The 111496-nt window shown below is 70.4% G+C and carries 106 protein-coding genes, 3 tRNA genes, 1 other RNA gene and 1 pseudogene (2 of these 111 cut by a window edge); 50 read left to right on the top strand and 61 right to left on the bottom strand.

What is annotated here, in order from left to right; translation table 11 throughout:
- Positions 1-1118, top strand: the 3' portion of a protein-coding gene (locus AB0K05_RS31695; RefSeq protein ID WP_271280076.1) for a Dyp-type peroxidase. The gene continues 94 nt to the left of window position 1, outside the view; only the last 1118 of its 1212 coding nucleotides appear in the window; its start codon lies off the left edge, out of view; its stop codon occupies positions 1116-1118.
- A 56-nt stretch (positions 1119-1174) separates the two neighbouring features.
- Here AB0K05_RS31695 and AB0K05_RS31690 read toward each other — a convergent pair whose 3' ends face one another.
- From AB0K05_RS31690 to AB0K05_RS31675, 4 genes are read right to left on the bottom strand one after another with little or no spacing between them, the layout of a single operon-like run.
- Complete coding sequence (locus AB0K05_RS31690; RefSeq protein ID WP_364233976.1) at positions 1175-2428, bottom strand: ABC transporter permease; 1254 nt, start codon at positions 2426-2428, stop codon at positions 1175-1177.
- Positions 2428-3099, bottom strand: coding sequence for an ABC transporter ATP-binding protein (locus AB0K05_RS31685; protein ID WP_364233973.1), 672 nt, complete (start codon positions 3097-3099; stop codon positions 2428-2430). The genes AB0K05_RS31690 and AB0K05_RS31685 overlap by 1 nt, the downstream gene beginning before the upstream one ends.
- Positions 3096-4196, bottom strand: a complete 1101-nt coding sequence (locus tag AB0K05_RS31680) for a peptidoglycan-binding protein (RefSeq protein ID WP_364233971.1) — start codon at positions 4194-4196, stop codon at positions 3096-3098. The genes AB0K05_RS31685 and AB0K05_RS31680 overlap by 4 nt, the downstream gene beginning before the upstream one ends.
- Complete coding sequence (locus AB0K05_RS31675; RefSeq protein WP_364233969.1) at positions 4196-4666, bottom strand: hypothetical protein; 471 nt, start codon at positions 4664-4666, stop codon at positions 4196-4198. Before AB0K05_RS31675 ends, AB0K05_RS31680 begins: the two co-directional genes overlap by 1 nt.
- 128 nt (positions 4667-4794) lie before the next feature.
- On the opposite strand from AB0K05_RS31675, the gene AB0K05_RS31670 reads away from it, so the two are divergent.
- From AB0K05_RS31670 to AB0K05_RS31655, 4 genes are all read left to right on the top strand, one after another.
- On the top strand, positions 4795-5451 hold the full coding sequence (locus AB0K05_RS31670; protein WP_148035911.1) for a response regulator transcription factor: 657 nt from the start codon (positions 4795-4797) through the stop codon (positions 5449-5451).
- Complete coding sequence (locus AB0K05_RS31665) at positions 5448-6635, top strand: HAMP domain-containing sensor histidine kinase (protein WP_364233967.1); 1188 nt, start codon at positions 5448-5450, stop codon at positions 6633-6635. The genes AB0K05_RS31670 and AB0K05_RS31665 overlap by 4 nt, the downstream gene beginning before the upstream one ends.
- 267 nt (positions 6636-6902) lie before the next feature.
- A complete protein-coding gene (locus tag AB0K05_RS31660; RefSeq protein WP_364233964.1) occupies positions 6903-7910 on the top strand; it encodes a methyltransferase in 1008 nt (335 codons plus the stop codon).
- 18 nt (positions 7911-7928) lie between these two features.
- Positions 7929-8204, top strand: a complete 276-nt coding sequence (locus AB0K05_RS31655) for a hypothetical protein (RefSeq protein WP_271276856.1) — start codon at positions 7929-7931, stop codon at positions 8202-8204.
- Here AB0K05_RS31655 and AB0K05_RS31650 read toward each other — a convergent pair.
- Positions 8193-9041 (bottom strand): fumarylacetoacetate hydrolase family protein, encoded by an 849-nt coding sequence (locus AB0K05_RS31650; protein WP_364233960.1) that lies wholly within the window; start codon positions 9039-9041, stop codon positions 8193-8195. The genes AB0K05_RS31655 and AB0K05_RS31650 overlap by 12 nt on opposite strands.
- Before the next feature lie 230 nt (positions 9042-9271).
- Between AB0K05_RS31650 and AB0K05_RS31645 the strand changes: the two genes are divergently transcribed.
- Complete coding sequence (locus AB0K05_RS31645) at positions 9272-10819, top strand: RICIN domain-containing protein (RefSeq protein WP_219546846.1); 1548 nt, start codon at positions 9272-9274, stop codon at positions 10817-10819.
- 40 nt (positions 10820-10859) lie between these two features.
- Here AB0K05_RS31645 and AB0K05_RS31640 read toward each other — a convergent pair whose 3' ends face one another.
- On the bottom strand, positions 10860-13361 hold the full coding sequence (locus AB0K05_RS31640; protein ID WP_364233958.1) for an ABC transporter substrate-binding protein: 2502 nt from the start codon (positions 13359-13361) through the stop codon (positions 10860-10862).
- 137 nt (positions 13362-13498) lie between these two features.
- Between AB0K05_RS31640 and AB0K05_RS31635 the strand changes: the two genes are divergently transcribed.
- Positions 13499-14038 carry a dihydrofolate reductase family protein gene (locus tag AB0K05_RS31635; protein ID WP_271276854.1) on the top strand — a complete coding sequence of 180 codons (540 nt, stop codon included), beginning with the start codon at positions 13499-13501 and terminating at the stop codon, positions 14036-14038.
- 9 nt (positions 14039-14047) lie between these two features.
- Here the strand turns inward: AB0K05_RS31635 and AB0K05_RS31630 are convergent, their stop codons facing one another.
- The 5 genes from AB0K05_RS31630 to AB0K05_RS31610 form a co-directional block, all read right to left on the bottom strand.
- Complete coding sequence (locus tag AB0K05_RS31630) at positions 14048-14818, bottom strand: ABC transporter permease (protein WP_271276853.1); 771 nt, start codon at positions 14816-14818, stop codon at positions 14048-14050.
- Complete coding sequence (locus AB0K05_RS31625) at positions 14815-15249, bottom strand: ABC transporter substrate-binding protein (protein WP_271276852.1); 435 nt, start codon at positions 15247-15249, stop codon at positions 14815-14817. Before AB0K05_RS31625 ends, AB0K05_RS31630 begins: the two co-directional genes overlap by 4 nt.
- Positions 15228-15800: an ABC transporter substrate-binding protein gene (locus tag AB0K05_RS31620; RefSeq protein ID WP_271276851.1), complete on the bottom strand. Its 573-nt coding sequence runs from the start codon at positions 15798-15800 to the stop codon at positions 15228-15230. The genes AB0K05_RS31625 and AB0K05_RS31620 overlap by 22 nt, the downstream gene beginning before the upstream one ends.
- The gene (locus AB0K05_RS31615) at positions 15797-16615 is read right to left on the bottom strand and encodes an ABC transporter ATP-binding protein (protein WP_271276850.1); all 819 of its coding nucleotides are present in this window, start codon (positions 16613-16615) and stop codon (positions 15797-15799) included. Before AB0K05_RS31615 ends, AB0K05_RS31620 begins: the two co-directional genes overlap by 4 nt.
- Before the next feature lie 185 nt (positions 16616-16800).
- Positions 16801-17775 (bottom strand): WYL domain-containing protein, encoded by a 975-nt coding sequence (locus AB0K05_RS31610; RefSeq protein ID WP_364233953.1) that lies wholly within the window; start codon positions 17773-17775, stop codon positions 16801-16803.
- Positions 17776-17871: 96 nt separating this feature from the next.
- Here AB0K05_RS31610 and AB0K05_RS31605 point away from each other — a divergent pair, with 96 nt between their 5' ends.
- Entirely contained in the window at positions 17872-18267 is a 396-nt protein-coding gene (locus AB0K05_RS31605) for a RidA family protein (protein ID WP_148037189.1), read from the top strand.
- Positions 18268-18475: 208 nt separating this feature from the next.
- Here the strand turns inward: AB0K05_RS31605 and AB0K05_RS31600 are convergent.
- From AB0K05_RS31600 to dnaA, 9 genes are all read right to left on the bottom strand, one after another.
- Positions 18476-18549, bottom strand: a tRNA-Ile gene (locus AB0K05_RS31600).
- 126 nt (positions 18550-18675) lie between these two features.
- Positions 18676-19377 (bottom strand): DUF3566 domain-containing protein, encoded by a 702-nt coding sequence (locus AB0K05_RS31595; RefSeq protein ID WP_364233951.1) that lies wholly within the window; start codon positions 19375-19377, stop codon positions 18676-18678.
- A gap of 3 nt (positions 19378-19380) precedes the next feature.
- Positions 19381-21882 carry a DNA gyrase subunit A gene (gyrA, locus tag AB0K05_RS31590; protein ID WP_148035923.1) on the bottom strand — a complete coding sequence of 834 codons (2502 nt, stop codon included), beginning with the start codon at positions 21880-21882 and terminating at the stop codon, positions 19381-19383.
- A 36-nt stretch (positions 21883-21918) separates the two neighbouring features.
- Entirely contained in the window at positions 21919-23862 is a 1944-nt protein-coding gene (gyrB, locus tag AB0K05_RS31585; RefSeq protein WP_364233948.1) for a DNA topoisomerase (ATP-hydrolyzing) subunit B, read from the bottom strand.
- Positions 23863-24241: 379 nt separating this feature from the next.
- Complete coding sequence (locus AB0K05_RS31580; protein WP_261808987.1) at positions 24242-24742, bottom strand: DciA family protein; 501 nt, start codon at positions 24740-24742, stop codon at positions 24242-24244.
- Complete coding sequence (gene recF / locus AB0K05_RS31575; protein WP_148035925.1) at positions 24732-25964, bottom strand: DNA replication/repair protein RecF; 1233 nt, start codon at positions 25962-25964, stop codon at positions 24732-24734. The genes AB0K05_RS31580 and recF overlap by 11 nt, the downstream gene beginning before the upstream one ends.
- Before the next feature lie 62 nt (positions 25965-26026).
- A complete protein-coding gene (gene gnd, locus AB0K05_RS31570; RefSeq protein ID WP_148035926.1) occupies positions 26027-26977 on the bottom strand; it encodes a phosphogluconate dehydrogenase (NAD(+)-dependent, decarboxylating) in 951 nt (316 codons plus the stop codon).
- Between the two features lie 49 nt (positions 26978-27026).
- The gene (gene dnaN, locus AB0K05_RS31565) at positions 27027-28166 is read right to left on the bottom strand and encodes a DNA polymerase III subunit beta (protein ID WP_148035927.1); all 1140 of its coding nucleotides are present in this window, start codon (positions 28164-28166) and stop codon (positions 27027-27029) included.
- 522 nt (positions 28167-28688) lie between these two features.
- The gene (gene dnaA, locus AB0K05_RS31560; RefSeq protein WP_148035928.1) at positions 28689-30284 is read right to left on the bottom strand and encodes a chromosomal replication initiator protein DnaA; all 1596 of its coding nucleotides are present in this window, start codon (positions 30282-30284) and stop codon (positions 28689-28691) included.
- A 446-nt stretch (positions 30285-30730) separates the two neighbouring features.
- Here dnaA and rpmH point away from each other — a divergent pair, with 446 nt between their 5' ends.
- From rpmH to AB0K05_RS31520, 8 genes are all read left to right on the top strand, one after another.
- Entirely contained in the window at positions 30731-30868 is a 138-nt protein-coding gene (gene rpmH / locus AB0K05_RS31555) for a 50S ribosomal protein L34 (protein ID WP_020547366.1), read from the top strand.
- Between the two features lie 63 nt (positions 30869-30931).
- Entirely contained in the window at positions 30932-31297 is a 366-nt protein-coding gene (gene rnpA, locus AB0K05_RS31550) for a ribonuclease P protein component (protein ID WP_148035929.1), read from the top strand.
- Entirely contained in the window at positions 31294-31572 is a 279-nt protein-coding gene (yidD, locus tag AB0K05_RS31545; RefSeq protein WP_148035930.1) for a membrane protein insertion efficiency factor YidD, read from the top strand. The genes rnpA and yidD overlap by 4 nt, the downstream gene beginning before the upstream one ends.
- A 4-nt stretch (positions 31573-31576) precedes the next feature.
- A complete protein-coding gene (gene yidC / locus AB0K05_RS31540; protein ID WP_219546774.1) occupies positions 31577-32527 on the top strand; it encodes a membrane protein insertase YidC in 951 nt (316 codons plus the stop codon).
- 20 nt (positions 32528-32547) lie between these two features.
- Positions 32548-33036 carry a R3H domain-containing nucleic acid-binding protein gene (locus AB0K05_RS31535; protein WP_148035932.1) on the top strand — a complete coding sequence of 163 codons (489 nt, stop codon included), beginning with the start codon at positions 32548-32550 and terminating at the stop codon, positions 33034-33036.
- Positions 33037-33286: 250 nt separating this feature from the next.
- Positions 33287-33979 (top strand): 16S rRNA (guanine(527)-N(7))-methyltransferase RsmG, encoded by a 693-nt coding sequence (gene rsmG / locus AB0K05_RS31530; RefSeq protein WP_148035933.1) that lies wholly within the window; start codon positions 33287-33289, stop codon positions 33977-33979.
- Positions 33980-34283: 304 nt separating this feature from the next.
- Positions 34284-35048: a ParA family protein gene (locus AB0K05_RS31525; protein WP_364234140.1), complete on the top strand. Its 765-nt coding sequence runs from the start codon at positions 34284-34286 to the stop codon at positions 35046-35048.
- Positions 35049-35339: 291 nt separating this feature from the next.
- The gene (locus AB0K05_RS31520; protein ID WP_271276845.1) at positions 35340-36305 is read left to right on the top strand and encodes a ParB/RepB/Spo0J family partition protein; all 966 of its coding nucleotides are present in this window, start codon (positions 35340-35342) and stop codon (positions 36303-36305) included.
- A gap of 324 nt (positions 36306-36629) precedes the next feature.
- On the opposite strand, the gene AB0K05_RS31515 is transcribed toward AB0K05_RS31520, so the two are convergent.
- The 3 genes from AB0K05_RS31515 to AB0K05_RS31505 form a co-directional block, all read right to left on the bottom strand.
- The gene (locus AB0K05_RS31515) at positions 36630-37673 is read right to left on the bottom strand and encodes an aminotransferase class V-fold PLP-dependent enzyme (RefSeq protein WP_364233942.1); all 1044 of its coding nucleotides are present in this window, start codon (positions 37671-37673) and stop codon (positions 36630-36632) included.
- A gap of 1647 nt (positions 37674-39320) precedes the next feature.
- Positions 39321-40292 carry a D-alanine--D-alanine ligase gene (locus AB0K05_RS31510; protein ID WP_364233940.1) on the bottom strand — a complete coding sequence of 324 codons (972 nt, stop codon included), beginning with the start codon at positions 40290-40292 and terminating at the stop codon, positions 39321-39323.
- A gap of 140 nt (positions 40293-40432) precedes the next feature.
- Entirely contained in the window at positions 40433-41665 is a 1233-nt protein-coding gene (locus tag AB0K05_RS31505; protein ID WP_246640482.1) for a PLP-dependent aminotransferase family protein, read from the bottom strand.
- A gap of 267 nt (positions 41666-41932) precedes the next feature.
- Here AB0K05_RS31505 and AB0K05_RS31500 point away from each other — a divergent pair, with 267 nt between their 5' ends.
- Positions 41933-42550: a GNAT family N-acetyltransferase gene (locus AB0K05_RS31500; protein WP_148035938.1), complete on the top strand. Its 618-nt coding sequence runs from the start codon at positions 41933-41935 to the stop codon at positions 42548-42550.
- Positions 42551-42586: 36 nt separating this feature from the next.
- Here AB0K05_RS31500 and AB0K05_RS31495 read toward each other — a convergent pair whose 3' ends face one another.
- Entirely contained in the window at positions 42587-43528 is a 942-nt protein-coding gene (locus AB0K05_RS31495) for a LysR family transcriptional regulator (RefSeq protein WP_364233938.1), read from the bottom strand.
- 100 nt (positions 43529-43628) lie between these two features.
- Between AB0K05_RS31495 and dnaE the strand changes: the two genes are divergently transcribed.
- Both dnaE and AB0K05_RS31485 read left to right on the top strand, forming a co-directional pair.
- Positions 43629-47153: a DNA polymerase III subunit alpha gene (gene dnaE / locus AB0K05_RS31490; protein WP_364233936.1), complete on the top strand. Its 3525-nt coding sequence runs from the start codon at positions 43629-43631 to the stop codon at positions 47151-47153.
- Positions 47150-47437: a DUF6300 family protein gene (locus AB0K05_RS31485; RefSeq protein ID WP_148035941.1), complete on the top strand. Its 288-nt coding sequence runs from the start codon at positions 47150-47152 to the stop codon at positions 47435-47437. Before dnaE ends, AB0K05_RS31485 begins: the two co-directional genes overlap by 4 nt.
- Positions 47438-47485: 48 nt before the next feature.
- Here AB0K05_RS31485 and trxA read toward each other — a convergent pair whose 3' ends face one another.
- From trxA to AB0K05_RS31445, 8 genes are all read right to left on the bottom strand, one after another.
- Positions 47486-47800 carry a thioredoxin gene (gene trxA / locus AB0K05_RS31480; RefSeq protein ID WP_148035942.1) on the bottom strand — a complete coding sequence of 105 codons (315 nt, stop codon included), beginning with the start codon at positions 47798-47800 and terminating at the stop codon, positions 47486-47488.
- A 12-nt stretch (positions 47801-47812) separates the two neighbouring features.
- Positions 47813-48745, bottom strand: coding sequence for a thioredoxin-disulfide reductase (gene trxB / locus AB0K05_RS31475; RefSeq protein ID WP_148035943.1), 933 nt, complete (start codon positions 48743-48745; stop codon positions 47813-47815).
- Between the two features lie 126 nt (positions 48746-48871).
- Complete coding sequence (locus AB0K05_RS31470; RefSeq protein ID WP_364233931.1) at positions 48872-49732, bottom strand: zf-HC2 domain-containing protein; 861 nt, start codon at positions 49730-49732, stop codon at positions 48872-48874.
- Entirely contained in the window at positions 49729-50358 is a 630-nt protein-coding gene (gene sigM, locus AB0K05_RS31465; RefSeq protein WP_148035945.1) for an RNA polymerase sigma factor SigM, read from the bottom strand. The genes AB0K05_RS31470 and sigM overlap by 4 nt, the downstream gene beginning before the upstream one ends.
- A gap of 15 nt (positions 50359-50373) precedes the next feature.
- On the bottom strand, positions 50374-51888 hold the full coding sequence (locus AB0K05_RS31460; protein WP_271276839.1) for a protein kinase family protein: 1515 nt from the start codon (positions 51886-51888) through the stop codon (positions 50374-50376).
- Between the two features lie 167 nt (positions 51889-52055).
- Positions 52056-53663 carry a murein biosynthesis integral membrane protein MurJ gene (gene murJ / locus AB0K05_RS31455; protein WP_364233927.1) on the bottom strand — a complete coding sequence of 536 codons (1608 nt, stop codon included), beginning with the start codon at positions 53661-53663 and terminating at the stop codon, positions 52056-52058.
- Positions 53660-55807 (bottom strand): DUF6049 family protein, encoded by a 2148-nt coding sequence (locus tag AB0K05_RS31450; RefSeq protein WP_364233925.1) that lies wholly within the window; start codon positions 55805-55807, stop codon positions 53660-53662. The genes murJ and AB0K05_RS31450 overlap by 4 nt, the downstream gene beginning before the upstream one ends.
- A gap of 47 nt (positions 55808-55854) precedes the next feature.
- The gene (locus tag AB0K05_RS31445) at positions 55855-56379 is read right to left on the bottom strand and encodes a YbaK/EbsC family protein (protein WP_271276836.1); all 525 of its coding nucleotides are present in this window, start codon (positions 56377-56379) and stop codon (positions 55855-55857) included.
- A gap of 146 nt (positions 56380-56525) precedes the next feature.
- Between AB0K05_RS31445 and AB0K05_RS31440 the strand changes: the two genes are divergently transcribed.
- Positions 56526-57929 (top strand): CCA tRNA nucleotidyltransferase, encoded by a 1404-nt coding sequence (locus tag AB0K05_RS31440; protein ID WP_364233921.1) that lies wholly within the window; start codon positions 56526-56528, stop codon positions 57927-57929.
- On the opposite strand, the gene AB0K05_RS31435 is transcribed toward AB0K05_RS31440, so the two are convergent.
- A complete protein-coding gene (locus AB0K05_RS31435; protein ID WP_219549781.1) occupies positions 57919-59205 on the bottom strand; it encodes an MFS transporter in 1287 nt (428 codons plus the stop codon). The genes AB0K05_RS31440 and AB0K05_RS31435 overlap by 11 nt on opposite strands.
- Before the next feature lie 107 nt (positions 59206-59312).
- Between AB0K05_RS31435 and idi the strand changes: the two genes are divergently transcribed.
- A complete protein-coding gene (gene idi, locus AB0K05_RS31430) occupies positions 59313-59909 on the top strand; it encodes an isopentenyl-diphosphate Delta-isomerase (protein WP_148035951.1) in 597 nt (198 codons plus the stop codon).
- A gap of 49 nt (positions 59910-59958) precedes the next feature.
- Here the strand turns inward: idi and AB0K05_RS31425 are convergent, their stop codons facing one another.
- Both AB0K05_RS31425 and AB0K05_RS31420 read right to left on the bottom strand, forming a co-directional pair.
- The gene (locus AB0K05_RS31425) at positions 59959-61038 is read right to left on the bottom strand and encodes an inositol-3-phosphate synthase (protein ID WP_148035952.1); all 1080 of its coding nucleotides are present in this window, start codon (positions 61036-61038) and stop codon (positions 59959-59961) included.
- A gap of 13 nt (positions 61039-61051) precedes the next feature.
- Positions 61052-61639 (bottom strand): PadR family transcriptional regulator, encoded by a 588-nt coding sequence (locus tag AB0K05_RS31420; protein WP_364233918.1) that lies wholly within the window; start codon positions 61637-61639, stop codon positions 61052-61054.
- Between the two features lie 133 nt (positions 61640-61772).
- Here AB0K05_RS31420 and AB0K05_RS31415 point away from each other — a divergent pair, with 133 nt between their 5' ends.
- From AB0K05_RS31415 to AB0K05_RS31400, 4 genes are all read left to right on the top strand, one after another.
- On the top strand, positions 61773-62159 hold the full coding sequence (locus AB0K05_RS31415; protein WP_148035954.1) for a DUF5318 family protein: 387 nt from the start codon (positions 61773-61775) through the stop codon (positions 62157-62159).
- A 153-nt stretch (positions 62160-62312) separates the two neighbouring features.
- The gene (locus AB0K05_RS31410) at positions 62313-64973 is read left to right on the top strand and encodes a transglycosylase domain-containing protein (protein ID WP_364233916.1); all 2661 of its coding nucleotides are present in this window, start codon (positions 62313-62315) and stop codon (positions 64971-64973) included.
- Positions 64970-66295 carry a glycosyltransferase 87 family protein gene (locus tag AB0K05_RS31405; protein WP_271279305.1) on the top strand — a complete coding sequence of 442 codons (1326 nt, stop codon included), beginning with the start codon at positions 64970-64972 and terminating at the stop codon, positions 66293-66295. The genes AB0K05_RS31410 and AB0K05_RS31405 overlap by 4 nt, the downstream gene beginning before the upstream one ends.
- Positions 66292-67356 carry a mannosyltransferase family protein gene (locus AB0K05_RS31400; RefSeq protein ID WP_364233914.1) on the top strand — a complete coding sequence of 355 codons (1065 nt, stop codon included), beginning with the start codon at positions 66292-66294 and terminating at the stop codon, positions 67354-67356. Before AB0K05_RS31405 ends, AB0K05_RS31400 begins: the two co-directional genes overlap by 4 nt.
- Before the next feature lie 63 nt (positions 67357-67419).
- On the opposite strand, the gene AB0K05_RS31395 is transcribed toward AB0K05_RS31400, so the two are convergent.
- The gene (locus AB0K05_RS31395; RefSeq protein WP_219549791.1) at positions 67420-68163 is read right to left on the bottom strand and encodes a deoxyribonuclease IV; all 744 of its coding nucleotides are present in this window, start codon (positions 68161-68163) and stop codon (positions 67420-67422) included.
- Positions 68164-68235: 72 nt separating this feature from the next.
- Here AB0K05_RS31395 and AB0K05_RS31390 point away from each other — a divergent pair, with 72 nt between their 5' ends.
- Positions 68236-68415 carry a hypothetical protein gene (locus AB0K05_RS31390; RefSeq protein ID WP_148035958.1) on the top strand — a complete coding sequence of 60 codons (180 nt, stop codon included), beginning with the start codon at positions 68236-68238 and terminating at the stop codon, positions 68413-68415.
- Between the two features lie 44 nt (positions 68416-68459).
- On the opposite strand, the gene AB0K05_RS31385 is transcribed toward AB0K05_RS31390, so the two are convergent.
- Positions 68460-68771, bottom strand: coding sequence for a hypothetical protein (locus tag AB0K05_RS31385; RefSeq protein WP_271279306.1), 312 nt, complete (start codon positions 68769-68771; stop codon positions 68460-68462).
- A gap of 191 nt (positions 68772-68962) precedes the next feature.
- On the opposite strand from AB0K05_RS31385, the gene rpsF reads away from it, so the two are divergent.
- The 7 genes from rpsF (at position 68963) to AB0K05_RS31350 (ending at position 73311) form a co-directional block, all read left to right on the top strand.
- Complete coding sequence (rpsF, locus tag AB0K05_RS31380; protein WP_148035960.1) at positions 68963-69253, top strand: 30S ribosomal protein S6; 291 nt, start codon at positions 68963-68965, stop codon at positions 69251-69253.
- A gap of 93 nt (positions 69254-69346) precedes the next feature.
- Positions 69347-69907, top strand: coding sequence for a single-stranded DNA-binding protein (locus AB0K05_RS31375; protein WP_148035961.1), 561 nt, complete (start codon positions 69347-69349; stop codon positions 69905-69907).
- Positions 69908-69973: 66 nt separating this feature from the next.
- A complete protein-coding gene (rpsR, locus tag AB0K05_RS31370) occupies positions 69974-70210 on the top strand; it encodes a 30S ribosomal protein S18 (RefSeq protein WP_020543048.1) in 237 nt (78 codons plus the stop codon).
- Positions 70211-70224: 14 nt separating this feature from the next.
- Positions 70225-70671 (top strand): 50S ribosomal protein L9, encoded by a 447-nt coding sequence (gene rplI / locus AB0K05_RS31365; RefSeq protein ID WP_148035962.1) that lies wholly within the window; start codon positions 70225-70227, stop codon positions 70669-70671.
- A gap of 188 nt (positions 70672-70859) precedes the next feature.
- Positions 70860-71726, top strand: coding sequence for an ABC transporter substrate-binding protein (locus tag AB0K05_RS31360; RefSeq protein ID WP_364233908.1), 867 nt, complete (start codon positions 70860-70862; stop codon positions 71724-71726).
- On the top strand, positions 71723-72571 hold the full coding sequence (locus tag AB0K05_RS31355; protein WP_364233906.1) for an amino acid ABC transporter permease: 849 nt from the start codon (positions 71723-71725) through the stop codon (positions 72569-72571). The genes AB0K05_RS31360 and AB0K05_RS31355 overlap by 4 nt, the downstream gene beginning before the upstream one ends.
- Positions 72568-73311, top strand: a complete 744-nt coding sequence (locus AB0K05_RS31350) for an amino acid ABC transporter ATP-binding protein (protein WP_271279309.1) — start codon at positions 72568-72570, stop codon at positions 73309-73311. Before AB0K05_RS31355 ends, AB0K05_RS31350 begins: the two co-directional genes overlap by 4 nt.
- On the opposite strand, the gene AB0K05_RS31345 is transcribed toward AB0K05_RS31350, so the two are convergent.
- Entirely contained in the window at positions 73308-74777 is a 1470-nt protein-coding gene (locus tag AB0K05_RS31345; RefSeq protein ID WP_261808988.1) for an amino acid permease, read from the bottom strand. The two genes, AB0K05_RS31350 and AB0K05_RS31345, sit on opposite strands and share 4 nt — an antisense overlap.
- Positions 74778-74865: 88 nt before the next feature.
- Positions 74866-76167 carry an MATE family efflux transporter gene (locus tag AB0K05_RS31340; RefSeq protein WP_364233901.1) on the bottom strand — a complete coding sequence of 434 codons (1302 nt, stop codon included), beginning with the start codon at positions 76165-76167 and terminating at the stop codon, positions 74866-74868.
- Positions 76168-76449: 282 nt separating this feature from the next.
- Between AB0K05_RS31340 and AB0K05_RS31335 the strand changes: the two genes are divergently transcribed.
- Positions 76450-79995, top strand: a complete 3546-nt coding sequence (locus AB0K05_RS31335; RefSeq protein WP_364233899.1) for a replicative DNA helicase — start codon at positions 76450-76452, stop codon at positions 79993-79995.
- Here the strand turns inward: AB0K05_RS31335 and AB0K05_RS31330 are convergent.
- The 7 genes from AB0K05_RS31330 to AB0K05_RS31300 all read right to left on the bottom strand — a co-directional run bounded on the left by AB0K05_RS31330 (position 79992) and on the right by AB0K05_RS31300 (position 88000).
- Positions 79992-80117: a hypothetical protein gene (locus tag AB0K05_RS31330; protein ID WP_261808989.1), complete on the bottom strand. Its 126-nt coding sequence runs from the start codon at positions 80115-80117 to the stop codon at positions 79992-79994. The two genes, AB0K05_RS31335 and AB0K05_RS31330, sit on opposite strands and share 4 nt — an antisense overlap.
- A gap of 100 nt (positions 80118-80217) precedes the next feature.
- Positions 80218-84510 carry an HAD-IC family P-type ATPase gene (locus tag AB0K05_RS31325; RefSeq protein ID WP_364233895.1) on the bottom strand — a complete coding sequence of 1431 codons (4293 nt, stop codon included), beginning with the start codon at positions 84508-84510 and terminating at the stop codon, positions 80218-80220.
- A gap of 30 nt (positions 84511-84540) precedes the next feature.
- Entirely contained in the window at positions 84541-85023 is a 483-nt protein-coding gene (locus AB0K05_RS31320; RefSeq protein ID WP_219549806.1) for a hypothetical protein, read from the bottom strand.
- 120 nt (positions 85024-85143) lie between these two features.
- Positions 85144-85623: a redox-sensitive transcriptional activator SoxR gene (gene soxR, locus AB0K05_RS31315; RefSeq protein ID WP_364233892.1), complete on the bottom strand. Its 480-nt coding sequence runs from the start codon at positions 85621-85623 to the stop codon at positions 85144-85146.
- Positions 85620-86354, bottom strand: a complete 735-nt coding sequence (locus AB0K05_RS31310) for a metallophosphoesterase (protein WP_364233889.1) — start codon at positions 86352-86354, stop codon at positions 85620-85622. The genes soxR and AB0K05_RS31310 overlap by 4 nt, the downstream gene beginning before the upstream one ends.
- A gap of 9 nt (positions 86355-86363) precedes the next feature.
- Positions 86364-87098 carry an ABC transporter permease gene (locus AB0K05_RS31305; protein WP_364233887.1) on the bottom strand — a complete coding sequence of 245 codons (735 nt, stop codon included), beginning with the start codon at positions 87096-87098 and terminating at the stop codon, positions 86364-86366.
- Positions 87095-88000 (bottom strand): ABC transporter ATP-binding protein, encoded by a 906-nt coding sequence (locus tag AB0K05_RS31300; RefSeq protein WP_148035971.1) that lies wholly within the window; start codon positions 87998-88000, stop codon positions 87095-87097. The genes AB0K05_RS31305 and AB0K05_RS31300 overlap by 4 nt, the downstream gene beginning before the upstream one ends.
- 110 nt (positions 88001-88110) lie before the next feature.
- On the opposite strand from AB0K05_RS31300, the gene AB0K05_RS31295 reads away from it, so the two are divergent.
- The 3 genes from AB0K05_RS31295 to dnaN (AB0K05_RS31285) all read left to right on the top strand — a co-directional run bounded on the left by AB0K05_RS31295 (position 88111) and on the right by dnaN (AB0K05_RS31285) (position 91352).
- Positions 88111-89541: a sensor histidine kinase gene (locus AB0K05_RS31295; RefSeq protein ID WP_148035972.1), complete on the top strand. Its 1431-nt coding sequence runs from the start codon at positions 88111-88113 to the stop codon at positions 89539-89541.
- Complete coding sequence (locus AB0K05_RS31290; protein WP_148035973.1) at positions 89541-90191, top strand: response regulator transcription factor; 651 nt, start codon at positions 89541-89543, stop codon at positions 90189-90191. The genes AB0K05_RS31295 and AB0K05_RS31290 overlap by 1 nt, the downstream gene beginning before the upstream one ends.
- Positions 90192-90254: 63 nt before the next feature.
- Positions 90255-91352, top strand: a complete 1098-nt coding sequence (gene dnaN, locus AB0K05_RS31285; protein WP_271279664.1) for a DNA polymerase III subunit beta — start codon at positions 90255-90257, stop codon at positions 91350-91352.
- Here dnaN (AB0K05_RS31285) and AB0K05_RS31280 read toward each other — a convergent pair.
- On the bottom strand, positions 91335-91790 hold the full coding sequence (locus AB0K05_RS31280) for a helix-turn-helix domain-containing protein (RefSeq protein WP_219549816.1): 456 nt from the start codon (positions 91788-91790) through the stop codon (positions 91335-91337). The two genes, dnaN (AB0K05_RS31285) and AB0K05_RS31280, sit on opposite strands and share 18 nt — an antisense overlap.
- A 61-nt stretch (positions 91791-91851) precedes the next feature.
- On the opposite strand from AB0K05_RS31280, the gene AB0K05_RS31275 reads away from it, so the two are divergent.
- Together AB0K05_RS31275 and AB0K05_RS31270 are read left to right on the top strand one after the other, a co-directional pair.
- Positions 91852-92139, top strand: coding sequence for an antibiotic biosynthesis monooxygenase (locus tag AB0K05_RS31275; RefSeq protein WP_219549818.1), 288 nt, complete (start codon positions 91852-91854; stop codon positions 92137-92139).
- Positions 92136-92954 carry an NAD(P)H-binding protein gene (locus tag AB0K05_RS31270; RefSeq protein ID WP_364233882.1) on the top strand — a complete coding sequence of 273 codons (819 nt, stop codon included), beginning with the start codon at positions 92136-92138 and terminating at the stop codon, positions 92952-92954. Before AB0K05_RS31275 ends, AB0K05_RS31270 begins: the two co-directional genes overlap by 4 nt.
- A 19-nt stretch (positions 92955-92973) precedes the next feature.
- Here AB0K05_RS31270 and AB0K05_RS31265 read toward each other — a convergent pair whose 3' ends face one another.
- The 6 genes from AB0K05_RS31265 to upp form a co-directional block, all read right to left on the bottom strand.
- Positions 92974-93648: a FadR/GntR family transcriptional regulator gene (locus AB0K05_RS31265; RefSeq protein WP_148035978.1), complete on the bottom strand. Its 675-nt coding sequence runs from the start codon at positions 93646-93648 to the stop codon at positions 92974-92976.
- 103 nt (positions 93649-93751) lie between these two features.
- Positions 93752-95083, bottom strand: coding sequence for a helix-turn-helix transcriptional regulator (locus AB0K05_RS31260; RefSeq protein ID WP_219549822.1), 1332 nt, complete (start codon positions 95081-95083; stop codon positions 93752-93754).
- A gap of 96 nt (positions 95084-95179) precedes the next feature.
- Complete coding sequence (locus AB0K05_RS31255; RefSeq protein ID WP_148035980.1) at positions 95180-95713, bottom strand: PH domain-containing protein; 534 nt, start codon at positions 95711-95713, stop codon at positions 95180-95182.
- Entirely contained in the window at positions 95710-95868 is a 159-nt protein-coding gene (locus tag AB0K05_RS31250; protein ID WP_187281558.1) for a hypothetical protein, read from the bottom strand. The genes AB0K05_RS31255 and AB0K05_RS31250 overlap by 4 nt, the downstream gene beginning before the upstream one ends.
- 97 nt (positions 95869-95965) lie before the next feature.
- Entirely contained in the window at positions 95966-96190 is a 225-nt protein-coding gene (locus AB0K05_RS31245; RefSeq protein ID WP_148035981.1) for a three-helix bundle dimerization domain-containing protein, read from the bottom strand.
- A gap of 130 nt (positions 96191-96320) precedes the next feature.
- Complete coding sequence (gene upp / locus AB0K05_RS31240; protein ID WP_219549824.1) at positions 96321-96959, bottom strand: uracil phosphoribosyltransferase; 639 nt, start codon at positions 96957-96959, stop codon at positions 96321-96323.
- A gap of 153 nt (positions 96960-97112) precedes the next feature.
- On the opposite strand from upp, the gene AB0K05_RS31235 reads away from it, so the two are divergent.
- The 4 genes from AB0K05_RS31235 to AB0K05_RS31220 all read left to right on the top strand — a co-directional run bounded on the left by AB0K05_RS31235 (position 97113) and on the right by AB0K05_RS31220 (position 98665).
- Entirely contained in the window at positions 97113-97622 is a 510-nt protein-coding gene (locus tag AB0K05_RS31235) for a tRNA adenosine deaminase-associated protein (RefSeq protein ID WP_148035983.1), read from the top strand.
- 14 nt (positions 97623-97636) lie between these two features.
- The gene (locus AB0K05_RS31230; protein ID WP_345482881.1) at positions 97637-98113 is read left to right on the top strand and encodes a tRNA adenosine deaminase-associated protein; all 477 of its coding nucleotides are present in this window, start codon (positions 97637-97639) and stop codon (positions 98111-98113) included.
- A gap of 14 nt (positions 98114-98127) precedes the next feature.
- The gene (locus AB0K05_RS31225) at positions 98128-98565 is read left to right on the top strand and encodes a nucleoside deaminase (RefSeq protein WP_364234136.1); all 438 of its coding nucleotides are present in this window, start codon (positions 98128-98130) and stop codon (positions 98563-98565) included.
- Between the two features lie 10 nt (positions 98566-98575).
- Positions 98576-98665, top strand: a tRNA-Ser gene (locus AB0K05_RS31220).
- 99 nt (positions 98666-98764) lie between these two features.
- On the opposite strand, the gene AB0K05_RS31215 is transcribed toward AB0K05_RS31220, so the two are convergent.
- Together AB0K05_RS31215 and AB0K05_RS31210 are read right to left on the bottom strand one after the other, a co-directional pair.
- Positions 98765-99061, bottom strand: coding sequence for a type II toxin-antitoxin system VapB family antitoxin (locus AB0K05_RS31215; RefSeq protein WP_148035985.1), 297 nt, complete (start codon positions 99059-99061; stop codon positions 98765-98767).
- Positions 99062-99109: 48 nt separating this feature from the next.
- Complete coding sequence (locus tag AB0K05_RS31210) at positions 99110-99940, bottom strand: neutral zinc metallopeptidase (protein ID WP_364233876.1); 831 nt, start codon at positions 99938-99940, stop codon at positions 99110-99112.
- A 127-nt stretch (positions 99941-100067) separates the two neighbouring features.
- On the opposite strand from AB0K05_RS31210, the gene AB0K05_RS31205 reads away from it, so the two are divergent.
- The 4 genes from AB0K05_RS31205 to AB0K05_RS31190 all read left to right on the top strand — a co-directional run bounded on the left by AB0K05_RS31205 (position 100068) and on the right by AB0K05_RS31190 (position 102881).
- A complete protein-coding gene (locus AB0K05_RS31205; RefSeq protein WP_364233873.1) occupies positions 100068-100667 on the top strand; it encodes a LysE family translocator in 600 nt (199 codons plus the stop codon).
- 69 nt (positions 100668-100736) lie between these two features.
- The gene (locus AB0K05_RS31200) at positions 100737-101438 is read left to right on the top strand and encodes a DUF4097 family beta strand repeat-containing protein (protein ID WP_364233871.1); all 702 of its coding nucleotides are present in this window, start codon (positions 100737-100739) and stop codon (positions 101436-101438) included.
- A 107-nt stretch (positions 101439-101545) separates the two neighbouring features.
- Positions 101546-101926: a hypothetical protein gene (locus tag AB0K05_RS31195; RefSeq protein ID WP_364233869.1), complete on the top strand. Its 381-nt coding sequence runs from the start codon at positions 101546-101548 to the stop codon at positions 101924-101926.
- A 1-nt stretch (position 101927) separates the two neighbouring features.
- Positions 101928-102881: a hypothetical protein gene (locus AB0K05_RS31190; protein ID WP_364233867.1), complete on the top strand. Its 954-nt coding sequence runs from the start codon at positions 101928-101930 to the stop codon at positions 102879-102881.
- Here AB0K05_RS31190 and AB0K05_RS31185 read toward each other — a convergent pair.
- The 5 genes from AB0K05_RS31185 to AB0K05_RS31165 form a co-directional block, all read right to left on the bottom strand.
- Positions 102874-103206 carry a YbaB/EbfC family nucleoid-associated protein gene (locus AB0K05_RS31185; protein ID WP_148035991.1) on the bottom strand — a complete coding sequence of 111 codons (333 nt, stop codon included), beginning with the start codon at positions 103204-103206 and terminating at the stop codon, positions 102874-102876. The two genes, AB0K05_RS31190 and AB0K05_RS31185, sit on opposite strands and share 8 nt — an antisense overlap.
- A gap of 46 nt (positions 103207-103252) precedes the next feature.
- Entirely contained in the window at positions 103253-105637 is a 2385-nt protein-coding gene (locus AB0K05_RS31180; protein ID WP_364233864.1) for an excinuclease ABC subunit UvrA, read from the bottom strand.
- A 66-nt stretch (positions 105638-105703) separates the two neighbouring features.
- Positions 105704-106114 (bottom strand): VOC family protein, encoded by a 411-nt coding sequence (locus tag AB0K05_RS31175; RefSeq protein WP_219549836.1) that lies wholly within the window; start codon positions 106112-106114, stop codon positions 105704-105706.
- 58 nt (positions 106115-106172) lie between these two features.
- Positions 106173-107249, bottom strand: a complete 1077-nt coding sequence (locus tag AB0K05_RS31170) for a beta-eliminating lyase-related protein (RefSeq protein ID WP_364233862.1) — start codon at positions 107247-107249, stop codon at positions 106173-106175.
- Between the two features lie 51 nt (positions 107250-107300).
- Positions 107301-108443, bottom strand: coding sequence for an amidohydrolase family protein (locus AB0K05_RS31165; protein ID WP_364233860.1), 1143 nt, complete (start codon positions 108441-108443; stop codon positions 107301-107303).
- 169 nt (positions 108444-108612) lie between these two features.
- On the opposite strand from AB0K05_RS31165, the gene sigJ reads away from it, so the two are divergent.
- Positions 108613-109506 (top strand): RNA polymerase sigma factor SigJ, encoded by an 894-nt coding sequence (gene sigJ, locus AB0K05_RS31160; protein WP_364233858.1) that lies wholly within the window; start codon positions 108613-108615, stop codon positions 109504-109506.
- A gap of 114 nt (positions 109507-109620) precedes the next feature.
- On the opposite strand, the gene AB0K05_RS31155 is transcribed toward sigJ, so the two are convergent.
- A tRNA-Ser gene (locus AB0K05_RS31155) sits at positions 109621-109705 on the bottom strand.
- Positions 109706-109787: 82 nt separating this feature from the next.
- Here AB0K05_RS31155 and ffs point away from each other — a divergent pair.
- Both ffs and AB0K05_RS31145 read left to right on the top strand, forming a co-directional pair.
- Positions 109788-109886, top strand: an RNA gene (gene ffs, locus AB0K05_RS31150) — signal recognition particle sRNA small type.
- 29 nt (positions 109887-109915) lie between these two features.
- Positions 109916-111496, top strand: a pseudogene (locus tag AB0K05_RS31145) (DNA polymerase III subunit gamma and tau) (its annotated part continues 393 nt past the right edge of the window); the annotation flags it as partial.

Here is a 111496-nt window from a genome sequence, read left to right as displayed (position 1 = left end):
CCGGCACGATGGCAGGCACGGCCGCCGGCGCCTCGCCGAGCGGCGCTGCCACGGAGGTCCCGTCCGGTACGGCCACGGAACCGTTCCACGGCGTCCACCAGGCCGGGATCGCCACGTCCCCGCAGGCGCACGCCGTGTTCGTGGCGTTCGACCTCAAGCGCGGCACCGGACGGGAGCCGATCGCCCGGCTCATGCGGTTGCTGACCGACGACGCGCGCCGGCTCACCCTGGGCCGGGGCGCGCTCGCCGACACCGAGCCCGAGCTGGCCGTCTCCCCCGCCAGGCTGACGGTCACGTTCGGGTTCGGCCCCGGCCTGTTCGAGGCGGCCGGGGTGGAATCGCCGGTCCGGCAGCTGCCGGAGTTCGAGACGGACAAGCTGGAGGACCGCTGGTCCGGCGGTGACCTGCTGGTGCAGATCTGCGCCGACGACCCGCTGACCGTCGCGCACGCGCTGCGGATGGTGGTCAAGGACGCGCGGGCGTTCGCGCGGGTGCGCTGGACGCAGCGCGGCTTCCGGCGCGGCGCGCACGTCCAGCCCGCCGGCGCCACCCAGCGCAACCTGATGGGCCAGCTCGACGGCACCGTCAACCCGGCCGACCTGGACCGGGCGGTCTGGCTCGGCCAGGGCCCGCTGCGCGGCGGCACCACGCTGGTGCTGCGCCGGATCCGCATGGACCTGGAGACCTGGGACGAGCTGGACAGGACCGGCAGGGAGTTCACGATCGGCCGCCGCCTCGCCGACGGCGCGCCGCTCACCGGCCGGGCCGAGCACGACGAGCCCGACTTCGGCAGGCTGAACCGGCTCGGCTTCCCCGTCATCTCCGAGTACGCGCACATCAGGCGGGCCCGGGTGGACGATCCCGGCGCCCGCATGCTGCGGCGGCCGTACAACTACGACGACGGGCTGGCCGAGGACGGCACCCCCGACTCCGGGCTGCTGTTCGCCGCCTACCAGGCGGACGTGGACAAGCAGTTCGTCCCGGTGCAGCGGCGGCTGGCCGAAGGCGACCTGCTCAACGAGTGGATCACCGCGATCGGCTCGGCGGTGTTCGCGATCCCGCCCGGGTGCGCCCCGGACGGCTGGATCGGGGAGACGCTGCTCGCGGACGGGCCTTGACGGCGCGTCCGTAGGCGCCGGGCCCGGTCGGTCAGGAACCGCCCGGGCCCGGTCGGTCAGGGACTGGCCAGGGCTTCCGTCGGGGAGAGGCGGGCGGCGCGGATCGCCGGGTAGAGCCCGGCGACCGCGCCGATGACCAGCGTCGCGGCCAGGCCGCCCGCCGTCGCCTCGGCGGGGATCACGGACGGCCACTCCTCGTAGGCGGCGTAGCCGACGGTGACGGCGGCGCCGACGCACACGCCGCCCACCCCGCCGATCGCCGACAGCAGCAGCGACTCGGCCAGGAACTGGGTGCGGATCTGGCCACGGGTGGCGCCCAGCGAGCGGCGCAGGCCGATCTCGGCCCGCCGCTCCAGCACCGAGATGACCATGGTGTTGGCGACCCCCACCCCGCCGACGATCAGCGCCACCGCGCCGACGCCCAGCAGCAGGCCGGTGAACGCCTGGTCGGTGGCCTGCTTGGCGGCCAGCGCGTCCGACGGGCGGGAGACGTCGACCTCGTTGGGCGCCTCCGGGTTGCCGGTTCCGGCCAGCACGTCCCGTACCGCGTCCATGTGCCGCTCGTCCACCCGCGTGTAGAGCACGGTGGGGTGGCCGTCGAAGCCCAGCCGCTCCTCCGCGACCGGCCAGCCGACCAGCGCCGCGGTGTCCAGCTCCACGGCGAGCGCCACCGGCTCCAGGACGCCGACGACGGTGAACCGCCGGCCGCCGACCAGCACCTGCGTGTCGGGCCCGACCGCGCCGACGCCGAGCCGTTCGGCCGTGGCCGAGCCGAGCACCACGGCCGGGTAGGCGTGCGTGGCCGCGTTGAGCCAGGTGCCGGCGCGCAGCGTCGCGCCCACGGAGTCGAGCAGGTCGAGCCGGGCCGCGTAGGCGGAGATGCCGCCGGTCCGCGCCTCGGGGATCTCCTCCGACCGGTACACCTTGGCGTCCTGGACCTGCCCGACCGACGACACCGACAGCACAGGGCCGATGCGCTCGATCATCGCCTCGGCCTCCACCGGCATCTTGGCCTCCTCGCCGCTGAGGGTCTGCCCGGACGAGACCGTGAGCAGGTTCGTGCCCAGCGCGGAAAGCTGGCGGTCCAGCTCGGCGCCGGACGAGGAGGAGATGCCGACCACGCCGATCATCGCCGCGATGCCGATGGCGATGCCCAGCGCCGACAGGAACGCCCGCAGCGGGCGGGTGCGCAGCCCGACCGCGCCGACCCTGAGCACGTCGCGCGGCCGCAACCGGGGCGGGGTGAGGTCACGGCCGGCTTGGGGCGGGGCCGGGGCCCGGCGCGGTGTCACCTCTTCCCGGCCGGCCATCAGGCCGCCCCGGCGTGGTCGGCGACGATCCGGCCGTCGCGCATCCGGACCTGGCGGGGCAGCCTGCCGGCGATCTCCGGGTCGTGCGTGATGATCAGCACCGTCGTACCGGACGCGTGCAGCTCGCGCAGCAGCTCCATCACCCCCGCCCCGGACGCCGAGTCGAGCGCGCCGGTCGGCTCGTCGGCCAGCAGCAGCGGCGGATCGCCGGCCACCGCCCTGGCGATGGCCACCCGCTGCCGCTCGCCGCCGGACAGCTCGTGCGGCTCGTGGTCCATGCGGTGGGCGAGCCCCACCCGCTCCAGCGCGGCCCGCGCGCGGCGGCGCCGCTCGGCCCGCGGCAGGCCGCTGTAGAGCAGGCCGTCGGCCACGTTATCCAGCGCCGGCACGTTCGCGGCCAGGTGGAACTGCTGGAACACGAACCCGATCCCGGTCCCCCGCAGCGCCGACAGCCGGTTGTCCGACAGCGTCGCGACGTCGTATCCGTCGACGCGGACCGTGCCCGACGTGGGCCGGTCGAGCGTGCCGATGGTGTTGAGCATGGTCGACTTGCCGGACCCGGACGGGCCCGCGATGGCGACCATCTCGCCGCGCCGGATCTCCAGCGACACGTCGTCCAGCGCGGTGACGCCGCCGGGGTAGACCTTGCTCACGCGGGAAAGCTCGATCATTTCGCCATCCCCACCGTCATGCCCTCGGTGAGCCCGTCGCCGGTGATCTCCACCCGGCCGCCGGAGAACAGGCCGGTCTCGACCGGGACGTAACGGGTGGCGCCGCCTTCGACGACCTCCACGCCGAACCCGCCCTCGCGCAGCGCCACCAGGGCGGCGACCGGGACGGTGAGCACGTTCTCGCGCTCCTCGGCGGTGAACCTCACGTCGACCGCCGCCTGGTCGAGGTCCGCGGCCTTCTCGCCGGTGAGCGAGACGAGCGCCTCGACCTTGGTCTGGGGCTCCTCGTTCCCCTGCCCCGGGACGATCACGGTGGCGACCTCGGTGATCTTGCCCCTGACCTCCTGACCGCCGGGCAGCGTGACCGTCACCTTGGCGCTCTCCTTCGCCAGCCGCCGGTCCTCGGAGTCGAGCTGGACGGTGACGACCTTGGCGGTGCCGGTGTAGCCGAGCACCTTCTGGCCGGGCGCGGCGGGCCGGCCGGCCTCGGCGTCCACGGTGTCCACCCTGACCCTGCCGTCGGCGAACACCACCCGGCCCAGCTCGACCACGCCGGTCTCCGGCAGGCCGCGGTCCTCCTGCCAGGCCATGACCGCCCGCGCCGTGGCCCAGGTGTACGTGTCGTCGACGGTGAAGCCGTCGTAGCCGAGCTTGCTCAGGTTGCGTTCCAGGCTCGCCACGTCACGGCCCTCGGCGCCCACCGCCAGGTCCCGGTACGCGGGCGTGCTCCCGTACATGAGCACCACCGGATCGTCGTCCACCTTGTAGAGCGGCTCGCCGCGGGTGATCACGTCGTCGCCGCCGGGCAGCCAGGTGACGGTGCCGCGCATGCGGTTGGTCACCGAGGCGGCCGGGCCGAAGCCCAGCTCGCCGTCGGCCTCCCGTGTGTCCCGCAGGGTCTCCTCGGCGATCGTCGCGGTGGCCGGCGGCAGCGCGGCGGCGGGCCGCCCGGCCGGGGCCCTGTCGAGCAGGCCGAGACCGGCGGCGGCCACCGCGCCGGCCAGCACGGTCGCGGTGGTCAGCCAGGCCGCCCGACGGCCGCGGCGGCGTCGCGGGGCCGTCTCCAGCGCTTCCCCGTCGATCGTGGTCGTGCCCATCACTTGGGCCGGTCCATCTGGCACTTCTTCTGCGCGGCCTCGAAGTCGGGGTCGTCGCCGACGTCCTTGGTGATGCGGACCCTGCCGCCCTCGGGGTCGGGGAAGTTCTCCACGCCGTTCTCACGCATGCAGGCAGCGATCTTGAGCAGGTCGTCGTTGCTCTCACCGTCGGCACGCCCGCCGCCGGGGGGCTGCCACTCCTTGCACGCCTCGCGGGCCTGCTCCATCTTCTCCTGGGTGCCGGGGCCCATCGTCATCCGTATGCCCTCGCCCGGCTTGGGGTCGGGGACGTCGACGCCGTTCTCGCGCATGCACTGCGCCCACTTCAGGCCCCGCTCCTCGCGGTCCAGACTCGGCGCGGCGCTCGCGGTGGGATCGCCTCCCGCGGAGGCCACGCCGGGGGCCTCCGCGCCGCATCCGGTCAGCGCCAGCGCGAGCGCCGCGGTCACGCCGAGCATCCGTACTCGCATCACGTTCTCCTCGTCGGGCCGGAACCGTTCCGGCCGCCTGAGAGGAGATGGAACCGACGAGCCGGTTTCCCGGCGGTTTCCACGAGCGCTAACGGGGAGTAAACAGTCGATCCGCCACGATTCCCGGCATGCGAGTGCTGGTAGTGGAGGACGAGCGCATCCTGGCCGACGCGATAGCCGAGTGGCTGCGCGACGAGACGCACGCCGTGGACACCGCCGGCGACGGCGAGTCGGCGCTGGAGCGGATCGCGGTCAACGACTACGACGTGGTCATCCTGGACCGGGACCTGCCGCTCGTGCACGGCGACGACGTGTGCAGGCACCTCGTGGAGTCGGATTCGACGGCGCGGGTGCTGATGCTCACCGCGGCGGGGGAGATCGACGACCGGGTGACGGGGCTGTCGCTGGGCGCCGACGACTACCTGGCCAAGCCGTTCGCCTTCGCCGAGCTGTCGGCCCGGGTGCAGGCGCTCGGCCGGCGCGCCCGGCCGGCCCTGCCGCCGGTGCTGCGCCGCGCCGGGATCACGCTCGACCCGGCCCGGCGCGAGGTGTACCGGAACGGGCGGTACGTGCCGCTGTCGAACAAGGAGTTCGCCGTACTCGCCGAGCTGCTGCGGGCCGGCGGCGCCGTGATCTCCTCCGAGCAGCTCCTGGAGAAGGCGTGGGACGAGAACGCGGACCCGTTCACCGGCGTGGTTCGGCTGACCGTGCTCAAGCTGCGGCGCAAGCTGGGCGACCCGCCGGTGGTGCTGACCGTGACCGGCGCGGGCTACCGCATCCCATGAGGCTGTCGCTGCGCCTGCGGCTCACGGTCGTGTACGGCGCGCTGTTCATGCTGGCCGGCGTGGTGCTCGTCGGCGTCACGTACCTGCTGTTCAACCAGGAGCTGGTACGGATCTTCGAGGAGAAGTACGGCGACCCCGGCGGGAACCGGCACAGGTTCATCTCCGTCATGAAGGACGGGGTGATGCTCAGCCCCGAGGCGTCGCAGCGGCTGCTGGCCGAGCAGGAGGCCGACCTGCGCGCCGCCGCGACCACGTCCTTGCTGGCCCAGGGGGTGATCGCGGTGGTCGTGGTCGCCTGCCTGGCGACGGCGCTGGGCTGGGTGGTGGCCGGGCGGGTGCTGGCCCCGCTGCACAAGGTGACCGCGACCGCGCGCCGCATCGCCGCCGCCCCCGACGCCGACCGCAGCCTGCGCGAGCGGATCGACCTGGACGGGCCGATCGACGAGGTCAAGGAGCTGGCCGACACCTTCGACGCCATGGTGGCGCGGCTCGACCGGTCCTTCGACGGGCAGCGCAGGTTCGTCGCCAACGCCTCGCACGAGCTGCGCACCCCGCTGACGCTCAACCGCGCCCTGGTCGAGCTGGCCATGCACCGCCGCTCCGCCTCCGCCGACGTCAAGCGGCTCGGGGAGAGCCTGCTGGAGATCAACGTCAGGCACGAGCGGCTCATCTCCGGGCTGCTGCTGCTCGCGCGGGCCGAGCACGAGGTGACCGACCGGTCGCCGGTCGACCTCGCCGACGTCGTGGCGCACGTGGTCGCCCAGACCGCCCCCGAGGCGGCGCAGGAGAAGGTCACGGTGTACGAGGAAGCGTTCCCCGCGCCCACGACCGGTGACGCGCTGCTGCTCGAACGGCTGGTGACGAACCTGGTGGAGAACGGCGTCCGGCACAACCTGCGCGACGGCACCGGCTGGGTCCGGATCGCCAGCCGGACGGCCACCGGCGGGCGGGTCACGGTGACGGTCACCAACACGGGCCCCGTCGTGCCGCCGTACGACGTGCCGGAGCTGTTCAAGCCGTTCCGCCGGCTCAACGGCGAGCGCACCGTCACGGGCAAGAGCGCGGGCCTGGGCCTGTCGATCGTCCGGTCGGTGGCCCGCGCCCACGGCGGCGACGTGACGGCCCATCCCCGGGAGGGCGGCGGCCTGGTGATGACGGCCACGCTCCCCCGCGCCGTGCCGTGACCGGCGCGGCGGGTCCGTCGAGCGAGTCCCCGCGCCCGGCGGACCCCGCCGCACCCGGCCGTCCACCCCCGGACGGCCGTCCCGCGTGAGGGTGCGGGTACCGGACACGATGGCGGTCACGGCCCGCCGTTCACCAGACCACTTTCTGCCCGGTTTCTGCTCACTCGCCCCGGCCGTACGTCACGACACGCGTCCTCGCGCGTACGGCGAACCCCGGCGAGCCGATGGACAATGACGGCGCGGCAACCGATCCAGCAGGAGGGTTCCATGCCACCCGACCCGGCCCAGCGGCTGCTGGGTTACATCGACGGCGCCTGGGTGGCGTCGGCGGTCTGCGCCGCGGCCGAGCTCGGGGTGGCCGACGCGCTGGCCGGTGGCGCGCGCGACGCCGATCAGCTGGCGCGGGCCGTGGGCGCCCACCCAGGCGCGCTCTACCGGCTGCTGCGGGCGCTCGCCGACCTGGGCGTGCTGCGCGAGCTCGACGGCCGCGTGTTCGAACTGACCGAGACGGGCGAACGGCTGCGGCGGGACCACCCGGAGTCGCAGCGCGGGTTCGCCGTGATGCTCGGCTCGTCGTGGCACCGGCGGGCCTGGTCGGGTTTCGCCGACAGCGTGCGGACCGGCGAGTCGGCGTTCGAGCGCGTCTTCGGCCCGGCCTTCGACCACTTCCGCGACCATCCCGAGCACGGCGAGGTGCTGAACGACGCGATGACGTCGGTGTCCGCCGCGTTCGTGTGGCCGGCGGTGCGCGGCCACGACTTCACCCGGTACGGGACCGTCGTCGACGTGGGCGGAGGCCACGGCGCGATGCTCGCGGCCATCCTGTCGGCGCATCCGGCGGGGCGCGGCGTGCTCTTCGACCTGCCGCACGTCATCGAGGGAGCGGGCGGGCCGCTCGTGGAGGCGGGCGTGGCCGACCGGTGCGAGCTGGTGGGCGGCGACTTCTTCACGTCGGTGCCGCCCGGCGGCGACGCCTACCTGCTGTCCAACGTCGTCCACGACTGGGGCGACGACGACGCCGTCCGGATCCTGGCGAGCTGCCGGCGGGCGATGAACGACGGCGGCCGCGTGCTGCTCTGCGAGGCCGTCATCCCTGACCCGCCGCGCGAGCCGACCGCCGCCACCGTGATCGACCTGGAGATGCTGGTCATCGCCAAGGGCGCCAGGCAGCGCACGGCGGGCGAGTACGCGGAGCTGTTCGAGCGGGCCGGCCTGCGGCTGGCCGGCGTCACCGGCGGCGGCGTCTTCGACGTCGTGGAGGCGGTCCCCGGATGAGCCGGTTTACTCCTCTCGGTGACGGAGAACGTTCTGGCCATGAACCAGGCGCCATCCGGACATGACCACACGAGGTGCACGCCCGCGCAGCTCTTCGAGATCACCGTCCTGGACACCACAGGCGACGACACCCGGTGGCACACCATCGGCTGGGGCATCGGCCGCCAGGACGCCGACGCCCTCGCCCGGTCCTTCGTGACCCGCCGGCTCTGCCCGTACGAGCGAGCCCGGGTCCGCCACAACGGCCGGCTGCTCGCCGAGCACCACCGGCCCGTGACCGGCTCAGGCCGGTGAGACGACCTCCAGGGCGGGGCGCACGTCGTTGGCGAGCGTGCCGACGCCGTCGATGACGATCTCCACCCGGTCCCCGGGCAGCAGCGTGAAGTCCGGACCGGGGACCATGCAGGTGCCGGTCGACAGCACCACGCCCCGGGGGAAGCGCTCGGCCTTGAACAGGTAGCCGGCCAGCTCGTCGACGCGGCGGTGGAGCTGGGCCGTGCTCGCCTCGTCCGACCAGACGACGCGGCCCTCGCGGGTGATGGTCACCGCCATCGCCAGGTCGTAGGGGTCGGGCACCTCCCAGGCGGGGCGGATGCCGGGGCCGAGCGCCGTCGCTCCCGCGTACATCTTGGCCTGGGGCAGGTAGAGCGGGTTGTCGCCCTCGATGGAGCGGCTGCTGACGTCGTCGCAGACGGTGTAGCCGGCGATCTCGCCGCTCGCGGCGATCACCACGGCCAGCTCGGGCTCGGGCACGTCCCAGGTGGAGTCCTCGCGCACGCCGATCGTCTCGCCGTGGCCGCGCACCCGCCAGCCGACCGACTTGAAGAACAGCTCGGGCCGTTCGGCGTCGTAGACCCGCTGGTAGATGTCGGGTTCGGTGCTCTCCTCCACCCGGGCCTCGCGGGAGCGGCGGTAGGTGACGCCGGCCGCCCACACCTCGGTGCCGGCGTCGACCGGGGCGGCGGGCGTGACCGGGTCGACCGGCTCGGCGGCGCGGGCGAGCTGGTCGCGGAAGTGGGCGAGGTCGGCGGACAGCGCGTCGCCGAGGGAGAACCCGGCGGGCAGCGCCCGGTCGCCGTCCTCGGCGCGGACCACCCAGCGGGGCGATTGAGCGGACCTGACGAGGTGCATGCGCGCCCTTCTGCCGGAATGTCGGGGAGGACCAGCCTAAGACATCCGATGAAAGTTTCAACGGGTTTCGGCAGGCAGGCGTTCTGCCGGGTTCGCGGCACTTGACGAAGCGGTGCGTCCTCGCTGATCTAGTCCTGGGGGAAAGCGCTTTCCTTCTCTGATGGGAGCAGACAGTGAGATCCGTTGCCCAAGCCTGGCGGTGCCTGCTCACCGTCCTGGCCGCCCTGGTCATGGCGCTGGCAGGCGCCCTCGTCGCGCAACCGCCGCCCGCGAGCGCGGCGACGGTCGACACGAACGCCTGGTACGTCCTCGTGAACCGGCACAGCGGCAAGGCGCTCGACCTGTACGAGTTCGCCACGAACGACGGCGCCCCGATCGTGCAGTGGGCCCGCAACGACGGCAACCAGCAGCAGTGGCAGTTCGTCAGCTCCGGCGACGGCTACTACCGGCTCAAGTCCCGCCACAGCGGCAAAGTGCTGGACGTCTACGAATGGAACGCCGACGGCGGCGCCCAGATCGTCCAATGGGCCGACACCAACGGCTGGAACCAGCAGTTCCGGCTGGCCGACTCCGACGGCGGCCACGTCCGCCTGATCAACCGCCACAGCGGCAAAGCCCTCGAAGCCTGGGAGTGGTCCACCGCCGACGGCGCCCGTATCTCCCAGTGGGACGACCTCAACGGCGCCAACCAGCAGTGGCAGCTCGTCAAGATGGGCAGCGGTTCCGCCGACTGCGGCGGCGGCTCGTTCAACGCCGAGGCCGTGCTCAGCGGCAGCACCTGGACGGCCAGGAACGGCGGCAGCACCCTCTACACCGGCAGCAGCATGATCGAGGCCATGCGCCGCGCCGTCGGCAGCCTCACCTCCGGCCGCACGTCCAAGCAGAAGGTGGTCGTCCGCGGCTCCGGCAGCATGAACGCCAACCAGTCGCTCGACCTGCCCAGCTACACCGTCCTCGAAGTGTGCGGCACGATCAACGTGACCGGCACGATCAGCGCCAACAACGCCGCCGTACGCGCCCAGAACGTCACCGACGTCGAGGTCACCCGGCTCGCCGTGACCGGCAACCCGTACTTCGCGGTGTTCGTCCGCAACGGCACCAACATCACCCTTGGCCAGCTCGACCTGCGGCTCGGCTCGGCCGGGCTGGGCGTGCGCATCGACAACCACGCCAACAGGAACGTCCGCACCAGGAACGTCCGCATCGACAGCGTGTACGCCTCCGGCGGCGGCAGTCACGGCGTCGAGACGTACGGCGTCGACGGCATCACGATCGGCACCGTCACCGCGCGGAACACCGGCGAGTCCGGCCTGCTGCTCAACGACACGATCAACGCCAGCATCGGCACCGTCGACGCCGAGGGCGCGGGCACCGGCACCGGTTACGCGGCCTTCCGGATGGCCAACCGCAACGGCCGCATCGGCAGCTCGTACCCGACCAACATCCGCGTCGGCACCGTCAAGGCCCGGGGCGGCGGCCGCGGCGTCTTCTGCGTGTCGGAGAGCGGCGGCGCGGTGATCGACCGGGTGGACATCGCCCAGACGGGCAGCAACTCGATCCTCATCGAGAACTGCTACAACGTCACGATCGCCGCCCAGAGCGGCACCGTGAACGGCTCCGACATCCGCATCGCGGCCCGCAGCGAGTTCCCCGTGACCTCCGACATCACGCTGCAGAACCTGACGCTGACGAACTCGGCTATCAACGAGAACCCGTGCGGCACCAACATCGTCATCCGCAACATCAACCTGGTGAACTCCCGCATCAACCGCTGCTGACCGGAACAGACCGTGATCCGGCCGGGCGGGCCCGGCCGGATCACTCGGACGGCGACGCGCACTCGGCCGCCGTCGCGGTGGGCCGGCAGACCCACGTCGCCTGGATCGGCCGGCCCGACTCGACGGTCATGAGCCACACCTCCCGGCCCTGGGCGTCGTGGTCGGTGGCGTGCTCGGAGAAGGACACCTTGCCGGTCGCGCCGTCGAACGCCTGACCGCGCAGGTTGTAGTGGACGCCGCTGAGGATGTCGTCGGCCTCGCTCTGCGTGCGGTAGGCGCTGAACGCGATCGCCACGGCCTGGGCCGCGTCGAAGCCGAACGCGGCGTGCGCGAAGGAGACGCCGACGCCGGACTCCGCTATCCACCGCCGCAGGGTCTGCTGGCTCTGGTTGGTGAGCGAGGTGTCGCGGACGTCGGTCAGCGACACGAAGGACATGCTCACGTCGTGGGCGGCCGGGTTCGACCGCACGTCCTTGGCGACGGAGCCGGTGACGTCGTCCGAGGCGAGCAGCCTGATCTCGCGCTGCTCGCACGAGGCGCCCCAATCCCGCCTGAGGCTGCTCAGGAAGTCGGCCCGGCCGGTGTAGTAGACCACCTCGGCGCCCGACCCGCACGCCTCCCGCATCGCCACGCCCAGCGAGGCGTCATCGCCGAACGAGAAGTCCGCGCTCTCCCCCGGGTACTCCTCCAGGAACAGGTCTTTCAGATCCTGGCTGTAGAGCTCGCCGTCCTGCCGCTGCCAGACGACGGCCACCTTGGGCTTCCTGCCCACCCCCTCCGCGAGCCCGAGGGTTTCCAGCCAGTGGACCGTGGCCTTCATCTGCAGGCTGTTCACGACGGCCAGCCGGAACAGGAACGCCGACCGCCGGTCCCCCACCTGCGCGATCTCGCCGACCGTGGTGACCGTGCTGACCATCGGCACGTTCGCCCTCGTCAGCACCCCCACCGCGCGTTTGACCTCCTCGCGGCTCCAGGCGAACCCCACGGCGGCCGCCAGCGACGCGTCCTCCCGCGCCCGTTCCGCGATGCCCGTCGCCGCGAGCTCGGCGCTGATGAAGTCCTGGCCGGTGTTGGCGAACACGACCTTCATCTTCCAGTCGGATCGGCTCGTGTTGTAACTCTTCTGGTACGCCCCGATCCCGGCCAGTTCGCCGGCCACCGCCGTCATCTGGCCGTCCTTGAACTGCGCGCCCGGCTGTGTCGTCAGCGGGCCCAGATAGGCGATGGTGAACACCTTGTGACCGAGCGGGATCGCCGCGTTCTGCTCCTCTATCCGTCGCGCCACCGGCGCGACGAGCGGGTGCGGCGCCATCTTGCCGAGCGCGCCCAGGCCCACGCACTGCCCGTCCACCTCGCGCAGCTCGGCGCCGCAGCCCGCGGTGGCCGTCACGGTCGCCATGACGGGCACGACGAGCAGCGCCAGCACCACCGCCCAGAAGGCGAGCGGACGAGCGAGAAGCAGCCGGGCGGGATCGTCGCTGCGCGACGCGCCGGCCTCCGTCAACCTGATCACGAGGTACGGGCTCGGCTCCGCCCGGTGGATCGCCGCCCGCCATGCGCGGTACTGCCTGACCGGCTCCAGCTCGCCGGCGGCGGGCGGGTCGAAGCGGTGCCCGGCCGGCGGTTCCGAGGTGGAGGCGACCAGCAGGAGAGGGCCCCGCTGTCCGCGGACCCGCACCTCGTCCAGGAGTTCCATGAACCGGCGGCCCATCGTGCCCGGGTCGGCGTTCCTGAGCGCTACCACGGGATAGGTGTTGCGCCCCCAGCCGGGCCACGGAAGGACGCGACGCTGGTAGGCCTGGCGGAGGTCCTCCAGCAGCGCGGTCACCATCAGCCGTTCGACCGCGTCCTGATCGGCGCGGCCCACGCTGATCGCGTAGGCGATGATGTCCTCGCCCTTCCTGCGCCTGACATAGGGGGCCTTGCGGAACCAGCGGTAGAAGAGCCAGCCGCGGATCAGCAGCGCGGCGTGCAGCAGAGCGCCGATGACGGCGACGATCGGGCTGGCCAGCCAGAGCGCCAGGCTGACGCCGTCCACGAGCTTCTGGAGCCCGAACGTGGCCAGCCCGGTGGCCGGAAGCCACGTGGTCATGGTCCTGCCCACGTAGTCGACCATGACCCGCAGCGCCGACCCGGTGAACGCGTCCTTCTTCCGGCGCTGGGACAGCGACCGCCGCAGGGTGGCGCGGACGCCCACGGGATCCTTCGGCTCCCCGGCCGCGGTCTCGCGCTCGCTCCATGCCCAGAGGACGAACCGGGTCAGCGGGAAGCGGGGAGGCGGGAGCAGCGTGCCCTTGACCCATGGTGTCAGCGAGCCCTTCTCCCCCGCGAGCCGGTCGACGATCGTCGCGACGTCGGTCTCGTCCGCGTTGACCTCCGCGTACGGTGCCCGCAGCTTGAAGCACTCCGCCGTCTCCACGGCCGTGCCGGTCGGCAGCGCGTCGCCGGTGAACACCAGGATGGGCAGCTTGCGCTCCCCGGCCAGGGGCGAGGGACGGCGCTGGGCCTCGTCGATCAGCTCGTACACGGGGATGGACGGCATGCGCGATCAAGCCTCCGGACTCGTCCCGTCGCGGCCCCCGCAGCGCTCGTCAAGAAGAGCGTACTGCCGGAACCACGATGACTTCCGCCGCCGTGCGTGGTCTTAACCGAGGTAAGGTCCGATCGCGGGAGGAACCCATGGCGAAAATGCTCTACTCGGTCACCATGTCGCTCGACGGCTTCATCGCCGGGCCGGGCGGCGACATGTCCTGGCTGGCCGAGCACCTCGGCCCCAACCCGACCGTGGACGACCTGCTCCCCCAGGTCGGCTCCCTTCTCGTGGGCAACCGCTCCTTCGGCGGCGACGACCCGTACAGGGACACCGAGCACGAGGGCGAGGCGTTCGGCGGAGGGTGGAGCGGGCCCCAGTTCGTGCTCACCCACAACCCCCCGGCCGATCCGGTGCCGGGCGTCACCTTCGTCACCGACCTCGACACCGCGATCACCGCGTCGAAGGCCGCGGCGGGCGGCAAGTACGTCAACGTCATCGGCGCCGACGTGGCCCGCCAGTGCCTGGCGGCGGGCGCGCTCGACGAGGTCCTGGTCTGCGTCGCCCCGGTCATGCTCGGCGACGGCGTCCGCCTCTTCGACCACCCGGGCGGCACGAACGTCAAGCTCGAACGTCTCGGCGTGACGCAGGTCCCCCAGGCGACCAACCTCTGGTTCCGGGTCCTGTGACGAAGGGTCTCAGCGCGGGTCGAAGGGCGCGGCTCTCACGGCCAGCCCGAGCAGCATGTCGGCGGCCTTGCCGAGGAGCGCCAGGAGCAGGATCGACAGCAGCAGGATGTCCGTGCGGCCGGTGTTCTGGCTGTCGATCAGCAGGAATCCCAGGCCCATGGACGAGGCGATCAGCTCGGCCGCGACCAGGAACAACCAGCCTTGGGCCAGTCCGAGCCGCAACCCCGCGAAGACGGCGGGGGCGGCGTGGGGGAGTTGGACGCGGGTGAGCAGGCCCACGCCGCGCAGCCCGTACGCCCGCCCGGCCTCGACCAGGTGCGGATCCACGTGCGCGAGCGCCGCGGACACGGTGGTGTAGACGGGGAAGAAGGCACCGATCGCCACCAGGACGATCTTCGGGCCCTCCGCTATGCCGAGCCAGAGCACCAGCAGCGGCACCCACGCCAGCGACGGCACCGCGCGCAGCGCGGCGATGCTGGGGGCGAGCAGGGTGCGGACCGGCGCGTACAGGCCGACGAGCGCGCCGAGCACCAGCCCCGCCGACGCTCCCCCGGCGAAGCCCAGCAGCACGCGCTGACCGCTGATCGCGACGTGCTGCCACAGCTCGCCGCGCCGGATGAGCTCGCCCACCGCCGCCAGGACCGCCGCGGGCGGAGGCAACTGGCTCGCGGTGAACCAGCCGGCGCCGGTGGCGACCTGCCAGGCGGCGAGCGCCGCCAGCGGCACCATCAGGCCCGCGGCGAAGCTCCACGGGCGCACCCACCGGCCGGGTGTCGTCACGAGGCCCCGGCCTTCTCGGCGAACTCGGGAGCGAACAGGGAGTCGAGCGCCGTCTTCGCCTCCTGCTCGGAGCGCACCTGGCTCTCCCGTACCAGCGTCGGCAGGATGCGTTCCAGCACCGCGCGCTGGTCGGGACCCGGGACCGGGCTGACCTCGACCTCGGTCCGCTCCTTGAGCACCACGCGAGCGACCTCGGGGGCGAGCTTGGCCTCCGAGGCCAGCAGCTGGACCGCGTCGTCGGGGTGCTCGACGATCCACGCGCGGGCTCTCTCGTACGCGTCGAGCACCTTCTGGGCGAGGTCCGGATGCTCGGCGAGGAACTCCTCGCGGGCGTTGAGGAAGCCGTAGGAGTTGAAGGACGCGTTCCGGTAGATCAGCTTCGTGCCCGAGTCCACCTGGCTCTGCGCCATCAGCGGGTTAGGCCCGACCACGCGTCCACGTCGCCGCGCTCCAGCGCGGTCTTGCCGTCGGCGTGCTGGAGGTTGACGACCTCGACGTCGGTGCCGTCCAACCCGGCCTCCTCCAGGGCCTGGAGCAGGAAGAAGTACGGGTCGGTGCCCTTGGTGGCGGCGACCTTCTTGCCCTTGAGCCCGCTCACCTCGGTGATCGGAGAGTCCTTGGCCACCACGAGCGCCGCCCACTCGGGACGGGTGTAGATTCCGACGGTCTTGATCGGGGTGCCGTTGGCGCGGGCCTGGAGGGCGGCGGCGCCCGCGGTGGAGCCGAGGTCGATGGTCTCGCCGCGCAGGTTCTCGTTGGCCTTGTTGCTGCCGGCCGACAGCACCCAGGTCACCTCGGTGCCCGGGAGCGCGTCCTCCAGCCAGCGCTGCTGCCGGATGACCAGACTGAGCGGGTTGTAGTAGGCGTAGTCGAGCCGGAGCCGGCCCGAGGCGGGCGTGGCGGTGCCGCTCTCACCTGGCACGCAGGCGGTGACCAGGGGGACGAGCAGGGCGGCGGTGAGCAGGGAACGGCGGTGGATCACGGAGTGGGCTCCTCGGCGGGGGTGGGGCGGGGCACGCCGAGCCGCTCCAGCAGGTCGGCGCGGAGGGCGGCGAGTTCGGGATGGGCGCGGTCGCGGGGCCGGCGGTGGGGGACGTCGAGCACGGTCGCGATCGTGGCGCCCGGCCGCTCCGGTTCGGCGCCGAGCAGGACCACCCGGTCGGCCAGGTGCAACGCCTCGTCCACGTCGTGGGTGACGAGCAGGACGGTGGTTCCGGCGCCGCGCTGCACGTCGGCCAGGAGGTCCTGCATGCGCAGCCGGGTGAGGGCGTCCAGCGCGGCGAACGGCTCGTCGAGCAGCAGCACGCCGGGCTCCCTGGCCAGCGCCCTGGCGAGGGCCGCGCGCTGGGCCATGCCGCCGGACACCTGGCGGGGCCGGTGCTGGTGGAAGCCGTCGAGGCCGACGACGTCGAGCCAGTGCCGTACGATGCGCGCGCCGCTCTCCCTGCCGACGCCTTTTGGCAGGCCGAGGGCGACGTTGCCGGCCAGGTCGCGCCACGGCAGCAGCCGGGGCTCCTGGAAGACCACCGCGCATCGGGCGTCGACCCCGCGGACCGGACGTCCGTCGACCGTGATCTCGCCGTCCGAGGGCGCCTCCAGCCCGGCCACGAGGCGGAGCAGGGTGGACTTGCCGCAGCCCGAAGGCCCCAGGATGGCGACGATCTCGCCGGGGAGGATGTCGAGCTCCAGGTCGCGCAGCACGGTGTGGCCGTTGCCGTAGGTGTGGCCTACCCCGCGCAACCCGACTCCCGCCGCGGCCACCGCCCTGGCGGGGAACGTGGCCTGGCCGGTGGTCATACGCCTCTCCCATGCTCTCGGTCCTCGGTGCCCTCCCACGATTACCTATTATTCCGGTATAATCAATAGGGATTACTGGTATTTGTGCGCCGAGGGTCCCCGGGGATCATGCCCTGGTCCTCCGCCGCGGCCCCTCTGTCGAAGGCACGCCTGGGTGGGACTTTCGTCGGCGAGGCGCCGAAAGCTCATGATGACACTGCGTAGCGGGTGGCGACCGCGGTGGCGCGGGCGCGCAGGGAGTCGCGCAACCACTGCGGGGCCAGGGCTTCAGCGTTCGTGCTGAGCTGCCACAGCGCCCATTCGGCGTGTCTCCGGTCCTGGAAGGTCACCTCCAGCCGCAGCCGGCCGTCCGGGTCGGTTTCCTCGGCGAGGACGGCCAGCGCGGTGCCCACCAGGTCCTCACGACGCGCCGGGTCCAGCCGTACCACCACGGTGACCTGGTCGCCACCGGCCCGGAACCTCGTGCTCCGTTCCTGCCAGGCCAGGTCCAGATCGACCCGGTCCGCTCGCTGTGCGGGTTCGGCGAGTTCCTGGGCGGCCAGGATCCGGGACAGGCGGTAGGTGCGGTCCGCGCCGGACCTCGTGGCCAGCAGGTAGCCCCGATCTCGTACGGTGACCAGGCCGATCGGGTCCACCGTGCGCCACTCCGGCGCCTGGTCCGCGGCCGCGTAGTGGATGCGCAGCTTGTGCCCGGCGAACACCGCGCGCAGGACCTCGGCCGCGACGGCGTCGGGCACCTCCTCGGCGACCAGCCGGCGTGAGAGGAGGTCGGTCTCCGGGTCGATGAGCAACCGCTCGGCCGCTCCGGCCGCGGTGTCCCGATAGCTCTCGGGCAGCGCGTCGACCACCTTGAGCATCGCCGAGGCGAGCGCTGACCCGAGCCCGAACGCCTGCGCGCCGCGCCGCGACCCGGCGACCAGCAGGGCGAGGGCCTCGTCGGGGTTCAGCCCGGTGAGCTCGGTCCGGAAGCCGGGCAACAACGCGAACCCGCCGTGCCGGCCGCGTTCGGCGTACACCGGGACGCCGGCCGCGGACAGCGCCTCGATGTCGCGCAGCACGGTCCGGGTGGACACCTCCAGCTCGCGCGCCAGCGCGGTCGCGGACAGCCTGCCGTGCTGCCGCAGCAGCAGCACCAGCGAGACCAGCCGGTCGGCACGCATACGAAAACCTACCGGAATACATGACAGGGGATGTCGTGGTTTGTTTGCGAGGCTCATCGACAGGTGGCAACCCATTCGAACGGAGCTGATGTGGCAATGGAACGAACGGCGGTCAACCCGTGGGCGTGGTCGACGGAGCTGGGCTACAACCAGGGCGAGGTCGTCTCCGGACACACCCGGACCCTGTACTGCTCAGGACAGACCGCGATGAGCGGAGAGGGCAAGCCGCAGCACGCCGATGACATGGCGGCGCAGCTGGCGCTGAGCCTCGACAACCTGGAGGCCGTGCTCGGCGAGGCCGGCATGTCCCTGGCGAACCTCGTGAGGCTCAACGTCTACACCACCGACGTCGACCGCCTCTTCGAGCACTACGGCGTGCTGGCCTCACGGTTGGGCGCCGCCGGGGTGGCGCCGTCCACCACGATGCTCGGGGTGACACGTCTGGCGATCCCCACCCTGATGGTCGAACTCGAGGGAACCGCCGTAGCGTGACGCGACCCCGCCGCCTCCGGCCGGACCGCCGGGGGCGGCACGCATCGTCTTCTTCACAGAACCCGAGGTAACCACGCATGCGCAAGGTCGGCTCGATCTTCCCGTCTGATCTCGCGGCAGCTCTTCGGGGAGTGAGGTGAGGGCCGTTGCCGTGCCTATTACCGTCAAAGGCCCGGTCCGGATCATCCCGACGGGCCTTCTAGCTGGGTGGGGCTACCAGGACTTGAACCTGGGACCTCTTCCTTATCAGGGAAGCGCTCTAACCGTCTGAGCTATAGCCCCGCAACACATGGAACCGTATCGCATCCGCCGCGCGGAGGCGAACCGGTTCGGCTGAGGAAAAGCTTACCGCCTCCCGCACGCTGCTCGCGCCGCCGCGGGGGCGGCGCGAGCGTGCGTGGGACAGGATTACTCGGCCTCGCTGAAGGTCACCTCGACGCCGCCCACGAGGTCGCTGGAGACGTTGTAGATGACCGCGCCGAGGGTGGCGAGCGCGGTGATGAGAACGACGTTCACGGCGCCGATGAGAGCCGTGTAGCCCAGGATGCGCACCGGCTCGAACCAGGAGGCGATGTCGATCTGGAGCGACCCCTCACCCTGCTCGCCCTGGCTGAGCTGGTTGACCAGGTCGACGATCGAGTCGAACACGCCCAGGGCCGACAGCACCCCGTACAGGACGGCGACCGCGACGAAGAGCACCACGAAGCAGACCAGGGACACCACGAAGCTGAACTTCATGGCCGACCACGGCTCGATGCGGCGCAGCACCAGGTGGGCCTTGCGGGGGAGGCGCGAGCCTCCGCCGCCGGACGACTTCTTCTTGCCGGGGAGCTCGACGGCCGGCGGGGGAGCTTCGGTCGCGAGTGACGGGCGCGAGCGCGCGGTGTCGTTGCCGTCGCGCTCCGACGGGGCCGGGGCCCGCGGGGGAGCTGACGGGGCGGGGCCCGACTGGGGTCGGGGCTGCTGTCCGTCCGGCTTGAGTGCCGGCTTCGTCGGGTTGCCTTCCTCCTCCTGTGCCTGGCGAGGCTCCTTGTCAGGGGCCTTGCCAGGCTGCTGCTGGCCGTTGTCCCGAGCCGCCTGGGTCCTGGCGGCGCCACCCTGGGCGCTCATCTATTACTCTCCTCCCCCGTCTGCTTCACTCTCCACCGAAGTCTCCATCGACTCGGCGTTCCGGGCGAGGGCCACCACGCTGTCGCCTTCGGCGAGGTTCATCAATCGGACTCCCATGGTCTGCCGGCCGGACTGCTTGATCTCACCGGCACTCGTCCGGATCACCCCGCCTGCGGACGTGATCGCGAAGACCTCGTCCTCCGGGTTGACCATGACGGCTCCGACCAGCTTGCCACGAGAGCTCACGATTTTTGCAGTCAGCACGCCCTTTCCGCCACGTCCTTGCACCGGGTACTGCTCAACGGGTGTCCGCTTCGCGTACCCAGCCTTTGTGGCGATAAGCACATCCTGCCCGTCGGAGATCCGGTTCATGGCCAGAAGTTCGTCACCTTCGAGGAAACGCATGCCGATGACGCCGCTGGTGGCGCGGCCCATCGGGCGCAGCGCCTCGTCGGAGGCGGTGAACCGGATCGACTGCGCGCCCCTGGAGACGAGCAGCAGATCGTCCTCCTCGGAGATCAGGCGGGCGCCGATGACCTCGTCGTCGTCGCGCAGGTTGATCGCGATCAGGCCGCCGGACCTGGGGGAGTCGTACTCGGACAGGCGGGTCTTCTTCACCAGGCCGCTGCGGGTGGCGAGCACAAGGTAGGGGGCCACCTCGTAGTCGCGCAGGTAGAGGACCTCCATGACCGTCTCGTCCGGCTGCATGGCCAGGAGGTTGGCCAGGTGCATGCCGCGGGCGTCGCGCCCCGCGTCGGGCAGTTCGTACGCCTTGACCCGGTAGACGCGGCCCTTGTTGGTGAAGAACAGCAGCCAGTGGTGGGTCGTCGTGACGAAGAAGTGGTCGACGATGTCGTCCTGGCGCAGCTGCGCGCCGCGCACGCCCTTGCCGCCGCGCTTCTGCGCGCGGTAGAGGTCGGTCCTGGTCCGCTTGGCGTAGCCGCCGCGGGTGATGGTGACGACGACGTCCTCTTCGGCGATGAGGTCCTCGATGGACATGTCGCCGTCGTGCGCGATGATCTCGGTGCGGCGTTCGTCGCCGTAACGCGAGACGACCTCGCCCAGCTCCTCGCCGATGATCTCCCTCTGACGGGCCTCGCTGGCGAGGATCGCGTTGTACTCGGCGATCTGCGTCATGAGGTGGTCGTACTCGTCCTGGATCGCCTGGCGCTCCAGGGCGGCGAGCTTGCGCAGCTGCATGTCGAGGATGGCCTGCGCCTGGATCTCGTCGATCTCCAGCAGCGACATCAGGCCCTGCTGGGCGTGGGAGGCGGACTCCGACGCCCGGATGAGCGCGATGACCTCGTCGAGCCGGTCGAGCGCCTTGAGCAGCGCGCGCAGGATGTGGGCGCGCTCCTCCGCCTTGCGCAGCAGGTAGCGCGTACGGCGGACGATGACCTCGATCTGGTGCGCCACGTAGTGGCGGACGAACTGGTCGAGGCGGAGCGTACGCGGCACGCCGTCGACCAGCGCCAGCATGTTGGCGCCGAAGGTGTCCTGCAGCTGGGTGTGCTTGTAGAGGTTGTTGAGCACGACCTTGGCGACCGCGTCGCGCTTGAGCACGATCACCAGCCGCTGCCCCACGCGGGAGGAGCTCTCGTCGCGGACGTCGGCGATGCCGGTCAGCCTGCCCTCGCGGACCAGCTCGGCGATCTTGAGGGCGAGATTGTCAGGGTTGACCTGGTAGGGCAGCTCGGTGACGACGAGCGCCTGGCGGCCCTTGCCGTCTTCCTCGACCTCGACCACGGCCCGCATGGTGATCGAGCCGCGGCCGGTGCGGTAGGCGTCCTCGATGCCGCGGCGGCCGACGATCAGCGCGCGGGTGGGGAAGTCGGGCCCCTTGACCAGCTTGATCGCTGCTTCGAGCAGCTCCTCGTCGTCGGCCTCGGGGTTTTCCAGGCACCATTTGACCGCGGCGGCGACCTCGCGCAGGTTGTGCGGCGGGATGTTGGTGGCCATGCCGACCGCGATGCCGCCCGAGCCGTTGACCAGCAGCTGCGGGAACCGCGCGGGGAGGACGTCGGGCTCCTGCGACTTGCCGTCGTAGTTGGGCCGGAAGTCGACGGTCTCCTTGTCGATGTCGCGCAGCATCTCCATGGCGATGGGCGCGAGCTTGCACTCGGTGTAGCGCATCGCCGCCGCCGGGTCGTTGCCCGGCGAGCCGAAGTTGCCCTGCCCGTCGACCAGCGGGTAGCGCAGCGACCAGTGCTGCGCGAGGCGGACGAGCGCGTCGTAGATCGAGGTGTCGCCGTGGGGGTGGTAGGTGCCCATCACGTCACCGACGACGCGGGCGCACTTGAAGTAGCCGCGGTCGGGGCGGTAGCCGCCGTCGTACATCGCGTACAGCACCCGGCGGTGCACCGGCTTGAGTCCGTCGCGCACGTCCGGCAGCGCCCTGGACACGATGACGGACATCGCGTAGTCCATGTAGCTGCGCTGCATCTCGGACTGGATGTCCACCGGTTCGATGCGGTCAGCTGGGGGAGTGGTGTTCACTTCCGTCACAGGTTGTGGTCCTTTATCGAGATGCGGCTAGGCCGCTCAGACGTCGAGGAAGCGGACATCGCGCGCGTTGCGGATGATGAAGTCGCGGCGCGCCTCCACGTCCTCGCCCATGAGCACGCTGAACAGGTCGTCGGCCTGGGCGGCGTCGTCAAGGGTGACCAGGCGCAGCAGCCGGGTCTCCGGGTTCATCGTGGTCTCCCAGAGCTGGGCGGCGTTCATCTCGCCCAGACCCTTGAACCGCTGGACGTTGTCGCGCGGGCGGGGGTCGGGCTTGCCGGCCTCGATGCCCGCCTGGATGATGGCGTCGCGCTCGGAGTCGGAGTAGGCGTAGGAGGCGTCCTCGCCCTTGCGGTCCCACTTGATCTTGTAGAGCGGCGGGCAGGACAGGTAGACGTGGCCGGCCTCGATGAGCGGTCGCATGAACCTGAACAGCAGCGTCAGCAGCAGGGTGTTGATGTGCTGGCCGTCGACGTCGGCGTCGGCCATCAGGATGACCTTGTGGTAGCGCAGCTTGGCGATGTCGAAGTCGTCGTGGACGCCGGTGCCGAGTGCGGTGATGAGCGCCTGGACCTCGTTGTTCTTCAGGACCTTGTCGATCCGCGCCTTCTCCACGTTGAGGATCTTGCCGCGGATGGGGAGGATCGCCTGGAAGCGCGAGTCGCGGCCGCCCTTGGCCGAGCCGCCGGCCGAGTCGCCCTCGACGATGAACAGCTCGCACTTCTCGGGGTCGTTCCACTGGCAGTCGGCCAGCTTGCCGGGCAGCCCGCTGCCGGACTCCAGCAGGGACTTGCGGCGCGTCAGGTCGCGGGCCTGGCGGGCGGCCATGCGGGCGCGTGAGGCCTGCAGGCACTTGTTGATGATGTCCTTGGCCTCGCCCGGGTTGCGCTCGAACCAGTCGCGCAGGTGGTCGTTGCAGGCCTTCTGGACGAACGACTTGGCCTCGGTGTTGCCCAGCTTGGTCTTGGTCTGGCCCTCGAACTGCGGGTCGGAGAGCTTGACCGAGATGATCGCGGTGAGGCCCTCGCGGACGTCCTCGCCGGACAGGTTGTCGTCCTTGCCCTCCTTGAGGAACTTCTGCTCGCGCGCGTAGCGGTTGACGATGGTCGTCAGCGCGGCGCGGAAGCCTTCCTCGTGGGTGCCGCCTTCGGCGGTGTTGATCGTGTTGGCGAAGGTGTAGACGGACTCCGCGTAGGAGTTGTTCCACTGCATCGCGATCTCGACCGCTATGCCGTCGCCCTCGGTCTCGAAGGAGATGATCGACGCGTGGGCCGGCTCCTTCTTGTCATTGAGGTGCTTGACGAAGTCGGCCAGGCCGCCCTCGTACAGGTATTCGACCCGGTGCGGCTCGCCGTTGACGTGGTCGGGACGCTCGTCGGTGAAGACGATGGCGAGGCCCTTGTTGAGGAAGGCCATCTCCTGGAACCGGCGCGAGAGCGTCTCGAAGTTCCATGTCGTGGTCTCGAAGATGTTGGGGTCGGGCCAGAACGTCACGCTGGTGCCGGTCTCGTCGGTCTCCTCGCCCTTGGCCAGGGGAGCGGTCGGCTTGGAGTGGTCGAAGGAGATGCGCCAGTAGTGGCCGTTCTGCTTGATCTCGACGTCCATGGCCGTGGACAGCGCGTTGACGACGGCCGAGCCGACGCCGTGGAGGCCGCCGGAGACGGCGTAGGCCTGGCTGTCGAACTTGCCGCCGGCGTGCAGGGTCGTCAGCACGACCTCGACCGCGGAGCGCTTCTCGACGGGGTGTATGCCGGTGGGGATGCCCCGGCCGTTGTCGACCACGCGCACGCCATTGTCAGCGAGCAGCGTGACCTCGATCCGGTCGGCGTAGCCCGCGAGCGCCTCGTCGACCGCGTTGTCGACGATCTCCTGCACGAGGTGGTGCAGGCCGCGCTCGCCGGTCGAGCCGATATACATACCCGGGCGCTTGCGTACGGCCTCAAGCCCCTCGAGTACGGTGATTGAGCTAGCGTCGTAGGACAACTGCGTAATCCTCCTGCCGCGGACACGCGGCGGGGACGCTCGAATGCGAAAAAGCTGCCCCTGCCGTGCCCGTCACCGTCGTGAGTGCCCCGATGCGCGGTCACCCAGGGGAGTCGGCTTGCCTGCCGGGGTGACACGCAAGCGGACGTGTCCGGAATCCGCTTTCATTCTACCGGGTCCGGAGCCCGAAGGTGGCATTGAACGCGCCTGTGATGCTCTCTGGCTCGTTTTCCCCCCGGATCAGCATCCCCCCTCCCGATCGGGGGGTCAGCGCGTCTGGGAGCCCTCTGATCGCCCAACAGCCTGCCCAGAGCCACGCGAGCGCCCGCGGCCGGCTGCGGCGGCGCGAAAGGCCTGCTGTGGACGGCCGGCGGACCGGCTATCCGTAGGTGTCGCCCGGACCCCGGCTTCCGGTCACCCGCAATCCGCCCGTGGGGCGCGGGGCGTTCATCGGGCCTCTGACCTTCACCTTCGTCACGGTGTTGTCGCCGAGCTCCTCGTTGAGGCGGCGGACGAGGGTGCGCGCCAGCAGCCTGACCTGCGTCGCCCACGCCGTCGAGTCGGCCGCCACCAGCACCTCGCCGTCTTCGAACGACTCGGGCTTGGTGTGGGCGGCCAGGTCGGGACCGACGATGTCGGCCCACCGGCCGAACACGCCGCCCACGGCCGCGGACTGCTCCCAGCCCCGGGCCGCCAGCAGGTCGGCGATGGCCCGGCCGAACAGCAGCGGGTCGCCGGCGTCCCGGCGCGGACCGGCCGCCCTGCGCCGGGGCTCGCTGCGCGGCAGCTGGCCCCGCTTGGCCGCGTCGGCCTTGGCCTGGGCGAGCTTCTCCCTGGCCAGGGCGGCGCCCCTGGCCGTGGCGTCGTGGTCAGCGGACACGTCGCACGCTCCCTTCAGCGACCTCGAACCTGGCTCCGGACAGCTCGGGCGGCACGTCGTCGTCCACAGCCGCCGTGATGAGGACCTGCTCGGCCGGGGCGACGATCTCGGCGAGACGGCGCCTGCGCTGCGCGTCGAGCTCGGCGAACACGTCGTCGAGGATCAGCACCGGGTCACCGCCGTCGGCCCGCAGCAGGTCGTAGGCGGCCAGCCGCAGGGCCAGCGCGAACGACCAGGACTCGCCATGGCTGGCGTAGCCCCTGGCGGGCAGCTCGCCGAGGCCGAGAACCAGATCGTCGCGGTGGGGGCCGACGAGCGTCACGCCGCGTTCGAGCTCGGCGGGACGGACCTCCAGCAGCCGCTCCTTGAGCCGCTCCTCAAGAGTTTTCCCCAGGTCTGTGGATAACGTCGGCGCATCGGAAGATCCCCTCTCACCGGGGATTTCGTCCTCAGAGGCGTCGTCGCCTGTGGACAACGTGCTGCGATAGGCCAGCGTCGCGGGGGCGCTGGTGGGGGCCAGCGCGGCGTAGGCCCCGGCGACCAGCGGGCGCAGCGACTCGATCAGCTCGAGGCGGGCGCGCAACAGCTCGGCGCCGTGGCGCGCGAGATGGGCGTCCCACACCTCCAGCGTGCCCAGGACGTCGCCGGCGCCCGCCGCCGCGAACCCGGCCTCACTCTCGGCCTTCCGGCCGCTCCTGGCGCCTCTGCGGGCCTGCGCGGCCGTACGCAGGAGCGCGCCGCGCTGCTTCAGCACCCGGTCGTAGTCGGCGCGTACGCCGGCGAACCGCGGAGTCCTGGAGACCAGCAGGTCGTCGAGGAAGCGGCGGCGCTCGGACGGGTCGCCCTTGACCATGGCGAGGTCCTCGGGGGCGAACAGGACCGTGCGCAGCAGCCCGACGACGTCGCGCGCGCGGGACACGGGGGAGCGGTTGAGCCGGGCCCGGTTGGCCCTGCCGGGGTTGATCTCCAGCTCCACGAGGGCGCGCCGGTCGTCCCTGTGGACGGCGCAGCGGACGACCGCCCGCGAGGCGCCGTGGCGCACCAGCGGCGCGTCGCTCGCCACCCGGTGGCTGGAATGGGTCGCCACGTAGCCCAGCGCCTCGACGAGGTTGGTCTTGCCCTGGCCGTTGGGCCCCACGAAGGCCGTGACGCCCGGCTCCAGGCCGAGCTCCACGGACGTGTAGGACCGGAAATCGGTCAGCGACAGGTGGGCGACATGCACCCCACGAAGGTTAGTCGGCCGCGCCGACCTCTGCGGTCACCGGCTCACAGCCTGTGGAAAACTCACTCCCGCTCGCCGTCGCGGGGCAGCGGGGGCACGTCCGCGCCCGGCGCGTCGGCGCCCTTGGCCGTCGAGCCCTCGGCCGAGGTGGTCGCGTGGCCGCCGAACTGGTTGCGCAGCGCGGCCACCACCTTCATCGCCGGAGGGTCGTCCTGCCGCGAGCCGAACCTGGCGAACAGCGCGGCGGTGATCACGGGCAGCGGCACCTCGTGGTCGACGGCGGCCTGCACGGTCCACCGGCCCTCCCCGGAGTCCTGCGCGTAGCCGCGCAGGCCCTCCAGGTGCTCGTCGTCGTCGAGCGCCCGCACCATGAGGTCGAGCAGCCAGGAGCGGATCACGGTGCCGGTGCGCCAGCTGCTGAAGCAGCCCCGCACGTCCTTGACCACGTCGGAGGCCTCGAGCAGCTCCCAGCCCTCGGCGAAGGACTGCATCATGCCGTACTCGATGCCGTTGTGGACCATCTTCGCGAAGTGGCCGGCGCCCACGTCGCCGGCGTGCACGAAACCGTCCTCGCCCTCGGGCTTGAGCGTCTCGAAGATCGGCATGAGGCGCTCGACGTGCGGCCGGTCGCCGCCGCACATGAGGGCGTAGCCGTTGTCGAGACCCCAGACGCCGCCGCTCACGCCGCAGTCGACGAAGCCGACGCCCTTGCCGGCCAGCTCGGCGGCGTGCTTCTGGTCGTCCACATAGTGGGAGTTGCCGCCGTCGACGACCACGTCGCCCGCTGACAGCAGCTCGCCGAGGTCGTCGATCGTCTGCTGGGTGGGCGCGCCCGCCGGCACCATCACCCAGACCGTGCGGGGGGTCTGCAGCCGACTGACCAGTTCCTTCAGGCTCGCCACGTCGCTGAGGGAGGGGTCGCGGTCGAAACCGACCACGTCGTGACCGCCGCGGCGCAACCGCTCGGCCATGTTGCCGCCCATCTTGCCGAGTCCAACCATGCCGATCTGCATGTTGCCCCACTACCCCCTCGTCCGGATTCCACCATCTCCGACCGATTATTCAGCTAGACAGGCGAATCGGCATGATCAGGTAGCGGTAATCGGGAGTGCCGCCCTCGTCCACAGGCTTTCCACCGGTGAGGATGGCGGGCTTGGTCGAGGTGGTCATCTGCAGGCGGGCCACGTCGGAGTCGATCGCGCCCAGCCCTTCGAGCAGGAACTGGTGGTTGAAGGCGATGTTCATCTCCTCGCCCTCGTACTCGACGGGCAGGGCCTCGACGGCCTGGGCCTCGTCGCCGCTGCCCGCCTCCAGCACGACCTCGCCGCTCCTGAAGGCCAGCCGCACCGGGGTGTTGCGCTCGGCGACCAGGGCGACGCGCTTGACTGCTTCGACGAACGGGCCTGTGGACAGGTCGGCGCGCGCGGAGAACTCGGTGGGCAGCAGCGAGCGGTACTTGGGGAACTCGGGGTCGAGCAGGCGCGTGGTGGTGCGCCGGCCCGCGCTGGAGAAGCCGATCATGCCCTCGCCGGTGCCGCCGGCGGAGCTGAGCGCGATCTCCACCTCGGCGCCGGTGGCGCCCAGGGCCTTGGCCGTGTCGGCCAGGGTCTTGCCGGGGATCATCGCGATGGCGGAGAAGTCGGGCTGGCCCGGCTGCCACTTCAGCTCGCGCACGGCCAGGCGGTAGCGGTCGGTCGCGGCGAGGGTGACGGTGTCGCCCTCGATCTCCATGCGCACGCCGGTCAGCATCGGCAGCGTGTCGTCACGTCCGGCGGCGACGGCCACCTGGCTGACTGCGGAGGCGAAGACGTCGCTGCCCACCCGGCCGGCCGCGGGCGGCATGGCGGGGAGCGTCGGGTAGTCCTCCACAGGCATGGTGAGGAGGGTGAACCGGGCGCTGCCGCACGTGACGACCGCCTTGGCGCCCTCCACCACGAAGTCCACAGGCTGTGCGGGAAGCGAGCGGGTGATCTCGGCCAGCAGCTTGCCGGAGACCAGGACCATGCCGGGCTCGCCGGTGTGCAGTTCGAGCGTCACCTCCGCCGAGACCTCGTAGTCGAAGCCGGACAGCTTCAACTGCTGCTCCTCGGTGACCTCCAGGCGCATGCCCGCGAGGACGGGCACGGACGGCCGTGCCGGGAGACTGCGTGCCGTCCATGCCACCGCCTCAGCGAGGACGTCTCGCTCGATTCGGAACATCACGGTGATCAGCCTCCTGCTTCGTCGTTGATTCCAAGTGTCTCGCCTCCGGCAGACGCGAACAGCGAGAACCCCTCTATGGGTCTTGAGTTTCTTCTTAAGAGATAAGTGGAGTCATCACACTAGGGGCGGTGGATACTGTGGAAAACCTGCGTCTCCGCAGCTCGACGGCCCGATTTTCATCCACTGCGGGTGTGGGTGACGCCTGGGGGTAACTTCGGCGGCTGGGGATGAAGCCGCGTCGCCCACAGGCCGTCCCCAGATCTTGGTGCCTTCGTCCACCGGTCATCCACCGGGTTTCCACCGGTTGTCCACGGGGTAAACGGGTCTTCCGTTCCGCCCTCGGAGACTGTTCACAGGCCGTCCCCAAGTCATCCACCGGTAGTCCCCAGGTTCTCCTCAGGATGTCCCCACTGTTATCCCCAGCCTCTGTGCAGGAAATTTCCGGGCATAGCGGGGCGTACGAACGGCGGCTTGGCGCGTTTCCCCTGATCCACAGCGTTTTCCACAGGGTGTGCATGACGGCTAGGACCCGCGCGACGTCTGTTTGATGCGCATTGTCAGCTCGTTGACCTGGTTGTACATCGAGCGGCGCTCCGCGATGAGCGAGCGGATCTTGCGTTCGGCGTGCATCACGGTCGTGTGGTCGCGGCCGCCGAACTGTTGCCCGATCTTCGGCAGGGACAGCTCCGTCAGCTCTCTCGCCAGATACATCGCGATCTGCCGCGCGTTCACCAGAGCCCTGCTGCGCGAGCTGCCGCACAGGTCGTCGATGCTGATGCCGAAGTATTCGGACGTCTTCGCCATGATCGTGGCGATGGTGATCTCCGGCCCCGACTCCGAGGTGATCAGGTCCTTCAGCACCACCTCGGCCAGCTGGAGATCCACACCCTGCCGGTTGAGGCTGGCGAACGCGGTGACCCTGATCAGCGCCCCCTCCAGCTCGCGGATGTTGGTGGAGATCCGGCTGGCGATGTACTCCAGCACCTCCGGCGGCGCCGCCAGGCCCTCCTGTATGGCCTTCTTCCGGAGGATCGCGATCCGCGTCTCCAGCTCGGGCGGCTGCACGTCGGTGATCAGGCCCCACTCGAACCGGTTGCGCAGCCGGTCTTCCAGCGTGATCAGCTGCTTCGGCGCCCGGTCACTGGAGATCACGATCTGCTTGTTGGCGTTGTGGAGCGTGTTGAAGGTGTGGAAGAACTCCTCCTGCGTCTGCTCCTTGCCCTCCAGGAACTGGATGTCGTCCACGAGCAGGATGTCGATCGCGCGGTAGCGGCCCCGGAAACCGTCGGCCTTGTGGTCGCGGATGCTGTTGATGAAGTCGTTGGTGAACTCCTCGGAGCTCACGTAACGCACCCGGGCGCCGTCGTACAGGCTCTGCGCGTAATGCCCGATCGCGTGGAGCAGGTGAGTTTTCCCCAGCCCCGAGTCGCCGTAGATGAACAGCGGGTTGTACGCCTTGGCCGGCGATTCGGCGACGGCCACGGCCGCGGCGTGCGCGAAGCGGTTGCTGGCGCCGATGACGAAGGTCTCGAAGGTGTATTTCTGGTTGAGCCGGGCCGGCTCGCTGGGCTTGCTGCTCTTGGCTTCCCACCGGTTCGGCGCCGGTTCCGGCGCCTTCTCCACAGGCGGTGTGTACGACGGAGCCTGGTCGAACGTGCCCGGGTCGAAAGAGAACGAAGGCTGTGGATATTCGGTGGACGGCTGGCCGGATTCCGGCTGTGGAGAATAGAACTGCGGGGGCTCGGAAACCTGGAAATGCTGGGGCGGCGCACCCTGTGGAAAACGCGGCTGGGGGTCCTGCCCCTGGGGATAACCATTACCCCCAGGCTGGGGATGAAGATCCTGCTTGGGCGGCTCGGGGGCGGTGGTGTCGATCATCACGGCCAGCCGCATGGCGCGGCCCAGCTCCTGGGACAGCGCGTGAGCCACGAGCGGGCGCAGCTTGCCCTCGATGAGGTCCTTCAGGAAGTCGTTGGGGACGCCGAGCACGATCGTGTCGTCCGCGAGAGCGATGGGGCGCACCATCCCGAGCCAGGTGCGCTGCTGTATGGGCACGTTCTCGTTGAGAAAGTTGCCCAGAGCCCTGGCCCATACCGCGCCGAGGTCGACGTTGGTCATCGGGCGTTTCCCCCTCCTTCCTATCGCGGCCCCCCGCGAGTGTTATCCACACCCAGAGGGCCACCGCCTCGCGATCAGCCCTGCCGTCCACAGCGTCGAGCCCGGGTGGGAACCCCCAGGGTCTCCACAGGAGATCCACAAGTTGTGCACAGCCCTGCTAGTGGGTCTGGAAGGGCCGACAGTATCTATGTGCACAGCTGTGTTCAAGGCGTTGTCCACAGCCTAGTGGTACCTGAGTGCACAACATGTGGACGTCGGCGGGCCGGTGGAAAAGTCGCCTGTGGATCCGTGGATGACGGTTCCGGTTTGACCTGGGGCGCTCCTGACCCGTAACGTACGACGGTCGGCTTGTCACGCGTCGGCTATTTCGCGTGCCCTCGCCTTAATGACAGGCCAGCCATGTGTGTTCAGCGCCTCGTGCGCACCCTCAAGCCTGGAGCCCACTCGTGAGCAAGCGTACTTTCCAGCCGAACAACCGTCGCCGCGCGAAGACCCACGGCTTCCGGCTGCGGATGCGCACCCGGGCCGGTCGTGCCATCCTCGCCTCTCGCCGCCGCAAGGGCCGCGAGAAGCTGTCGGCCTGATCGACCCGCGCCCGACTTTCCGCCCGCCGGTGACTTGTGCCGGCGGGCGATAGGTGTATTCCCATGCTTTCCCGGCCATCCCGCATGCGGCGGGGCGACGACTTCCAGAAGGCGATCAAGCGCGGAAATCGCGCCGGTCGCCCTACTTTGGTGATACATCTCGCCGTTTCTGGGGAAGAGACGCCTCTGGTGGGTTTCGTGGTGAGCCGGGCCGTCGGAGGCGCGGTGGTGCGCAACAAGGTCAAGCGGCGGCTCCGACACCTGATGCGCGAGCGTCTCGACCGGCTTCCGAGAGGTAGCCTGCTTGTGGTACGCGCCAACCCCCCGGCCGCGTCAGCGCGATACGAGCACCTCGCCGCCGAGCTCGACTCCACCCTGGACCGATTGCTCAGGCGGCACGAGTCCGCGATGGATGGGCAGCAGAGATGACGGAGCAGCCGCAAGGGACGCCGAGCCTCGCCGCTCGCGTGCTGATCGTCCCCATCCGGTTCTATCGGGCGTTCATCAGCCCGCTGCTCGGTCCACGCTGCCGCTTCTACCCATCGTGCAGCGCGTACGGGCTTGAGGCGATGTCCGTACACGGAGCCCTGCGCGGCACATGGTTGACTGTCCGGCGCATCGGGCGGTGCCACCCATTCCACCCCGGAGGTATAGACCCGGTGCCCCCACGCCCGGTTCGGTCTCACGAATTGCAAGGGAGATAGCTCAGTGGAGCTGTCCTGGCTGAGCTGGCTCTATGAAGCCGTAGCCTTCGTCATCACCTGGATCCATACGGGATACGCCACCTTCCTCAACCCGGACAGTGGCCTGACGTGGGCGTTGACCATCATCACGTTGACCGTGCTGATGCGGATCTGCATCTTCCCGCTCTTCCTCAAGCAGATGCGCTCGTCGAAGAAGATGCAGGAGCTCGCCCCCAAGGTGGCGGACATCCGCAAGCGCTACAAGAACGACAAACAGCGCATGAACCAAGAGGTCATGGCGCTGTACCAGGGCGCGGGCGCGAACCCGCTGGGCGGGTGCCTTCCCGTTCTGGCGCAGTTCCCGATCTTCATCGGCATGTTCACCGTGCTGCAGGCGATGGCCAGCGGCGAGCCGAAGTTCGGCATGACCCAGGAGCTGGTCGACAGCGCCGGCAAGGCGCACATCTTCGGCGCCCCGCTGCCGGCCTACTTCTTCATGCCCGAAGCGGACATGATCGCCCTGGACGCGAGCCCCGTGCAGACGCGGGTCGTGATGGCGATCTTCGTCGCGCTGAGCTCGCTGACCACCTTCCTCACCGTCCGGCAGAGCGTCACGCGATCCATGGCGCAGATGCCCGACAACCCGATGGCCCAGCAGCAGAAGATCCTCATGTGGATCTCGCCGCTGTTCGCGTTCTTCAGCCTGAACTTCCCGCTCGGCCTGATCCTCTACTGGGTCACCACCAACGTGTGGACGCTCGGCCAGCAGCACTGGTTCTACAGCCGCAACCCGATGCCGCAGTTCGACGCCAAGGGCAACGTGATCCCGGTCAAGCCCAAGCCGAGCCTGGCCCAGCGGCTGCGCGGGACGACTCCGGAAGAAGAGGCCCCCGCCCCGCCTCCTGAGCCTAAGATCGTCAGGAACCAGCCCAGCCGCCAGAGCCGCAGCAAGCGCACCGGCAGCAAGAAGTCGTGATTACGAAGGAGAGGCCGGTCATGACCGAGGCCGAGCAGGAGAAAGCTCCTGATCTCAACGCGCTGGAGCAGGAAGGCGAGATCGCGGCCGACTACGTCGAAGGCCTTCTCGACATCGCCGACATCGACGGCGACATCGACATGGACGTCGAGGGAGACCGCGCGATGGTCTCCGTCGTCGGCATCAAGAGCAACGAGCTGGTCGGCCCCGACGGCGAGGTGCTGGAGGCGCTGCAGGAGCTCACCCGGCTGGCCGTCCACAGGCAGACGGGGGAGCGGTCGCGCCTCATGCTCGACGTCGCCGGCTACCGCGAGCGCCGCCGCGCGGAGCTCACCAAGCTCGGCACCGAGGTCGCCGACCAGGTCAAGGATCACGGTGAGCCCAGGGCTCTGGAGCCGATGACCCCCTTCGAACGCAAGATCGTTCACGACGCGGTGGCGGCCGCCGGCCTCCGCAGCGAGTCCGAGGGCGAGGAGCCCAACCGCTACGTCGTGGTCATGCCCGCCTGACCACTCCTCTGGCATCCCGGCCGCCGGCCCGCCTTCGGGCGCCGGCGGCCGCTCGCGTTTCCGGGCCTCTCCCAGGAGCTTTCAGGGGTACGAGCGAGCATCCATTCTGTCCACAGCCTTATCCACAGACCCCCTCCCCAGCTGCGCTTCCGCATTGTGGAAAAGTCGGCGCGGCGCGCTCTGGGGTTCCGTTCAGGCAGGGCCGATAGTCTTCGGTGAGATCGCCTGCCCAGCCTAGAAACCGTCACCCATGAGAAAGGGCCACCAAGCAGTGAGCGACGAGCTGCCGCCTCCGCCGGACATCGCGCGGGACGTGTTCACCGGCGACGCCTGGGACCGCGCCCAGGAGTTCGCCGGACTGCTCGCCGGCCCCGGGGTGGTGCGAGGGCTGCTCGGCCCGCGCGAGGTGCCGCGGATCTGGGACCGTCACCTGCTCAACTGCGCCGTCGTCGCGGAGGCCGTGCCTCATGACGCCCGCCTGGTCGACATCGGCTCCGGTGCGGGCCTGCCCGGGCTGGTGCTGGCCATCGTCCGGCCGGATCTCACGGTCACCCTGCTGGAGCCGCTGCTCCGCCGTACCGTGTTCCTGGAGGAGTGCGTCGAGGCGCTCAAGCTCGACAACGTCGAGGTGCTGCGCGGCCGCGCCGAGGAGCTGAAGGGCAAGCGGGAGTTCGACGTCGCGAGCGCCCGCGCCGTCGCGCCGCTCGATCGGCTGCTCACCTGGGCGATGCCGCTGCTGCGTGAGGGCGGCGAGCTCATCGCCATGAAGGGGGAGCGGGCCGCCGAGGAGCTCGCCGAGGCGGAGCCGCGACTCAAGGCCGTCGGCGCCCTCACGGCCGAGCTTGTGACCGTGGGGCACGGTAAGGTCGAGCCGCCTGCAACACTGGTGCGAGTCGTAGCGGGTCGCGCGCCGGAGCAGAAAAGGCGGCGACGAAGGAGGTGACGGCATGCCAGTCGCGCAATGCGGTCTGGGCTGGCCGGACAGGCCTCTGTCCGAGAATCCCACCGGGGTTGGCTGGCCCGAAACGGGCGTGTCCCGACAGCGAATCCCCGTCACCGATACGCCACGGGTTGAAAGGATGGCCATCGTGACCCAGACCCCCCTGAACCCAGGTGATTCGCCGTTGGTACGAGAGGCGCTCAACTCAGTGGTTTCACGTGAAACACCGGCCGCACAGTTGCCCGCCCAGGCGGGTGATCTCCCCTTGGGCGACAGTGACGCCTGGCCCAAGCCGGCGAAGACCCGGATGATCGCGGTGGCGAACCAGAAGGGTGGCGTCGGCAAGACCACGACCTCGGTGAACATCGCGGCCGCGCTGTCGATGAAGGGCGAGCGCGTGCTGGTGGTCGACCTGGACCCGCAGGGCAACGCGTCCACCGCGCTGGCCACCGAGCACCGTGGTGACGTGCCGGATGTCTATCAGGTGCTGGTCGACGACCTGCCGATGGCGGACATCGTCAAGCAGGTCCCCGACATGCCCAACCTCTACTGCGCCCCCGCCACCATCGACCTGGCCGGCGCGGAGATCGAGCTCGTCTCCCTGGTGGCTCGGGAGGCGCGGCTGCGCCGGGCGCTGGCCGCGTACGACTCCATGGACTTCGACTACATCATCATCGACTGCCCGCCGTCGCTCGGCCTGCTCACGGTCAACGCCCTGGTCGCGGCGGACGAGGTGATGATCCCGATCCAGTGCGAGTACTACGCGCTGGAAGGTCTCGGGCAGCTCCTCAGGAACGTCGACCTCATCAAGGTCCACCTCAACCCGACGCTCCGCCTGTCCACGATCGTCCTCACCATGTACGACGGCCGCACCCGGCTGGCTTCACAGGTGGCGGAGGAGGTCCGGGCGCACTTCGGGGACACGGTGCTCAACACGCTGATCCCGCGTAGCGTCCGCCTCTCGGAGGCGCCCAGCTACGGGCAGTCGGTGATGACGTACGATCCGGGCTCCAGCGGCGCGATGGCCTACATGGACGCCGCCAGGGAGATCGCCCACCGCGCGTTGGTGTGATCTCTCTGGGTCACGACGGGACGGTGCCCTTTCGACGGCAGCGACCAGCGGCTCAACGGCAGTGGCCAGAGGCTCAGCAGCCGCCGAGCACCTGATGAGGGTCGGCCGCCTGAGCTGATTGAGTCGTGCATGCCCGCTGTGCCCCCTCTCGGGGGTTCTGGCATCGGGTGTGTTCAGGGCATGGTGGTGTAAATCCGGTGGGACGGTGTGTAGAGGCGGCCCTGGCCGGGGCAGGCAACGGTAACCTCTCCTGGAGTGACCGGAATCGGTTCGGGTGGATGAGGAGACGCAGTGAGCCAGCAGCGGCGGGGATTGGGCAAGGGGCTGGGGGCGCTCATTCCGACCGGTCCCATTGTCGACGGCGCGGGGACGGTGCCCCCTGCCAACGGTTCGGCGGCGCCGGAGGCCGGGCCGAAACCCGTCGCCGGGGCGTACTTCAAGGAAGTCGCCGTCTCCGCGATCGTGCCGAACCCGCGCCAGCCGCGTGAGGTGTTCGACGACGAACGCCTTCTGGAGCTGGAGGCGTCGATCCGCGAGGTCGGTCTCCTGCAGCCCGTGGTGGTGCGCCCGGTGGGTGGCGGACAGTACGAGCTCATCATGGGGGAGCGGCGGCTGCGGGCCTGCAAGATGGCGGGCCTGCAGGAGATTCCGGCGATCGTCCGCAACACCCGTGACACCGACCTCCTCCGCGACGCCCTGATCGAGAACCTCCAGCGGGAGCAGCTCAACCCGCTGGAAGAGGCCGCCGCCTACCAGCAACTCCTCGACGACTTCGATGCAACCCACGACCAGCTCGCCCAGAAGGTCGGTCGTTCCCGCTCACACATCACCAACACCCTCCGCCTGCTCAACCTCCCGCCGGAAGTTCAGCTCAAGGTCGCGGCCGGCTCCATCACGGCCGGTCACGGGCGCGCTCTGCTCGGCCTCTCCACACCGGAGGAGATGATCCTGCTCGCCAAGCGCATCAGCGCCGAGCTGCTCTCGGTGCGCGCGGTGGAGGAGATCGTCGCCCTCGGCAGCGCCCAGGCCGCACCGGCCAAGCCTGTCCGTGAACGCCAGGCCGGCAAGCCCACCGCCCCGGGCCTCTCCCATCTCGCGGACCGGCTCTCTGATCACTTCGAGACCAAGGTGAAGGTCGACCTCGGGCGCCGGAAGGGGCGCATCGTGGTGGAGTTCGCCACGATCGACGACCTTGAGCGCATCATCGGCACCATGGCGCCTGAGGCGGCCCGTGCCATGCGGGAGGCCGGGGAGTAGTTCCGGTTCAAGTCCTCGGTTTCACGTGAAGCGTCCGCCGACTGCCCACGCCCCGTGTTTCACGTGAAACACGGGGCTTCTTGTTGGCGGCGCTGTGGGCTTTCGCTCCTCGTGTCGTGGTGAAGGTCCTTGCCTATGGCTCATGGCTCTCCATCTGGGGAGGGCTTGGGGGCGTGTTTCACGTGAAACGTAGGGCTTGGTGTTTCTGGCGCTGTGAGACTGCCTGTCTCGTGGCGGCGGTGAGCGTCCTTGCCCATGGCCCGTGACTCTCCCCGCCCGGCGAGGGCGCCCAGGACGTGTTTCACGTGAAACACGGGTGGGGTGTTACGCGGTGGCTGCCTTGCGGATGGCGTCGAGGAAGTCGTCGACATGTTCCGGTGTCGTGTCGAAGGCGGTCATCCAGCGGACGACGCCTGCCGTCTCGTCCCAGAAGTGGAAGAGATAGCGGCGCTTGAGCGCGGTGGCGACGTGGATGGGGAGCCGCGCGAAGACGGCGTTGGACTCGACGGGATACTCCAGGGTGACGCCGGGGACGTCGGCGAGGCCGTTCGCCAGGCGGAGGGCCATGGCGTTGGCGTGGGCCGCGTTCTGCCGCCACAGGTCGTCGGTGAGAAGCGCGCTGAGCTGAGCCGAGATGAAGCGCATCTTCGAAGCGAGCTGGAGCGACTGGCGGCGCAGGAACGGGACGGAGTCGGCGAGGGACGGATCCAGGACGACGACCGCTTCGGCGGCCAGCGCGCCGTTCTTGGTGCCGCCGAAGCTGAAGACGTCCACGCCCACCGCCGTGGTGATCGCGTCGAGGCCGCACCCGCGATGGGCCGCCGCGTTGGCCAGCCGGGCGCCGTCGACGTGCAGGCGCATGCCGGCGGCGTGGGCGGTCTCGGCCAGGGCGGCGATCTCGTCGGGGGAGTAGCAGGTGCCGAGTTCGGTGACCTGGGAGATGGAGACGACGCGCGGCTGGGGCTGGTGGTGGTCGCCCAGCACGGACAGCCGGGAGGTGATGTCACCAGGGCGGAGCTTGCCGTCCGGAGTCGGGACGGTCATGAGCTTCACGCCGAGGATGCGTTCCGTAGCACCGGTCTCGTGGGTGGCGATGTGGGCGGTGTCGGGGCAGATGATCGCGTCATAGCGGCCGAGCATGAGGGCCAGGCCGACCATGTTCGCGCCCGCGCCGTTGAGCACGGCGAAACCCTCGGCATGAGAGCCGAACACGTCCTTGACGCGCTGCTCGAACGCCCCCGTCCAGGTGTCGCCGCCGTATGCGGGTGCGTCGCCCTGATTGGCGGCGGCCATGGCTTCGAGGATGGCTGGATGGACGCCGGCGTGGTTGTCGCTGGCGAAGCTCTTCGGGTAGGTCGGCTCGATCACACGCCAAGGCTACTTACGAAAGAGACGCCCCTTCGTACGAGATCCGTCGCATCCGATCGAGGATGGCCGCACCCGCATCCAGGAACGAGCACGCCGACGACCGGCGACCTGAGCGACATCGAGAAAGCCGCCCAACGCGCTACCCCGGACCACGGCAACCGGCGATTCCCACAGGCGTGACCCCAGCACCTCGGCGGACAGCAAATCAGAAGGGACACACTCCCACGCCCTCGACGCGAGTTCCGGCTTCGATAGGAGGCGAGTCTCAGGCAGGAGAGCCACTACGGTCGGGTCGGTGGCAGGCGCTGTACCTGGACCTCGGCGAGGGCGAGTCCAGTAGAAGGCGGTGGTGCTTACGACGGGGAGGCATTCCCACAGACTCGGCAGAGGACGCTGCTCCCGCTCTTGGAGAGGACGAGTCCAGTAGGAGGCGCTGCGCCTCAATCCCGGTGGTTGGGCGCGCATGACGAGGCGCCACCACGCCCTTCAGCGGGGGCGTCCCAGCTCGGCGCGGCGCATCGGGCGGGAGAGCCCCACGGCCCCTGTGCGGCGGGGTCGACGCTAGGAGTTGCTCCCGGCCTTGGCGGGTGGTGCGTCTGGCGGGAGGCATTCCTACGGACTTCGGCGGAGGGCGCTGCCCCCGGCTCTCGGAGAGGGCGGCGAGTTCCGTGGGAGGTCCTTCCTTGAACCTTGGCGAGTGCGGCGGGACGCGCTCCGACGCTCCTCGGGGCGAGGCCCGCATCGGCGGGTGGCGACTCCATGAAACCCGGCATGGCCGGGGCATGGCAGGAGTTGTTCTCGACCTCGGCGAGCGCGAGCCTCGCAGGAGGCGCTCCTACGCCTCTCGATGGAAGGTAAGGACCGGCTTCGGTGAGTGGCGACTCCCGAGAGGGGAGATGCTTGCTGAGGCTGCGTAGGAGAACAGCGGGAGGCGCTGCTTTCGACCTCGGCGTGTTGCGCATCGGACGGGATCGTCCCATGGACGTTGGTGTGGCGACCTCGGCGTGTGGCGCGTCCGGCGGGAGGCGCTCCCACAGACCTTGGCGGAGGGCGCTGCTCTCGACTTCAGCGGTCGTGTGCGATGGGACGCTCCGACGCTTCTCGGGGCAGCTCACAGCTTCGGCGGATGGCCAGTCCTTCGCGGGAGGGCTCCATGGACTCCTAATGGGAGGAGTTGTTCTCGACCTTGGCGAGGGCGGGTCCCGTAGGAGGCACTTCTACGCCTCTCGGTGGGAGGCAAGTTCCCGCTTCGGTGGTTGGCGACTCCTGAGGAGGCGAAGCTCCGTGAGATATCGGCGTGGAAGACAGCGGGAAGTGCTGCTCCCGATCTCGGCGTGTGGCGCGTCCGGCGGGAGGCGCTCCCACAGACCTTGGCGGAGGGCGCTGCTCTCGACTTCAGCGGTCGTGTGCGATGGGACGCTCCGACGCTTCTCGGGGCAGCTCACAGCTTCGGCGGACGGCGAGTCCCCTGCGGGAGGGCTCCATGGATTCCGACGTGGCTGGGTTGACGGGAGGCGCTGCGATCGACCTCGGCGGGATGCGCTCCTGCACCCCTCAGGACGAGTCCGAGTTCGGCTGAGAACCTCGCGTGGCCGGTGGAGACAGTCCTCCCGACCTCAGGGGGGAAGCGCGTCCTGGGGAGGGAAGTCAGAGGGTGGAGAGGTTGGGGCGGGGGCGGGAGGCGGCGTTCTGGAGGAGGGCGCGGCAGAGGTCGCCGAGGTCCTGGCCGGCCGCTTCCGCCGCCATAGGCAAGAGGGAGGTCTCCGTCATGCCGGGTGCGACGTTCACCTCCAGGAAGTGGGGGGTGTCGGTGGCGTCGACGATGAGGTCGGTGCGGGAGATGTCGCGCAGGCCGAGCGCCGTGTGGGCCGTTACGGCGGTTTCGGCGCAGGCCGCCGCCGCGGCGGGGGACAGGCGGGCGGGGGCGAAGAACTCCGTGTGGCCGGCCGTGTAGCGGGCGGCGTAGTCGTACACGCCCTCGTCGGGGACGATCTCCACGGCCGGGAGGGCGACGGGGCCCTGGCCCAGGTCGACGACCGAGACCGCGACCTCGATGCCCTCGACGTACCGCTCGATCAGCGCGGTGTCGCCGTAGGCGAAGCAGCCGACCATCGCGGCCGGGAGCTCCTCGGCGGTGCGGACGATGGAGGCGCCCAGGGCGGAGCCGCCGCGGGCGGGCTTGACGAACAGGGGGAGGCCGAGCTGGTCGACGATGCGGCCGAGCACGGCCGTCGCGCCGAGGTCGTGGAACGTCTCCTTGGGCAGCGTGATCGAGGCGGGCGTGCGCAGGCCGACCGAGCGGACGACGGCCTTGGCCGTGGGCTTGTCGAAGGCGACCCGGCACGCGTCGGGGTCGGCTCCCACGTACGGCACGTTGAGGAGCTCCAGCACCGAGCGGATCGCGCCGTCTTCGCCGGCTCCGCCGTGGAGCGTCACGAACACGGCGTCGGGCGGGTCGGCCAGGATCGACGGCACCAGCGACGCGTCCGTGTCGCGGGCCTCCACGTCGATGCCCGCCGCCCTGAGCACCTCGCTCACCCGGCGGCCGGAGCGCAGGGAGACTTCACGCTCGTAGGAAAGGCCGCCGGCCAGCACGAGCACGTGGCCCAGGTCGCTCATCTCTTCTCCTCGCTGATCGCCCGAGGTCCAACCGTACCGGCGGAGAAGGGGCGGTGGCGTACGACGGGCGTGGTTCACGCCGGCCGGGTGGAACGGCGAACGACCGGCGTCCGCGCGGACGCCGGTCGTTCGTGAGGTGGTCAGGCCAGGTCGGGGCCGGGCGTGTCCACGCCGGGGTGGTCCCGGGTGGAGCCGGTGCCGAACGTGTCGCGCAGCTGCATCTCCTGCTCGATGACGCCCGCCAGACGGCGGACGCCCTCCCGGATGCGGTGCGGCTCCGGATAGCAGAACGACAGCCGCATGTGGCGGGCGCCGCTGCCGTCGGAGAAGAACCCGGTGCCCGGGACGAACGCCACCCGCTCGGCCACCGCGCGGGGCAGGATCGCCTTCGAGTCGAGCCCTTCGGGAAGCGTCGCCCAGACGAAGAACCCGCCCGCGGGCCGTGTCCAGGTGACCTCCGGAGGCATCAGCGACTCCAGGGCGTCGAGCATGGCGTCGCGGCGCTCGCGGTAGAGCTCCTTGAACGTCTTGATCTGCTCGCGCCACGGCTGCGTGGCGAGGTACTGGCCGACGGCCAGCTGGGTGAACGACGAGTGGGACAGCACGGCCGACTCCATGGCGAGCACGAGCTTGTCGCGGACGGCGTGCGGGGCGAGCGCCCAGCCGACGCGGAAGCCCGGGGCGAGCGTCTTGGAGAACGACCCGAGGTAGACCACCCCGTCGGGGTTGTCCGCGCGCAGCGCGCGCATCGGCTCGCCGTCGAAACCGAGCAGCCCGTACGGGTTGTCCTCGACGATGAGCACCCCGGCGCGCTGGCAGATGTCGAGCACCTGCTGGCGCCGCGCGGTGTTGAGCGTGACGCCGCCGGGGTTGTGGAAGGTCGGGATCGTGTACAGGAACTTGATCGGAGCTCCCGCCGTTTCCAGGGCGTAGATGGTCTGGGCGAGGGATTCGGGCAGGATGCCCTGATCGTCCATGGCGATATGCACCACTTTGGCCTGGTATGCGGCGAAGGTGCCGAGGGCGCCCACGTACGAGGGGCCCTCCGCCAGGACCACATCACCCGGATCGATGAAGATCCGGGTGATCAGGTCGAGTGCCTGCTGTGAGCCGACGGTGACGACCACGTCGTTGCCGCCGGCCTGAATCCCTTCCAGCGCCATGACCTCGCAGATCTGCTCGCGCAGATGCGGGTCGCCCTGGCCGGAGCCGTACTGGAGCGCTACGGGCCCGCGCCTGGTCACGAGATCCGAGACCAGCTCGCCGACCATGTCGAGGGGAAGCGCCGTGACGTACGGCATGCCGCCCGCGAGCGAGACCACCTCGGGCCTCGACGCGACGGCGAAGAGAGCTCGGATCTCGGAGGCGACCATCCCGGTAGCTCGCGCGGCGTACCGGTCGACGTAGGCGTCGATGCGCGACCCTTGGGTCGCGGGCGTCTGACCGTGATCCTGCTCTTCTGTCACGGCCCACCTCCTAGGTGTATATCGATCCGAGACTCCAGGTTACGCCAGCCGGACATGTCGCCCATGACGGGGCGGTACGGCCGTGGTGACCGCTGGCGAGACCGTCACTGGGCTACGATGCCAGGTGGGGACGCGGTTTTCCGCGCTTTTCCGGGTCTACGATTGGGGCCGTAGTTGTCGCGTCGGCTGGTCAATATCACCCTGGACAATCTGGAAGATCTTCCAAGGCGCTGCCGCCAGTGTGTTTTCTGGGAGCTCGACCCTGTCAGCGGAGAGCGGGCGGTGAAGTCGGGTGACCCGGGGCTGGAGAAGGAGGCCTGGATCTCCGGCACGCTCCTCGAATGGGGGAGCTGCGGGAAGATCGTCTATGTCGACGGGGTGCCTGCGGGGTTCGTGCTCTACAGCCCCCCGCTCTACAGCCCGCGTTCGGTGGCCTTCCCCACGTCCCCGGTCAGCGCCGACGCCGTGCTGCTGATGACGGCCCATATCGTGCAGGAGTTCTCCGGCGGCGGGCTGGGGCGGATGCTCATCCAGGGCGTGGCCAAGGACCTCACGCGCCGGGGGGTCAAGGCGATCGAGGCATTCGGGGACCTCAAATGGGAGGAGCCGAGTTGCGTGGTTCCTGCTGAATATTTGCTTTCCGTAGGCTTTAAAACTGTTCGTCCGCATTTGCGATTTCCGCGGCTACGGCTGGAGCTGAAAACCGCCGTGTCCTGGCGCGAGGACGTCGAGGTCGCCCTGGAACGTCTCCTGGGCTCCATGAGCCCCGAACGCGCCCTTCGCCCGGTCTGACCCCAGTCTGCCCCCGCCCGCCCTCGTACGGGCCCGTCAGCGCCCTCCTGCGGCCAGGGCGGCGCGGTCGGCGTCCGGCACCCACTGGCGCCGCGGGTCGAGCGGCCGGAACCCCTCGGACACGAAGTCGACGAGCGAGGCCAGCACCGGGTGGTGGTTCTGCCGGTGGTAGAGCAGCGAGCACGGGTAGACGGGGACGGGGTCGACGACCGGGATCTGCACGACACCGGCATGCCAGGGCAGGCGGCAGCCCTCGCCGACGAACCCGAGGCGTTCGCCCGTGGCGATGTCGGCCACGAAGTGCTCCCAGCCGAAGTCCGGCCCCGTCGCGTCGATCCGGAGGTCGAACGCGGCGCCGAGGAGGCCGTAGAACTCGGCCCACTCGCTGCCGGGGGCGTTGCCGGGCATCCACACGGTCGATCCCGAGAGCCGTGACACCTCCACCGCGCGCCGGTCGGCCAGCGGGTGGTCGCGGCTGATCAGCAGGTGCACCGGATCGAAGTAGGCCGGCACGTGCTGGAGGTCCTCCTCCAGCGTCCCGCTGACGCGGACGAAGGCGGCGTCGACGGATCCCCTGGTGAGCGTGCCGCGGGCCGACCTGAGGCCGTTCGAGGTGGTGACGTCGATGTGCACATCCTCGGCCGTACTGTGGAACGCCCTGACCAGCTCGACCGAGGCCAGCCTGGTGTCCAGGACGTCGACCCGGAGCGGGCGGAAGCGGCCGCGCAGCACGCCGAGCGCCTGGTCCGCGAGGCCGACGAGGCTGCGGGCGTAGTGCAGGAACGCCCGGCCGTCCTCGGTGAGGGCGGCCCCGTTGCGTGAGCGGTAGAACAACCGCACGCCGAGGTCGGACTCCAGCTTGGCGATCCGCTTGGAGACGGCCTGCTGGCTGATCTCCAGCCGGGTGGCGGCCTCGCTGAAGGAGTGGTCCTCGGTGACGGCGACGAAGGCCCGGACCGTGCCGAGGTCCAGGTCCACAACCGGTGGATGTGGGGGATCGGCGTGTCGATTGTTGGACAACCGGGCCGCCTCTCGGGTCGAATGCTCGGGTTCGCGAGCGAGCCTACAACTGGGAGACGTGGTGTCCTTCGTCCATCTGCATGTGCATACGGAGTACAGCATGCTCGACGGCGCAGCCAAGGTCGGCCTGCTGATGGACGAGGTCGCCCGCCAGGAGATGCCCGCCGTGGCGATGAGCGACCACGGCAACGTGCACGGTGCGTACGAGTTCTTCCGGACGGCGCGCAAGGCCGGAGTCAAACCCATCATCGGCATCGAGGCCTACGTCGCCCCGGAGTCGCGGCTCCACCGGAAGCCGGTGTACTACAGCGACAACCTCGCGCTGCGCCGGTCCGACGACGAGACCGGCGAGGGCGGCGACGTCTCCGGGCGCGGCCTCTACACGCACATGACCATGTGGGCGACCGGCGCGCAGGGGCTGCGTAACCTGTTCCGCCTCCAGTCACGGGCCTGGCTGGAGGGGCATGTCCAGAAATATCCGCGTATGGATGATGAACTGCTGGCCGAACACGCCCCCGGCATCATCGCCACCACTGGCTGCCCCTCCGGCCAGGTGCAGACCAGGCTCCGCCTCGGCCAGTACGACCAGGCCGTCGAGGCCGCCGCGCGCTACCGCGACCTCTTCGGCCCCGGCAACTACTTCCTGGAGCTGATGGACCACGGCCTGGCCATCGAGCGCCGGGTCAGGGACGACCTCCTGCGCCTCGGCAAGCGGCTCGGACTGCCGCCCCTGGCCACCAACGACTCCCACTACGTCACGGAGGACCAGGCCGGAGCCCATGACGCGCTCCTGTGCGTGGGCACGGGCAAGCGCCTGGCCGACGCCGACCGCTTCCGGTTCTCCGGCAGCGGCTACTTCATCAAGTCTCCCGCCCGGATGCGCGCGCTCTGGGACGCCGAGGTGCCCGGCGCCTGCGACAACACCCTGCTGATCGCCGAGCGGGTCGGCGACTACGACGAGGTGTTCGCGCACCGCGATCTGACGCCGCGCTTCCCCGTACCCGAGGGCGAGACCGAGTCGAGCTGGCTGCGCGCGGAGACGCTCGACGGGGCGCGCCGCCGCTACGGCGGCGATCCGCCGCGGGAGGTGCTCGACCGCATCGACTACGAGCTGTCCGTCATCGACGCGATGGGGTTCCCCGGCTACTTCCTGGTCGTGGCCGACATCTGCCGGTACGCGCGCGAGAACGGCATCGGCCTGGGCCCCGGCCGCGGCTCCGCCACGGGCTCGATGGTCGCCTACTGCACGGGCATCACCCAGCTCGACCCGATCGAGCACCGGCTCATCTTCGAACGCTTCCTCAACCCCGAACGCGTCACCATGCCCGACGTCGACCTGGACTTCGACGACCGGAGGCGGGACGAGATGATCGACTACGTCACGCGCAGGTACGGCGACGACCGGGTCTGCCAGATCGTCACCTTCAGCACCATCAAGGCCAAGGCCGCCATCAAGGACTCCTGCCGGGTGCTCGGCCTGCCCTACGCGCTGGGCGACCGCATCACCAAGGCGTTCCCCGCGGCGGACGGCGGCAAGGAGATCCCGCTGGCCGCCATCCACGACGCCGCCCACCCCAGGCACGGCGAGGCGAGCGAGCTGCGTCAGATGTACGAGCGGGACCCCGACGTCAAGCGGGTGATCGACACCGCGGCCGGCATCGAGGGCCTCACCCGGGGCACCGGCGTGCACGCCGCGGGCGTGATCCTCTCCAGCGAGCCGCTGATCGACGTGCTCCCATTGGTCAAGCCCAAGGCCGGCGGCCCGGTCATCACCGGTTTCCCGTTCACCCAGGCCGAGGACATGGGCCTGCTGAAGATGGACTTCCTCGGCCTGCGCAACCTCACCGTCATCGGCGACGCCATCGCGGGTGTCCGCGCCAACAAGGGCGTCGACCTCGACATCCTGGACATCCCGCTCGACGACCCGACCACGTACGAGCTGCTGGCGCGCGGCGACACGCTCGGCGTCTTCCAGCTCGACAGCGGCGGCATGCGGGTCCTGCTGAGGCTGATGCGGCCCACCACGTTCACCGACATCGCCGCGGTGAACGCGCTCTACCGGCCCGGCCCGATGGAGATGAACGCCCACACCAACTACGCGCTGCGCAAGACCGGCAGGCAGCCCGTCGAGCCCATCCACCCGGAGCTGGAACAGGCGCTGGAGCCCATCCTGGGCGACACCTACCACCTGGTCGTCTTCCAGGAACAGGTGATGGCCATCGCCCAGCAGCTGGCCGGCTACTCCCTCGGCGCCGCCGACATGCTGCGCCGGGCCATGGGCAAGAAGAAGAAGGAGGTCCTGGACGCCGAGTGGGACCGCTTCTCCGCCGGGATGCGCGAGCGCGGCTTCTCCGCCGAGGCGATCGGCGCGGTCTGGGACGTGCTGGTCCCGTTCAGCGGCTACGGCTTCAACAAGTCGCACACCGCCGGATACGGCCTGGTCTCCTACTGGACCGCCTACCTCAAGGCCAACCACCCGCAGGAGTATCTGGCGGCGCTGCTCACCTCGGTCGGCGACGACAAGGACAAGATGGCCGTCTATCTGGCCGACTGCCGTCGCCTGGGCATCAGGGTGCTGCCTCCCGACGTCAACGCCAGCCGGCTGGACTTCGCCGCCGTCGGCTCCGACATCCGCTTCGGCCTGGGCGCCGTCCGCAACGTCGGCGCCGGCGCCGTGGACGCCATCGTCACCACCAGGGAGACCGCGGGCCGCTACGCCTGCTTCAACGACTTCCTCGCCAAGGTCCCCTCTGTGGTCTGCAACAAGCGGGTCATCGAGTCACTGGCCAAGGCGGGGGCCTTCGACAGCCTGGGCCATCACCGCAAGGCCCTGGTCGCGGTGCACGAGCAGGCCGTCGACCTGGTCGCCGACGTCAAGCGGAACGAGGCGCGCGGTCAGGACTCGCTCTTCGGCGAGCACACCGAGCAGGGCGAGGGGTTCTCCGTCGTGATCCCCGAAGGCGAGTGGGACCAGGCCACGCTGCTGACCTTCGAGCGCGAGATGCTCGGGCTGTACGTCTCCAGCCACCCGCTCGACGGCGCCGAGCACATCCTCGACGCCAACCGCGACACCACGATCGCCGACCTGCTGGCCTCCGGACGGCAGGACGCCGCGGCCCGGGTCAGCGGCATCGTCTCCGGCCTGCAGCGCAAGGTCACCAAGCAGGGCAGCCCGTGGGCGATCGTCACCCTGGAGGACCACGATGCCTCCGTAGAGTGCCTCGTCTTCCCCAAGACCTACATCCTGTACGGGGAGGCGCTGGCCCAGGACCGGGTGATCTCCGTACGCGGACGGGTCAACGTGCGCGACGAGACGACGAGCGTCTACGCCGAGGAGATCGCCGTCCTGGACGTCACCCGGGCGGACGCCGAGCCGCCCGTGGTGATCTCGGTCAGGGAGAACCAGCTGAACCCGCGACTCGTCCGGGAGTTCAAGCACATCCTGACCACCCATCCCGGCAGAGCTCCCGTGCACGTGCGGGTCGGGGCCGTGCTGCTGGACCTCCGCCCGTTCCGGGTCGCCGCCGAGCCGGCGTTCTACGGCGACGTCAAGGCGCTGCTCGGCGCCGGCGCGTTCGCATGACCCCGGCGTGCCCGAGGTGCCGCACCGGCGACGTCCTCGCCGTCCTGCGCCTGCCCCACATCTGGACGAACGCCTCGGGGAACGAGGTCCGGGGCATCAGCGAGGTGCTCCTGTGCGCCCGCTGCGACGCGGGCGACCCTCTCGTCGCGTCCTTCACTCCTCCGTACGATCCGGACCGGTTCGTACGGGCACTGCTGGGGAAGGCCGCCGGAGCGCGGCCGCCGGAACCGGACGAGCACGCGCTGAGAGCCGAGGCCGAGGCCTGGTATCGAGGCGAGCTGTGAACGCGAGAGCCCTCCGCCACGCGGCGGAGGGCTCTCGGCTGGACGGACCTAGATGATGCCGTCGAGCTCGCGGAGCAGCATGGCCTTCGGCTTGGCGCCGATGATCTGCTTGACGAGCTCGCCGCCCTTGTAGACGTTCATCGTCGGGATCTGGAGGACACCCGCCTGCCGGGGAACCTCGGGGTTCTCGTCGATGTTGAGCTTGACGATCTCGAGCTTGTCGCCGTGCTCGTTGGCGATCTCCTGGAGGATGGGCGCGACCTGACGGCACGGGCCGCACCACTCGGCCCAGAAGTCGACCAGAACGGGCTTCTCGCTCTTGAGGACCTCGGCCTCGAACGTGGCGTCGGTAACTGCCTTCACGGATGCGCTCCCTTACTTCTCGTTGTTGGCGAGCCAGCGCTCGGAGTCGAGGGACGCCGAGCAGCCGGTGCCCGCCGCGGTGATCGCCTGGCGGTAGATGTGGTCGACGACGTCCCCCGCGGCGAACACGCCGTCGATGTTGGTGGCGGTGGTCGGGTGGGCGACCTTGATGTAGCCGTCGTCGTCGAGGTCCACCTGGCCCTTGACGAGCTCGGTGCGCGGGTCGTGGCCGATCGCCAGGAACAGCGCGTCGGTGGCCAGGTCGCACTCCTCGCCCGTCTTGACGTTGCGCAGCTTGACGGACTCCACCCTGGTGTCGCCGAGGACGTCGACGACCTCGGTGTCCCAGATGAAGCGGATCTTGTCGTTGGCGAACGCCCGATCCTGCATGATCTTGCTGGCGCGCAGCTGGTCGCGGCGGTGCACCACGGTCACCATGCGGCCGAAGCGGGTCAGGAACGTCGCCTCTTCCATGGCGGTGTCGCCGCCGCCCACGACCACGATGTCCTTGTTGCGGAAGAAGAAGCCGTCGCAGGTCGCGCACCAGGAGACGCCGCGGCCGGACAGCCGCTTCTCGTTCTCCAGACCGAGCTCGCGGTAGCCGGAGCCCATCGCGAGGATGACCGACTTGGCGTAGTAGGTCTGGTCGTAGGTCTTGACGACCTTGGGATCGGCCTTGAGGTCGACCTCCACCACGTCGTCGGCGATCAGCTCGGCGCCGAACCGCTCGGCCTGCTTGCGCAGGTTGCCCATCAGGTCGGGGCCCATGATGCCGTCGGGGAACCCGGGGAAGTTCTCCACGTCGGTGGTGTTCATGAGCGCGCCGCCGGCGGTGACGGAGCCTTCGAAGACCAGAGGCTGGAGTTCGGCGCGTGCGGAGTAGACGGCCGCGGTGTATCCGGCGGGACCGGATCCGATGATGATCACGTTACGAACGTCGTCCAACGCTCCCACGCCTCTCTAGTCTGATGTTGCCTTTGGCCTCAACAGATCCTAAGCCGTCGCCATTCCCGGCCCTCGGGCGCACACGCGAAAGAGCCCGCCGAGGCGGGCTCTTCACAGGTCAGGGACTTACCAGCGGCCCAGAGCGGGCTTGCGCAAGTTTTTGCAGTTGAAGGGGTCGACGACGTCGATGCGCAGCCGCTTGGTCTCCTTGTTCTTCCAGGACGCCATGATGATGGCCTCCTGGCCGTTGTACTGGCCCTGGTCGACGGCGAAGACCTCGAGCTTGGCCCGGCTGGACACCGTGCCGACGCAGTGGTCGACCTGGTTGCCGCCGGACTCGCCGCCGACGATCGGGGCGGGCGCGAGGAAGTCGCCGAGCGCCTGGGCCAGCTCCTGGTCGCTGTAGTTGTGGCCGCTGTCGGTGAGCGCGTAGGCCCGGGCCTTGGCCTCTTCCCGGGACGGCTGGCTCTGGGCCACGACCGGTGGCGGCTGGACCGTCGGCTCGCCCCCTCCGGAGGCGAGCAGGCTCGCCGACACCGCGGCGGTGCCCACCACCGCGGCCGCGGCGGCCGCCGCCACCGCGGGCATCGCCCACCGGCGCCGCCGGGTGGTGCGCGTGCGGGCCGGGACGACCGTGCCGTCGTCGGAGACCACCCCGAGTCGCACGGGCTCCGGCTCCTGCCGCTCCCATGGAGCGTCGCGCATGAGCTTGTCCCAGTCCGGCGCATCCGCCAGGCCGACTCCGCCGCGCTGGGACTCCGCCTCGGCGGCCAGCGCCTTGTCGATGCGCAGTGCGACACCCATCGGCATGGCCGGTGTGGGAGTCGCCGCGAGCACCTCTCGAACCGCCGCTAGATCGGCCAGCAGCTCCCCGCATGGGGGGCAGACCGCGAGGTGGTCGCGGACCAGGCCGGCCGTGTCGGCGTCTAGGAGGCCCTCGGCGAAATCGGCGAGGGCGTCCAGATCGTAGTGCGTTTCACCCGTCACGAAGTTCTGTCTCCCTTCGCGGATGAGACGCGACTCAAGTCAGATCGGTTCCGCAGATGCGAAAGAATCGGGGCAAGTTTCGCGCGGCCCCTGGCGCATCGGCTCTTCACCGTCCCGCTGGGCACCTGCAGCACCTGAGCTGCGTCTTCGACGGAGTAGCCCATCATGTCGACCAGCACGAGCGCGGCCCGCTGGTCGGCGGGGAGCAGTTTGAGCGCGGCCGAGACCTCCATCGACACCTCACGCTCGACCGTCTGGTCGGGCAGCTGGGCGTCGCGCTCGGCGGCCTCGATCAGCTCGTCGTCGGCCACCGGGCGCACGGACTTGCGGCGCATCCTGTCGAGGCAGGCGTTGACGACGATGCGGTGGAGCCAGGTGGTGACGGCGGCCTCGCCGCGGAACGAGCCGGCCTTGCGGTAGGCGGAGACGAAGGCGTCCTGGACGGCGTCGGCGGCCTCGTCGGGGTCGCCGAGCGTGCGCAGCGCGACGGCCCACATCCGGTCGCGGTGCCTCTTGACGATCTCGCTGAAGGCGTGAGGATCCCCGGTGATGTGCGCGGCCAGCAGATCGGCGTCGCTGACCGCAGGCCGATCCGCTGGTGAGGGGGTCTCGGGTGGGGAGTTCACAAGAGGGATTCCTGGTTATGCCGATCCTGGAGAGTGCACGACTACTTCATAGATGGTGCCATGAAACTTGCCCGCGTCCGCCGGAAGACGGGTAAACCAGATCAAAACGTACTGCCCGCTGGCAGTCTGCTCCGGCTTGAAGGTCGTCTTGCCGGAGGCGCCCTTCACCCGGGCGACGGTCTTGAGCGACGACAGGTCGGCCTGGTCGCCGACCTTGAGCTCGACGGTCGCGCCGGGGGCCTCGCCCAGCGTAGCCACCACGTCGCTGATCTGCATGGACTTGCCCATGTCGAGGAGCAGGCCCACCCCGTCCTTGAGATTGCCCAGCGCGGCGCTGTTGTAGTTGTCGGTCTTCCAGAACGTGCTGGGCTTGCCGTCGATGGTCAGGGCCGCCAGCTCGGCCTTCTCCTCCTGGTCGCCGAGCGGGTCGAACCCGGTCGCCTTCTCGGCCTTGACCGCCTGCGCCTGGGCGGGCGGCGACGTGGTGGCGGTGGTCGGCGTGGGCTGCGCCTCCTGGCCGTCGGGGCTGCCGAGGCTCCGGCCGATCGTCCAGGCGCCGACGCCCACCGCGACGATCACCAGCAGCACGACCGCGGTCATCAGCGCCCGGTTGAGCACGTTGCCGCCGCCCTGCGGCCCGGTCTGGACGGCCGGCTGGAGGTGCTGCGGCGCCGTGGGCCTGCGCCGGTCGGTGTCGAGGCCCTCACTGGGGGAGGCCGACGTCGTCACCGACGGCGCGGATCCGTACGGGATCGAGATCGGCATCGGCCTGGCCACGTCGGCGAGCGCCTCGGCGATCTCGGCGGGGCTGGACAGCGCGCCCTGCCCCCGGCGCGACTCGGGAAGGCAGGCCCGGATCGTGACCGTATCGAGATAACCGGGCACGCCGGCGGTCACCTGGCGGGGGGTGCAGAAGTGGCCGTCGGTCATCGGCGCGGCCGGGAGCGTGCCCTCTTCCTCGTCGCCGGGCCAGTGGCCGGTCAGCCCCGCGTACAACAGGCGGCCGAGGCCCTCGGCGTCGTCGAGCCCGGGCTGGTCGGTGGTCAGTCCGTAGAGCGCCGAGTCGACGGCCACGCCCAGCACCTTGACCGTGTTTCCGGTGGTCCACACCAGGTTGCCGGGGCGCAGGCACAGGTGGTAGAGGCCGGCCTCGTGGGCGTGCGCGAGCGCCTCGGCGGCCTCGGCCACCAGCCCTGCGGCCCGCTCGGGATCCAGGGGACCGGAAGAGAGCAGGTCGGCGAGGGTGTCGCCGGTCACCCACTCGCTGACGACGTAAGCGCGATCGGCGTCCTGGGCGGCGTCGAACACCTGGGTGAGTCGGGGGTCGGTGAGCCTGCTCGCGGCCCGGGCGGCGGTGACGACCTCCTGCACGCGCGGGAAGTCGGGCGCGAAGGTCAGCACCGCGACGGGGCGGGCGAGGATCTCGTCGATGGCCTTCCAGTAGGTGGCGCCGTCGGATTCGCTGACCCGGTCCTCCAGCCGGAACCGGTCGGAGAGGCGGGTGCCGGGCTCGATCGCCGATGTGCTCACTGGCTCACCTCGCTCGCCCGATCATCCCTGGTCACGGCTCGACGTGCCTGCCTGGCGGTGTCCTGCGCAGGCACGCTATGCCGGATGGATCCGCCCACGCCCCTCCTGCTTCCATTCGCGCGTGTCGGCACCATGCTAGTGCCCGAGCCGGTTGCTCCCCGCGCTCTTTAGCGGCGTACCCGCCCGGCGACCATCCCAACGACCGAGCTGACCTCGGGAATGCGCGCGCGGTGGGCGACCCACAGGTAAAGGATCATCCCCAGCCCGCCGCCGACGGTCAAAGTGATCACCGAGTCGAGGAAGCCGGGCATCCCGAAGATCTCCTGCATGCTCCACACCGTGGCCAGGGCCAGCACCGCCGTGGGCAGGGCGGCGAGATACATCCTGGTCATCGACATGCAGACCTGCCAGCCGCCCAGCCCGCCGACCCGGCGGGAGGCCAGCACCCAGGCCAGCAGCGCGCCGAGCGCGTAGGCGATCGCGTAGGCCAGGGCCAGCCCCATGACCGCGTAGCGGGCCGGCAGCAGGTTGTAGAGCAGCACCATCAGCGCGGCGTTGACGGCGGTGGTGCCGGCGCCGACGAAGACGGGCGTGCGGGTGTCGCCGAAGCTGTAGAAGACCCGCAACAGCAGCTGGAAGACCGCGAACGGCACCAGCGCGAGGCCGTAGACCTGCAGCACGTTGCCGATGTAGACGGCGTTGGCGACGGTGTTGGCGCCGTGGCCGTAGAGCGGCACGGCGATCGCCGGCCCGAGCACCATGAGCAGCAGCGACACCGGCACCATCACCGCCCCGATGAGCCGCACGCTGGAGCCGAACTCGGTCCGCACCTCGTCGAAGCGCCCCTCGGCCACGGCCCGGCTCATCCTGGGCAGCATCGCGGTGATCACCGAGACGCCGACGACCCCGTACGGAAGCTGGAAGAGCTGGAAGGCCAGGGTGTACGGGGAGACGCCGTGACCGCTGACCACGTCGCCGGCCGCGCTGGCGAGGTTGGTGGTGAGCAGGAACCCGAGCTGGGTGACGACCACGTAGCCGATCGTCCAGACGCCCATCTTGGCCATCTCGCCGAGGCGGGCGTTGCGCAGGTCGAAGCGGGCGACGAAACGGAACCCGGCCCGCTTCAGCGCGATCACCAGCACCGTCGCCTGGGCCACGATGCCGGCCGTGGTACCGAGGCCGAGCAGGGCCAGCTCGCCGTTGGTGACCGCGTCGACGTCGGAACCGTTGGAGACGATGATCGCGTAGGCGACCATGACGCAGATGACGACCAGGTTGTTGACCACCGGCGCCCACATCGGGGCGGCGAACCGGTCACGGGTGTTGAGAATCGCCCCGGCCACCGCGCCGATGCCGAAGAAGGCGAGCTGCGGCAGGATGAACTGGGCCAGCCGCACCGCCACCTCGAACTGGCGCTCCCCGCGGTCCCAGTCGGTATAGAGGTCGATGATCATCGGGGCGGCCAGCACCGCCAGCGCGGCCACGACGATGAGCGCGATGGTGGCGAGCGTCAGCAACCGCTGCTCGTAGGCGCGGCCGCCGTCGGCGTCGCGCTGCTGGGCCTTGACGATCATCGGCACCACGACGCTGCTGAGCACGCCGAGCAGCAGCAGGTCGAGGATGCTGTAGGGGATGGCGTAGGCGACGTTGTAGGCGTCGCCCAGCGCGGCCGTGCCGATGGCGTAGGCCAGCACCATGGTGCGGACGAACCCGGTGACGCGCGAAACCATCGTGCCGGCGGCCATGATGGCGCTGGCACGCAGCAGGCGGCTCATATGGCCTCACTCTCACGTGTCCGGGCCGCCCGTGCGACCCGCCGCTGCGACCTGCGCCGGAGTATCCGGGTGACCACCGCCGCCAGCATGACGGTCAGCGCGCCGCCCACGATGACCAGGGCGATGCCGGTGTAGCCGGTGGTGCGCACGATCAGTTTGACCGGCTCGCCGTAGGCCCGGCCGTCGGCGGTGCGCAGCTGGACGGTCACCGAGGCGTCGCCGCCGCCGGAGGAGGTCACGGTCATGGGGATCTGGACGGTGCCGCTCTGCTCGCCGTCGATCTGCAGCGGCTCCAGCTGCGGGAGATGGGTTTCGAGCAGGCCTGGGTCGTCGGACTTGACGTCGACGTAAAGCGAGACGGGGGTGCTCAGCTCGTTCTTCACGCTGATCGGGACCTCGCCGTCGCTGCCGGCGAGGGTGCGCGGCTGGTCGGGGCCGGCGCCGGTGATCGACACCTTCCCGATGCGGTCCTTGACCGCCTCGCTCACCTGCTCCGTGACGGCGCGCCCGGCCTTGGTGTCGCCGCGCCAGGCGGAGGAGGCGAGCCTGAGCACCGCGGCGTCGAAGGACGACTGCTGCTGGCCGGTGACCTCCGCGGCCAGCTGGGCCTGCGCGGCGACCTCGCGGACCGGCTCCAGGTACTTGCCGCTGAGCTCCTGCTTGCGGTCGCGGTCGGAGTAGGTCAGCCCGGCGCGCGGGACCCGGTCGCGGGGCACCTTGATCGAGTCGAGCGGGGTGAGCGACAGCCACGGGAGCTTGCCCGCGGTCTTCAGCAGCGTCGAGACGAGCGTCGGGCTGGGGTTCCAGCGCCGGGACGGGGCCATGACGAGGGAGCGCGCGCGGGTCTGGCCCGGCTCGACGGAGATCATCGCGGTCTCGGCGATGAACCGCTGCCTGCTCAGCAGGATCGAGCCGCGGGTGCCGGGGGTGGGTTCGAGCACGTGGCTCAGCTCGGCGTCGGCCACCAGCGCGGTGACGGGGCCCATGACGGTGTCGAGCGTGGTGGCGGCGTCGGGGGTGACGGCGGGGAGCACGGTCGCCGCGGAGGCGGCCTGCTGGGTCGGCAGGCTGGCCGGGTCGAGCAGGACCTTGCCGACCCGGGTGGCGCCGGGCGCGCCGACGGCGAGCAGGTCGAGCGCGTCGGCGTCGAGCATGCCGCCGACCGGCCAGTAGGTCGAGGTCGACACGTCGCTCTTGATGAGCGCGGCCTTCTTCGCGGCCAGCTCCAGCGCGCGCCCCGGCTGCCGGTCGAGGCCCCGGTGGGCCAGCGCGGTCACGTCGGGGTCGGCGTACGGGGTGGCGATGACGGGATTGTCGGCCAGCGCCGCGCGCATCCCGACGAGCCACTGGGAGGCCGCGGCGTCGGCGGGCCGCTCCTCGGGCTTGCCGTCGCCGGTCTTGACCCGGAACGGCTTGGTCATGGCCTGGACGTCGTCGAAGAGCGCCGGGTCGACGACCCAGGTCACGCTGGGGGGCGCGATCTCGGCGATGCGCGCCAGGTCGGCCAGCCGGCCCTTGCCGGTGAGCTCGGCGCCCAGCTCGTCGTCGACGAACGTGCCGTCGTCGGACCGGCGCGGCTGGTCGATCACGGGCAGCACGAGCGCCAGCCGGTTGCGCACCGGCTGCTGCTGGCCGGTCGCGGGCGCGTACGTGAGGAAGGTGCGCTGGGAGGCGAGCTGCACGGCGTCCCACTGCACCACCTCGACGGCGAGCGGGTAGGCGCCGAACGAGGTCAGCCCGAACTGCGCGGGCGTCATGGTCAGCTCGAAGTCCTGGGAGGCGCTGGCGGCCAGCTCGGAGATGACCATGCTCGACTGGGTCGAGACGTTGGGCGGCTGGGTGGCCGTCGTGGTGCCGTCGGCGTAGGCGGCCATCGCGGCCCGGTCGGCGAAGCGCTGGGAGGAGTAGCGCACCCTGACCCGCAGGCCCGGCGTGGCGACGGAGCCGCTGTTGCGCACCGTGCCGGTGATCTTGATCTCGGTCGCCCGCTCGGTGGCGTAATCGGGCGTGACGGAGGTGAGGGTCAGGTCGATGCCCTGCCGCGCGGCGGCGCTCGCGGCAGCCGCGCCCGGCGCCGCCGCCACCGTGGAGGGGACGAGCAGCGCGGCCGAGAGCACGGCGAGCAGCGTGGCCTTCCGGATCACGCCTGCGCCCTGGCTGGATTACGACACACGCCCGCAATGGTACGGGCTCAGTGCCCCGGCGCGACCGCCTCCAGGCTTCCGCGGGGCTGCGGCACGCGGAGGTCGACGGTCTTCCCTGACACGAGTGTGAGCAGGTCGAGGGCGCGCATGCTGAGGACCGCGTGGCGTTCGCCGGTGGCGGAGAAGACCGGCTCGGTGTCGGCGCTCAGGCGGTCGTCGATGAACAGCGGCAGCTCTTCGGGCAGCAGCAGCGGGCCGACCAGCCCGGCCGCGTAGTCCGTGGCCCTGTTGACGACGTGCGCGCGCGCGAGGCGTACCGTACGGACACCGAGCAGGCCGCCGACGGCGGCCGGTCCCGGGGGAGTGGCGAGAGGGTGGACGACGGCGACGACGAACTCGCGCCCTATCCTCGGAGCGACCTCGAACACCGTGACCGTCACGCACCTCTCGGGCGCGGCGGAGATCGTCTCGGGAAGCTCGTCCGCGCAAGTGATGGGGCGCGGAAGGCGTACGATCTCATGGTGGACCTGGTGTGCGAGGAGCCAGCGGTGGATCGCGAGGGCGTCCTTCATGAGACCTCCTTGCCTCGTTCCATCGCGCCGTCGGTCCCCTGACCGAAGGTAACCCGGACCCGGTGTGGCTCGGGGGATATGTTCCGGAATCGAAGGACCTACCCAGCTTGTCCGACTCAAATCTGACCGAAACGCAGCAGCGGGCCATGCGTGACCTGTTCCGCAAGATCGCCCCCGTGGCCGACGAGCTCGGCCGCGTGTTCGCCGACCACGGCCACGAGCTGGCCCTGGTCGGCGGCCCCGTGCGCGACCTCTTGCTCGGCCGTGTCGGCAAGGACCTCGACCTGACCACCGACGCGCGGCCCGAACGGGTGCTCGACATCGTGCGCGACTGGGCCGACTCCGTCTGGACGATCGGCATCGACTTCGGCACAGTCGGGTTGCGCAAAGGCGGCTGGCTGATCGAGATCACGACCTACCGCAGCGAGAGCTACGACCCCAAGTCGCGCAAACCCGAGGTCATGTACGGCGACACCCTGGACGCCGACCTGGAGCGCCGCGACTTCGCCGTCAACGCGATGGCGATACGGCTGCCCTCCAACGAGTTCGTCGACCCCTACGGCGGCCTGCCCGACCTGGCCGCCAAGCGGCTGCGCACCCCCGGCCCGCCGGAGCGCTCCTTCGGCGACGACCCGCTGCGCATGCTCCGCGCCGCCAGGTTCGCCTCGCAGCTCGGCTTCACCGTCGACCAGGCGGCGGTGACCGCGATGACGGAGATGGCCGGGCGCATCGAGATCGTCTCGGCCGAGCGGATCCGCGACGAGCTCGACAAGCTGGTCTGCGGCGCCCGCCCGCGCGACGGCCTGCGCCTGCTCGTCGACACCGGCCTGGCCGCCCACGTGCTGCCCGAGCTGCCCAAGCTGCGCCTGGAGATCGACGAGCACCACCGCCACAAGGACGTCTACGAGCACAGCCTGACCGTGCTCGACCAGGCGATCGCCCAGGAGGACGACGGCCAGCCCGACCGCATCCTGCGCTGGGCCGCCCTCCTGCACGACATCGGCAAGCCCAAGACCAGGCGTCACGAGCCCGGCGGCCGGGTGTCGTTCCACCACCACGAGGTCGTGGGCGCGCAGATGACGAAGAAGCGGATGACCGAGCTGCGCTTCCCCAAGGACGTCGTCGCCGACGTGTCGCGGCTGGTGGAGCTCCACCTGCGCTTCCACGGCTACGGCACCGGCGAGTGGACCGACAGCGCGGTGCGCCGCTACGTGCGCGACGCCGGCCACCTGCTGACCCGCCTCCACAAGCTGACCAGGGCCGACTGCACCACGCGCAACAAGCGCAAGGCGGCCGCCCTGTCGCGCACGTACGACCAGCTGGAGGAGCGCATCTCCCGGCTGGCCGAGGAGGAGGAGCTCGCCAAGATCCGCCCCGAGCTCGACGGCAACGAGATCCAGCGGGTGCTCGGCGTCGGCCCGGGGCCGGTGGTGGGCAAGGCCTACAAGTTCCTGCTCGACCTGCGGCTCGACAAAGGCGTGCTGGGCAAGGAGGAGGCCACGGCCGCGCTGCGCGACTGGGCCGAGGCCAACGACGTCGTCACGGGCTGACCGTCTCGCGCGTCCGGGTGATCATCCGGTAGGCCAGCGCGCTCGCCAGGTAGCCGGCCGTGATGATCACCACGGCGGCGTACGACTTGCCGTCGGGCGGCAGGATGGCCGCCGACAGGGCCGCCGCGAGCACGTACATGCCGTTGAAGAGCATGTCGTAGACGGAGAACGCGCGGCCGAGATAGACGTCGTCGAGGTCGCGCTGCACGGTCGTGTCGGCGCAGATCTTGACGCTCTGCCCAGCCAGGCCGAGCACGAACCCGGCCACCGGGAGCCCCCACTCCTGGAAGGGCACCACGAGCACGCCCGCGAGCACGCCCGCGGACGTCAGCGCGATCGGCACCCACCGGGTGATGGTGAACCACTCGGTCGCGTACGGGGTGATGATCACGGCGAGGAAGTAGCCGACGCCGGAGGTGGCCACCACGAGGCTGACCCCGTTCAGCGCCGCCTCCGGATCGCCGTCGGTGAAGTAGTAGCGGTAGAGGATGATGCCCAGCGCGGTCGCCATGCCGTAGAAGAACCGGTGCGCGGCCATCGCGCCCATCGTGGCGGCGGCGACCCGGTGTCCGACCAGGTGGCGGGCGCCGTCGGCGAGCCCGGCCACCACGTTGCGCAGCGCCTCGCGCGTCTGCGGCCGGTCGGGGTCGTGGGAGGGGCCGAGCAGTGAGCGCTCCATCGTGCGCGCGATCAGGGCGCTGAGCCCGAACACCACGCCGGAGGTCGCCAGGAGCCACGCCACCCCCGTGTCGCCGATGCCGAACAGCTCGCGCAGCAGGAACCCGGCGCCCACGCCGACGAAGGTGACGACGGTCCCGGAGGTCGGGGTGACCGCGTTGGCGGCCATCAGCTGGTCTCTCGGCACCACGTGCGGCAGCGAGGCGCCCAGCGCCGCCAGGAAGAACCGGTTGACGCCCAGCACGGCGAGCGCCGCCATGTAGAAGACGGGGTCGGGCACGTCGGCCGCCACCAGGGCGGCCGCGCCGAGCAGCAGCGCGCCGCGCACGATCGGCGCGATCATCAGGATCTGCCGTCGCGACCACCGGTCGATGAACACCCCGACGAACGGCCCGAGCACGCTGTAAGGCAACAGCAGCACCGCCAGACCGGCCGCGACGCCCAGGGCGGTGGTCTGGCTCTCCGGGTTGAAGAAGGCGAACCCGAGTACGCCGAACTGGAAGATCCCGTCGGAGAACTGGGAGACCAGTCTCGTGCCGAAAAGCCGCCGGAAATCCCGGCCTCGGAGGACCACGCGCAGATCGGCGACGAATGACACCCCGCCAGCCTAGCCCTGAGCCTGTGATGCACGGGGACACAAGAGGTTGGCGCATCAGGTGGGCGAACGGGTTCAGGGGAAGCACGTGATCACATACGCTTCATAGCGTGACGACTGTGGAACACGTGGTACTCGTTGACGGCTCCGGCCACGCGCTCGGCACCGCGCCCAAGCTGTCCGTGCACGGCCGGGAGACTCCGCTGCACCTGGCCTTCTCCAGCTACGCCTTCGACCGCGACGGCCGCGTGCTGCTGACCAGGCGCGCCGGCCACAAGCTCACCTGGCCGGGGGTGTGGACCAACAGCTGCTGCGGCCACCCGCTGCCGGGCGAGCGGCTCGACCAGGCGGTCCTGCGCCGGCTCTCCTTCGAGCTGGGCCTGTCCGTCGAGCGGGCCGACCTGGTGCTGCCCGGCTTCTCCTACCGCGCGGTCATGGGCAACGGCATCGTCGAGCACGAGCTGTGCCCCGTCTACCGCGTGCTGGTCGACGGCTCCGCCAGCCCCAACCCCGACGAGGTGGGGGAGACGAGGTGGATGCCGTGGCCCGAGTTCGCCGAGGGCGTGCTCAGCGAGCTGATCTCCATCTCGCCGTGGTGCCGCGAGCAGATGCCGCTGCTGTCGGCGCTCGGCCCCGACCCGCTCCAGTGGCCGACGGCCTCGGAGGACGAGCTGCCGCCCGCCGCGCGCCAGCCGTACGCCCCCTAGAAACGCGCCGCGGCGCCGCACGTGCCGTGCGGCGCCGCGAAGACCGGGGTCAGCGCTCGACCTCGCCGCGGATGAACTTCTCCACCTGCTCGCGGGCCTCGTCGTCGGAGTACTGCACGGGCGGCGACTTCATGAAGTACGAAGAAGCGCTCAGGATCGGGCCCCCGATGCCGCGGTCGAGGGCGATCTTGGCCGCGCGCACGGCGTCGATGATGATGCCGGCCGAGTTGGGAGAGTCCCAGACCTCGAGCTTGTACTCCAGGTTGAGCGGCGTGTCGCCGAACGACCGGCCTTCGAGCCGCACGTAGGCCCACTTGCGGTCGTCGAGCCACGGCACGTGGTCGGACGGCCCGATGTGCACGTCGGCCTTGGCCATCTCGTGCGGGATCTGCGAGGTCACCGACTGCGTCTTGGAGATCTTCTTCGACTGGAGGCGCTTGCGCTCCAGCATGTTCATGAAGTCCATGTTGCCGCCGAAGTTGAGCTGGTAGGTGCGCAGCAGCTCGACCCCGCGGTCCTCGAACAACTTGGCCATGACGCGGTGCGTGATGGTGGCGCCGACCTGCGACTTGATGTCGTCGCCGACGATCGGCACGCCCGCTTCGGTGAACTTCTCCGCCCACTCGGGGTCGGAGGCGATGAACACGGGCAGCGCGTTGACGAAGCCCACCCCCGCCTCGATGGCGCACTGCGCGTAGAACCGGGCGGCGTCCTCGGAGCCCACGGGCAGATAGGAGACGAGTACGTCGACCCGGTTGTCGCGGAGCACCTGGACCACGTCGGCGGGAGTCTCGTCGGACTCCTCGATGATCTCGCTGTAGAACTCGCCCAGGCCGTCGTAGGTGTGGCCACGCTGGACGATCACCCCCGTCGGAGGCACATCAGTGATCTTGATCGTGTTGTTCTCGCTGGCGACGATCGCCTCCGACAGGTCGCGACCGACCTTCTTGGCGTCCACGTCGAAGGCCGCGACGAACTCGACGTCGCCCACGTGGTAGTCGCCGAACTTCACGTGCATCAAGCCCGGCACGCGCGCGGCCGGGTCGGCGTCCCTGTAGTAGTGAACGCCCTGGACCAGTGACGCCGCGCAGTTGCCGACACCGACAATGGCCACGCGAACCGAACCCATCGCACTCGCTCCCTTACTCATCACTTGATGTGGTGTCTGTTGCCGGGCCCCGCTCTGAGGCCCGTCTTTCCGTGGCGATCAGCTCGTTGAGCCAGCGCACCTCGCGCTCGACGGACTCGAGCCCGTGACGCTGGAGTTCGAGGGTGTAGCTGTCGAGCCGCTCCCTGGTGCGGGCCAGGGCGGTGCGCACGCTGTCGAGGCGCTCCTCCAGCCGGCTGCGCCGGCCTTCGAGGATGCGCAGGCGGACTTCGGCCTCGGTGTGGCGGAAGAACGCGAAGTGGACGCCGAAGCTCTCGTCCTCCCAGGCCGACGGGCCGGCCTGGGTGAGCAGCTCCTGCAGTCGCTCCTTGCCCTCCGCCGTGAGCTTATAGACGATCTTCGATCGGCCGCCCACGATCATGGCCTGGGCCGGTTGCTCCTCCGCGATGAGCCCCTGCTCCAGCAGAGAGCGCAGGCAGGGATACAGCGACCCGTAGGAGAACGCGCGGAACATGCCGAGTAGCGTGTTAAGCCGTTTGCGCAGCTCGTAGCCGTGAAGCGGCGTCTCGTGCAGCGACCCGAGCACGGCCAGTTCCAGCACCCTGCGTTGTCCGCCGGCCATGGGAACCGCCCTCCTCTCGCGTCGATGTATCGAGCCGATACATCCAGAGGATACGTCGCGCCGCTATATCGAGCAATTGACGACTTCCCCAAGTCGTTGGGATCAATCGGAAAAAAGCCGTAGTCTGGCGCCCATGTGGTCACAGCGAAGGGTGGTGGACTACGGGCTCGCCAAGCGGGCGGTCGTCCACGCCGTGCGCGCGGGGCGGACTCCGCCCGGCGACGTCTGCGACGCACAGCCGTACCTCCTCCGGGCGGCCCGCCACTTCGGCGAGCCGACCGATCGCCTCTGCCCGATGTGCGAGCGGGAGAACGTCACCAACGTGACCTATGTGTACGGGGACTCGCTCGGACGCCATGCCGGTCAGGCAAAGGTGACCTCAGACCTGACCGAGATGGCTCATGATTACGACGAGTTCCGGGTGTACGTGGTCGAGGTCTGCCAAGGTTGTTCCTGGAATCACCTGACGGTCTCGTTCGTCCTCGGGAACGGGCCGCCGGGCCTCGTCGGCCGGAGCTAGGGCAAACGGCCGCACGACAGAACCGAGGACGGCGAGGAGTCACGCCCCAATCCGCCGTGCTATCCGACGACGATGCGAGGACGCGTGAGTTACAGCAGCAACGAAGGGACGGCCCGCCCGGGGAGGCGCCGCCGCTCCGGCTCAACTCGTTCCGTGCCCCAGGAGCCGCCGCCGCAAACCGGCGAGTCCAGCTGGGGCGGGCCGCCCGCCCGTCGTCCCGAGGCCGCGTACGAGCAGACCGGCGCGATGGCCGCGCAGCCGTACAACGACCCGCCCACCCGCGCCAACCCGCGCTCGGCGCCGCCCGCCCAGCCGGGCGTGCCCGGTCCCGGTCAGCAGCCCAGCCGCCAGCCGAGCCCTCAGCCCGGCCCCCAGCCGGGTCAGCCCGGTCAGCAGCCGGGGGCTCCCGGCCAGCCCGGTCGCAGGCGCGCGGCCGGTTCCCGCCGCCGGGCTCCCGAGCAGGAGACCCGGGCCCGCAGCAACCAGGAGACGATGGTCAGCGACGCGCCCAGGCGCGCGCGCAGGAGCGGCGGCGGTCCCGGCGGCCCGTCGGAGCCGCCGGACGGCCCGCCGAAGGGCGGCGGCGACCGCCCCAAGTGGCGCAAGTTCCTGCCGAGCTGGAAGCTCGTCGTGGCCAGCTTCGTGGTGCTGTCCGCGGGCGTCTTCGGCATGATCGCGGTCGCGTACGCCAACACTCCCGTCCCCACCCAGGACCAGGTCCAGGACGGTGTGGAGGACCAGGAGAGCATCATCGTCGACCGGCACGGCACGGAGCTGGCCAGGCTCGGCACCAAGCGCATCCCGGTCACCTACGACCAGGTGCCGCGCGCGGTGCAGGACGCGGTCATCGCCGCCGAGAACGACACCTTCCGGGATGACTCCGGCATCTCCTTCAGCGGTATGGTCCGCTCCCTCTACAGCACGGTCAGCGGCCAGCAGGTGCAGGGCGCGTCCACCATCACCCAGCAGATGGCCCGCGCCTACTACGACGGCCTCTCCCAGGAGCGCACGATCCAGCGGAAGGTCAAGGAGATCTTCGTCGCGGTCAAGCTGAGCGACAAGATCTCCAAGGAGCAGATCCTGGAGCAGTACCTCAACACCATCTACTTCGGCCGCGGCGCCCACGGCATCGGCGCGGCAGCCGAGGCGTTCTTCGGCAAGAAGGTGGAGAAGCTCACACCCGAGCAGGGCGCCTACCTCGCCGGCCGCATCCAGAACCCGGACCGCTTCGACCGCGAGGAGAAGGCGGGCAACCTCGCCCCGACCGAGGAGCGCTACGACTACGCGCTCGGGCAGATGGCCAAGCTCGACCCGCAGGCGTACGGCGCACTCCCGGCCAAGTCGCCCACGGCGCCCAAGCGGACCAAGTACAAGCCGAAGAACCCGTTCAACGGCATCAAGGGCTACATGGTCCAGGTGGTCCTGGACGAGCTGGAGTCGCTGGACATCCCCAGGGAGGACGTCGAGAAGGGCGGCTACAGGATCAAGTCGTCGCTCGACCTCAAGCTCATGCGCGCCGCCAAGGCCGCGGTCGACAAGCACACCGGCAGCCTCGACCCGGAGATCAACACCACCCTGGCGGCCGTCGACCCGCGCAACGGGCAGGTCCTCGCCTTCTACGGCGGCGCCGACTACGCCAAGGACCAGTGGATCGACGCCTTCCAGTCGCAGAAGCAGGCCGCGTCGGCGTTCAAGCCGTACGTGCTGGCCGCCTGGCTGGACGCCGGCTACAGCCTGCGCAGCTACGTGCCCACCAAGGGCCCGGTCAAGCTGCCCGGCACCACCCCGATCGACAACGACCACCCGTTCAAGGCCCCGGGCGTCGACGTGGTGAGCGCCACGGCCAGCTCCGTCAACACCGCCTACGCCAAGATGGGGGAGAAGGTCGGCCTCGACAAGGTCATCGACATCGCGAGCAAGTCGGGCCTCAGCAAGAAGCGGCTCGAGGCCGCCATGGAGCAGCACCACTACCTGATCACCATCGGCAGCGGCACGGTGTCGGCGGTGGAGCAGGCGGGCGGCTACTCGATCTTCGCCAACCAGGGCAGGCACTACGACAACCACGTCGTCATCGAGGTGAAGGACAAGCACGGCGACACCGTGCTCACCGAGAAGAAGAGCTACGCCCAGGTCATCTCGCCGGAGGCCGCCGCCGACGCCGTCATCGCGCTGGAGGCCGTGGTCAAGCAGGGCACCGGCCGCAACGCCGCGCTCTACGACCGCCCGGTGGCCGGCAAGACCGGCACCAACAACGAGAACAAGGAAGCCTGGTTCGTCGGGTTCACGCCGCAGGTGTCGACCGCGGTCGGCATGTTCAGGCAGCAGTGTCGTACCGACAGCGGCAAGGTCGTCAAGCCGGTGAACGACAACTGCCCCTGGGCCCGCGGCAAGAGCAAGAAGTACACCATGGAGAACCCGTACTCCAGGCCGTACGAGATCCCGCTGGGCTCCGCGTTCCAGGGCGCCACCTACCCGGCGTCGATCTGGAAGACGTTCATGACCGAGGCCACCAAGGGCCAGAAGGTCGTGCCGTTCCCCGAGCGGGCCGACACCGGTGTCACCGAGGACCTCGTGCCCAAGCCGACCCCGACCCCGACGCCCACGGAGGACTCGCTGGAGCTCGACACCGGCGACCCGTTCGACAACGACCAGCAGGGCACCGAGCAGGACTGCGTCATCGGGCCGTGCTCCGACGACGACGGCAACGTGTCGGTCGACCCCAACCAGGACGACGAGATCCCCGTGGACGACGGCTTCATGGGCGGGAGCAGGAACGCACCGGACTCCCCGCCGGGCAGGCGCGAGGAACGGTGACGGCGATACTGAGGCGCGGCCCGTCCATGGCGCGGGTCGTGCCGTATCTCCCCCTGGGGCTGTTCGCGGTCCTGGGGGCGACCCTTGCGTACGTGATGCGGCTGCCCTGTCGCAACGGCGGCTGGAACGACCAGACCGCCACGTACACCAACTTCTGCTACACTGACATCTACCCGCTCTACTTCGACCGGCAGCTCGCGACCCAGAACCCCTACTTCGCCGACGTCCCGTTCGACAAGCACGTCGAGTACCCCGTGGTGCTCGGCGAGGTGATGCAGGTCATCGCCTGGATCGTGCGGTGGCTGGAGCAGGACGTCGCGGCGCAGGCGGCGCGCTTCTACGACATCACGGTCGTGCTGATGGGCCTCTCCTTGGTGGCCGGCGTGCTGCTGATGGCCGCCGCCGCCGGGCCGACCCGCCGCTGGGACGCCGTCTGGTACGCGCTCGCGCCCGCGGTCGTGCTGGCCGCCTACATCAACTGGGACCTCGTCGCCGGCGCGCTGTCCATGGGCATGCTCCTGGCCTGGGCGCGCAAGCGGCAGGTGCTGGCCGGCGTGCTGCTGGGGCTGGCCATCGCCACGAAGTTCTACCCGCTGATGTTCGTGGGGGCGTTGTTCCTGCTCACCTGGCGTACGGGGCGATGGCGGCCGTTCCTGGTCACCATGGCTTACGCCGCCGGCGTGTGGCTCGCGGTCAACCTGCCCTTCATGGTCTTCGCCTGGGACGGCTGGCGCCGGTTCTACGTCTTCTCCCAGGAGCGTGGCGTCGACTGGGGCTCGCCGTGGCTGTTCTTCCACAACAAGGGCTGGCCGATCCTGGGCGAGACCGACGTCAGCACGCTCGGCATGGTGTCGCTGGCGCTGCTCTGCCTGGGCATCGCGGTGCTCACGCTGACCTCGCCGCGCCGGCCCCGGCTGGCGCAGATCTGCTTCCTGGCGCTGGCCGCGTTCATGATGACGAACAAGGTGTGGTCGCCGCAGTTCGTGCTGTGGCTGGTGCCGCTCGCGGTGCTCGCCAGGCCGAACTGGAAGCCGCTGGCGCTGTGGCAGGTGGCCGAGGTCTGGTACTTCTTCGCGATCTGGCTCTACCTGCTCAACCAGGCGCCGCTCTCCCGGACCGACCTGGGCATCGGGGACGACACGTACTTCACCGCCGTCTGGGGACGGGTCATCACCATCGGGATCATGATGGCGTTCGTGGTACGCGACATCCTGCGCCCGGACAAGGACCTGGTGCGCCAGGGAGGTGTGGACGACCAGATCGGCGGGGTGTTCGACGAGGCGCCTGACCGGTTCACGCTGCGGAGCCTCGCCTTCCGATGATCACCCGCTCGGCCGGCCGGGACGCGCTGCTGATCTGGTTCGGCTCGCGGATCGGCCTGCTCGTGACGACGCTGCTGGGCGTGTCGCTGCACGAGTATCTCGGCCGGTGGGAGCGGTGGGACGCGCACCTGTTCGTCACCATCGCGCGCTTCGGCTACGACGGCGACCCGGCCCGGCCGGCCGACGGCGGGCTGCCCGCCTTCTTCCCCGGCCTGCCGGCGGCGCTGCGCCTGGTGCACCTGGTGGTGCCGGACTGGTCGGCGGCCGGGCTGATCGTCTCGCTCGTCGCCGGGGCGGTGGCCATGGTGGCGCTGGCCAGGCTGGCCGAGCACGAGGGCGCGCAGGGCTGGATGGCGGTGCTGGGGCTGGTGCTCTTCCCCGCAGCCGTGTTCCTGAGCGCCGGCTACAGCGAGTCGTTGTTCCTGGCCTTCGCGATCCCCGCCTGGCTGGCCGCCCGGCAGGGCCGCTGGCCGGCGGCCGCGGCCCTCGCCGCCGGCGCCTCGTGCGTACGCATCACCGGGCTGTTCCTGGCCGCGGCGCTGATCGCGGAGTTCGCCCTGAGCAGGGCCCCGCTGCGCCGCGCGCCCTGGCTGGCCGTGCCGTTCCTGCCGCTGGTCGGCTACTCCTTCTACCACTACACCCGCACCGGCGACTGGCTGGCGTGGAAGCACGCGCAGGAGGCCGGCTGGGGGCGCGAGACGGTGTGGCCCTGGGACGCCTGGGCGGTCACCTGGAACAACGCGATGGGCGGCGGCGACATGGCGCCGGCCTTCCGGATGGAGATCGCCGGCGCCGTGGTGGCGGTGATCGGGCTGATCTGGCTGCTGGCGCTGCGCAGGTGGAGCGAGGCCGTCTACACGGGGCTGCAGGCGGCCGCGCTCATGACGTCGGCGTACTACCTGTCGGTGCCGCGCTCGCTGCTGCTGTGGTTTCCGCTCTGGGTGGCCCTGGCCCTGCTCGCCACCAGGAGACGGTGGGTGATCGTGGCGTACGCGCTGGTCTCGGGGCCGCTGATGGTGCTGAACACGGCCCGGTTCCTGGAAGGCGCCTGGGCGGGCTGATCTCTATACCCGTTAGACGGCATCGGTAATCCAGGGAAGTTATCCACAGGTTGTGTACATCGTCTACAGATTCTTCCTCAGGAACGCGATGTCGTCCGCCTGGCCCTCCGCCGGAGTCTCCACCACGACCGGGGCCCCGGCCATCCGGCACACCTCCAGGATCAGCTCCGGGTCGATCCGCCCGTTGCCGATGTTGGCGTGACGGTCGGCGCCCGAGCCGAAGTCGTCGCGCGAGTCGTTGCAGTGGACCAGGTCGATCCGGCCGGTGATCGCCTTGACCCGGTCGACCAGCCCGAGCAGCTCCTCGCCGCCCGCGTGCGCGTGGCACGTGTCGAGGCAGAACCCGACGTCGAAGCCGTCGAGCGCGTCCCACAGCCGGGCGATGCTCTCCAGCCTGCGGGCCATCGCGTTGTCGCCGCCCGCGGTGTTCTCGATCAGCACCGGGATCGGGCACTCCATGCGCTCGAACACCTTGCGCCAGTTGTCGAAGCCGACCTGCGGGTCCTCGTCCTTGCCGAGGTGGCCGCCGTGCACGATCAGGCCCTTGGCGCCGATGCTCGCCGCCGCCTCCAGGTGCTGGGCGAGCAGCTTGCGGCTGGGGATCCTGATCCGGTTGTTGGTCGTGGCGACGTTGACCAGATAGGGGGCGTGGATGTAGATGTCGACGCCCTCGACCGGCTGGGCGGGCAGCACGGGCTTCTTGTAGCCCTGGGGGTTGCCGAGGAAGAACTGCACGACCTCGGCGCCGACGGCCTCGGCGTGGGCCGTGATGTCGTCCTGGTGGACGTGAGCTCCGATGCGCACCATGTCATGGAGCCTATCCGTTTGACTGACCTGCGGCGGGGCAGTCGGCTTGCACCCCCTACCCGAGGAGACGATATGACCCGCTGGCGCTGGCGGTCGTTGATCCTGCTCGTCTACGTGATCATCGGCATCTACGTGGCGTGGGTGTACGACTACATCACCCCGGCCGTCCTGAGGGACGTCGCCGAGGCGCTGCTCGCCATCTTCCTCTGGTTCCTGGTCCTGCTCGGCGTGGACCTGCACATCGGAGGATGACCGATATCACCGAACGGCCCCGGCTCCGGCCCGGGCCGTTCGCTTTACGGAAGGTAGCCGCCGCCCGCGATGCCGAGCGCGACGCCGACGAACGCGGACACCATGCCGACGATGTTGAGCGAACGCTGCGGCGTGGTCACCGAGACGTACTGCGAGTAGAAGCCGATGCCGAGGCCGAGCGTGCCCGCCCAGGAAGCGACGACGTGCCCGCCAGGGAAGAACAGGGATACGAAGGCGACGAGCCCGCACACCACCGCGGCCACGGCGAGGGTGTTCTCCACCGGATGCCGGCGGCCGTCGGTGTTGAGCGTGAGCCGGAACCGCTCGGTCTGGGCGGGCTGGAGGAAGTGTGGCACTGCGGAGCACCTCCTTGGCTTTCTGACAGGCTTTCCCATCAGCGGGCTGCTGGTAACCTGGTCAGGCTGCGTTGTGATGGGAGACCCGTCACCCCGGAGCGCCGAAGGGGGCGTCCGGGTCAGACGTCAGCGTCCTCCTGTCACGGCAGAGCGTCGTGACCGCAACAGTCCAGAGGAGGTAGGAGTCCCGCATGCGTCGTTACGAAGTAATGGTCATTCTGGACCCTTCGCTCGATGAGCGCACCGTGGCACCGTCCCTCGACCAGTTCCTCACCGTGGTCCGCAACGACGGCGGCACCGTGGAGAAGGTCGACGTCTGGGGCCGTCGCCGTCTCGCCTACGACATCGACAAGAAGTCCGAAGGCATCTACGCCGTCATCGACCTGTCCGCCGAGCCGGCCACGGTCAAGGAGCTCGACCGGCAGATGAACCTCAACGAGGGCATTCTGCGCACCAAGGTCCTGCGTCCGGACAACCACTGAAGGAGCCGCTCGTAGCCCGGCTTTTTGTCGGGCCGCGACCGTAGTCTGAGCCGTAATCCCAAGCGAAGACGTGCAGGAAGGCGAGCGCAAGCCATGGCAGCAGGCGACACCGTAATCACCCTCGTCGGCAACCTCGTCGACGACCCCGAGCTGCGCTTCACCCCGACGGGGCAAGCGGTGGCCCGGTTCCGCATCGCGTCCACTCCGCGCTTTATGGACCGCCAGACCAACGAGTGGAAGGACGGCGAGAGCCTCTTCCTCACCTGCAACGTGTGGCGCCAGGCGGCGGAGAACGCCGCCGAGAGCCTCCAGCGCGGGATGCGGGTCATCGTCCAGGGGCGGCTCAAGCAGCGCTCCTACGAGACCAAGGAAGGCGAGAAGCGCACCGTCTACGAGGTCGAGGTCGACGAGGTCGGCCCGTCCCTGCGCAACGCCACCGCCAAGGTCAACCGCACCTCCCGGCAGGGTGGCGGCGGCGGCTTCGGCGGCGGCCCGGCCGACGACCCCTGGGCGTCCGCCACGCCCGCCCCGCCCCAGGGCGGCGGCTTCGGCGGTGGCGGCGGCTACCAGGGCGGCGGCCAGCAGCAGGGCGGCGGGTCCTCCTCCGGCGGCTTCGGCGGCGGTGGCGACTTCAGCGACGAACCGCCTTTCTAACCCACCAGAAATCCAGTCCGAGTCCATTCCCGCTTCTGACAGCGGGGCTCTGAGAGGAGCACCACGATGGCCAAGCCGGCACTGCGCAAGCCCAAGAAGAAGGTTTGCCTGTTCTGCCACGACAAGATCTCCTACGTCGACTACAAGGACACGGCGCTGCTGCGGAAGTTCATCTCCGACCGCGGCAAGATCCGTGCGCGCCGGGTGACGGGCAACTGCACCCAGCACCAGCGCGACGTGGCGACCGCGATCAAGAACGCCCGTGAGGTGGCTCTGCTGCCCTACACGAGCACCGCGCGCTAAGGAGGTCTGTCGACATGAAGCTCATCCTCACCCACGAGGTCTCCGGCCTCGGCACCCCCGGTGACATCGTCGAGGTCAAGGACGGCTACGGCCGTAACTACCTCATCCCGCGCGGCTACGCCATGCGCTGGACCCGTGGCGCCGAGCGCCAGATCGAGTCCATCAGGAAGGCGCGCGACGCCCGCGAGATCCGCGACCTCGGCACCGCCAAGGAGGTCGCCGGCCAGCTCGGCGCCCTGCGCGTGCGCCTGGCCACCCGCGCCGGCGAGTCCGGCCGGCTGTTCGGCTCGGTCACCACGGGCGACATCGCCGACGCCGTGAAGGCCGCCGGCGGCCCGATCCTCGACCGCCGTCGCATCGAGATCGTCAACCCGATCAAGAGCACCGGCGCCCACAAGGTCACCGTCAAGCTGCACCCCGAGGTCTCGGCGTCCGTCGACGTCGAGGTCGTCGCGGGCTGACACCAGGCCCCGGCCTCACGGCCCCCTTCCCGTCCGCGGGAAGGGGGCCTGCCTTTTGCCGCGGCCAGGGCCGGTGCTCACGGGGTCGCCGCTAGGCGGCCCGTACGCGCAGGTGGGGGACCTGATCCCCGCCATGGCCGCGTAGAATTCTCACGTTCTTCCTCTCGCGTTCCCCCTGGAGGCTCCCCATGGCCCGTCCTTCGATGCTGATCGCGCTCGGTGCGCTGGCGGCCGCGACCGTCGCCTGCGCGCCCGTCGACGAAACGGCGACGACGGCGGCGGCCTCTCCCACCTCGTCCACGGCGTGCACCAAGGACCAGCTCACGCTCGTCAACCAGGGCAAGCTGACCATCGGCACCGACAAGCCCGCCTTCGAGCCGTGGTTCAAGGACGACGACCCGGCCAACGGCCAGGGGTTCGAGAGCGCCGTCGCGTACGCGGTCGCGGGGGAGCTGGGCTTCGACCGCGACGAGGTGCAGTGGGAGACGGTCAAGTTCGACACCGCGTTCGCCCCGGGCGAGAAGCGGTTCGACTTCGACATCAACCAGGTCTCGATCACGCCCGACCGGGCCAAGGCCGTCGACTTCAGCAACGGCTACTACACGGTCAAGCAGTCCGTGGTGACGCTGGGCGACGGCAAGTTCGCCGGCGCCGCCTCACTGGCCGAGCTCAAGGACGCCAAGATCGGCGTGCAGGTCGGCACCACCGCGCTGGACGCCGTCAAGAGCGTGATCCAGCCCACCGCGGAGCCGAACGTCTACAACGAGCAGATCGACTCCATCAACGCGCTGAAGAACGGGCAGATCGACGCTCTGGTGCTCGACCTGCCGACGGCCTTCTACGTGACGGCGGCGCAGGTCGAGGGCTCCAAGATCGTCGGCCAGTTCGGCTCGACCGGCGAGACCCCGGAGGAGTTCGGGCTGGTCATGGAGAAGGGCAGCGGGCTGAAGTCCTGCGTCGACAAGGCCGTCGACAAGCTCAGGTCCAACGGTGACCTGGACAAGATCGAGCAGCAGTGGCTGAGCGAGGCCGCGGGCGCGCCGGAGCTGAAGTGACCGCCGACCCGGTCTGGGTCAAGAGTGAACGCCAGCGCGAACGCGAGCGGGTTCTCGCGTCACAGGGCCGCCGCACGGCCTCGGTCGCGACGATCTCCACGATCCTGTTCGTCGCCCTGGTCGTCGTGGTGGTCGTCAACTCGCCGGGGTGGTCCCGGGTGCAGGAGACGTTCTTCGACCCGGAGATGTTCCTCAGGTCGGCGCCGGCGGTGGCCGAGGGCTTCCTGATCAACATCAAGATCTTCCTGATCGCCGAGCCGTTGATCCTGGTCGTGGGCCTGCTCGTGGCGCTGGTCCGCGGCACCAAGAACCCCGCGCTCTTCCCGCTCAGGGCACTGGCCACGTTCTACGTCGACGCCTTCCGCGGTGTGCCCACCCTGTTGGTCATCCTCATGGTCGGCTTCGGGCTCCCCGCCCTGAAGCTGCAAGGCATCCCGAACGACCTGGTCACTCTCGGCGTCATCGCCCTGACGCTCTCGTACGGTGCGTACGTCGCGGAGGTGTTCAGGTCGGGCATCGAGTCGATCCACCCCAGCCAGGTGGCGGCGGCGCGCTCGCTGGGCCTGAGCCACGGCAAGACCCTGCGGTTCGTGGTGCTGCCGCAGGCCGCGCGCCGGGTGGTGGTGCCGCTGCTGAACGACTTCATCTCGCTGCAGAAGGACACCGCGCTCGTGTCCACGATCGGCCTGGTGGAGGTGCTCCGGCAGGCCCAGATCATCGCCTCGCAGACGTTCAACTACACCCCTTATCTGGTGGCGTCGCTGCTGTTCATCCTGCTGACGATTCCGCTGGCCCGGTACACCGACCACCTGTCGGCGAAGGCGCGTAAGAGGCAGGGCTCATGAGCGTGCTGACCATCCACAACCTGTGGAAAAGCTTCGGCGGCAACGTCGTGCTGCGCGGCATCGACCTGGAGGTCGAGCAGCACGAGGTGGTGAGCCTGATCGGCGCGTCCGGCTCGGGCAAGTCGACGCTGCTGCGCTGCGTCAACCTGCTGGAGACGGCCGACGACGGCACCATCCATCTCGACGGCGAGGAGATCACCGACCCGCGGGTCGACGTCGACGCGGTGCGCAAGCGCCTGGGCACCGTGTTCCAGGCGTTCAACCTGTTCCCGCACATGACCGTGATGGACAACATCACCCTGGCCCCGCGCCAGGTCCACCGGGTCGGCCGCGCGCAGGCCGAGGAGGAGGCGCACGAGCTGCTGCGGAGGTTCGGGCTGGCGGACAAGGCCGGGGCCTACCCGGACCGGCTCTCCGGCGGCCAGCAGCAGCGGGTGGCCATCATCAGGGCCCTGGCCACCAAGCCGCGGGTGATGCTGCTGGACGAGGTCACCTCCGCGCTCGACCCCATGCTGGTCGTCGAGGTGCTCGCCGTCATCAGGGAGCTCAAGGAGTCGGGCATGACGATGATCCTGACGACGCACGAGATGTCCTTCTGCCGCGACATCTCCGACACCGTGTGCTTCCTCGACGGCGGCGTGCTGCTGGAGAAGGGCCCGCCGGAGAAGATCTTCACCGAGCCGGAGCACGACCGCACCCGCGCCTTCCTGGGCAGCGTGCTGGAGTCGGGCCGCTTCTAACGCCGGTGCCTGCCCCGTCCGGGCGTCGCCGCGGCGGCCCGGCCGGGGTCGGCCAGCAGGCTGCGGCGTCTGCCGTACCCGAGGTAGACCAGCACCCCGAAGGCCATCCACAGGGCGAACCACGCCCAGGTGTGCACCTGGAGGTTCACCATCAGCCAGAACGTGGCGACCAGCGACAGGATCGGCAGCAGCGGCGACAGCGGCACCCGGAAGCCGCGCTCCAGCTCCGGCATCCTGCGCCGCATCACGATCACCCCGGCCGCCACGAACATGAACGCGAACAGCGTCCCCATGACGACGAGTTCCTGCATCGTGAGCACGGGCACGAACTCGGCCAGCACGATCGCGACCGCGCCGATCACCAGCGTCACCCGCGACGGCGTGTGGTAGGCCCGGCTGATCACCGCCAACCGGCGCGGGATGAGCCCGTCGCGCGCCATCGAGAACAGCACCCGGGTCTGCCCCACGAGCAGCACCAGGATCACCGTGGTCAGCCCGAGCACCGCGCCCACGTCGATGACGTGCGTCATCCACCCGGCGCCCACCGCCTGGAACGCGCTCGCCAGCGGCGCCTCCACCGCGATGCTCGTGTACGGGACCATCCCCACCATGACGGCGGCCACCGCGATGTAGATCACCGTGGCCACGACCAGGCTGCGGATCATGCCCTTCGGCACCACCGTGCGCGGGTTCACCGTCTCCTCGGCCGCGGTCGCGACGATGTCGAACCCGATGTAGGCGAACGCGATCACCGGGGCGGCGGCGAACACGCCTGACCAGCCGAACGTCTGGCCCTGGCCGACGAACAGGTCCAGCACGGTCGCCGTCGGCGTGGTGACCGGCTGCGGCTCGGCGTGGAAGTCGCCGAAGTTCGCCACGTCCACGTACGTCGCGCCGACCACGATGACCGCGCCGATGGCCAGCAGCTTCGCGGTCACCATCACCCACAGCGCGCGCAGGCCGATCCGCGCGCCGGCCGCCACGACCCCGGTCAGCAGCACCAGGATGACCAGGACGAGGACGTTCTCGACCACCTCGGGCCGGGGGACCCGCACGCCGAAGTTGCCGATGGCGCCCACGGTGATCTGCGCCCACGCCCGCGACACCACGGCCGCGGCCAGCTGCAGCTCCAGGATCAGCGCCCAGCCGATGATCCACGCCCAGATCTCGCCGAAGATGACGTAGGTGAAGGTGTAGGCGCTGCCGGAGGTCGGCATCGTCGACGACAGCTCGGCGTAGCACAGGCAGGCCAGCAGGCAGGCGATGCCCGCGATCATGAAGGACAGGATGACGCCGGGACCGGCCTTCGTCGCCGCCATCTGCCCGGCGATGCTGAAGATCCCGGCGCCGATCATCACGCCGAGTCCGAGCACCACGAGGTCGGAGGTCCGGTACACCTGGGCCAGCGCATGGCGCGCGCCGGTGCGGAGGCCGGTCGCCTCGGCTGGTGGCAGCCGTCGCATCATTGCGGACAAAGTGACACACCCCGCTCATGAGACCCGCCCACAGTGCCTCACCACTTCCGGCCACAGCAAGCACGGAAGCGTCACGGTGCTAAGCCCCGACCACCAGCCAGGCGGAGCCGGTGGCGCGACGGGCCAGGGTGACGAGCCTGGCCACCATCCACACCCCGAGCGCGCACCACAGGGCCACGATGTCCATCCCGGACGCGAGGGCGGCGGCGGGCAGGTACGCCAGCGTCGTCCACACCCCCGCCCACGCCAGATAACGCTGGTCACCCGCGCCGATCAGCACGCCGTCGAGCACGAACACCACCCCGCAGATCGGCTGGAACAGCGCCACCGGCCAGAGCACGGCGAGCAGCTGTTCGGTCACCTGCGGGTCGGCGTCGAACAGGCCCGGCAGCAGCGGCCGCGCCGCCAGCACCAGCAGCCCCAGCACCGCACCCGACCAGACGCCCCACGTCACCATCCGCCGCGTGGCCCGCCGGGTGGCCTCGACGTCCCCGGCGCCGAGCGCCCGCCCGGTGATCGCCTGCCCCGCGATGGCGATGGCGTCCAGCGCGAACGCCAGCATCGTCCACACCTGGGTGGCGATCGCGTACGCGGCCAGCTCGGCCTGCCCCATCCTGGTGGCGATCACCATGGCGACCACCAGCACCACCCGCAGGCACACGGTCCTGACCAGGAGCGCGAACCCGGCCGTGCCCGCCTGCCGGACCCCCGCCGGGTCCGGCCGCAGGGGGACGCGCAGCCGCCGCGCGCCCTTGACCACGACCGCCACGTAGACGGCCGCGCCGAGCGTCTGCGCCAGCACGGTGCCCCACGCCGACCCGGCGATGCCCCAGTCCAGGCCCAGCACGAACCAGGCGTTCAGCACCGCGTTGAGCGCGAACGAGCCGACCGCCACCACCAGCGGCGTCACGGTGTCCTGGAGGCCGCGCAGCACTCCCGTACCGGCCAGCACCACCAGCATGCCCGGGGTGCCCAGCAGGCTGATCCGCAGGTACGTCACGGCCTGCTCGGCCTGGTCCGGGGCGGCGCCGAACAGGTCCACCACCGGCGGCGCGAGCGGCCACATGACCGCGATCAGCGCCGCGCCGATGCCGAGCGCCAGCCAGATGCCGTCCACCCCGTGGCGCATCGCCCGCTCGTGGTGGCCCGCCCCGGTCTGCCGCGCCACCGACGCGGTCGTGCCGTACGCGAGGAACACGCAGAGGTTCACCAGCGTCGTCAGGACCGTGCCGGCCACGCCCAGCGCGCCCACTGCGGTGGTGCCCAGCCCGTGGCCCACGATCGCGTAGTCGGAGAGCAGGAAGAGCGGCTCGGCCACCAGCGCGCCGAATGCGGGCACGGCCAGCCGCAATATCTCCCTATCCTGGGGCGTAATGGGCATTCATCGATTATGCCCCTTACGGGACGCAGGTTGCCAACTTTCTTCCCTCCACAGCCGGTGGACATCGTATCCGCAGGTCGGAGGGCATGTGGATGATGATGTCCACAGTTATCCCCAGGCTCGTCCACAGGCCTTTCACACCCTGAGCGGGCTGCGTACACAGCTTGACCACAACCTTGTCCACAGGCCGCGTTGCTGATGGGCCGCAGAGCCGCGAAACTGTCAGACCGGTCGGCTACAACTGGGGGTGGCTCGACCGCTGCGAGCAGTTGAGGGGGCGCGGTGAGCATTGACGAAGAGATCGGTGCGGGCCCGGGGTTCGAGCGCACACCGCCCAACAACATCGAGGCGGAGCAGTCGGTGCTGGGCGGCATGCTGCTGTCGAAGGACGCGATCGCCGACGTCATCGAGATCATCCGCTCCGACGACTTCTACCGCCCCGCCCACCAGATGGTGTTCGACATCATCACCGACCTCTACGGCCGCGGTGAGCCGGCCGACGCGGTCACGGTCTTCGCCGAGCTGCAGAAACGCGGCGAGATGGCCCGCGTGGGCGGCGCCGCCTACCTCCACACCCTCACGGCCGTCGTCCCGACCGCCGCCAACGCCGACTTCTACGCCAAGATCGTCCGCGAGCAGGCGGTGCTGCGCCGCCTCATCGAGGCCGGCACCCGCATCGTCTCCTACGGCTACGGCGGCCAGAACGAAGAGGTCGACGACCTCGTCGACCGCGCCCAGGCCGAGATCTACAAGGTCACCGAGCGCCGCACGTCCGAAGACTACGCGGCCCTGGCCGACATCATGCCCGGCGCCCTCGACGAGCTGGAGGCCATCGGCAGCCGCGGCGGTCAGATGGTCGGCGTCCCGACCGGCTTCGCCGACCTCGACCAGCTCACCAACGGCCTCCACCCGGGCCAGATGATCGTCGTCGCCGCCCGACCGGCCATCGGGAAGGCTCTCGCCCTCGACACCCCCCTGCCCACGCCGACGGGCTGGACCACGATGGGCGAGGTCCGGGTCGGCGACCACCTGATCGGCGCCGACGGCAGGCCGACCCGCGTCGTCGCGGCCACCGAGGTGATGCACGGCAGGCCCTGCTACGAGGTGGAGTTCAGCGACGGCACGGTGATCGTGGCCGACGCCGGCCATCAGTGGCGCACCACGACCCGTGCCTCCCGCCGATCGCTCTCCCGACCTGGCGGAGAGGGGGGCACGCGCGCGGCCGTCCGCTCGGTCGTGACCACGGAGGAGATCGCCGCCACCCTGCGGTGTCCCGCCGATCAGCGGCCCCACCACGCCGTCGAGGTGGCCGCGGCTCTCCAGGGAGAGGAGGCGGACCTTCCCCTGCCGCCCTACGCCCTCGGGATCTGGCTGGGCGACGGCCGGGGCGCGAGCGTGAGCCCCAGCCTCCAGGGTGTCCTGCGCTCCCTCGGCGTCCTGGATGACAGGCACATCCCGGTCAGCTACCTGCGCGCGTCGGAGCGGCAGCGCCGCGCCCTGCTGGCAGGGCTGCTCGACTCCGGCGGACGCGTCGACGCCGCGGGCCGGATCCGGTTCGCCGTGACGGACCGGCGCCTCGCCCGCGACGCGCGCGAGCTGATCCTGAGCCTCGGCTACCAGCCGACCGTCCGCACCGAGCGGATGAAGGCGTCATCCACCTACGTGATCGGCTTCACCACGCCTGACCAGGTCTTCCGGTTCCCCGGGAAGGCCGTCGGGCAGGTCGGCGGCGCCGACCCGAAGGCGTCGGTCCGCCACATCGTGGACGTGCGCCCCGTCCCGTCCCGGCCCGTACGCTGCGTGCAGGTCGACAACGCCGACCACCTCTACCTGGCGAGCCGGTCCTGGATCCCGACCCACAACAGCACGCTCGGCCTGGACTTCGCCCGGTCGGCGGCGATCAAGCACGGCATGTCGACCGTCATCTTCTCGCTGGAGATGTCGCGCAACGAGATCACCATGCGACTGCTGTCGGCCGAGGCGCGGGTGGCGCTGCACGCCATGCGCTCGGGCATGATGACCGACGACGACTGGACACGCCTGGCGCGGCGGATGAGCGAGGTGGCGGAGGCGCCGCTGTTCATCGACGACTCGCCCAACATGTCGATGATGGAGATCCGGGCCAAGTGCCGCCGCCTCAAGCAGCGCAACGACCTGCGGTTCGTGGTCATCGACTATCTGCAGCTGATGAGCTCGCCGAAGAAGACCGAGAGCCGTCAGAACGAAGTGTCGGAGATCTCCCGTGCCATCAAGCTGCTGGCCAAGGAGCTGGAGGTCCCCGTCATCGCCATCTCCCAGCTCAACCGAGGCCCCGAACAACGCACGGACAAGCGCCCCCAGGTGAGCGACCTGCGTGAGTCCGGTTGCCTGACCGCCGCCACCCGCGTCATGCGGGCCGACACGGGCGCCGAGGTCTCGCTGGGAGATCTGCTCGAATCGGGTGCGCGCGACATCCCGGTCTGGTCCCTCGACGACCGGCTGAAGCTCGTGCCCCGGACGATGACGCACGTCTTCCCGAGCGGGGTCAGGGAGGTCTACCGGGTCCGGCTCCGGTCAGGCAGAGAGGTGGAGGCGACGGCCAGCCACCCGTTCCTCACCTACGACGGCTGGCGTCCCCTGGCGGATCTCGCCGCCGGGGCGCGGGTGGCCGTGCCGCGACACGTCCCCGCTCCCTTGGACGTCGAGTCTTGGGACGAGGACGAGTTGGTCCTGCTCGCCCATTTGATCGGCGACGGCTCGTTCGTACGCGGGCAGCCGATCCGCTACAGCAGCACCGACGAGGCGAACCTGGCCGTCGTCACGGAGGCGGCCGCCCGGCGTTTCCACATCACCGCCGTGCGGGACGAGCACGCCGTGGCTCGGTGCACCTCCCTGCGGCTGCCCGCGCCGTATCGGCTGACCCATGGCAAGCGGAATCCCATCGCCGCCTGGCTCGACGGGCTGGGCCTGTTCGGTCTGCGCAGTCATGAGAAGTTCATGCCGGACGGCCTGTTCGCGCTGCCGAAGCGGCAGGCCGCGCTCTTCCTCAGGCATCTGTGGGCCACCGACGGGTGCGTGTGGTGGGACGAGAAGGCCGGGCAGGCGCGCATCTCCTACGCGTCCACCAGCAGGCGCCTGGTGGACGACGTGGCGCGGCTCCTGCTGCGGTTCAACGTGATGACTCGGGTGAAGCAGTCCCGCAAGGGCGATCACCGCCCTTCTTACCAGCTGTTCGTCTACGGAGCGGAGAACCAGCTGCGTTTCCTCGACGAGATCGGTGTCCACGGCGGGCGCGAGACGGCTGCGCGTCAGTGCGCCGGGCGCCTACGGCTGATCACCGGTAACACCAACATCGACACGGTGCCGAAGGAGGTTTGGACGCGCGTCCGCACAGCGCTGGTGGAACGAGGGATGTCACAGCGTGAGTTCGCCGCCGGCATGGGGACGAGCTATTGCGGGACCACGCTCTGGAAACACGCGCCGAGCCGGGAGCGCCTCGGACGGGTCGCCGCAGTCCTGGACGCCTCGGACCTCGAACTGCTGGCCACCAACGACGTCTTCTGGGATGAGATCGCCTCAGTCGAGTCGTTGGGCGAGCAGCCGGTCTTCGACGCCACGGTGCTGGGCACGCACAACTTCATCGCGAACGGGATCAGCCTGCACAACTCCATCGAGCAGGACGCCGACATGGTGATCCTGCTGCACCGTGAGGACGCTTACGAGAGGGAGTCGCCACGGGCGGGCGAGGCCGACCTGATCGTGGCGAAGCATCGTAACGGGCCGACGGCGACCGTGACCGTGGCCTTCCAGGGCCACTACAGCCGCTTCGTCGACATGGCGCAACACTAGGCCAGGCGCACTCCGGCAGGGCTCACGAGCGACGTGACGATCGACTGGACGAGGCGCATGATGAGGGCTTCGAGCAGCATGACCGCCGCCTTGGCCAGCAGGGACGCCAGGAATTCGGACATTAGGTACCTCGCGGGGACGAGTGTGTCTTTCCTCGCATAATTAACCACAAAACACGCCGGGAACTGTAGTCCGAGTGACCGGAAGGTGAACGATCGATGTCTATCTGATACCGAGGCTCTCGACCGCGACGGCGGCCAGCGTGGCCGCGGCCGCGCTGGTGAGCCCGATCCCCCAGCCGATGGGGCCGACCGGGCGGCACCCGAATACCTGGCTGAGGCCCGGCACCGACACGACCACGAAGAGGGCGGCCAGCGACGACACGGACGCCGCCACGACCAGGCGGTCCCGCCGGCCGAGCGCCAGGGTCTGCAGGAGCTGGGCGGCGACCAGGCCGATGAGCCCGACGGTGTCGGCGCGCCCGCGGGTGCCGCCCATCCTGGCCAGCAGCCACGCGGCGGCGGCCGCCGCCGCCGTGGTGACGGCGCGCAGGTAGATCTCGCGGGTGAGCGCGGTGCCGAGCGAGGCCTCCGGCCCTTCGGCCAGCAGTTTCTCCGGGCTGGCGGCACTGGGCGGCCGCACGGCCACGGCCAGCGCGGGCAGCATGTCGGTCAGGAGGTTGACCAGCAGCAGCTGGCGGGCGTTCAGCGCGCTGCGCCGGGTCAGCAGGCTCGACCCGAGGGTGAAGGCGATCTCGCCGACGTTGCCGCCGAGCAGGATCCCCAGCGCGTCACGTACGGACCCCCACATGGCGCGGCCCTCGACGATCGCGTCGATGATGGTCTCGATGCGGTTGTCCAGGACGACGATGTCGGCGGCCGACCGGGCGGCCGGGGTGGCCGTGGAGCCGAGCGCGACGCCCACGTCGGCGAGGCGGATGGCCGGCACGTCGTTGGCGCCGTCGCCGGTCACGGCGACGACCTTGCCGGTGTCGCGCAGGACGGTCACGATGCGTGCCTTGTGCTCCGGCGTGGTCCTGGCGAAGACGGCCACGTCGGAGAGCACCTCGCCGAGCCGCTCGTCGTCGAGCGCGTCGATCTCGGGCCCTGTCATGATCCGCCGGCCGTTGATCGCGTCCAGCTCGGCGGCGATGGCCTCGGCGGTGCTGGGGTGATCGCCGGTGATCATGATGACCCGGACGCCCGCGCCGATGAGCTGCCGCACGCTCGCCTTGGCCGTGGGCCTGATGGGGTCGGCCAGGCCGAGGTAGCCGAGGAAGCACAGCCGTTCGATGCGGGACTCGTCCAGGTCGGCGCGGCTGGAGGCGGACCGCTCGGCGACGGCGAGCACGCGGTAGCCCTGCCGGGCCAGCCGTTCCACCTCCTGTCCCAGCTCCAGCCTGATCCGGTCGTCCAGCGGGACGTGGTGGCCGTCGCGCAGGACGGTGGAGCAGCGGCCGAGCACGACCTCGGGGGCGCCCTTGACGCTGAGCAGGTGTCCGGGCCCGGACGTGCCGAGCACGGCGTGGTAGCCGCGGGCGGGCTCGAAGTGCAGTTCGTCGACGCGTTTCCAGGACTTCAGGCCCTCGTCGAGGGTGATGCCGAGGGCGTTCGCGCCTTCGATGACGGCCCGGTCGGTGGGGTGGGCGATCCTGCGGTCGTCGCCGAACTTGGGCCCCGCGCGCAGCGCCGCGCCGACGAGGGCCCGCATCTCGCCGGTCAGCTCGTCAGGCGACCTCTGGTGCCATCCGTCCGACACCCGGCCGAGGCTGATGTGGCCTTCGGTGAGGGTGCCGGTCTTGTCGAAGCAGAGCACGCCGACCCTGCCCAGCGCCTCGATCGTGGACGGGTTGCGTACCAGCGTGTTGCGCTGCGAGAGCCGCTTGGCGGAGGCGAGTTCGGCGATGGTGGCGACGAACGGCAGGCCTTCGGGCACCGCGGCCACCATCATGCTCACGGCGGGCCCGAGCGCGGTGGCCAGCGGCGAGCCGCGGAGCAGGTCGATGCCCATCAGCACCACGCCGGAGCCGACGGCGGCCGGCAGGATCCTGCGGCTCAGCTCGCGCAGCCGCAGCTCCACGCCGCTCGGTGGCGGTTCCAGGGCGGCGAGCGCGGCGGTCCGGCCGGCCTCGGTGCGTTCGCCGGTGGCGACGACCACGGCGCGGCCGCTGCCCGCCGCGACGGTGGTGCCCAGATACACCATCGAGCTGCGCTCGGCGACGGCGGGCGCAGCCGTGGGGCTGATGGTCTTGGTGACGAGCTGCGACTCGCCGGTGAGCGTGGACTCGTCGAGCTCCAGCCCGGACGCCTTGATCAACCTGGCGTCCGCCGGCACGGCGTCGCCCGCGCGCAGCTCGATCACGTCTCCCGGGACGAGGACGCCGGCGTCGCAGTCGACCGTGCCGCCGGGCCGGCGCACGCGCACGGTGACCGCGGTGATCTCGGAGAGGCGGTTGAGCGCCCGGTCCGCGCCGGTCCGCTGGGCGCCGCCCAGGAGGGCGTCGATGAGCATCACGCCGCCGATGAGCCCGGCGTCCAGGACCGAGCCGACGGCGGCCGACACGCCCGCGCCGGCGGCGAGCACCGGTGTCAGCGGGTTGGCGAGCTCCCGGACCGCCGCGCCGGCCAGGGACTCCGGCGCCTCCTCCGTCGCGGCGGGCGGGGTCCTGCGGCGGGCGGCCTCCTCCTCGGTCAGTCCCTTGCGTGAGGTGTCGAGCCGGGCGAGCACGTCGGGTATGGCCATGGCGTGCCAGGGCGTGGGGTCGGCCTGGACGGGCGGGGTGCCGCGCCCGGTGGCGCGGCCCGACCAGTAGCCGAAGACCAGCGCGACCGCCGACACGGCGTCCCGCACCCAACTGGCACGCCGGGGGGCGGCCGCCTCCGGGCCGATGAACGCCAGCCCCGAGCCCGCGACCGCGCCGGAGGCGGCGAGCCACACGCCGCGGGTGCTCACCTTCCTGGCGACCGGCAGGGACCGCAGCACCAGGTGCGCCGCGTCCAGCCCGCCCACCACGTCGGCGTCCCAGGGGAAGCGCCTGGACGGTTCCAGCACGCCGATGCCCAGGTCGGCCCCGCGGAGCGCGCGCCGCGAGCGCCGCGAGACCACGGCGACGCCGTGCCCGTCAGCCTGCAGCTCGCGCACCAGCTCAGCCGGCTCTGACCCTGGGGACGGATCGACACCGAGCCGGAGGGCGAGGCCGTCCTCGTCGCCCGCGATGATCACGGTGCCGGCGCTCCTGGCCGCGGAGACCAGCGCCTCGGCCATCGGATGCGGCTCCCTGGCCAGCCCGACCAGCGCGACCTCCGCGCCGTCCTTCGAGACGGTGACGGGGCGGATGCCCTGGTCGACCCACTCCGAGCGGGCGACGTCCAGGCCGGCGGGGGCGGCGGTCCAGCCGTCCTGCTCACGCCGCGCGTCCGGGTCGCTGAGGTCGAGCAGCGTGTAGAGGCAGGCGTGCAGCTCGTCCAGGTCCACGTCGGGTACGAGGGGGAGCACGCTCTCGATCGCCCACCGGCCGGAGGTGAGCACGGCGGCGTCGAAGACGACGGTGTCGACGCGGTCCATGCGGGACAACGCCCGGCGGTCGAGCACCATCGCGTCGCGCCCGGCCAGAGCGGCCATGATCGCGCTGACGTAGCCGTCCCTGGCGAGCCGGCCGGCCTTGGGCGTGCCGGAGATGAGCAGGGGAAGCCCGCGCCGGTGGTCGCGGGTGAGGAACGTGGTCGCGCCGTGCGCGGCCAGCGCGCCGGGGCCCGCGAGGTCGGCGTAGCGTTCGAGCGGGCCGCGGGGCAGCGGGGCGGGCCGTTCGGCCTCCTCGGTCCTGATGTGCCGGTAGGAGCCGTCGTGGCCGGCGAGCGCCGTTTCGCGCCGTTCCCAGGCGCGGCGGCCGGTGTGCGCGGCGGCGTACCGGCCCGCGGCGGCGGCGGAGTCGACGAGCAGCGTCACGGGTCGCGCGGCCAGCGCGTTGGCGACGATCCTGGCCGTGCCGAGTATCGCGTCGGTGGCCGACGCGCCGAGGCGCCGCTCCAGTTCCAGGCGCACCCGGGGGATCTCGTCGGCCAGCGCGGCGAAGCTGGGCACCGCGTCGGACAGCCGGGGGACGCGGGCGACCTGGCCGGTCAGCGCCAGGGCGGCGCCGACGAGGTTGAGCCCGAGGCTCACGGCGGCCTTGGCCTGCTGCTCCGCACCGTCGAGCACCCGGGCGGGGGGCGGGCCCTCGGTGTCGTGCTCCTCGATGAGCTCGATGAGCTCGTCCAGTTCGCCGCCAGGCGGGCAGTCGACGAACACGCAGCCGAGCGTCCCGTTCACCTCGGCGCGGCGCGCGCCGTGGGCCAGCAGCCGCCCTTCCAGCTCGCGGACGCGCTCTTCCGTTCCCGGCCCGCCCAGGTGGCGCAGCTCCACGCGGGTCCCGCCGGGGCACGCCCGCACCCGGCGGGGGCGCGGGACGAGGCCGCGTACCGGCTCAGGAAGGAGGTCCAGCAAGGTGTCAGCGGAGAACAGGCCGAACGCCGGCATGCCGCCCCCTGTTCTCTCGGCTGGTTCGGCCTATTTGCTCGGACGGGTGCGCTCGACCGCTTCCTTCTGCCGGGTCAAGGCGTTCTTGACCGCCGCGGCCTTGTTCTTCGCGGTGGCGGCCTCGGCCGCCTTGCTCGCCGTCTTCTGCCTCGTCTCCATCTCGTTCTGCTTGGGCTTCTCGGGCTTGCGGGCCGAGGTGGGCTTGCCGTTGCCGTTCCTGCGGGCGCGCTGGGCGATGACGGTGCCCACGCCGATGGCGGCCGCCACGGGCCATTCGACGACGCCGAACACCGCGAGCGCGCCGAGCGCCCCGTAGTAGGCGACGCGCTCCGGCGGCGGCAGGATCGACTTGGCGACGTCGACCGCGTGGCCCATCTCCTGCTTGCTGATGTGCGGCATCGGGACGTGCGGCAGCTTCATGTCGGGCTTGTGGAGCTGGATGGACATCATGGGCAGGTCCAGCGTGACCTTCTTGTCCTGGGCTGTGGACGGCTGCGTCTGGGTATCAGCCATGACTCCTCCTTGGGCGCGAATGCCGGTACCTCTCGGTTTTTCTCCTCGGCCTCACCCCATAATCCGGACAGGAGGTATTTGACCTTTTTGCCGTCCCCTGCCGTATCGTCCCCGGCCGGGCTAGCGGCAGGTGCTGGGGGGACAGATCCGGGTGTCGATGCGCCGGGCGCCCGGCCCTTCGGTGCCGAGCCGGTCGTGGGGGTTGGCGAGCACACAGCGGTCGAGCGAGAGGCAGCCGCAGCCGATGCAGTCGGTGAGGTCGTCGCGGAGCCGCTGGAGCTGCTCGATGCGGTCGTCGAGCTCGCCGCGCCAGGCGGCCGACAGCCGGGCCCAGTCGTCCCTGGTGGGGGTGCGGCCCTCGGGCAGCTCGGTGAGGGCGTCCTTGATGGTCTTGAGCGGGATGCCGAGGCGCTGGGAGAGCCGGATGAACGCGACCCTGCGCAGGGTGTCGCGGGTGTAGCGGCGCTGGTTGCCGGCCGTGCGCCGGCTGGAGATGAGGCCCTTGGCCTCGTAGAAGTGCAGGGCCGAGACGGCGACGCCGCTGCGTTCGGCGAGCTGGCCCACGGTCAGTTCCTTGGAGTTCCAGGCAACCTTGGTCACGACCTCGACATTACTTGAGGGACGACCGGCCTGAAGTGGGTGACCAGGTTCCCGCCGTCGAACAGGTGCAGCGCGAACGCGGGTGGCAGCTCGTACGAGACAGGGAACGTGTCGGCGGTCTCCACGCTCGTCAGGCAGGTCGAGACGACGCCGGGCGCGACGACGAGCGGCAGCCCGGCGAACCGGGCCTGGACGGCGGTGTGCGCGTGCCCGGCCAGCACCGCCGTCACGTGTGGGTGGCGGGCCAGCAGGTCGGCGAGCCGCTCCGGCTCACGCAGGGCGATCCTGTCCACGTACGGGATGCCGAGCGGGACGGGCGGATGGTGCAGGCCCACGAAGGCCGGCACCCCGGGCCGCTCGGACAGCACCTCGTCGAGCCAGGTCAGCGTCTCGTCGGCGAGGAACCCGTACGCCTCGCCCGGGACGCTGGAGTCGGCCAGCGCGAGCGTCACCGCGCCGAGCCTGAGCACCTGGTTGGCCGGCCCGATCCGCTTGTCGAACTCGGGCACCGAATCGTGGTTGCCCGGGCAGACGATCAGCGGGGTGCCGACGCGCATCAGCGCGGCGGCGGTGTCGTACTCCTCCGGCAGGGCATGGTCGGCGATGTCGCCGGTGACCAGGATCGCGTCGAGGCCGAGGGAGTCGACATGGCGCAGGACGGCGGCGGCTCGCTCCTCGCTGGCCGGCGAGCCGCCGATGTGGATGTCGCTGATCTGTGCGAAGGCCACCATGGGAACAAACTACTCCCACTTGAACAGGCGCACGGCGAGCCCGCTGAACAGCACCAGCCCGCCGACCATGACGGCCAGGTGCGGCAGTTGCGGCCAGTCGCCCGCCCAGGTGTCGCGCATGGCGTTGACGAACGGCCCGACCACGGAGAAGTCGCTGATCGTGCGCAGCGTGTCGGGCATGATCTCGCGCGGGATCCACATGCCGGCCACGAACAGCAGCGGGAACATCGCCACCGACCCGATGCCGGGCGCGGTCTTGCTGTTCGGCGCGACGGCGGCGATCACCAGGCCGAGCGCCAGCATCGCGGCGGCGCCGAGCAGGTACGCCAGCAGGAACCCGAAGAGCTGCCCGGGGATCTGCGAGCCGAACACCAGCCACCCGGCGACGATCACCACCACGGCGCTGCACAGCGCGATGATCAGGTTGAGCAGGAGCTGCGCGCCGAGCAGCCGCGCCGGGTGCGTCGGCGTGGTGGACATCCGGCGCAGCACGCCCTGCTCCCGATACGTGGCCATGGCGCCGGGCAGGATGGTGAAAGCGGTCGTCAGCAGGGCGAGCAGGATCATCTGGGCCGGCAGCTGGGCGTCGACGAACCGCTGACCGCCCAGGTTCGGGTCGGGTTTCTGCAGGTCGGGGATCTGCCCCAGGACCAGCAGCAGGCCGACCGGGAGCGCCAGCGAGAGCGCGACGCCGAGCCAGTCACGCGCCAGCAGCTTGGTCTCGACGAGCAGGATCTTCTTCATGCCAGCTTCCTTCCGGTGAGTGCGAGGAACGCGTCGTCCAGGGTGGCCTGCTCGATCCGCAGGTCGTTGGGGACGATCCGCTGCTCGGCGAGCGCGAGCGTGACGGCGGGGGCGAGGTTGCCGATGCCGGTGACGACCACCTGGTCGCCCGTGCGGCTGATCTCCTTGACCTCGGGCAGCGACGTCAGCACCGAGTCGGCCACGGGCGCGGACGGCCTGAACCGCACCTTCTGCTCCCCGCCGACCCGGGCGACGAGCCCGGCGGGCGAGTCGATAGCGGCGACGCGGCCGGAGTCGATGAGCGCGATCCGGTCGCAGAGCCGCTCGGCCTCCTCCATGAAGTGGGTGACGAGCACGATCGTCACGCCGGAGTCGCGCACCTGCTCGACAAGCTCCCAGGTGTCGCGGCGGGCCTGCGGGTCGAGCCCGGTCGTCAGCTCGTCGAGCACCGCGATGCGCGGCTTGCCGACGAGCGCGAGCGCGACGGACAGCCGCTGGCGCTGGCCGCCGGACAGCTTGCCGAACATGGCGTCGCGCTTGGCGCCCAGGCCGACCCGCTCCAGCAGCTCCGGCCAGTCGGCCGGGTCCTGGTAGAAGGACGCGTACAGGTCGAGCGCCTCCCACACCTTGATCTTCTCGGGCAGCGCGGAGCTCTGCAGTTGCACGCCCAGCACGCGCCGGAGCCCGTCCCTGTCCTGTACGGGGTCGATGCCGGCGACGCGCAGGGTGCCGCCGTCGGGCACGCGCAGGCCCGACACGCACTCCACGGTGGTGGTCTTGCCCGCGCCGTTCGGGCCGAGGATGCCGAAGATCTCTCCGGCCCGGACCTCGAACGACACGTCTTCCACCGCCACGTGGTCCTTGTAGCGCTTGTGGAGGTTCTTGACCTCGATGACGTTCATGGCTACGACGCTAGGGACGCCGGTTCTGCCGGGGAATCGAGCTGGTTGCCGGGCATAGGTGTACTTAGGTGCAGTGTGCGCATCCCGCTCCATCGCGCACACTGGTTGTCATGGTGCGGAAGATCGGTCACGTCCTCGCGCTGCTCGCGCTCGTCGTCGTGCAGCTCCTGACGCTCGTGTCGACGTTCCTGTGCCTGGTCCTCTGCTTCGGCCTGGGCATGGTGTTCCTGTTCCCGCCGCAGGTGCGGATGATCAGATGGGTGACCGGGATGGCGCGCTACCTGGTGCGCGCCTCGTCCGGGATCGTGATCGAGCCGCCGTACCTGCCGAAGCCGCCGCCTCCGCAGCGGCAGCCCGACGGGCTCTACCGGTCGCACCGCACGCTCTACAAGACGCCCCGGATGCCGGCCTGGAACGACCGCTGGAAGTGGATGCTCACCGACCCGGCGACCTGGCGCGACGGGTTCTGGCTGCTGCTCGATCCGGGCGTCAAGATGGTGCTGCTGCCGCTGCTGATCCTGCTGCCGGGCCGCGGGCTGCGCGTGTACGGGCTCTGGTGCGAGCTGCTGCTGGCCGCGACCGCGTCCAGCCGGATGGCCGGCCAGCTCAGCAGTCTCAACCGGGCACGCAACCTCGCCGTCGACACGCAGGCCGCCGAGATGCGCAGGATCGAGCGTGACCTGCACGACGGCACGCAGGCCAGGCTGGTGGCGCTCGGCATGACGATCGGGGCCGCCGAGCAGCTCATGGAGTCCGACCCGAAGGCGGCCAGGGCGCTGATGGCCAAGGCCAGGGAGGCGTCGGCGGAGACGCTCACCGAGCTGCGCCGGGTGATCCGCGGCATCCACCCGCCGGTGCTGGCCGAGCGCGGCCTCGGCGACGCGGTGCGGGCGCTGGCGATGGACAGCGCCCTGAAGGTGTCGGTCCAGGTGGAGCTGACGCACCGGCCCGAGGCGCCGGTCGAGGCGGCGGCGTACTTCGCGGTCAGCGAGCTGCTGTCCAACGCCGCCCGGCACGGCGGGGCCGAGTCGGTGGAGATCGACATCAGCACCAGCGGAGCCAACCTGCGCATCACGGTCACCGACGACGGCTGGGGCGGCGCCGACCCGTCCAAGGGCAGCGGCCTGACCGGGATCGAGCGCCGGCTGGCGGCCTTCGACGGCGTGATGGCGATCCACAGCCCGGCGGGCGGGCCGACGACGGTGACCCTGGAGCTGCCGAAGGTGCTGCCCCAGCACTGGGCCGGAGACGTGGCCAAGTTGCCTCGCTGGAAGTTGGCCACCGTGATCGCCCTGTACGGGACGGCTTGGTGCCCGCTGTTCCCACAGGGCGTCGTGGCCGGCATCTTCAAACTGGTCGGCTTCGACGAGAAGGCCTGGTTCCTCGCGCTGCACCTGCCCGATGCGTGGCAGTGGCCCTGCATCGCTTTCATGATCCTGCTCGGCACGGCCATGTACGCGACCGCGGTCGCCATCCCGGCCCACCACAAGGACCACCCCTTGGCGCCCCGCAACCCGCTTGAGGGCGTAGGGTTCTGCTGATGAACAGGGTGCTCGTCGCCGAAGACCTCTACCTGCTCAGAGACGGGCTGGTCCACCTGCTGCAGGCCCACGGGTTCGACGTGGTCGCCGCCGTGGAGAGCGGCCCCGAGCTGCTGAAGGGCCTGCTGGAGCTCCGTCCCGACGTGTCGGTGGTGGACGTGCGGCTGCCGCCGACGCTCACCGACGAAGGGCTCCAGGCGTCGCTGGAGGCGCGCAAGAAGGTGCCGGGGCTGCCGATCCTGGTGCTGTCGCAGCACGTCGAGCAGCTCTACGCGCGCGAGCTGCTGGCCGACGGCTCGGGCGGCATCGGCTACCTGCTCAAGGACCGGGTGTTCAACGCCGAGCAGTTCATCGACGCGGTGCGCCGGGTCGCGGCGGGCGGCACCGCGATGGACCCCGAGGTCATCTCCAAGCTGCTGGCCAGCAACGCCAAGAACGAGCCGCTGGCCGCGCTCACCCCGCGCGAGCGCGAGGTGCTGGAGCAGATGGCCGAGGGCCGCTCCAACGCCGCCATCTCCCAGCGGCTCTACCTGAGCGAGAGCGCCGTGGCCAAGCACACGGCGGGCATCTTCGGCAAGCTCGGCCTGGCCCCGTCCGACGACGACAACCGCCGGGTGCTGGCGGTCCTCGCCTACCTCAACAACCGCTAGGCGGGCTTTGTCGGTGGCCTCGGATACCTTCTAAGGGCATGCCGAGAAGAAAGGGTCGATCAGGTGAAGATCCGGGTTAACCGTGACGTGCTGGCCGACGCCGTCGCCTGGGCCGCCAGGGTTCTGCCCAGCCGCCCGGTGACCCCCGTGCTGTCCGGCCTGCTGCTGGAGGCGGGCGAGGAGCTGAGCCTGTCCGCGTTCGACTACGACGTCTCGGCCAGGGCCGCCGTCGACGCCGACGTGGCCGAGTCCGGCCGCGTGCTGATCCCCGGCCGGCTGCTCGCCGAGATCAGCCGGAGCCTGCCCGAAGACGACGTGGAGATCCTCACCGAGGGCCAGGAGGCGGTGCTGACCTGCGGCAGCGCCGAGTTCGGCCTGATCACCATGCCGGTCGAAGACTTCCCGACCATGCCGACGATGCCGCCCGCCATCGGCGCCATCGGCGGTGGCGTGTTCGCCTCCGCCGTCGGCCAGGTGGCGCCCTCGGCCAGCCGCGACGACACGCTGCCCATGCTCACCGGCATCCGGGTCGACGTGGAGGGCGAGTCGGTGACGATGGCCGCCACCGACCGCTACCGCATCGCCGCCCGCGAGTTCGGCTGGCGGCCTGTCAGCCCCGACGCCGCGGTCTCCGCCATGGTGCCCGCCCGGGTGCTGGTGGAGGTGGCCAGGTCGCTGCGCGGCGGCGAGGTGCAGGTCGCGCTCGGCGACGGGGTGGCCGGGTTCGAGAGCGTGGGCCGCAGCACCACCGTGCGGCTGCTCGACGAGCAGTTCATCGACTACCGGGGCAGGCTGACCTCGCAGTGGTCGATCAGGGCCGACGTGCGGGTGGCGCCGTTCGTGGCGGCCATCAAGCGGGTGGCGCTGGTGGCCGAGCGCAACACCGCGATCCGGCTGTCGTTCAGCCAGGGCCAGGTGCTCATCCAGGCGGGCGGCGGCGACATCGGCCGCGGCGCCGAGGTGGTGGACTGCGAGCTGCGCGGCGACGACATCCAGATCGCGTTCCAGTCGCAGTTCCTGCTCGACGGGCTCACCGGCATCGAGACTGAGCTGGCCCGCATCAACATGGAGTCCACGACCCGGCCGGCCCTCATCCAGGACGTGCCCGGCGACGCCGGCCCCGACTTCCGCTATCTCGTGATGTCACTCCGCCTGACCTGACTGGCGCTCGGCGACCAGCCTGAAGACCCGCTTGAACGTCGCGTAGTCGGCCGCGCCCGCCGCCTCGGCGTGCCGCTCCTCGATGGCGGCCAGGATCTCCTCCGAACGCGCCATCTGGTCCAGGCCCCTGCCGGTCGGCACGATGAGCTTCGCCCGCCGGTCGGCCGGGTCGGGCCGCCGCTCCACGTAACCGAGCTCCTCCAGCTCGTCCACGAGCGTGCCGATGACCTGTTTGTGCTGCCCCGAGCGGGCGGCGAGGTCGGTGGCCCGGCTGCCCTCCTCGTCCAGGTACGCGAGCACGGCGCCGTGGCGCGGCCGCAGCCGCGGGTGCCCCTGCTCGGCCAGCGCCGCGAACAACTCCTTCTGCAGGCTGAAGAGGGTGCGGCTGCTCAGGATGCCGAGGTCGGGTTCGTTTCTCTTGCGCTCGCTCCGGCGCATGCCATCCTCCAATTAGTCACTAATATTGACGGTCATTAATTTTTACTATTAGGCTTCCGATATGACCGCAACAGTGGAACTGACGAGATTCCGTGTGGCCCCGGAGCGTACCGGCGAACTGCTGGCCGCCCGCCCCGGCATGCTGGCCGGCTTTCGGACCGGCCGGACCGGCTTCCTAGGCGCCCGCCTCGTCCGGCTGCCCGGCGGAGAGTGGCTGGACATCGTGGAGTGGCGCAGCCCCGCCGACCTGGCCGCCTCGCGCGCCAAGGGCGGCGACCTGCCCGGCATCCGAGCCTTCTTCGATCTGATCGACGACCTGGTTTCCACCGAAGAAGGAGAGCTGACATGACTCTGCTGATAACCGGTGCCACCGGCACCGTTTCCGGCGCGCTGCTGCGCGCCCTGCCCGGCACCGACGACGTGCGCGTGCTCGTCCGTGACCCGGCGCGGGCGCCGCGAGGGGTGGACGTCGCGGTGGGCGACCTGCACAGGCCGGAAACGCTCGAAGACGCCTTCAAGGGGGTCGAAACCGTATGGCTGCTGACCGTGATGGGGCCGGACGCGCCGCACGCCGGCTCCAACGCCGTGTGGGCGGCCCGCGAGGCGGGGGTGCGGCACGTGGTGCGGATGTCGGCCATCGGCGCCGGGCACGACGCGCCCACCCGCAACGGTCGCCTGCACGTGCTGTCCGACATCGAACTGGCCGCCTCCGGGCTGAGTTGGACCGTCATCCGGCCGGCCTTCTTCATGCAGAACCTGTTCGGGTCGGTCAACGCCGGCACGCTGTACGGCCCGACGGGTGAGGGCAGGATGGGCCTCATCGACGTGCGCGACATCGCCGCCTTCGCCGCCCGCGTGCTCGCCGACGCGCGGCCACACCACGGCAGGACCTACACGATCACCGGCCCGGAGAGCATCTCGCTGCGCGAGGCCGCCGCCAGGATCGGCGCCGGCTATCAGCCCGTCGGCCCTGAGGACGCGCGCCAGGCGATGATCCAGGCAGGGCTGCCGGAGTGGGACGCGGCGGTCAACGTCGAGTACGCCCGCGCGTACGCGAGAGGCTGGGGGGACTACACGACCGGTGACTTCGCCGAGGTGATGGGACACCAAGCCCGCGCGTTCGAGGCGTTCGCCGCCGACCACGCCGACCGGCTCGGCGGCTGACCCGGCCCTCGGGCCGGCCTCAGCCCTCGGTGAGCGCGATGAGGATGTGTTCCATGCACGCGTGTCCGGCGCGCTCGGCGGCGGACGCGTCGCCGGCGGCGATGGCGCGGGCGATCGCGTCATGCGGGATGTAGGTCTTGTTGAGCGACGTGCCGGCCGCGGTGATGCTGGCCCGCAGCGCCGCGGAGAAGTCTTCGTACAGGTCGATGAGCACCCGGTTGTGCGTGGCGTAGGCGACGGCCATGTGGAAGGCCAGGTCGGTCTCCACGAACCGGGCGGGGTCGTCCTGCTCCCAGGCGTGGTCGCGCTCGGCCAGCGCCGCCTCGATGAGCGCGATGTCCTCGTCGGTGCGGCGGGTGGCGGCCAGCCGGGCGGCCTCGACCTCCAGCGCGCGGCGGACCTCGAAGATCTCCAGCTGCTCGGCCTGACGCAGGCGCCTGAGCATGGCCCCCGAGAGCTCGCTCGTGGCGCGCACGTAGGTGCCGTCGCCCTGGCGGCACTCCAGCAGGCCGGCATGGGTGAGCGCGCGCACGGCCTCCCGAACGGTGTTGCGCCCGACACCGAGCTGCTCGGCGAGCACGGTCTCCGTCGGGATCTTGCCGTTCATCTGCCACGACCCTGTGGTGATCTGCTCCTTGAGCTGATCGATCACCTGGTCGACGAGCGAAGCCCGCTGCGCCGTACGCAGACTCACAGTCCGCCTCCTCTGGGGAAACCAATCATCCTATGAGTCAATGACTGGAACCCCAGTGTATTCCAGACCCGGGAATGCCCGAGTCTGGAACCCCCCTCGGCGGTCAGCGGGCGATCGTCGTGTCGACGGTCAGCCCCGCCATCATCGAGCGCACCCCGGCGGCTTCCAGGGCCTTACGGTAGGCGGCCGTCTGTTCGGCCCGGTCGCCGACCTGGCCGAACAGGTCGCCCAGCTCACGCCAGCACCGGGCGGAGACCCGGTCGGCGCCGTACGGCTGGCGGCCTGCTCCGTCGAGGACGACGCGGGCGGCGGTGAGGTGGTCGGCCGGGTCGGCCTGGCGCCTGACGGCCACCGTGGCGCTCACCAGGTGTGCCTCGGCCACGGCGCTGCCGCCGCCGAGCAGTCCCAGCGCCTCGGCGGCGAGCTCGGCCGCGCGGTCCGGATCGGCCGCGCGCAGCATGACCCGGGCCAGCACGATGAGGGCCTCGCCCCGTTCGTGACCGAGGCCCGCCGACGCGAACGTGCGGGCGGCCGCGGCGGCGAACCGCTCCGCCTCGTCCGCGGGAGCCCACTCCAGCCGCGCCCAGTGCATGCCCAGGCGAGCCAGCTGAAGCGCGATCCGGCCGTCGCGACCTGCGCTGATGGCGTCGTCGGCCAGGCGCACCGCCAGCGCGGAGTCCTCGCCCGCGGCCGCCTCGCCGCTCGCCCGCCAGAGAGCGCGGACCTCTCCGGAACGGTCCATAACATCAGACAAGCCAGCGACGTCGAGCACCTTCTTGACGTAGACGAGCTCGGGGGAGTCGCCTTCGCGGCCGGCGTGCGCCACCAGCGCGCAGGCCAGGTCGACGGCGAGCTCGCCCTGCACGATCGACATCCGCTCGGCCTGCTCCAGCGCCTTCGACGCCAGGTCGCGGGCCCGCAGCCGGTCGCCGGCCCGCTGGTAGCAGCGGCTGAGCGCGACCGTGATCGGCAGGTCGGCCAGCCGCTCAGGGTGGGCCGAGGCCTCCCTGCGCAGCCGCTCGAAGGCCTCGACGGCCTGCCCGAGCCTGCCCTGGGCCTCCAGCGCGCGAGCCCTGCCGAAGCGGGCCTGCGCCGTCAGCATGGCGTTCTCCTCGTCGGCGGCCTTGACGATCTCCGTGAATCGGTCGGCCGCTACGGCGGGATCACCGTGGTGCAGCTCCAGCTCCGCATGACGCAGGCCGAGCTCGGTGTCGATGCGCTGGCGGGGTTCTATGCCATGGAGGAGGAACTCGGTGGTGCAGCCGAGTCTCTCGGCCAGAAGCCGGGCGACGACGGGAGTCGGCGTGCGCTTGCCCGACTCAATGAGCGAGACGTAACTGTCCGACAGGTCGGGTCCGGCCAGCTGGGCCTGCGACATCCGCCTGTTAAGCCGCAATCCTCGGACGCGGTCACCGATGGTTCCCTGACTCGGCATCTCATCTCTCAAGGCGGGGAAGGGTCAACACCCCGCAATGATTGCATGAAGTAGCCGAATGGGGTATACCCGCGTGAAGAATTCTCTACCTGGAGATTAATCGTCTCCGTCGTCCTTGCCCGGGAAAAGCATCGAGCAGACCTCCAGGTACAGGGTCTCCGGATACGGGATGTACTCCACGGTGGAGAGTGCCTGGTCCTGGCCGGCGGACTCCAGGATGAACTCACCGTAGCCGAGCATGCGCCCCAGCAGAGATCGCTGGAAGCTCATGTCGGTGACCTTTCCCAGCGGCATCATCGCGACCTTGCGCGTGATCAGCCCGGTGGTCAAGAGCATCCGTTTGGAAGTCACGACGAAGTAGTCAACCGACCACTCGGCCACTTTCCAGACAAAACGGATCAACAACAGCAGCCACAGCCACCAGACGACCACCAGGGCCGTGCCGGCGCTGCCCTCGCCGCTGAAGAACCGGCTGAGGAGTCCGGCGACGATCAGGCCCCCGAAGACCTCGGCGACGGGGCGGAGCAGCACGGCGGGGTGGCGCCGCACCATGATGACTTGTTGCTCGTGGGGGAGAAGGTAGCGGTTGACCGACGACGGAGCAGAGTCCCCGTGGGTCACAAGTCTCATGCGAGGTTGTTCACGAATTGGGCCAGCGAATCGGCCGCGGTGAACACGGTGTCGAACGCCCCTCTGACCGCGTCAGCGGCGTCAGCGGGCCGTGCGAACAGGTAGTAGGCGACAAAACCGATGCCGCCGTATGTGAGGACCTTTTTGACCTGCACTGTCGCCTCCGAACCGACTTACCCACTCCACCCGTCTCATACATTACCCACCCCCATGCCGGGGTAAAGGTGACTCGACGGTTTGGTTCCGATCTTGTTAGCCACGGTCGCTGGCCACGAGGGCGAGCACGTGGAGATGCTTGCGAGCGATCCGCTCCACAAGGTTGGGGTGGGCGAACCCGGTGACCTCCAGCGCGCCGTAATGTGCCGCCTCGACACATCTCGTCACGGTGGCCGCGGAGTGGACGCCGGCGAACTCGTCGCACAGCGCCGCCTCGACCTCCGCGTACGGGCTCGGCTCCGACTCGGTGTGACCGTTCACGAGCACACTCCGGAGCTCGGACAAACGCACATGGTGATCCCCCACACCCCAGTGTCTTTCATGGCTCTACGTACCCATGCAATCACAGTATGTAACGAAGTGGCCACCCTGGGTGGGGGATTGGCGCAGGTCAGACCACGCCGTAGAGCCTGTCGCCGGCGTCGCCGAGACCCGGCACGATGTAGCCGTACTCGTTGAGCCGCTCGTCCAGCGCCGCGGTGACGACCCGGATCGGCTTGCCGGAGTTGGCGAACACCTTGTCCATGTAGGCCAGGCCCTCCGGGGCGGCCAGCAGGCAGATGGCGGTCACGTCCACCGCGCCCCGGTCGAACAGGAACTTGATCGCCGCCGCGAGCGTGCCGCCCGTGGCCAGCATCGGGTCGACCACGTAGCACTGCCGGCCCGACAGGTCGTCAGGGAGCCGGGTGGCGTACGTCTCCGCCTGGAGCGTCTCCTCGTCGCGGATCATGCCGAGGAAGCCGACCTCGGCGGTGGGCAGCAGCCGGGTCATGCCGTCGAGCATGCCCAGCCCGGCCCGCAGGATCGGGACCACCAGCGGGTGGGGCTTGGCCATCCGCAGGCCGCGCGCCGGGGACACGGGGGTCTGCACCGTCACCTCGGTCACGCGCACGTCGCGGGTCGCCTCGTACGCCAGCAACGTCACCAGCTCGTCCGCCAGCCTGCGGAAGGTGGGGGAGTCGGTGCGGACATCGCGCAGCGCGGTGAGCTTGTGGGCCACGAGCGGATGATCGACGACGAGGGTTTCCATAAGGGACAACGCTATCTTGTGTGTTACGTACCGGCACGTCCCGGTCTTGGTTTTGATCACAATTTGGTCGGAGCGGCCCACGACGGGCAGCCTGGTCTGGAACGATTGGAAACCTGTGAAGACTCTGGTGTCAGGGTCGGGTGGGGGATCGCGATGACAGACGAAGAGGCACTCGATTTCGCCATCGTGGTCTATCGAGAGGACGAGCGCTGGGACGCCGAGCTGCTCCCCGTGGCGCTCACGTCCGATCTGCAGGGGCTCGTCAAGGCGCTCCGCCAGCAGCCGAGCGAGAGCGGCACGATTGGCCTCGTGGCCGTGGGGGATGAGTTCTTCGTGGCGCTGCGGGTCCTGGGTGAGCGGGTCGATGTCTTCCTTTCCGACATCGCCGCCTCGTGGGACTTCCCGCTGGCCAGGCAGGTGCTCGACTACCTCGACGTGCCGGTGCCCGACGAGCAGGAGCTCGACGAGATCCTCCAGGACGAGGACACCGCGCTCCCGGCCGGCGACCTGTCGATCTTCGCGGACCTCGGGCTGGACGAGATGGAGCTCGGCATCCTCTCCGGCGACGTCGACCTGCTGCCGGACGAGGTCCTGTCCAGCATCGCGGCGCGGCTCGGGTTCTCCGAGCCGTTCGAGCGTGCCATCGAATCGGTCTTCGACTGACCCCTGGAGCGCACATGGCGGCGAACACCTTCTCTGCGGCCTTCGTCAGGACCTCCGACGGCTGGAGCGGCGCCGAGGTCGACCTGTCCGCCACCGAGATCGTCGACGACTTCGGCGACGCCGTGACGGAGGCGCTCGGGCTGGTCGGCGACGAGCTGGCCCTGCTCTGCGTCGAGGTCGAGGACGAATGGTTCGCGATCGTGCGCTACCGCGGCGACGAGGAGCCGCGGGTGTTCCTCTCCGACGCTCACGCGATCATGTCCGACCACCTGGGTGAGCTGTTCGCCGAGTTCGCCGGCGTGGCGCCCGACAAGGAGGGCAACGAGCTGGGGGTGCGCCCGGCCGGCGACTTCGAGCTGCTGAGCGACCTCGGCATCAGCTCAGAGGAGCTGCTCGAACTCAGCATGGAAGAGAACATGCTCCCGGCCGACATCGTCTCGGTGCTGGCCGAGCGGCTGTCGTTCGCCGACGAGCTCGACCGCCTGCGGTGACCTGGACCGCCGCGATGCGGCAGGCGCTCGCCGAGGCGACCGCCGCCGGCGAGCGCGGCGAGGTGCCCGTCGGCGCGGTGGTGCTCGGCCCTTCGGGCGAGGTGCTCGCCGCCGCGGGCAACGACCGCGAGTCCGCCGCCGACCCCACCGGCCACGCCGAGGTCCTCGCGCTCCGCGCCGCCGCCCGCCGCAGGGGCGCCTGGCGGCTCGACGGCTGCACGCTCGTCGTCACGCTGGAGCCCTGCACGATGTGCGCGGGAGCCGCCGTCCTGGCGCGCGTCGACAGGATCGTGTACGGAGCCGTCGACGAGAAGGGCGGGGCCGTGGGCTCGCTCTGGGACGTCGTCCGCGACCGCAGGCTCAACCACCGGCCCGAGGTCGTCATGGGCGTGCTGGCCGAGGAGTCCGCGGCCGTCCTCAAGAAGTTCTTCGGCACTCGCCGGATCCGGTAAGCTCGTCGGCGGTGGTGTCGCCTAGTGGCCGAGGGCGCACGCCTCGAAAGCGTGTGATGGGGCAACTCATCCGTGGGTTCAAATCCCACCACCACCGCCACCCGAAGGGGCCTCCGCGTCGAGCGGGGGCCCCTTCGCCTTTCAGGTCGCGCGAAATGTCCGGGCCGCCGCGGCCCGGAAGAAAAGAGCGCGCTTTCCCCTAGCTGTGAAGTTCGAGAACCCTGGCGTGCAGGATGGACCGCTGGTGCAGGGCCGCGCGCAGCGCCCGGTGCAGGCCGTCTTCCAGATAGAGCTCGCCCTGCCACTGCACGACGTGCGGAAAGAGATCGCCGTAGAACGTGGAATCGGCGGCGAGCAGCGAGTGCAGGTCGAGCATGGCCTTGGTGGTGATCAGCGAATCGAGCCGGACCTGCCGCGGTGGTATCTGGGCCCAATCGCGGTTGGACAATCCGTGTTCGGGATAAGGGCGTCCGTCGCCGACCATCTTGAAGATCACCCCCCCGATTTTAGGCTGGATTTCGCACGCTCGTGTTCTCCGCACTCCTCACATCAGCTCGGCGCCCTCGCATCGGCCCGGATTTCCGGTGTCGTAACCGCGCTGGAACGCCGCCGTCCGCTGTTTCGAGCTGCCGTGGGTGAACGACTCGGGATCGACCCGGCCGCCGCTGCGCTGCTGGATCCGGTCGTCGCCGACCGCGGCCGCCGCGTCGAGCGCCTCGGCGATCTCGGCCGCGGTGAACTCGGCGGCGTAGAAGCCGCCCTCGTACGCTTTTTTCGCCCACACCCCGGCGTAGCAGTCGGCCTGCAGCTCGACGGCCACCGAGCTGCCGGAGTCGAGGGCGCCGAGCAGGTTCTGCACGTGGTGACCGTACTCGTGGGCGATCACGTACGCCTGCGCGAACGGGCCGCCCTTGGCCCCGAACCGGGTCTCCAGGTCGTCGAAGAAGGTCAGATCGAGATACACCCGCTGGTCGCCGGGGCAGTAGAACGGGCCGACGGAGGAGTCGGCGGCGCCGCAGGCGGTGCGCACGCCACCGGAGTACAGGACGGTCTTGGCCAGGCGGTACTCCGGGAGCTCGGTCTTCCAGTAGTCCTGGATGCTGTTGACCACGCCGACGACCTGGCACTTCCCGGCCTGGTCGGCGTCCTTGCCGGTGCGGCACTCCTCGGCCAGGTTGGCGGGCGGCTGCCCCTGGCCGGCCTCGGTGTCCACGCCGCCCACGTTGTTGAGCACGAAGACCAGGACGAGCGCGATCAGGCTGACGATCCCGCCGCCGCCGACGACCATGCCGCCGGGGAACCGGCCGCCGCCGCCCCCGCCGCCGCGGTCCTCCACCTGTGAGGGGTCTAGATTGACGTCGTCCCTGAAGTCCATTGCCCGGTGTCCCTTCCGTGGGGGTGGATCACTGCTTCCCCCTGGGCAGATGGTCATCCCTATGTTGTTCCGTTAGTCTTCCCCTATGACGGGCGGAATAGTAGGGATTGCACTGGTCTCCCTGGGCATGGTCCTCACCCCGGGGCCGAACATGATCTACCTGGTCTCCCGGTCGATCACCCAGGGCCGGCGGGCGGGCCTCATCTCCCTGGCCGGCGTCTTCCTCGGGTTCAGCGTCTACCTGACCGCCACCTGTCTCGGCCTGACGGCGATCTTCGCGTACGTCCCCGCCGCCTACACCGCGCTCAAGCTGGCGGGCGCCGCCTACCTGCTCTACCTCGCCTGGAGCGCCATCAAGCCCGGCGGCACCTCCGCCTTCGAGCCCCGCGAGCTCCCGGTCGAGCCGGCCCGCCGGCTCTTCGCCATGGGCCTGTTCACCTGCCTGCTCAACCCCAAGATCGCCATTCTGTACATGTCGCTGCTGCCGCAGTTCATCGACCCCTCGATGGGCCACATCATGCTGCAGAGCCTCGTGCTCGGCTCCGCCCAGATCGCCGTCGGCACGCTGGTGAACGGGCTCATCGTCATCTCGGCCGGCGGCCTGGCCGCCTTCCTCGCCCGCCGCCCGGTCTGGGTACGGGTCCAGCGCTACTTCATGGGCACCGTGCTCGGCGGCATGGCCGTCCATCTGGCGACCGACCGGTCCAGAGCCCTGACGACCGCCTAGCCGGATTCAGGGGAAGTCTCAGGGAGTCACCTGAGGTCCCCCGGACCTTGACCCACGACACTTGAGCCCATGGACGTCAGGCGAACAGTGATGATCGCCGGCCTGCTCGGGCTGGCGGCGGTGACGGCGGGCTGCGGCATCGGCGGTCCCGAGAACACGGAAACCGCCTCCTACGACGTCACCGGCACGGTGACCGCGCTCGACGTCGGGGCCGACGGGGGCGCCATCGAGGTGATCGAGTCCGACAGGCAGGGCGTGCACGTCACCGAGACGCTCACCTGGACCGGCGACCGGCCTCCCCAGTCCACCCACGAGGTCGAGGGCGGCACGCTGGTGCTCGCGTACACCTGCCCGACCGGCTGGGGAGGCATGCTCCACTGCGACGTCGGCTACAAGGTCGAGATCCCCCGCGGGCTGCGCGTCAAGGCCGGCACCGACTCGGGCGCCGTGACGCTGCGCGGGCTGTCCGGCGAGGTCGAGACGAACTCCGACTCCGGCCGGATCGAGGCCACCGACCTGACCGGCAAGCAGGTCGTCGCCGGGACCGACTCGGGCGGCATCTCCCTGTCCTTCGCCGCGGCGCCGGACAAGGTCGAGACCAACTCGGATTCCGGCTCCAGCGTCGTACGCGTGCCGGAGGGCCCGTACGACATCACCGCCACCACCGACTCGGGCCGCAGGCGCGTCGACGCCGCACACGACGGCGCCGCCCCGCGCAAGATCACCCTGCGTAGCGATTCCGGCGCCCTCGAAGTCCTGCCCGCGCGATAGCGCACAAACGGAAACTGAGAAGTCATCCACGAGTAACACATGAGGTGAAGGCTGGCCGCTGATTGCCATCTGAGGAGGCGACCACCTTGGATATCGACCATTCCAGTATGGAGAGCAGCGGCAAGGCGATCCACGGCGAGGATGGTGATTTCGCCCGCAAGATCAGCCGGCTCCACGCCGACCTGGAGCCGCTCATTCCCTACTTCGGAAACCCGGCGAGCGACGAGGCCGCGCGGATCTTCCGCAGGGGCGCCGACGGTCACCCCGGCTTCGACAGCGCCTACGAGGACCTGAGCACCGCCGTGGACAACCTCGGCAAGGCGTACCGGGACATCGGGTCCGCCGTCGTGGCCATGAGCAAGAACGTCAAGGCGGCCGACTGGGCGAGCATGGTCGACCGGAACGCGTCCGTACGCGACCTGGTCGCCTTCGCCGAGCGCGAGAACGACGAGGTCAGCGTGCCCACCACCCCGGTGGAGAGGGCCTGACATGCCCGTCGGCCTCGCGACCAAGGTCGCCCTGGGCGGTATGGCCGGCGCCGGCGTGGCCGGTGCGCTGGCACCCGAGGTGCTGTTCGGCATCTCCTATCTCGAAGGCGACCCCGAACGGATCCGCCAGGCGGCCGACGTCCTCGACGACCTCGCCGACGCGATCGACCTGCGTTTCCGGGAGGCGAACACGGCCGCGGAAACGGTATGGGAGAAAAGCTCCGACGAGGCGGTCGACGCGTTCAAGAAGTTCTGGCAGGAGGAATACGGCCCCGCGGTTCTCGCGGTCTCGCTCAAACACCGCAACGCGGCCAACGCCTGCCGGGCCTACGCCGACGTCGTGGAAAAGGTCAACCACGCGCTGCACGTGCTGTGCTGGATCCTGACCGTGGACATGATGTACACCATCGGTTATCAGGTCTTCACCTGGAAGCTCCTGCAAGCGATCATGAAGAGACAGGCGATCCTGCTCCGACTGGGCGCGCACCGCTTCGTCACCCTGTTGCTGCCCACCTTCTCCTACTGGGTGGCCGACAGCGTGTCGTACGCGACCGGCGAGGTGGCGCTGCCCCTGGCGCTCAACTACGCGGGCGGCATCAAGACCGACCTGTCCGGCAACGACGTCAGGTCACTCGGCCACAACCTCACCGCTTTCCGCGAGCACTTCGTGGCCAACATGACCTTCAACGGGGTCCTCGACGGCACGGCGGCGCTGATGGCGAAGGTGCCCGGGCTGCGGGCCGTCACCGCCAACCTGACCCTGCCGAACGGGACGACCCTCAACACCGGCAACTTCGTCCCCAGACTGACCGGCTCGACCGCGTACTCGATGTCCCTGGACGCGCAGCGCGGCGACAACCCCCTGCCCGGGACCGAGCACGGGCTGACCGAGGAGGAGATGTACCAGAAGTTCATCGTCCACGGCACGCGGAGCCTGATCCCGCGCCTCAAGTGACTTTCCGGTCGCCCTCGCCGAGGTAGGGCCGCGTCACTTCCACCAGCCGTCGCGCCGCGTCCTCGGCGGCCCGGCGCGACAGGTCCACGATCGTGTCGGCCAGCTCGCGTGAGCCCATCCTCATCGCCCGGGGGTCGATGTGCAGCGCGGCCAGCTGCCCGGACGCCGAGACCCTTATTTTGATCTTGTCGTCCGGGGTGGCCGCGTGGCCGGTCACCTCGCCGACCGCGCCCATGACGTCGGCGAGCTCCGTGGAGTTCGCCCGGAACTCCGCCATGACGCGGTCGAGCTCGGGGTCGCCGGTGCGCTGCTCTCGTTCGGCCATGAGGCATTGTCCTGCGCGCGGATGTCAATCATGCTACGAACGCGCATCAGGCGCCGACGTAGGCCGCCAGGTGCTCGCCGGTGAGGGTGGAGCGGGCGGCGACCAGGTCGGCGGGGGTGCCCTCGAAGACGACCCGTCCGCCGTCGTGGCCCGCGCCGGGACCGAGGTCCACGATCCAGTCGGCGTGCGCCATGACCGCCTGGTGGTGCTCGATGACGATCACGGACTTGCCGGAGTCCACGATCCGGTCGAGCAGGCCGAGCAACTGCTCGACGTCGGCCAGGTGCAGGCCGGTGGTCGGCTCGTCGAGCACGTAGACGCCGCCCTTGTCGGCCAGGTGGGTGGCCAGCTTGAGCCGCTGCCGCTCGCCGCCGGACAGCGTGGTGAGCGGCTGGCCGAGGCTGAGGTAGCCGAGCCCGACGTCGGCGAGCCTGCCGAGGATGGCGTGCGCGGCCGGCGTGCGCGCCTCTCCGGCGCCGAAGAACTCGGCGGCCTCGGTCACCGACATCGCGAGCACCTCGCTGATGTCCCGGCCGCCGAGGTGGTACTCCAGCACCGACGCCTGGTAGCGCTTCCCCCCGCACTCCTCGCAGGTGGTGGCGACGCCCGCCATCATCCCCAGGTCGGTGTAGATGACACCGGCGCCGTTGCAGTCGGGGCAGGCGCCCTCGGAGTTGGCGCTGAACAGCGCCGGCTTCACGCCGTTGGTCTTCGCGAACGCCTTGCGGATCGGGTCGAGCAGCCCGGTGTACGTCGCCGGGTTGCTCCGCCGTGAGCCCTTGATCGCCGACTGGTCGACCGCCACCACGCCCGCGGAGGCCGGGATCGACCCGTGGATCAGGGAGCTCTTGCCGGAGCCGGCGACGCCGGTGACCACGCAGAGCACCCCGAGCGGGATGTCCACGTCGACGTCGCGCAGGTTGTGACGGCTGGCGCCGCGGATCTCCAGCTTCCCGGTGGGGGTGCGCACCTCCGGCTTGAGCGACGCCCGGTCGTCGAGGTGGCGGCCGGTGATGGTGCCGCTGGCCCGCAGGCCCTCGACGGTGCCCTCGAAGCAGATGGCGCCGCCCGCCGTGCCGGCGCCGGGGCCGAGGTCCACGACGTGGTCGGCGATCGCGATCGTCTCCGGCTTGTGCTCGACGACCAGGACGGTGTTGCCCTTGTCGCGCAGCCGCTTCAGCAGGTCGTTCATCCGCTGGATGTCGTGCGGGTGCAGGCCGATGGTCGGCTCGTCGAACACGTACGTCACGTCCGTGAGCGCGGAGCCGAGGTGGCGGATCATCTTGGTGCGCTGCGCCTCGCCGCCCGACAGCGTGCCGGCGGGCCGTTCGAGCGAGAGGTAGCCCAGCCCGATCTCCACGAACGAGTCGAGGGTGTGCAGCAGCTTGGCGAGCAGCGGCGCGACCGACGGCTCGTCGAGGTCGCGGACCCACGCGGCGAGGTCGCTGATCTGCATCGCGCAGGCGTCGGCGATGCTGACGCCGCGGATGCGCGAGGAGCGGGCCAGCTCGCTGAGCCGGGTGCCGTCGCACTCGGGGCAGGTGGTGAAGGTGACCGCCCGGTCCACGAACGCGCGGATGTGCGGCTGCATCGCCTCCCGGTCCTTGGAGAGGAACGACTTCTGGATCTTGGGGATCAGGCCCTCGTACGTCAGGTTGACGCCGTCGACCTTGACCTTGACCGGCTCCTTGTAGAGGAAGGCCTGGAGCTCCTTCTTGGTGTAGTCGCGGATCGGCTTGTCCGGGTCGACGAAGCCGGACTCGGCGTAGACCCGCACCGTCCAGAAGCTGTCGGACTTCCAGCCGGGGATGGTGAACGCGCCCTCGGAGAGCGACTTGGAGTCGTCGTAGAGCTGGGTGAGGTCGATGTCGGAGACCGTGCCGCGGCCCTCGCAGTGGGTGCACATGCCGCCGATGCGGGTGTAGGTCGCCTTCTCGGTCTTGCGCGCGCCCCGCTCGACCGTGATCGCGCCGCTCGCCCGTACCGTCGCGACGTTGAAGGAGAAGGCCTGCGGCGAGCCGATGTGCGGCTCCCCGAGCCGGCTGAACAGGATGCGCAGCATCGCGTTGGCGTCGGTGGCGGTGCCGACGGTGGAGCGGGGGTCGGCGCCCATCCGCTGCTGGTCGACGATGATCGCGGTGGTCAGCCCGTCGAGCACGTCGACCTCGGGCCGGGCCAGCACCGGCATGAAGCCCTGGACGAAGGCGCTGTAGGTCTCGTTGATCAGCCGTTGCGACTCGGCGGCGATCGTGCTGAACACCAGCGAGCTCTTCCCCGAGCCGGAGACGCCGGTGAACACCGTCAGCCGGCGCTTCGGGATCTCGATGCTGACGTCCTTGAGGTTGTTCACCCGCGCGCCGTGCACGCGGATCAGGTCGTGGGTGTCGGCGGCGTGCGGCTCGGGCGACCGCGTGTCCGTTCTCGTGGTCATCGTGTCTCCATGGGTACGTGGTGGTCGCTCGTCAGCTGGGCGGCCACCGCGGTGAACGCCGGAGGGTCAGGGCCGTTCCTGGATGCGGATCATGTTGCCCGCGGGGTCACGGACCGCGCAGTCGCGCACGCCGTAGTCCTGCTCGGTCGGCTCCTGGATGACTTCGGCGCTGTTGTCGCGGAGCCGGGCGAAGGTGCCGTCCAGGTCGTCGGTTGACAGGACGATACCGGCGAAGGTGCCTTTGGCCATCATTTCGGCGATGGTGCGCTGCTCGTCGTCGGTGATGCCGGGGTCGCCGGTCGGGGGCTGCAGGACGATGGAGGTGTCGGGCTGGCCGGCGGGGCCGACCGTGATCCAGCGCATCCCCTCGTAGCCGACGTCGTTGCGCACCTCGAAGCCGAGGGCGTCGCGGTAGAAGGCCAGCGAGGCGTCGGGGTCGGAGTGCGGGAGGAAGCTCGCGTGAATGGTGATGTCCATGGCTGCCACGTTAGGCGTGCCGCGCCCGGCGACGCTTCTCGATTCCTGATCGTGTCGCTCAAGGGGCGGCGCGGGCGAGCAGGTCGCGGATGAGGGCGACCACCTCGCCGGGGGTGAACTCCATGGCGTTCTCGCCGACGCTGACCTCGAAGGCGCAGCGGCCGGGCTCGGACGCGGACCGTACCCGGCCCCAGAGCTGGATGCCGCGCTCGGCCAGGATCTCCGCGCCGGCCCGCTCGACGGCGCGCCGGTCGGCGGGCAGGTGGATGTGGAACAGCGGCGTCTGCGGCGGGTCGGGCCAGGCGCGGGCGGCGCCGTCCGCGTTGATCGCGGCCGCGATGGCGATGGCGTGCTCGCGGTACGCGGGCATCTCGCCGGCCAGGGTGTCGAGGTGGACCAGCGCGGCCAGGGCGAGCGGCCAGGCGTCGCCGATGCCGCCGCCGAGTCGTTGCCGCCACACCCTCGCCACCTCCACGGTGGCCGCGTCGGAGGCGAGCACCGCGCCGCGCACGCCCTGCAGACTCTTGTAGAGGGAGACGTAGACGGTGTCGAACAGCGCGGCGATCTCGTCGAACGGCCGCCGGTAGTAGGTCTGGGCCTCCCACAGCCGGGCGCCGTCCAGGTGTGTGGCGGCGCCGGTGGCGCGCACGAGCGCGACCTGCTCGCGCAGGGCGTCCCAGCCGGGCACCAGGCCGCCGAGGTCGCGCTGCGGCAGCTCCCAGACGACTGCCGCGAGCGGTTCGCCGATCGCCGCCAGGTCTTCTGCGGTCATCAGCTCGTGCGGGTCTCCGGCCCTGCGGAACCGCAGGCCGTGGACGGCGTTGTAGCCCTGCTCCTCCCACACGTCCAGATGCGACCTCGGGTGCGCGGCGAACGTGCGGCGGCCGCGCCGGTCGGCGTGCACGCGCAGCGCGGTCTGCTGGGCCATCGTGCCGCTGGGGAAGAACAGCGCGCTCTCCTTGCCGAGCAGCTCGGCCAGCCGCCGCTCCAGCACCGCGACGGGGCCTTCGGGGCCGTCGGCCGGGGTGTCGTCGTCGACCAGGGCGAGCATCCGCTCCAGCATCATGCGCGGCCCCCGCCGGATCGGCGCGTGCAGGAACAGCGAGCGCCGGACCGGCGGGCTGGTGTCGGACATAAAGGCCTCCTTATTGCAATCCATGTGCAATAAGGAGAAAGGTACAGTGCGTCACTGACGGGTCTGGCGCACCCCTCGGCGCCAGACGTCCACGATGGCGCCGGTGGCGGTGATGTCACGGGTGGGATCGCCTTCGACCAGCACCAGGTCCGCCCGGAGTCCGGGGGCGATCCGGCCGCGGTCGTCCAGGCCGAAGTGCCGGGCGGGCAGGCTGGTCGCGGCGGCGAGCGCCTCCTCGGGGCTGAGCCCGGCCTCGGTGAGCAGCTCCAGCTCGCGGTGCAGCCCGGCGCCGTGGGCGGGCGCGAACGGGGTGGCGTCGGTCCCCGCGAGCAGGGGCACCCCGGCCCGGTGCAGGTCCCGCAGCGCGCCGGCGGCCCCGGCCGAGCTGCCGGGACGCGCGCGGTCGGCGGTCTCGACGTGCCGAGCGGTGATCGCCTCGAAGTACGCGAGCGTGGTCACGACGAAGACGCCCTGGGCGCGTACCCGCTCGGCCAGCCGCCGGGAAGCCGGGTCGCCCGGCGCGAGGTCGGTCCACACGTGGGCCAGGCCGTCGGCGCCGGCGTCGAGCGCGATCCCCACCTCGGCCGCGCTGATCGCGTGGGCGACGACCCGCAGCCCGGCGTCGTGCGCCGCCTCGGTGAGGGCGGTGGCGACGTCCGGCGTCATCGCCGGGAGGTCGGCGCCGTGCACCCTGCCGTCGTCGATGACGATCTTGAGGTAGTCGGCTCCCTCGGCCAGCCGGGCCCGGACGAACGCCGGCGCCTGCGCCGGGTCCGACACGAAGTCGATCGCCGGGGCGCCGTCGAGCACGGTGCCGGCCAGGGCCGCCAGCAGCTGGGTCGGATGCCCGCCGGGTGCGGTGGCCAGGGTGCCCGCGCTGCGCAGGTCGGCCACGTCGTCGTTCCCCGCGGCCAGCAGGCGCTGCTCCGCGAGGATCTCCGGCAGGCAGAACATGTCGAGCTCGGTGGTGACCCCGTGCCGCAGGGCCTGGGCCAGGCTGCCGTCGAACACGTGCGTGTGCGCGTCGATCAGCCCCGGCAGGAGCGTCCTGCCCGCCCCGCCGATTTCCACGTCGGCCTGGTCACCCGCACCGGCGCCGGCCGCGGCGATCAGCTCGCCCTCGATCACCACGTCGGCCCTGCCGATGGACCGCTCGCCGTCGAACACCCGGACGTCGCGGATCAGCGTACGCATCGAACATCTCCTCTGGAGGTCGTGAGTCACGGACGCCACCACAGAGGGCTGTCGGCGGCCGGCTGTGACATGGCCACGACCGGCCATGGCATGGATCACATCCCGGGCGTCCATGTCACACTCCCGGCGTCACGGGTCTCTGCGGTCGCGACAGATGAGGAGGTTCGCCATGATGCACGCGACCGTCACCGAGCAGTTCCTCGGCCATCGCGAGCTGCTGTTCTCGGTGGTCTACAACATGCTCGGCAGCGTCGCCGACACCGAGGACGCGCTGCAGGAGGTGTGGCTGGCCTGGGCCGCCCGGCACGGCAGGCCGGCCGCCGAGCCGGTCGAGAACCCCCGGGCCTATCTGGTGCGGATCGCGGTGAACCGGGCGCTGGCCCGCCGCGCCGACCTGAGCCGCCGCCGGGAGACCTATGTGGGCCCGTGGCTGCCGGAGCCGCTGGTCACCGTCGAGGACGCGGCCGGGGCCGCCGAACGGGCCGAGTCGCTGTCGATGGCGATGCTGGTGGTGCTGGAGACCCTGTCACCGCTCGAACGGGCGGTGTTCGTCCTGCACGAGGTGTTCGGCTTCGGCCATCCGGAGATCGCGGGCATGCTGGGCCGCACGCCTGCGGCGGTCCGCCAGCTCGCGGCCCGCGCGCGCCGCCACGTGCACGCGCGCCGTCCCCGCCACCGGACGGAGCCGGACGTCCACGCCCAGGTCACCGAGCGCTTCGCCGCCGCCGCGCTCGGCGGGGACCTGCGGGCGCTGCTGGAGGTGCTGGCACCGGACGTGACCCTGTGGACGGACGGCGGCGGCAAGGGGCCCGCGACCAGCCTGCGTCCCGTGCACGGCCGCGACCGGGTGGCGGCGCTGTTCGTGTCGGTCGCCGCGACGCTGCCCGACGGCGGGCTGGACATCCGCTACCGGCGGGTGGCGGGCGACCCGTGCGCGCTCGTCTTCTCCGGCGACAGCCCGCTGGCCGTCGTCGTCGTGGACCTCGCGCCCGACGGCGACCGGATCGCCGGCATCTATTCGGTGACCAACCCCGACAAGCTCACCGGGATCCGCCGAACCTGACGCGCCGCCGGGTCAGCGCCCTAGGCATGCTGCGAGCATGATGAGGTCGGAAAACAGCGAAGGGGCCGACTTGGATAGGGTCGGCCCCTTCGCGTTTACTGCCTCAACCAGGCGCGGAGGATGGGGGATTTGAACCCCCGAAGGGTTGCCCCTTACACGCTTTCCAAGCGTGCGCCCTCGGCCACTAGGCGAATCCTCCGCCGACGAGCTTACCGGACTCGGCAGGGTCTCGGGACCACCATTTCGTGGCAGCGAGCACTGCCGCATGTGGATAGACTGTCCCCGGACCCCTCGCGCGGCGTCATCCTGTGAACCTCCCCAGGGCCGGAAGGCAGCAAGGATAAGCGGGCTCTGGCGGGTGTGCGAGGGGTTCCTTCGTTGGGAAGCCCCTCGCAGGCGGGATGGTCGCATGAGCCTTGCGCTTTACCGCAAGTACCGACCCGGGACCTTCGCGGAGGTCAAGGGTCAGGAACACGTCACAGACCCGCTGCGGCAGGCGCTGCGCACCGGCCGCATCAACCACGCCTACCTCTTCAGCGGGCCCCGCGGCTGCGGCAAGACCTCCAGCGCGCGCATCCTGGCGCGCTCGCTCAACTGCGAGAAGGGCCCGACCCCCGACCCCTGCGGCGAGTGCGAGTCGTGCGTGGCGCTCGCCCCGACCGGGCCCGGCCACCTCGACGTCATCGAGATCGACGCGGCCTCCCACGGCGGAGTCGACGACGCGCGTGACCTGCGCGAGCGGGCGTTCTTCGCCCCCGTGTCGGCGCGCTTCAAGATCTACATCATCGACGAGGCGCACATGGTGACCCGCGAGGGTTTCAACGCGCTGCTCAAGCTCGTCGAGGAGCCTCCGCCGCACCTCAAGTTCATCTTCGCGACGACCGAGCCGGAAAAGGTCATCGGCACGATCAAGTCGCGCACCCACCACTACCCGTTCCGGCTGATCCCGCCGGCGACACTGCGCGCGCTGCTGGAAGAGATCCTCACCGCCGAGAACGTCCCGTTCGAGCCCGCCGCGCTGCCGCTCGTCGTCCGCGCGGGCGCCGGCTCCGCCCGTGACTCGCAGTCGATCCTCGACCAGCTCCTCGCCGGCTCCGGCGACGACGGCATCACCTACGCCCGCGCCGTCTCCCTGCTCGGCTACACCGACGGCGATCTGCTCGACGAGGTGGTCAACGCGTTCGCCGCCCGCGACGGCGGCCAGGTCTTCCAGGCGGTCAACCGGGTCGTCGAAGGCGGCCACGACCCCCGCCGCTTCGCCTCCGACCTCCTCGAACGCTTCCGCGACCTGGTCATCCTGGCCAACGTCCCCGAGGCGGCCGCCAACGGCCTGCTCGACCGGCCCGCCGACGAGCTGGAGCGGCTCGTCCAGCAGGCGGCCTCGATGGGGCCCGCCGAGCTGACCAGGGCCGCCGAGATCTTCAACGCCGGTCTGACGGAGATGCGCGGCGCCACCTCGCCGCGTCTGCTCCTGGAGCTGATGTGCGCCCGCGTCCTCCTCCCGGCGGCCGAACAGGGCGAGGCCGCCCTGCTGGCCCGCCTGGAGCGCCTCGAACGCGGCAGCGCCGTCGCCGGCATGGCCGCCCGCGCGGTCCCCGCCGCGCCTCCGTCCGCCGGGCCGCCTTCGTCCGGGCCCGCCGCCACGGGGCACCCTTCGTCCGGGCCCGCGGCTTCTGGGCCGGGGGCCTACGGGCCCGCGGCTTCTGGGCCGGGGGGTTCCGGGCCTGCGGCCTACGGGCCTGCGGCTTCCGGGCCTGGCGCTTCTGGGCCTGGCGCTTCTGGGTCTGCGGCTTCTGGGCACGCCTCGTCCGGGGCTGCGGGGGCCTCGTCTGGTCACGGTGCTTCCGGGAGCGTCGGTACGGGGCATGCCGGTGGTGGTGTGCCCGCGGCCTCGCAGGTGGGAGGGCCGGGCACCGTCGCGACGCCGAGCGGTCAGGCACTGGACGGGCCTCACCCGGCCCGGACCGGTGGGCCTGCGGCCGACGACTGG

The sequence above is a fragment of the Nonomuraea sp. NPDC049486 genome (assembly GCF_040676925.1).
GTDB lineage: Bacteria > Actinomycetota > Actinomycetes > Streptosporangiales > Streptosporangiaceae > Nonomuraea > Nonomuraea ferruginea.
The sequence above is the reverse complement of the archived record's forward strand: the minus strand, read 5'-3'. Positions and strand labels throughout refer to the sequence as shown.

Coding starts and splice junctions, on each gene's coding strand:
- AB0K05_RS31415 (WP_148035954.1), top strand. CDS start 61,773: ATGTGGTCACAGCGAAGGGTGGTGGACTACGGGCTCGCCAAGCGGGCG.
- AB0K05_RS31535 (WP_148035932.1), top strand. CDS start 32,548: ATGACCGAGGCCGAGCAGGAGAAAGCTCCTGATCTCAACGCGCTGGAG.
- AB0K05_RS31400 (WP_364233914.1), top strand. CDS start 66,292: ATGATCACCCGCTCGGCCGGCCGGGACGCGCTGCTGATCTGGTTCGGC.
- AB0K05_RS31255 (WP_148035980.1), bottom strand. CDS start 95,713: ATGAGACTTGTGACCCACGGGGACTCTGCTCCGTCGTCGGTCAACCGC.
- AB0K05_RS31310 (WP_364233889.1), bottom strand. CDS start 86,354: ATGGTGGCCTTCGCACAGATCAGCGACATCCACATCGGCGGCTCGCCG.
- AB0K05_RS31175 (WP_219549836.1), bottom strand. CDS start 106,114: ATGGACATCACCATTCACGCGAGCTTCCTCCCGCACTCCGACCCCGAC.
- dnaA (WP_148035928.1), bottom strand. CDS start 30,284: ATGACCAACGTCGACCTCGGCGCGGTATGGGCCAGGGCTCTGGGCAAC.
- AB0K05_RS31665 (WP_364233967.1), top strand. CDS start 5,448: ATGAGGCTGTCGCTGCGCCTGCGGCTCACGGTCGTGTACGGCGCGCTG.
- AB0K05_RS31170 (WP_364233862.1), bottom strand. CDS start 107,249: ATGTCCGACACCAGCCCGCCGGTCCGGCGCTCGCTGTTCCTGCACGCG.
- AB0K05_RS31395 (WP_219549791.1), bottom strand. CDS start 68,163: ATGGTGCGCATCGGAGCTCACGTCCACCAGGACGACATCACGGCCCAC.
- AB0K05_RS31260 (WP_219549822.1), bottom strand. CDS start 95,083: ATGCCGAGTCAGGGAACCATCGGTGACCGCGTCCGAGGATTGCGGCTT.
- AB0K05_RS31165 (WP_364233860.1), bottom strand. CDS start 108,443: ATGCGTACGCTGATCCGCGACGTCCGGGTGTTCGACGGCGAGCGGTCC.
- AB0K05_RS31280 (WP_219549816.1), bottom strand. CDS start 91,790: ATGCGCCGGAGCGAGCGCAAGAGAAACGAACCCGACCTCGGCATCCTG.
- yidD (WP_148035930.1), top strand. CDS start 31,294: ATGACGGAGCAGCCGCAAGGGACGCCGAGCCTCGCCGCTCGCGTGCTG.
- upp (WP_219549824.1), bottom strand. CDS start 96,959: ATGGAAACCCTCGTCGTCGATCATCCGCTCGTGGCCCACAAGCTCACC.
- AB0K05_RS31675 (WP_364233969.1), bottom strand. CDS start 4,666: ATGCGAGTACGGATGCTCGGCGTGACCGCGGCGCTCGCGCTGGCGCTG.
- AB0K05_RS31485 (WP_148035941.1), top strand. CDS start 47,150: ATGACCCCGGCGTGCCCGAGGTGCCGCACCGGCGACGTCCTCGCCGTC.
- AB0K05_RS31210 (WP_364233876.1), bottom strand. CDS start 99,940: ATGGACTTCAGGGACGACGTCAATCTAGACCCCTCACAGGTGGAGGAC.
- rplI (WP_148035962.1), top strand. CDS start 70,225: ATGAAGCTCATCCTCACCCACGAGGTCTCCGGCCTCGGCACCCCCGGT.
- AB0K05_RS31200 (WP_364233871.1), top strand. CDS start 100,737: ATGGACGTCAGGCGAACAGTGATGATCGCCGGCCTGCTCGGGCTGGCG.
- AB0K05_RS31180 (WP_364233864.1), bottom strand. CDS start 105,637: ATGACCACGAGAACGGACACGCGGTCGCCCGAGCCGCACGCCGCCGAC.
- AB0K05_RS31290 (WP_148035973.1), top strand. CDS start 89,541: ATGAACAGGGTGCTCGTCGCCGAAGACCTCTACCTGCTCAGAGACGGG.
- rsmG (WP_148035933.1), top strand. CDS start 33,287: ATGAGAAAGGGCCACCAAGCAGTGAGCGACGAGCTGCCGCCTCCGCCG.
- AB0K05_RS31680 (WP_364233971.1), bottom strand. CDS start 4,196: ATGGGCACGACCACGATCGACGGGGAAGCGCTGGAGACGGCCCCGCGA.
- AB0K05_RS31635 (WP_271276854.1), top strand. CDS start 13,499: ATGGCGAAAATGCTCTACTCGGTCACCATGTCGCTCGACGGCTTCATC.
- AB0K05_RS31425 (WP_148035952.1), bottom strand. CDS start 61,038: ATGGGTTCGGTTCGCGTGGCCATTGTCGGTGTCGGCAACTGCGCGGCG.
- AB0K05_RS31320 (WP_219549806.1), bottom strand. CDS start 85,023: ATGGCTGATACCCAGACGCAGCCGTCCACAGCCCAGGACAAGAAGGTC.
- AB0K05_RS31295 (WP_148035972.1), top strand. CDS start 88,111: ATGGTGCGGAAGATCGGTCACGTCCTCGCGCTGCTCGCGCTCGTCGTC.
- AB0K05_RS31340 (WP_364233901.1), bottom strand. CDS start 76,167: ATGCCCATTACGCCCCAGGATAGGGAGATATTGCGGCTGGCCGTGCCC.
- rpsF (WP_148035960.1), top strand. CDS start 68,963: ATGCGTCGTTACGAAGTAATGGTCATTCTGGACCCTTCGCTCGATGAG.
- gnd (WP_148035926.1), bottom strand. CDS start 26,977: ATGCAGATCGGCATGGTTGGACTCGGCAAGATGGGCGGCAACATGGCC.
- AB0K05_RS31505 (WP_246640482.1), bottom strand. CDS start 41,665: ATGGTCGCCTCCGAGATCCGAGCTCTCTTCGCCGTCGCGTCGAGGCCC.
- AB0K05_RS31225 (WP_364234136.1), top strand. CDS start 98,128: ATGCGGCAGGCGCTCGCCGAGGCGACCGCCGCCGGCGAGCGCGGCGAG.
- AB0K05_RS31605 (WP_148037189.1), top strand. CDS start 17,872: ATGGAACGAACGGCGGTCAACCCGTGGGCGTGGTCGACGGAGCTGGGC.
- AB0K05_RS31330 (WP_261808989.1), bottom strand. CDS start 80,117: ATGTCCGAATTCCTGGCGTCCCTGCTGGCCAAGGCGGCGGTCATGCTG.
- AB0K05_RS31685 (WP_364233973.1), bottom strand. CDS start 3,099: ATGATCGAGCTTTCCCGCGTGAGCAAGGTCTACCCCGGCGGCGTCACC.
- AB0K05_RS31640 (WP_364233958.1), bottom strand. CDS start 13,361: ATGCCGTCCATCCCCGTGTACGAGCTGATCGACGAGGCCCAGCGCCGT.
- murJ (WP_364233927.1), bottom strand. CDS start 53,663: ATGAGCCGCCTGCTGCGTGCCAGCGCCATCATGGCCGCCGGCACGATG.
- AB0K05_RS31270 (WP_364233882.1), top strand. CDS start 92,136: ATGACTCTGCTGATAACCGGTGCCACCGGCACCGTTTCCGGCGCGCTG.
- AB0K05_RS31205 (WP_364233873.1), top strand. CDS start 100,068: ATGGTCCTCACCCCGGGGCCGAACATGATCTACCTGGTCTCCCGGTCG.
- AB0K05_RS31230 (WP_345482881.1), top strand. CDS start 97,637: ATGGCGGCGAACACCTTCTCTGCGGCCTTCGTCAGGACCTCCGACGGC.
- AB0K05_RS31305 (WP_364233887.1), bottom strand. CDS start 87,098: ATGAAGAAGATCCTGCTCGTCGAGACCAAGCTGCTGGCGCGTGACTGG.
- AB0K05_RS31445 (WP_271276836.1), bottom strand. CDS start 56,379: ATGAAGGACGCCCTCGCGATCCACCGCTGGCTCCTCGCACACCAGGTC.
- AB0K05_RS31275 (WP_219549818.1), top strand. CDS start 91,852: ATGACCGCAACAGTGGAACTGACGAGATTCCGTGTGGCCCCGGAGCGT.
- AB0K05_RS31525 (WP_364234140.1), top strand. CDS start 34,284: ATGATCGCGGTGGCGAACCAGAAGGGTGGCGTCGGCAAGACCACGACC.
- AB0K05_RS31670 (WP_148035911.1), top strand. CDS start 4,795: ATGCGAGTGCTGGTAGTGGAGGACGAGCGCATCCTGGCCGACGCGATA.
- AB0K05_RS31660 (WP_364233964.1), top strand. CDS start 6,903: ATGCCACCCGACCCGGCCCAGCGGCTGCTGGGTTACATCGACGGCGCC.
- AB0K05_RS31195 (WP_364233869.1), top strand. CDS start 101,546: ATGGAGAGCAGCGGCAAGGCGATCCACGGCGAGGATGGTGATTTCGCC.
- AB0K05_RS31190 (WP_364233867.1), top strand. CDS start 101,928: ATGCCCGTCGGCCTCGCGACCAAGGTCGCCCTGGGCGGTATGGCCGGC.
- AB0K05_RS31645 (WP_219546846.1), top strand. CDS start 9,272: ATGGCGCTGGCAGGCGCCCTCGTCGCGCAACCGCCGCCCGCGAGCGCG.
- AB0K05_RS31300 (WP_148035971.1), bottom strand. CDS start 88,000: ATGAACGTCATCGAGGTCAAGAACCTCCACAAGCGCTACAAGGACCAC.
- AB0K05_RS31440 (WP_364233921.1), top strand. CDS start 56,526: ATGCGTGACCTGTTCCGCAAGATCGCCCCCGTGGCCGACGAGCTCGGC.
- AB0K05_RS31595 (WP_364233951.1), bottom strand. CDS start 19,377: ATGAGCGCCCAGGGTGGCGCCGCCAGGACCCAGGCGGCTCGGGACAAC.
- AB0K05_RS31390 (WP_148035958.1), top strand. CDS start 68,236: ATGACCCGCTGGCGCTGGCGGTCGTTGATCCTGCTCGTCTACGTGATC.
- AB0K05_RS31420 (WP_364233918.1), bottom strand. CDS start 61,639: ATGGCCGGCGGACAACGCAGGGTGCTGGAACTGGCCGTGCTCGGGTCG.
- AB0K05_RS31325 (WP_364233895.1), bottom strand. CDS start 84,510: ATGCCGGCGTTCGGCCTGTTCTCCGCTGACACCTTGCTGGACCTCCTT.
- sigJ (WP_364233858.1), top strand. CDS start 108,613: ATGATGCACGCGACCGTCACCGAGCAGTTCCTCGGCCATCGCGAGCTG.
- AB0K05_RS31610 (WP_364233953.1), bottom strand. CDS start 17,775: ATGCGTGCCGACCGGCTGGTCTCGCTGGTGCTGCTGCTGCGGCAGCAC.
- rpsR (WP_020543048.1), top strand. CDS start 69,974: ATGGCCAAGCCGGCACTGCGCAAGCCCAAGAAGAAGGTTTGCCTGTTC.
- rnpA (WP_148035929.1), top strand. CDS start 30,932: ATGCTTTCCCGGCCATCCCGCATGCGGCGGGGCGACGACTTCCAGAAG.
- AB0K05_RS31375 (WP_148035961.1), top strand. CDS start 69,347: ATGGCAGCAGGCGACACCGTAATCACCCTCGTCGGCAACCTCGTCGAC.
- AB0K05_RS31510 (WP_364233940.1), bottom strand. CDS start 40,292: ATGAGCGACCTGGGCCACGTGCTCGTGCTGGCCGGCGGCCTTTCCTAC.
- AB0K05_RS31185 (WP_148035991.1), bottom strand. CDS start 103,206: ATGGCCGAACGAGAGCAGCGCACCGGCGACCCCGAGCTCGACCGCGTC.
- AB0K05_RS31690 (WP_364233976.1), bottom strand. CDS start 2,428: ATGGCCGGCCGGGAAGAGGTGACACCGCGCCGGGCCCCGGCCCCGCCC.
- AB0K05_RS31345 (WP_261808988.1), bottom strand. CDS start 74,777: ATGATGCGACGGCTGCCACCAGCCGAGGCGACCGGCCTCCGCACCGGC.
- AB0K05_RS31650 (WP_364233960.1), bottom strand. CDS start 9,041: ATGCACCTCGTCAGGTCCGCTCAATCGCCCCGCTGGGTGGTCCGCGCC.
- AB0K05_RS31350 (WP_271279309.1), top strand. CDS start 72,568: ATGAGCGTGCTGACCATCCACAACCTGTGGAAAAGCTTCGGCGGCAAC.
- AB0K05_RS31360 (WP_364233908.1), top strand. CDS start 70,860: ATGGCCCGTCCTTCGATGCTGATCGCGCTCGGTGCGCTGGCGGCCGCG.
- AB0K05_RS31235 (WP_148035983.1), top strand. CDS start 97,113: ATGACAGACGAAGAGGCACTCGATTTCGCCATCGTGGTCTATCGAGAG.
- AB0K05_RS31615 (WP_271276850.1), bottom strand. CDS start 16,615: ATGACCACCGGCCAGGCCACGTTCCCCGCCAGGGCGGTGGCCGCGGCG.